The sequence below is a fragment of the Pseudohalioglobus sediminis genome (assembly GCF_008370495.1).
Classification (GTDB): domain Bacteria; phylum Pseudomonadota; class Gammaproteobacteria; order Pseudomonadales; family Halieaceae; genus Halioglobus.
Window position 1 is genome coordinate 112944 of sequence record NZ_VTUX01000004.1, and the last position, 115343, is coordinate 228286.

Consider the following 115343-nt stretch of genomic DNA (forward strand, 5'->3'; position numbering starts at 1 on the left):
GCCCGGTACCGCCCGCACTCCGCTCTGGTATCTCGGCGCGCTGCTGGTCAGTGCTGCACTGGTGGTGGCATCGGCCGCCGTGTGGCAGTGGCTGTTGCCGGCCATGGCGGTGCCGCCAGTGGCCTTGTTGATCGTGGCGCTCGGTCTGGCTTCCCTGCTCTGGCTGGAGCAGGGCCTCACCGGAGGTCAGTTTGTGCGCGGTGTCCTGCGGGTGCTGGCTCTGACCCAGCTCTACCTGCTCTGGCATCTCATGTTTGCCGGTCTCGCCCCGGCACCGGCCAGTGTGGCCTCGCCGCTGGTTGCCTGGGTGGTGGCCTGCTTCGCCGTGCTCTACTGCACACAGATTTGGCTGCGTTGTTACCCGCAGGGTCGTTTCGCCAGGGCATTTTTCCCCTGGGCCTACTGCGGTTTCTACCTGGATGAGACTTTTACCCGCCTGACCTTCAAGATCTGGCCCGTAACCTTCACCCCGCTGCAGGCGCAGACCCTTGCCAACCGATACCATCACGCCCAATCAGGAGAGTCGCTGTGAACGCACCGGCCATGACCATGCCCATGAACCAGGAAACCCTGCACAGCGCGATTGCCGATGCAGTCGATACCATTGCCCCGACCTGGCCCCTGGACCGCATGATTGCGGTCAACCCCTACTGGGGACGCATCGGGCAACCTTTTGCTGTCGCCGCTGAAGAGCTGGCCAATATCGCCGGTTCTCCCCACACCCTGTCGCTGGATTACTACGCCGATGCCTGGCGCAGCGGCGAGATTACCGAGGCGGACTTGCAGCAGGCGCTGGCGGAGAACGACTGCGAACTGGACCTGGCAACGCTGCTGGCAGCGCTGGAAGAAGACTACCTGCCACCGGTGCCGGTACCCCTGCTGAGCGATATGCTGGATCGCCAGCGTGACCTGCACCGTGAACCGGCCTGGTGTGACACCATTACCCACCAGATATCCCAGTTCTGCGCGGCGTATTTTGACCAGCGCCAGGCGGACTGGCACCCGGAGCGAAGTGGTCGTCTATACACCAGCTGGCGCGATGCCCTGGGTGATGACCACAGCGTGCCGCTGCTGATGCGCGCACCGGGCATCCCGGCGCGGGCCAGGGCGCTGGCGGCAGATCCGCAGGAGCAGATCGCCGCGGTGCTGGACAGCCTTGGTATCCCCTCAAGCCAGTGGTATACCTATTTCTGCGCGGTGCTCAAGCGCGTCAGCGGCTGGGCCGCCTGGTGCGCCTACCTGCGCTGGCAGGCACGGCTGGAAGAGCGCGAAGACGACACCCTGATCGATATCCTGGCGATACGGCTGAGCTGGGAGTGCCTGCTCGACGATGGCGAGCGCGCTGCGGCTTCAACCTGGCACGCCTGGCACACCGAGTGGGAAGAAAAAACCTCGCGTTTCGATAACCACGCCCTGCGGGTCCAGCTGACCTGGCAGCGTGCGCAGGAGATCAGCTACCAGCGCGGCCTTGGCGAGCGCCTGCTGGCCCCGGCTGCAACCGGGACCGTGGTCGAGCCCGCGGTGCAGGCGGCGTTCTGTATTGATGTGCGCTCAGAGGTGTTTCGACGCCACCTCGAGGCCCAGGCGGGGGATATCCAGACACTGGGATTTGCCGGCTTCTTCGGCCTGCCGATAAGTTATGCGCCGCTGGGTACGGCAGCGCGCAGGCCGCAGTTGCCGGGGCTGCTGGCACCGGCGCTGGACATTAGCGACAGCAGTGGCGACCCCGGCCGTGATGCAGATATCAGCACGCAGAGGCAGGGCAAGCTACAGGCGCTGTTCGGCTGGCGCACCTTCGAGAGCGTGCCCCTGTCTTCTTTTACCCTGGTCGAGTCCATGGGCCTCGGCTACCTCGGCAAACTGATCAGGCGCAGCCTGCCGGGCACGTCAAAACCGGAGGCCGATGATGCGCTCGGCCTGCAGCCGGAACAATCCTGCAGCATTCGCCCGACACTGGATGCCGCGACTGCAGGCGGCGTGAGCGGGCAGGCTGATATCGCTGCCCAGGTGCTCACGGGCATGGGCCTCAGCGATAACTTTGCCCGACTGGTGCTATTGCTGGGGCACGGCAGCCAGAATCGCAACAACCCGCACCGCGCCGGGCTGGATTGCGGCGCCTGCTGCGGCCAGACCGGTGAGGTCAATGCCAGGGCGCTGGCCGGCCTGCTCAACGACCCCGCCGTGCGCGCCGAACTGGCGCAGCGGGGCAGGGTGATTCCGGACACCACGGTATTTGTTGCCGGCCTGCACAACACTACAACGGATGAGGTGAAACTGTATGACCTGACCTCACTGCCCGGGAGTCACATGCCCGACCTGGAGCGTATACAGGTGCAACTGGCCTTTGCTGGGCATGCGGCGCGGCGCGAGCGCGCGCCCTCCCTCGGGCTTGACGCAGTATCGGCTGAGCCGGAGGTGCTGTTGCGAGCGGTGCGTGAACGCGCGGACGATTGGGCGCAAACACGCCCCGAGTGGGGGCTGGCGAATAATGCCGCGTTCGTGGTGGCGCCACGCGCGCGCACGCGCGGCCAGGACTTGCAGGGGCGCAGTTTCCTGCACGATTACGATCATCGCAAAGACCCCGATGGCAGCCTGCTGGAGTTGATCATGACGGCGCCGATGATCGTCACCAACTGGATTAACATGCAGTACTACGCCTCGACTGTGGACAACCGTCGTTATGGCAGCGGCAACAAAACACTGCATAACGTGGTGGGCGGGCGTATCGGCGTGTTCGAGGGTAACGGCGGCGACCTGCGTATCGGCCTGCCCTGGCAGTCGCTGCATAACGGCGAACGCTGGTTGCACACACCGCTCAGGCTCACCGTGGTGATCGAGGCGCCGCGTGAGGCCATCGATACGGTGATTGGCAAACATGACATGGTGCGCCAGTTGCTGGACAACCAGTGGCTGCACCTGATGCGGGTGGATGACGCCGGACTCGAGGTTTACCGCGGTGGCCAGTGGCAAGCGCAATAGACGCCACGCGCCTGCTCGCGCGGGCGCACCTGAGCCGGCTGTGCCGGCGGCGCGTATGACTTTACAGACAGGTCTGGAGATGAACATTGAAAGATAAACGTAAACATTCGGCGCGAGTTGTCGATGGCGTGGAGAAAGCGCCCGCGCGGGCCATGCTGCGGGCGGTCGGCTTCAGTGACGAGGATTTTGCCAGACCCCAGGTGGGCATCGCTTCCACCTGGAGTGAGGTCACGCCCTGCAACATGCATATCAACGAGCTCGCTGAAGAGGCGAGCGCAGGCGCCGGCGCGGCGGGCGGGAAGGGCGTGATCTTCAATACGATCACCATTTCCGACGGCATCGCCAACGGTACCGAGGGCATGAAATACTCGCTGGTCTCGCGCGAGGTCATCGCCGACTCCATCGAGGCGGTGGCTGGCTGCCAGGGCTTCGATGGCCTGGTGGCCATCGGCGGCTGCGACAAGAACATGCCCGGCTGCATGATAGGGCTCGCACGGCTGAACCGTCCGTCGGTGTTCGTCTATGGCGGCACCATCCAGCCGGGCGCGAATCACACGGATATTATTTCTGTGTTCGAGGCCGTGGGCCAGCATGCTCGGGGCGACCTCAGCCTTATCGACGTCAAGCAGATCGAGGAGACGGCGATACCCGGGCCCGGTTCCTGCGGCGGAATGTACACCGCCAATACTATGGCCTCGGCGATTGAGGCACTGGGCATGAGCCTGCCCGGCAGTTCTGCGCAGGAGGCGGTATCGCAGTCGAAGGCGGAGGACTGTCGCCGCGCCGGCGCCGCAGTGCTGGACCTGCTGGAACGTGACCTCAAGCCCTCTGACATCATGACCAGGGCGGCCTTCGAGAATGCTATTGCCACAGTGATTGCCCTAGGCGGTTCCACCAATGCGGTCCTGCACCTGCTGGCGATGGCACATGCCATCGATGTCGACCTGGGCCTGGAGGACTTCGAACGTATCGGCGCACGTGTGCCGGTGCTGGCCGACCTGCGCCCCAGCGGGCGCTACATGATGTCCGAGTTGATCGCCATCGGTGGTATTCAGCCGTTGATGAAAATGCTGTTGCAACAGGGCCTTTTGCACGGCGACTGCATGACCGTAACCGGCCGTACCCTGGCAGAGAACCTGGCCGACGTCGCCCCCTATCCACAGGGGCAGGACATCATTCGCGGCTTCGATGCGCCCATCAAGCGAGACAGTCACCTGATGATCCTGCGCGGCAACCTGGCCCCCGACGGCTCTGTAGCCAAGATCACCGGCAAGGAAGGCCTGCGCTTCAAGGGGCCGGCCCGGGTATTTCATTCCGAGGAAGAGGCCCTGCAGGCGATCCTTGACGGCGGCGTGGTCAAGGGTGATGTCGTGGTGATCCGTTACGAGGGGCCCCGGGGCGGCCCGGGCATGCGCGAAATGCTCAGTCCCACCTCGGCACTGATGGGCAAGGGCCTTGGAGCCGACGTGGCGCTGATCACTGACGGGCGCTTTTCCGGCGGCAGCCACGGTTTTGTGGTCGGGCACATTGCCCCGGAGGCCAGCGAGGGCGGCCCCATCGCCATCGTCGAAAACGGTGATGAGATAGAAATTGATGCCGAGACCTCGTGTATCAACCTGAATCTCGGTGCGGCCGAGATACAGGCCCGACTCGCTGCCTGGCAGCCGCCACCCCCGCGCTACACCCGCGGGTTGCTGGCCAAGTTTGCGCACACCGTGGCTTCCGCATCGGAAGGTGCGGTGACCGACAAGTACCTGTAACGGAGAAGACCATGTCAGACCAAGCAACGCAGAAATACCGGCTGATCAGCGGTACCTTCAGCCCCGACGATGCCCGGGAAGTGTTGATGACCCTGATTGAAGACAAGATCCGCTACCACGCCCGCAATAACTGGAGTCGTCGCGAGCGCTGTCTCGACACCGACTGGGGTGACCGGCGCATCGCCGAGCTGCGCCAGACCAAGGCGCAAATCGCCGAGTTGGTCGCCTCGGCGGCGAGCGAGGATCTGCAACTTACCATCAGTTGCGATATCAATGTGAGCCTCGAGCCCGCAGACGGGGACTGAGGTGTTCTACGGCGGCAGACCGGCGCTGCATGCGCCGGTCTTCGCAGCTACTATGGCAGGTGATTACTTCGCGGTTTTGGCCTGTTTCGGGCGACTGGCCTTGCGCTTGGGTGCCTTGCGTCGACGACCGCTTGGTGTGCGCAGCCCGGCGGCGTCCTCCAGTTCCACCAGGGCTTCTTCCATGTGTTCGATCAGGTTCTGCACGTGAGGCACTGAGCGGCGGCAGGCGATGATGCCGAAATCCAGTTTGTCGAAATTGCTGACCAGGGTGAAGTTCACCGCGGCGCCATCGAAAGGGATGGACACGGGGTACATACCGTCCAGTCGGGCGCCGTTCCAGTAACGCTTTTCGCGCGGTCCCGGAACATTGGATATCACGGTGCTGAAGGCGGGAAAGCGGCTGCCCAATCCCAGCAGCTGGGTGAACAGCATTGGCGCCTGGCTGATGCCGGTGTAGATCTGGATTTCCCTGGGCGTCAGTTGTTCCAGTTGCGCCTTGGCGGCATCCATGGATTCCTTGATGGTGCGCATGCGCCGCGCCGGGTCGCGCAGGTTGGTGGCGAGGTCGACACAGACCATGCCGATGGCATTGGCGGAGTCGATATCACCCGCAGCGCGCAGGGATACCGGCGCCATGGCTTTCAGGGAGTGCTTGGGCAGCGCCCGCTGCGCCTGTAGCTGTTTACGCAGGGCGCCAGCGCACATGGCCATTACCGCATCGTTGAGGGTGCCGCCAAAGGCCTTACCCACTGCCCGCACCCGGGCGAAATCCCAGGACTGTGCCACGAAGCGGCGCGCACCGGTCAGCTGCGTGCTGAGGGCGGAACGCGGTACTTTGTGGAATGGTACCGATACCCCGGTGTTGCGCCCCATCCATACCGAGGCCATGTCCTGTACAGCCCTGGCCACGTTGACGGTGCCGCCCAGTTGTTCGCGCAGTACGTCAGAGATAGCCCGCACCTCCTCATTGCGCGGCCGGATATTTGCCTGCTTGCCGGCTTCGATTTGCTGCTTGTAAGCCTGGTAGGCTTCATAGGAGAGCGGCGACAGTTTGACCTTGTTGCGCGCGTTGGTGGAGTACATGCTCATCATCAGGTGCATGGCGCCAACCCCGTCGATGGCGCAATGGTGGGCCTTGAAGTAGGTGGCGAACTGGCGGTTCTGCAGGCCTTCTATGAGGTGCATCTCCCACAGTGGTCGTGAGCGGTCCAACAAGCTGCCGTGCAGCCGCGATACCAGCGAAAACAGCTCCCGGTAGCGGCCGGGTTTGGGTAACGCCGAGTGCCGGACGTGGTACTCCATGTCCAGTTCTTCGTCATCCTCCCAGTAAACATTGCCGGCAATACCTAGCGGGCCGGTTTTGAGTTTTTCCCCGAAGGGCCTGCGCAGCTCGCCGTCGTAGCGCAGGATATCGCCGATTTTGCCGAGGAAGGAAGCGTCGTCCACGTCCTTGGGTAGCGTGAACAGGTTGAGCCCGCCAACGTGCATGGGGGTGCGGCGGGATTCCAGCATCAGGAAAAAGGCATCGTTGACAGGCATTCGGCGCATGGATAGCACTCCTCATTATTATCTTGGGTATGTCGGCTTCCTCTTCTAAGAATAAACCACATTTCGCACAGGGGCTAATGACCTGATGACCAGCCAGTTTCACCCCGTGGACAAACCATTTTTTCCAAACGCCGGAGGCGCTACTATTGTCTGCCTATGAAGCACTGGATTTGTATATTGGTACTGGCACTGTCCCCCTGGGCGCAGTCGGCGACTTTCGATATGCCCACCGGGGAATTCGACCTGGTGGGCTATCAGCTGGAAATCGCGGCGGAATTCGAGGACACACTGCTGGACATCGCCCGCCGCCATGGCATTGGCCAGGAGGAAATCGTCAACGCCAACCCGGATGTCGATCGCTGGTTACCCGGTACGGGTACGCTGGTTACGATTCCCTCCCGCTATATATTGCCGGACGTGCCGCGCAAGGGGCTGGTGCTGAACCTGCCCGAAATGCGTATTTATTATTTCCCTGAGCCCGCTGCAGGCGAACCGGCACAGGTGCAGACCTATCCGGTCAGCATCGGCCGGATGGACTGGAATACGCCCCTCGGGGAGACGCGCATCACCGAAAAGAAAAAAGACCCGCCCTGGTACCCACCGCAATCCGTGCGCGAGGAGCACGCGCGGGAGGGCGATCCGCTGCCCCGTGTGGTGCCGCCCGGCCCGGATAATCCCCTGGGGCGTTATGCCATGCGCCTGGCAATTCCCAGCTACCTGATACACGGCACCAACAAGGCCTTCGGCGTCGGCATGCGTGTATCACATGGCTGTATCCGTATGTTGCCGGAGGATATCGAATACCTGTTCCCGCAGGTGCCTGTGGGCACGCCGGTGCAAATCATCAACCAGCCGGTCAAGGCCGGTTGGTACGGCGGTGAGCTATACGTGGAGGTACATCCACCGCTGGAAGAATATGACATGGATATGGCGGAGCTGGACGAGGAGTTGACGCGGGTGCTGGATGCCGTGTTGGCGAAGCGTTTTGCACAACTGGATGAGGCGGCGGTAGCTGATGTGCTGGCGCGACGCAGTGGCCTGCCGGAAGTTGTTTCCAGAGTGGAGCGGTAGTGATTTCACCGTGGGCGCCGTTTCAGGCGCTCACGGTGATGTTGAGCCGGCCTTGCTTACTTGTACATTGACTTCTTGAACATGCGATCCAGCTTTTCGTTGGTCTCCGCAGCAGAAGTCTGGGCGGCCTCTGCGGCGGCCCTGGCTGCGGCAGCATCTGCTTTCGCGCTGGCGGCATCTGCTGCAGCCTGCTCAGCGGCGCTGTTGGCAGCGGCCAGGTCAGCGCGCAGTTCGTCGATGTCGCCGGTGCTGGCGCAGCCGGCCAGGCCCGCGGCGGACAACACAACGGTCAGCATCGCGGCGCGTTTAAAAGATTGGTTCATGGTCTTCTCCTTGCAAATGGTTGCCGCCCCTGCGGCCCGGTCTGCCCAGTTCAGTGGGCTTGGCTGAAATACAGCCATAGGCGAACATTAGCAGAATTGCCGGCCCGCGCAACGCTGCATTTTACGGCGCCAAACCGTGGCGCAGGCGGATGACGGAATCAGCGAATCACCACCCGCGTGCCCGGCGCGAGCCAGGGCAGCAGTTCCGCCAGTTGCTCATTGGTTAGTGCGATGCAGCCGTTGGTCCAGTTGAAGCTCTGGTGTACTTCAGGGTCCCCACTGCCGAGTCCATGAATGCCGATGTGTCCGCCCAGGCGCGTCTCCTGGGGCGGTGGGCGGCCGCGGGCAAACGCGTTTTTCACTGCCGTGTAGGTCTCCATCGAGATGCGCTGCTCATCCAGTGCGCGTTGGGCGTGATCCAGGTTCGGGTAATCAATGGCAATGAAGATAACGAAGCGGTCGCTGCGCCTGACTTCGGTGATGCGGAATTCGCCCAGCGGCGTTTTTTCGTCACCCTGCTGTTTGTTCCAGGTGGCGCCATTGCTGCCGATGGCGATGTTGTCGAAAACCTGTATTACCTGTTTGCCCTGCACCACCGAAAGCGCCAACTCGCGGGTATCCACCAGCAAGCTCACGTTTTGCTGGCTGGCGAGAACTGGCGCGGCGCCGAGCATGATCAGGCAGGGCAGCAAACAACAGAACAGCCGGTATGTGAAGCTGTGGGAGCCGGTGTAAGGGTGCGCGTAATGCACGGGACGTTTGTCCAGGGTGACGTCGGTGATCGATAAAGTAGCGCGCTGCCAGCTGTCTGGCAACGTTTTGCGATGCGCAAAGACAAGAGCCGGCGCCGCCCTCCTGTGCAGTAGCCGCTATCAAAAACGTGAAATACGCACACTTGTATCAGCCTATCTTCTTGGGCATGCTCAGGACAGCATCCAGAGCTGGACGTTCGTGCTGGGCAAGGGGGCATCACCTCAACCACGCGGGCAGCCAATATAACTATACGAAAATGCAGCGAGGAACCGCTTGATGAACAAATACACGCAATCCGTCCCTTCTTTCCGTGCCGGTATGCCTTTGGCGCTGGCCGTGGCTGTTGCCGTTGGCGCGACGTCTGTGTCGCAGCCGGTCGCGGCGCAACGTGGCTCTGCCGCGCTACTGGAAGAAGTTATCGTCACCGCACGTAAACGGGAAGAAGGCGCACAGGATGTGCCGCTCTCCATCAGTGCCTTCAACTCCAACCAGATTGAGGCGCTGAAGGTACGCGACCTGACCAACCTCGCCGTGGGCATGCCCAACGTGGCGCTGGATGACGTGGGCACCACCCGGGGTACAGCCAACTTCGCTATCCGTGGATTGGGTATCAACAGCTCCATCCCCTCCATTGACCCAACCGTAGGCGTGTTCGTCAACGGGGTTTACCTCGGCGTGAACAACGGTATTATTTTTGACGTTTTCGACCTGGAGAGTATCGAAGTCCTGCGCGGCCCGCAGGGCATTCTCTTCGGTCGCAACGTGACCGGCGGCGCCATCCTGATGAACACCAAGAAGCCCGGCGAGACGCTGGATGTCACACTGCGCGGTGCGGTAGACACCGGGGGTGACGGCGGTATCAATACCTACCTGATGGGCAGCATCGGCGGCCCGGTTACCGACACCCTGGGCCTCAAGCTGACGGCCTACTGGAACGACGACGAAGGCTGGCACGAGAACCAGTTCGATGGCAGCGATGTGCAGGCGATCGAGCAAATGATGGTCCGCGGCACCCTGGTGTGGGCGCCTACCGACCGCGCCGAGTTGGTGGTGCGCTACGAGAATACAGACATCGAGGGCGACGGCCCGGTGGCGCAGTCACACACCAATGGCAGTGGCGTCCCGGGCACGCCTTTCAATGCCAAGCGCGACAGCTTTGATGCCAATTACGACCTGGTGGGCTTCCAGGATAACGAAACAGACTTCCTCACGGCAGAATTCAACTACGACGTCGATTTCGGTGATGGCACCATTACCGCGCTTTACGGCTGGCGGGATTCAGAAGCCCACTCCGCGTCGGACATCGACGCTCAGCCGGTGGCTCTGTTCCATGCACCTGCAGACCTGGTTGCCGAACAGAACAGCTTCGAACTGCGCTACAACGGGCAGTTTGGCAATGCCAATATCACCACCGGCGTGTACTGGTTCGAGAATGACATTGAGTACCACGAGCGCCGCGACCTGCTGGGGGCGCTCACCGCCTCGGTAACAGGGGGAGCTCTGAGCGATGACATTTCCTTCCAGATACAGGATGGCGGCGGCCTCTACGACGTGGAAACCCTGGCCTTCTTCGCCGCCATGGACTACGACCTCACTGACCGCCTCTCGTTTACGGTGGGTGCGCGCTGGTCCTCGGAGGAGAAGAGCGCGGAGATCGCCACACTGGCACTGAACACCAATGTGCTCGACATCCCGGGCACCATCGGCAGCGGCACACCGGTGTATGCGAACCCCATCACCGGTACGGATACGCGCTGTAACATCGTCAGTTCGAACAACTGTGCGCTCGACTTCAAGGATGATGAGACCTGGGATACCTTTGCCCCCAAGATAGGCTTTGGTTATGCCCTGAGTGACGCCACCCAACTCTACGCCCACTGGAGCCGCGGCTTCCGTTCTGGCGGCTACAACCTGCGCAATACCAGCCCCACCGCGGCACCCGGCCCCTTTGATGAAGAGCAGGTCGACAGCTACGAGATCGGCTACAAGTCACAACAAGACTGGGGCCGCCTGAACGCCGCTGTTTTCTACAATGATATCGGGGACATGCAGCGCGAGGTCAACCTCGCGGATGCGACATCGGGCGTGGTGCAGATCATCGACAACACGGCGGATGCGACCATCTGGGGCCTGGAAATAGACGGTACCTTTGCCCTGACCGATGACCTGCTGTTGCTGGCTTCCATGGGGTATATCGATGCCAGTTACGACTCGGTCAGGTTCGACCTCAACGGCGACGGTATGGTGGATGGCAAGGACAAGGACCTGGACCTGCCACGGGCCCCGGAATGGACCTGGAGCGTGGGCCTCAACTACGACATGAGCCTGGGTGACTGGGGCTTTGCCACTGCGCGTATCAACTACGCCAACCGCGATGAGGCCTTCTACACGGACAACAACCTCGGTTATATCCTGGAGCAGGATATCCTCGACGCGGGACTGGACTTCTATTCCAACAGTGGTAGCTGGGTGTTCTCGCTTTATGGCCGCAACCTGTTGGATGAGGTCAAGCACGGTGGTGATACCCAACTGCCAGATGTGCTCGGCCCCGTGGCCCTGGGCGGTACGTTCTCACCCCTGGCCAAGGGTCGCGTATACGGTGCGGAGATTACCTACAACTTCAGCAGGTAAGCGCGCAATTTCGGCATACCGGGGCCGGCCCACGTGAGTGGGTCGGCCCTTTTCTTTGGTGCGCCACAAACGCTCCGGTACCCCCTGAAATCGCTGTCGTTAGTCACCCGGCCGGGTGACATGCCAGGCGACTGTATGCGGCATTTCCCTGCCCGGGCTGCTCGGCCGGCCAGGTCGGGTAGTACCCATGAAAAAGGTGGGCGTCCCACATAACCACGATGGGTTAATTCTCGCGGTTGCTTAAAAAACGAGCAGCGCAGACAATGTGGTACTGGCCGCAGGTTGCCCGCCATATTCCAGGGCGCCAGGGGCGGTCCGGGGATGTCAATCAGACGAGGGCCGAGGATTCAGGATGATTAGAGCCACGCAGACGCTGCCATCATGATCCCTTGGGGATAAGAGCCGATGTTGCCTGAAGTTGAACAGTACATGGCTGCCTCCAGGGAGTTCGAAGCCGGCAAGGTGGTAGGCCAGCTCTGGAAGCAGGCCTTGAGCCTGGCAGACAACGACCGCCTTGCCGCCAAGTACCTGTATCTATCAATGCGTGCCGAAGCCCTGGCCAAACAGGAACCGGCATCACAGCTTGCACCGCCTGCTGGCTCCGGTGAGACTTCCCGTAGTGGCGCCATGGCCGCTACTCCCCTGAACCGCCGCGGGCGGCAAACCCCCGAAGACGACTACCATGCTATCGCCGCCAATGAGGTGGATTCCGGCCAGCGCGATGAACGCACCTGGCGCGATGCGCTGGTGCTGGCCAAGGGTGATGCGGCAGCCGCACGGCATCACTACATATGCCTGCGCATGGATACCATGCGCATGCTGGCCGCGAACGAGTCCAGGGCCGGCGAAGCGGGAGCCTGAACGCGCCGGCTTTGTAGCCCCTCCGGCGAAAGTCCTTACCTGAGCTTATTTGTCGCCAGGGCGCTCAAACCAGGCGTGATCGTAGCTTTCCTGCAGCAGGTTGATGGCGTCGAGGGTCTGCCGGGTTTCAAGCAGGAACAGGTCTCTCGCGGACGATAAATCGGTTTTGGCAGCACCCAGCAGGTGCCGGTGTTCCGCCAGTTGCAGCCCGGTGGTGAACAAATCTTTTGATATCGCTGATTCGCCGCTGATCTGCCTTCGCAGCAGCATCTCCTCAGCCTGTTCGAGCAATTCAGTGGTGAAGCGCTTGCGATCGATCACGGCTGCTGCGCCCAGTGCATGCAAGGTTGTGGCCAGCACGTGGTAGGCCTCTGCCAGCGAGCGCATGATGGCATGACCAAATCGCGGTGGGCGCTGCTTGAGTTGCTTGCGCAGGGACGTGTCACCGCGTTGCCAGTGCGGGTAGTGCCGCGTGGTCTCGGTCAGCACATCTTCCCAGAACTCATCGCGCGGGCGAAAGAAGAACTCGAACTTGAACAGGTCCCGCAGTTGCTCAACCCGAACACGCAGCTCCTCTTCGCCTGGCAGCGTGACATCGTCAACGCTCATCGCCAGTACGATTTCGCCGAAGGCGGCGGCGAGGAAGTAGTGCGTGATGGTGTTGCGGTAATACGCCGCGGCCAGCTGCTGATCACCCTGGATGTAGAAGACGGGGGTGGCGCCTTTTTCAAAGGCTTTTACCAGGCGCGAACCACGCAGCGACAGTACCGCTGCGGCGACCTGTTCCTCATTCGCGAAGCTGAAGCCGCGGGCCACCGGCAGGCCGCGCTGTGCCACCAGTTCGGCGATTTCGCGAGACTGCTGGAATATCTCCGCGTTACTGAGCGCCCTGCCATTGGCGCCGAGCAATACCATGGTCAGTACGTCCGCTGACTTGATTGGCGTGATCTGCTCCATGCGTGTGCAGACCTCGAAGGCCAGCCGTGTGGGCAGCGAGGGTCCGTCTCCGGCGGCGCCACTGTCCGCCAGCTGCGTTGTACTTTGCAGAGCCACGGGTTCGGCAAAGCGCACATAGATTTTGCCGTACAGTTCTTTCATGCCGAATATGTAGTTGAGGAACCAGCGCAGGGATTCCTTGCGCTTGGGCAGGCCTCGCTGCAGCGCCACGTAGTCGTCGATCTCGGCAATGCGGTCGAAGGCGATGGAGACCGGCACCAGTTTCACATCGCGCATGTTCTCGCGCTCGCAAGCCTCCAGTACCCAGTTGAGAATCCCCAGCTTTGGCGGAGACAGCTTGCCAGTGCGGGATCGGGTTCCCTCGATCGACCAGGTCAGTGGCAGGCGATTGCGTATGAGAAAGTCGATGTAATAGCGGAACACCAGTTTATAGATGTCATCATCCTGGAAGCTGCGGCGCAGGAAGATCGCGCCAACCCGCCTGGCCAGCGCGCCAAAGCCCAGGAAATTCATGTTGATGCCGGCAAAGACCAGCGGCAGGGGCTTGAAGTGGTTGTCGTACAGGGACAGCAGGAACACGAAACTGTCCATGTGGGATTTGTGCGACCACAGAAACAGCAGTAGTTGGTCCTGCGATTCTTCGCGCAACTTCTCCAGTGCGTCCTGGTTGATGTCCAGCTCCGGCTCGTAGCTGCGCGTGTAGATAAACCGCGCCAGCTTCGCGGCCGGCGCGAGCCAGGAATCGCGGGGCGTGGCCGCCATCTCCCGCAGGCATTTGCGTGCGTGCTTGCGCGCCTGCTCCATGTCCTTTCCCGCGCTGCTGGCAACGCGCTCAAGCTCGGCGAGAAATTCTGGTGTATCCAGCAGGGTGTGGGCTTCGTTGGCGGTTCTATAAGTATTATTGGCGCTCATGGTGCGAGTATAGCCGCTCGCGTCGGGCGACGCTGCCTGACGGTGCAGTTCGCTGTAATCGTTTTGTAATCGGGGCGGGGAACAGCGTGGTTACTGCGTTGCCCCGCGGCGCCGTTTGCTCAGCCAGTGGAAGTGGCGATCGAGAGCAGGGTCCGCAGCGAGTGCTTCCGGTGTTGCGAAGCGTTGCGCCAGTTCGAGTTCGCCGTAGGCACAGTGGATGCCGTCATGACAGTCCCTGCAAACGTAGATGCCACGGGCCAGCTCCTGGCGCGTGTAGAGCTTGCGAAAACGCTTGCGGCGATGCACCTTCTTCGGAATGAGGTGGTGAAACGTGAGCGGCAACTCCCGCTTGCAAAACGGGCAGGTTCCATCCTGCCTGCGGCGGCTGGCGGTGGTGGTGTCCATCGCGGTGCGAAATCCTCCCGGCCCAATATGCACGACGTGACAAGTACGCTGTACTGTGTGTAGTTTACGCCATCTATCCCACCGTGGATGAGGAGCGCCCGGCAGCTCGCTTGTGAACTGTACTGACCTTGCTCGCGTATGCTCACAGGTGAAGAAAGACAGATTACCGAGCAAGATATGTCCTGTATGCGAGCGGCCGTTTTCCTGGCGCAAGAAGTGGTGTCGCGACTGGGCGAACGTCATTTACTGTTCCGAGCGCTGTCGCCGCAGCAAGAACCGGGGGTCGCAGTGTGGTTGAGCGTCAGGTACACAAGCCGGCTGCGAGCCGGGTGAGCAAGCAGGCGCAACCCAACCCCCAGGGTAAGGCGGCGCTGCCGCAGCTTGCGGAACTGCAACAGTGGCGCACGGCGGCGACACCTGCAGCGGATGTCGAGACACTGCTGGCGCACTATCTCTGCGGCCTGCTGGTTTTGTCTGCGGATTTTCGTTTCAAACCCCGGCCCGGCCCCACCTACCACCTGTACTACCGGGACCAGCGCTGGCAGCTCTCCCTGGTCGCGCCGGCGGAGTGGCGTCCGCAGCGCTGGAGCGACTACGCAGCCAGCTGCATGCTGCGCGTCGACGCTACCTGGCAAATTAATCCCGCGCCTGACCTGGTGGAGCGGCCGGCCGTTCTGGATGGGCTGCTTGCCTTTGAACAGGCCTTCCGCGACAGGCTGCGCTCCGCTGCAACCTTGTCTTCAGACCTGCCACACTACGAGCGCAGCCTGCCCTACTACCAGCGAGTGCTTGCCTCCGGTCTGGCCAGCTCACTGGAGCACGCTGCGCGGGGGCTGCAACTTGAGCACCACAGTGGTGTGCGCCTGCTGGAACTCTCAGCCAACAAAGACGGTAGCTTATCGCTGGCAGAGCCGGATAATGGGCAGGCCACCCCGGCCCTTGAACAACAATAAGGAAGGCGACTATGACATCTATCGGCAGGCAACTCGCGTTGCTGGCGGGAGCGCTTGCGTTTTCCTGCAGCGCGTCAGCAGCGGTAAGCGTGGAAGAGGCAGCGCAGCTGGATGCGACGCTGACGCCAATGGGCGCGGAGCGGGCCGGCAACGCCGACGGCAGTATTCCCGCCTGGTCACCGCAGAACCTGGTTATCCCGGATAATTTTGTTCCCGGGTCCGACCACTACCCCGACCCCTATGCCGGCGAGGCGCCGCTCTACACCGTGACAGCGGACAACTGGGGCGAACATGAGCCGGTACTCACAGAGGGTACCCGGGAGATGTTTCGCAAGCTTGGCCAGCACGGATTCCGCATGCTGGTGTACCCCAGCAAACGCACAGCAGAAGCGCCCGACTGGTACTACGCCAATACCCGCAAAAACGCCACGGGCGCCCAGCTGGTAGCCGGGGGGCAGAAGATCGAGGGCAACCTTCCCGGCGTTCCGTTCCCGGTTCCGCAATCGGGACTGGAAGTGCTGTGGAACCACATGGTGCGCTACGCGGAGCCGGCATCGCAAACCTACGACGTGTATTACGTGGGTTCCAATGGCAAGCCGGTGCTTTCCACCACGGCCTTCTCTACCTCGATTTTTCCCGCTTTTGCCGCCCCGGACGAAGAGGTCGGTGACAAGGCCTGGGCCAAGCTGCGTATTGATTACAAGGCGCCGGCCCGGCGCGCGGGCGAGATCTTGCTGGTGCACGAGCCCGGTTCGGACTACACCGCGGGCAAGGGCCGGCAGGCGTGGCAGTACCTCACCGGCCAGCGCCGCGTGCGGCTGGCGCCCGCGGTGGCCTTCGATACGCCCAACCCGGCGGTGGCCGGCACTTCGACCTATGACGATGCCGGTATCTGGAACGGCTCGCCCGAGCGCTACGACTGGGAACTACTGGGCAAGCAGGAGAAACTGGTGCCGGCGTCGAACTATGCGCTGCTGTTCGAGCAGCGAGTCGAGGACCTGCTCGGTGAAAAATTCCTGGCTCCGGAATTCGTGCGCTGGGAGAAACGCCGGGTCTGGGTGGTGGAGGGCACACTCAAGCCGGGCGTTCGCCACCTGTACAGCAAGCGGCGACTGTATATCGACGAGGACACCTGGACTGCGCTGGCCGGCGAAACCTACGACGGCAAAGGCGCACTGTGGCGTGTCAGCTACACCTATTCCGCGCGGCTGTACGACCGCAAGTCCGGCGCTTCGGCTTCCGGGGCCTATGACCTGCTGCAGGGGATTTATAACCTCAATGGCAAGCCTATCCCCGGTGAGTTCCGCAATGGCGTCGACCGTGACGACAGGCACTTCACAGCACGCGGCATGGCCCGCAGTGGTGTACGCTAACGCGTGATCCGCGGAGGGTACTGATGTGACACATGGCTGAGCGGGTCATCCTGATCTATCTTCCTACGTGAACAGCGCACTTTTATAACGGAGCTCTACAAAAATGAAACCCCACTGCTTGCTGAACACGGTCGTGTCCGTGGCCTTCACCGCATTCGTACTCTTGCTGGGCCCGCTGCAGGCCCATGCAGCGGACCCGCTGCCGTCCTGGAACGAGGGCGAGGCGAAGGCGTCCATCATCGCTTTTGTTGAACAGGTCACCGATACCCAGTCCGCGGCCTTCGTGCCGGCAGCGCAGCGTATCGCCACTTTCGACAATGACGGTACCTTGTGGGTTGAACAGCCTATGTATACGCAACTGGCGTTTGCGCTCGACCGGGTAAAAGCATTGGCGCCGCAGCGCCCGGAGTGGAAAACACAGGAACCTTTTGCCGCTTTGCTCAAGGGCGACACCAAAGGTGCGCTGGCTGGCGGCATGGAAGCGGTGGCGAAGGTCTTGATGGCCACCCATGCCGGCATGACTACCGATGAATTTGACGCCATCGTTAGTGACTGGATCACCACGGCGCGTCACCCCGTCAGCGGACGCCCGTACACCGAGATGGTGTACCAGCCAATGCTGGAAGTACTCGATTACCTGCGCGCCAACGAATTCAAGGTGTTCATTGTCTCTGGCGGCGGTATTGAATTCATGCGCCCCTGGACCGAAGCCGTGTATGGCATACCTCCTGAGCAGGTGGTCGGCAGCAGCATCGAAACACAGTTTGAATTACGCGATGGCAAGGGTGTACTGGTGCGCCAGCCCAAGGTCGGTTTCGTGGATGATAAGGAAGGCAAGCCGGTGGCCATCAACCTGCACATTGGCCAGCGGCCGATTGCCGCCTTCGGCAATTCCGACGGTGACCTGCAGATGCTGCAGTACACCATGTCGGGAGATGGTGCGCGGTTTGCGCTTTACGTGCACCACACCGACGCCGAACGCGAGTGGGCCTACGATCGGGAGTCCCACGTGGGCAAGTTTGACAAGGGGCTGGACGAGGCGAAGGCTAAAGGCTGGACGGTCGTCGACATGAAGTCCGACTGGAAAACAATCTACCCGCCAGTGAAGTAGCCGGCGGAATCAGGCAGTTTGGCGGCGCGCCAGCCAGATCAACAGCGCGCCGATCAACAATTGCAGCGCGCCATACAAGAGCAGGCTGAACAGCACCATGTCGCCCAGGGACGCGGTGCTGGCCGTGGCGGCGGGAAACAGCGAGGCCTTGATCAGTACCCCAAGGTTGACGTTGCGGACCACCACTTCAAACTCGATGGCAGTAACATCCGGTGAAGCGAGTTTCAGCAGCCGTGGCACGCCCCAGGCCATCACTGTCAGCACCACCGTGAACAGGGTCACCAGCAGTATGTTGTGCAGGCCGAAAGCGGCCGCGTCCAGCCGCCCGGCAATCGCCGAGCCCACTACGATAAACAGTATCCCCAGCAGCGAACCGCGAATGCACCAGCGGGAGAAGGGCTCCGCCGTGCGCGGATACATATACAGGTAGGCCATGCCCACCGCCAGCGGCAGCAGCAGTGTCAGCGCGATTTCTGTGATGATTTGGCCTCGCGGCATGGTGAAGTCGGCGGGTAGATGCTGGCTGATCAGCAGGGAGAGAATCAGTGGTGTGGTCAGCAGGCAGGCAAAGGTGGTGATGCCGGTAATGCTGATGGAGAGTGCGCTGTTGCCCCGCGACAGGAAGGTGAAAATATTCGACACGGTGCCGCCGGGAATGGCCGCGATCAGCGCAATTCCGACTGCCACACCGCCCTGGACGCCGAGCAGGGTGAGGAACAGGTAGGCCGTCAGCGGTACCGCCACCAACTGCACGGCCGTGCCGACAGAGACAGCCAGGGGCTCGCGTGCGAGGTCGCGAAAGTCCTTTCCGGTCAGCGTGGCGCCCATGCCCAGCATGGCAAGGACCAGCTGCGCCGCTGCAAACCAGTACTCATTCTGTACGTAGAACTCTGCCATGATTCTCCATTATCCTGCCGTGGTTGACCGCGCGCCGTGCCCATGTCGGCTGCTGCCTGGCCAGCGTGACGGATTGTTCCATGTTTCAAAGCACATGCTGCAGCGCGCCTTTCGACAGGCGGTAAATAATGAGCAGGAACAGCAGCGGGAACACTATGGATTTCAGCAGCATTGACGCCAGCAGGTACACCACGCTGCTGGCGAACTCGTCCATCTGTCCGGCGATGCGCTCAATCTTGTTGCGTATGTAAGACGCCTGCCTGGCCGGGTTCGCGCTGGCGAGGACGTCCCCGGCCTTGTTGACCATGCCCTCCAGCATCGAACAGGCCTCTCCGCGCGAACGTTTTTCCAGGCATTGCACATTCTCTGCCTGCACTGCCGCGGACGCCTCCAGTTCTGCAACGGACTGCTCCAGGTTGGCTGCACGCCGCCCAGTGGTGCGCACGACCTCCTGTTGCGCCTTCACGTTATCCGCCTCGGGTGTCAGCCAGCGCTGCCAGATCGGGCGTGCATCCAGCGTGGCCAGAAGCTGTTGCTGCCGTTGCAGTTCAGCGCTGGCGGACTGCAGGCTGGTGCGCGCATCGGCGAGGGCGCTAGTGGTCGCAGCCAGTGCCACACGCGCCGCTTCGAGGTCCTCCGCCAGTGTCTCGCCGGTCTCGATGGCAGCGCTCGCTGCACTGGTGGTGTTGTAGAAAGCGATCATGCTCTGGTGGTTGGCCTGTTCCCTTTCCTGCAGGAAAAACGTGTCCACGGCGGTGCTCATCAGCACGGTGAGTGCCAGGCCAAAGCGCAGGATCAGCGCCACCAGAAACAGCTTCAACCAGGTCTGGTAGTGGTCCCGGTCGCCCCAGACTGCGGCAATGACTGTGCCCGCACCTGCCAGTGTGAGCGCTGCGTTGAAGAGACTATGGGTGGCGATCTCCAGCAGCAGGCGTTGCATACCCAGTGAGGCGAGCGCCACCAGCATCACACCGGAAAACCGCTCGATCAGATCGTTCACCGGGTCCAGCAATTCGCCCACAGAGAAGGTGACCAGGAAGGCATCCAGTTCCGTGCCCTGCAATACCGAGACCACGGCGTTGATGCCACGGGCTGTGGCGTAGATGGCGCCGGCGCCGAGCATGGCGGATTCCATATATTCGGAGGATTGCGTATCCAGGTTGCCGCCCCAGGCGACAGCTACCACCAGAACCCCGGCGAACAGTGCCAGTGCCGCGCGCAGGCCCCGCTTTGGCAGGTGCGTCATGTCCCCGCGGCACACGTGCGGGGGGTTGGCAGAACAGGCACGGTCACAGGCGCCGGCTTACCGGTCCGGCGTGACGCGGATAATCTTGCCACTGTCACCGTCCGTGAGCAGGTAGAGAGCACCCTGGGGACCCTCGCGGACATCGCGGATGCGTTCATCCAGCTCGCTGAACAGCGACTCCTGCGCCACCACCTGTCCCTGCTCCATCTGCAGGCGACGCACCTCCCTGTCGACCAGGGCGCCAATAAACAGGTCGCCACGCCAGGCCGGGAACGCCCGGCCACGGTAGATTGCCAGCCCCGAGGGCGCGATGCTGGGCACCCAGTAGAAAAGCGGGTCCGTGATCCCCGGGTGTGTGGTGAAGGGCGATACGCGGGCCCCGGAGTAGTTCACCCCGTAGCTGGTGACCGGCCAGCCAAAATTGCTGCCCGGCGTGACCCGGTTCAGTTCATCGCCGCCCTTGGGGCCGTGCTCATGCAGGTAAATGTCCCCGCTGGTGGCGTCGAGGGCCAGGCCCTGTGGGTTGCGCAGGCCGTACGCGTAGACTTTCGGGTCACCGTCCCTGCCATCGGCAAACGGATTGTCGGCGGGTACGCTGCCATCACGGTTGATGCGAATGACCTTGCCCAGGTGGCCAAAGGTGTCCTGCGCCTGCTCGCGGTAGTCAAAGCCATCACCCGTGGTCAGCAGCAGCGTGCCATCGCTCATTAGCAGCAGTCGGCCGCCGTAGTGCTGTGGGGTGGCCTTGGGCGTGGCGGCAGTAAAAATGGGGGTTACGTCCGCGAGCCTGTCGTCTTCAAGGGTGGCGCGAATCACCCTGGTAGCGTTGTTTTCCGGCTGTCCATGGGCGAAGGACAGGTAAATCGTACGGTTGTTGCCGAACTCCGGGTCGAGTACCACATCGAAGTAGCCGCCCTGGCCGGCGAAATACGTCTCGGGGGTGTTGGCCAGCGCGGGACCGACGCGGCCGTCAGCGCTGACGATGTGGAGACTGCCCTGGCGCGATGTCACCAGGTAACGCCCGTCCGGCAGGAAGGCGATGCTCCACGGGTAGGGAATGCCTGCGGCCACTGTGGTCAGGCTGTAGCTGTTCGCGGTGGCTACGGGGGCGGCCAGGATCAGGAGCAACAGGTAAAAGCAACGGGTCCGCATAAGTATCTCTTTGTTGTAGAGTGCTGGTGAATCATACTACGGGAAAAGCAATCGGGTAGCAGAGCAATGTGGAACAGGATTCTGGCTTTCGCGGCCGGCACCATCAGTGCGTACATCACCGCGGTGCTGTTTATATCGCAGCTCAATATAGCGCGGATCACCGAACTGGGTTTTCCGGTGAGTTTTGCCGAGCGTATTGCCACCTTGCTCGATGACATTGGTGGCATGAGTCAGGTCTATCTGCCGCTGGTGGCCGTCGCACTGCTGGTTGCCTGGTTGTTTACCGGCCTGCTGCTCAGTCGTTTCGTGCGCCCTTCGGCTTTATTGTATGCCGCTGCCGGGTTTGTCGGCATTCTCGCCGTGCACTTGCTGATGAACAATTTGCTCGGCATTGCCCCGGTGGCGCCCACGCGGACGCCGATTGGCCTGCTCAGCCAGGGCGCTGCCGGCGCAGTGGGCGGCTGGCTCTACTACGTGATGGTATCCGCAGCCGGGCTGGGTAACGGCTCTCGCGCCGACTGAGGCCCTGCCGCGGGCCTATTGCAGCGACGAACTGCCCGACAGGTTAATGCCCAGGGCCTGCAGCTGGCCGGCGAGCACGGGATCACCTGTGTCCAGCCAGCGCTGGTACAGCCCCATGACCTCTTCGGTGCTCAGCTCGTGTTCCACTGAACAGGCATTCGCCACCATTTCCAGCATTCTCGGGAACATTGTCGCCAGCTCGGCGAAGACATGCCGGTTGTGCCGCGCGTTACCGGCGAGGTAGTCATAGGCTCCACCGCCCATGCCCACCACGTAGTCCTGGCGTATGCCGCGACGGCGGAAACGCTGCGGGAAGAGGCTGCCGAGAAACAGCGCCATGTCACCCAGTTGTTGCAGCATCAGGCAGCGCTCGCGATCACTGGCGGCCTCCTGGGCGTCGCTGTACAGCAGAGCCAGCGGCCGCAGGTCGTAGCGCCCTTCCTCGTACAGGAACAGGTGCTCACTGCGGCCGAAGCGCTCCAGCATGTTACTGAGATACCAGCAGGTGTCTGTATGCGGCGGCGGATCGAAGCGTTGGGCGTAGTCGTGCAGGCGCTCGCTGAAGTATGCCGCGAGCGTGGTCTCGGTCAGCGGCGGCTCGTTGGTGTATTCGCGCATGGCGGCCCTCCTGTTACCCCCCAAATATAAGAAAAATCCAATGCAAATCAACCGGGCAAGGGCCCGGGAATTGTCGCTGGAGAGACTCTCCGATTGTTATGGGTGACCCGGATGGTGCAGGGTCCTGCGGGGTCAACGGTTCAGGTGAGTATCCTGGCCGTTCGAACCCTGAACCGTTGACCCCGCGGGACCAAGGAGCCGAAATGGAATTGTCCTCTCGCCCCGGTGAGTGACTTGTCTTCGTTTCAGGCCAGGAAATTTTTTTACAGCGCCCCTTGAATTTTTTTTAGCTGAACCTATGACGCGAATCAGGGAGGCCCTATCGCGCCTCCCGGGCTTGATTGAATCGACAATTCGTTTGTAAAGGAGGATCGAATAGTGGCTATCAAACCCCTCTATGACAGAGTGGTAGTCCGTCGAATTGAAGCTGAGACGACTACCCGCGGTGGAATCGTGCTGCCCAGCGCAGCGACCGAGAAGCCCAACCAGGGCGAAGTACTGGCCGTGGGTCCAGGCGCATTGCTGGACAACGGCGAGACTCGCCCGCTTACCGTGGCCGTGGGTGACCGCGTCCTGTTCGGCAAGTACACCTCGTCCGATTGCCAGATCGACGGCGAGGAACTGCTGATTATCAGGGAGTCGGACATCCTGGCAGTTGTTGAACATGAGCAATCTGTGGAGGAAGCAGCATGAGTGCCAAAGAAATCCAGTTTTCCGAAGATGCCCGTGAGCGCCTGTTGCGTGGTGTGAACGTGCTCGCCGATGCGGTGAAGGCCACGTTGGGGCCCAAGGGGCGCAACGTGATCCTGGACAAGAGCTTCGGTGCGCCCAAGGTCACCAAGGACGGCGTATCCGTTGCCAAGGAGATCGAACTTAAGGACAAGTTCGAGAATATGGGTGCGCAGATGGTGAAGGAAGTGGCGTCCAGGACCGCCGATGTAGCGGGCGACGGCACCACTACCGCTACCGTGCTGGCCCAGGCCATGATCCGCGAGGGCCACAAGGCTATTGCCGCCGGTTTCAATCCCATGGACCTGAAACGCGGCATTGATGCGGCGGTAAAGGCGGCCATCGATGAACTGCACAAGTTGTCCAAGCCCTGCGATGACAACAAGGCCATCGGCCAGGTGGCCACCGTGTCTGCCAACTGGAACGCCGACATCGGCGACATCCTGGCAAAGGCTATGGAAAAGGTCGGTCGCGATGGCGTGATCACCGTCGAGGAAGGTAAATCCCTGGAAAACGAACTCGATGTGGTCGAGGGTATGCAGTTCGATCGTGGCTACCTGTCACCGTATTTTGTCACCAACAAGGACAAGATGCAGACAGAGCTGGAAAACCCTTACCTGCTGTTGTTCGACAAGAAAATCAGCAATATCCGCGACATCCTGCCGGTGCTGGAAGAAGTGTCCAAGGCCGGTCGTCCGCTGCTGATCATTGCCGAGGACATCGAGGGCGAGGCGCTGGCGACGCTGGTGGTGAACAACCTGCGCGGCATTCTCAAGGTCGCAGCAGTGAAGGCTCCCGGCTTCGGTGATCGCCGCAAGGCGATGTTGCAGGACATTGCTGTGCTCACCGCCGGCACGGTGATCTCCGAGGAAGTGGGCCTGAGTCTGGAGAGCACCACGCTGGAACAGCTCGGCAGTGCCAAGCGCGTGGTGATCACCAAGGACGACACCACCGTCGTTGAGGGTGCCGGCGAAGCTGGCGATATCGAGGCGCGGGTGGCGCAGATCCGCACCGAGATCGACAACAGCAATTCCGACTACGACCGCGAAAAGCTGCAGGAGCGGCTGGCCAAGTTGTCGGGTGGTGTTGCCGTGATCAAGGTCGGCGCGGCCACCGAGGTGGAAATGAAGGAGAAGAAGGACCTCGTTGACGACGCCCTGCATGCCACCCGTGCCGCGGTGGAAGAGGGTATCGTGCCCGGCGGCGGCGTCAGCCTGGTGCGTATTGCCGACGCTGTCCGCGACGGGGTAGACACCGCCAACGAGGACCAGGCCATGGGCGTCAAGATCGCCCTGCGGGCCATGGAAGAGCCTTTCCGCCAGATCGCGCTCAACGCGGGCGTGGAAGACAGCGTTGTGCTCAGCAAGGTACGCGAGCACGAGGGCAGCTACGGCTACAATGCGCAGACCGAGGACTACGGCGACATGCTCGAGATGGGCATCATCGACCCGACCAAGGTCACTCGCTCGGCGCTGCAGAATGCCGGCAGCATAGCCGGCTTGTTGATTACCACCGAGGTCACGGTGGCAGACAGGCCCGAGCCCAAGGCCGCGGCAGCCGGCGCCGGCATGCCCGATATGGACTTCTGATCCAGGGCTGTCCCCGTTCACGCCCCGGCCGCCGGTGCCGGGGCGATTTCTGCAGCACCCGGCAAGATTCAACTCCCCCCGTTAAACTCGCGGGCCGGCACCTTCGCAGAGCCTTGCCGCTATCCAGCCGAATCGGCCCGCAGTTTGCGTCGCCGTGAATACAGCCATACCAGCATGAGCATGGACAGCACCGCGAAACATAGCAGCGCGGGTGGGAAACTGTACCGGTCGGCGAGCCAGCCCATGGCCAGCGCTCCGAGTGCCGGGGCACCCATGGCCAGCATGGTCCACAGGCTCAAGACCCGTCCGCGGTAGGCATCATCTACCAGCAATTGTGCCAGTGCCTGGCTGGTGGTGCCGGCGACAGTGGTGATCAGGCTGACCAGTGCGATCACCACAACCACTGCCTGCAGGCTGGAGGCATAGCCGAGGCCGGCCACCAGGATCGCCCCGGTGGCCAGCGCCCCGCCGAGCAGACGCAGCAGGCGCTCCTCGCCGCTGCCCTGGCGACTGACCAGCAGCCCGCCCAATATCGAGCCCAGCCCGGCACCGGCGGTCAGTGTGGCCAGGGTGGTTGGCCCCCCGGACAGCAACTGCCCGGACAGGGCCGGCAGTAGTTCGATGACAGTGCGGCCCAGCAGCGCATTGACCAGGGTGAAGCCAAAGACCAGGCGAATGGGGGCGTGGCGACGGGTGTAATGCCAGCCGTCGGCCAGCTGCACCAGGAAGCGGTCATGCGCCGCTGACTCCGGGCCGCGCGGCGCGCCGGAAATGATCATCAGGAAGGGCAGGGCACAGAACATCAGCAGCGCGGCGGCGATAAAGGCCGCCTCGGCGTGGGCGACGCTCAGCAGCCAGGCGCCCAGTGCCGGCCCGAGTATGCGCGAGGTATTGAAGGTGATCGCGGAAAAGCCGATGGCGCTGGGCAGTGACTCGCGCGGTACCAGCGCGGGCACCAGGGCCAGCCGCAGCGGTGTGTGCGCCGAGGTGGCCACCCCCAGGGCGGTGGCAAACAGCAGCAAAGCGGGCAGGGCGTAGAGGTCCAGCAGCATGGCGGTAGCCGCGGCTGCCGCCACGGCACCCTGCAGGATCACGGTGATCAGCAGGCCGTTGCGCGGATTGACGCGGTCGGCAACGATGCCGAATACCGGGGACAGCACCAGCGCGGGTGCCAGCATGAGTCCGGCCACCGCGCCGACCCAGGTGGCCGACGCTGTCAGCTCCCAGGCGCTCCAGCCGAGCAGGAAGCGCAGCGTCCAGCTGCCCAGGGTGGAAAATACGCCGGCCGGAAAATATCGCCGGTAGTCAGCCGATCGAAACGCATTGCGATAACTGCGCTGATCGCGCCGGTGCGGGTCCCTGCTAGGAATGGGTATCGGGCTCCATGGTCAGATAGCGCTGGCGGGAAAAGACTTCAGGCGCGGTAGAGGGTGAACAGGCCGATGGCGATAAAACCGATACCGGCGATGTAGTGCAGCAGCTTCTCGTTAATGTACTCAGACAAAAGGCTGCCCGCCAGTACCCCTATTGCCGACGCCACGATCAGCGCGCCCGAGGCTGCCGCGAACACCAGGTACTTGTTGACCTCTTTGTCAGCGGCGAAAAGCATGGTCGCCAACTGGGTCTTGTCACCCAGTTCGGCGATAAAGACGGTGGCAAAAACCGTGATGAAGATTTTCCAGTCCATTCAGTAATCCCGATGTTGTGGCGCTGATGGGAACAGGGTCCTTGCGTCAGCTGCTGAGCTTCGCGACCCGTTCCAGCATGCTGGTGATCTGTTCCCAGCCCGCCTCTGTGTCGAGGTCGACACCGTTGAAACTGGGTGCGCTGTTGGCGCGCAGAGCCAGGTAGTTTGCCGCCGCCTGCAGTATGAAGGCCTTGGCCATGTCGTCATCGTTGTGGAAGTCGGGGTCCTGGGTAATCAGTGCTTCATGCGACTCGCCCAGCTGTTTGCGCACTGCCTCCAGCAGGCCAGGCAATGTGGCGCCGGGCCGCAGATCATCAGACAGTACATGACAGGCGGCGGGGCGATTGCGCAGCATACTGGCATAATTGGCGCAGATTTTCGCCAGCCGTTCACTGGTCGGTAGCTGGCGAAATTCGTCCAGATCGCCGCCGGCGATTTCCTCTGCCGTGGGCTTGAGGTCAGCACGACGCATCCACGCTTCCGCCAGCCCTTCCAGCCCGCCAAAGTAATGATAGACCAGGCCTTTGCCCACGCCGGCTTCCGCCACCACGGCGTTGATGCCCAAACCGGTAACCCCTTCCTTGAGCAGCACGCGCTCAAAGGCATCGATAATTCGCTGCTGTGTCGCCTTCGCCTTGGCGCCTTTCTCGCGCTTGCCAGCGGGGTTTGTACTGGACTTGCCCAACCTGGATGCTCCGATGGTGATAGCGTTCGCAGTCTACAAGAGATCGCCGGAGATGACCTTATCGCCGTGTCAGGGCGGCGGTCAATAAAAAGTTGACCGCACGGTCAATTTTAGGTATTCATAGCATCTCAATAATAACGAAAACCTTCCTGGGGCTACCCAGGGCAACGTAATCACATCAGAGGGCATCGCTATGAATCCCGGGATCAACACTCGCTATCTGGCCCTGGCTGTCGCCATTGCCAGTGCACAACTATCGCAGCACGCTGCCGCACAAACATCCGGCGTGGATTCGCTGGAAGAAGTGGTAGTAACGGCCAGGAAGCGCGTCGAAAGCGTGCAGGACGTACCTATTGCCATCGATGCCCTGGACGCCCAGCGTATCGCCCAGCTGGACATCGCCTCTACCCAGGACGTGGCTCGCTATACCCCGGCATTGACCTTCGACGTGGGCGCGCTGCCCAATGACACGCGGCCGTCCATCCGCGGCGTCAATGCCGCGCGCGGTCGCCCGAACGTCGCCATCCTGGTGGACTTCGTGGATGTTTCCAGTGAGGCGATGACGGTCGCCGGCGGCGGCATTACCGCCAACCTGCGACTGCTGGACATGGAGCGAGTGGAAGTGGTGAAGGGGCCGCAGAGCGTGCTCTACGGCCGCGGCGCCTTCTCCGGCGCGGTGAACTACATCACCCGCCGGCCTAGCGAAGAATTCGAAGGCAGCGTCGACGGTGACTACGATGAGCACGGCACGTATCGCCTCGGCCTGTCGATGTCGGGTCCGCTGGTTAGCGACACCCTGCTCGGGCGCCTGACCCTGTCCAGCTACGACCAGTCGGGCTGGTACGACAATCCCAACACCGGAGCGGAACTGGGTGACGGTGACTCCCAGGGGGGATCGCTGGCCCTGCAGTGGAACATTAACGAAGAGTTCAGTGCCTACTTCCGGGCCGAGCATTCGGAAGATGAGTTCAGCCCGCGTGCCGAGGCCTTTGTGCGTTCCGTGAGCGAGCAGTTTGATCCCGCAGTGAATTTCCTGGCCACGGGAACGGTTACCGACAATGCGACCCAGCTGCCTTACGCGTTTGATGGCACAGCCTGTAACGGAGCCGACCGCCAGCAACCCTACTGGGACAGCTTTGGCATGGGGCCTGCCTGCCGGCCGATCGTTACCGGCGAACTGTCAGCCAGGGAAAAGGATATTGATCTCAGTGCGGACCCGCGCACCGGCAGGGACTTCAAGGGCTCTGAGGTAGACAACACCCGGCTGCACCTGGAGTTGAGCTGGGCGAACGATACGTTCGCCGTCAATTACCTGTTTGGTTACACCGACAACCAGTTGCAGATGCAGCAGGATTTCGACATGACCGACTACAGCATCTTCGGCATGCCGGGCTTCGGCAGCCAGTTCGGGATGTCCGCCATGTCGCAGCAACAGGTGGACACCGAGCAGTGGAACCATGAAATCAGGGTTGCCGGTGATCACAACCGCTGGCACTGGATGGTCAGCGCGCTGTACTGGCAGGAAGACATGGATGTGGCCTTTGATGACGAGTGGTGGCTGCGTGAAGGCGCCGACAAGCAATCTGTGCTCGATCTGTTCAATGAGTTCGTATTCTTCTACCTGCCGCCTCCGGGCATCACGGAGATCGCCACCGGCCCGGGCAACACCCCGGCCACGCCGCTGGCCCGCGAAACCGAGCACTGGTCACTGGCCGGCAGCCTGGCCTATGACCTGACAGAATCCCTGACCTTCACCTTCGAGGGCCGTTATATCGACGAAACCATCGACTACCGAGGGCGCGCTGAGGATGTCTCCTTCTTCTCCCTGTTCGGCAGCGACCCCGCGTGGGGCTTTATTTTCGGCCCTGGCCAGATGACCGAGAACTCGGTCAGCGAGACGGAGTTTGTTCCGCGGGCGATTGTTGACTGGTCGCTGGATGATAACCAGTTGCTCTACGTCTCCGCGGCCAAGGGCTTCAAGCCCGGCGGCGTGTCCACGGTCGATGCCAATGGCGACGTGTCTACTGGCGAGTACAAGCCGGAAGAACTCTGGGCTTATGAACTCGGCTACAAGTCGCTGTGGCGCGACGACAGTATTCGCTTCAACGCGGCCGTGTTCTATTACGACTACACCGACCAGCAGGTGCCGTACTTCTTTACCGACCCCGCTACCGGCCTGCTGAATACCACCGTGCTCAATGCCGGTGAAACCGAGGTCAAGGGCGCCGAGTTCGAACTGGTGTGGAACTCGATCCTGCTTGATGGGCTGTCGATTACCACCTCCTATGTGTACTCGGACTCCGAGTACTCCGATTTCAATACCCGTGAAATCCTGCTGGAAGCGGGCGGTGTGCCGGATGCCAACTCATTAGCCCTTGCCGGTAACAGCGACGCTGATTTCAGCGGCAACCAGGTGATAAATGCGCCGGAACACGCGGCCTTGCTTGCCGGGCGCTATGAATTCGGCCTCGGTGACTGGGACAGCTACGTGGAACTTATCGGAAACTACCAGTCCAAGCGCTACGTCGACCTGGGCAACCGCGCCTGGCTGCCGTCTCGCTGGATAGCAGACTTCTATGCGGGCATCGGCAACGACACCTGGGACGCCACGCTCTATGTCACCAACCTGTTTGACGAGGACAAAGCGGACAGCGGCGTGACCAATGTGGACTACGGTCTGCTGCCGGACACCCAGAGCGTGACCTCAGCGGCGAATGTGGTACTGCCCAAGCCACGCACCTTTGGCATTCGCGCCAGCTACCGGTTCTGATCATGGACGCTTCACTGACAGAGACACAGCCGACCGCCGGCAGATTTGCCGGCGCCCTGCGCCGACCGCCGGTGCTCGGGCTGATGCTGTTACTGCTCATGGTGGCGGAAAAGATGTTGGCCCACACCTACACGGTGATCACCATTTACGTATTGCCGGCGCCGTGGAAATACTGGGTCCCCGGCCTTATCGGCTGCCTGGGTGTTTGGCTGATCATCCGCGGCATGGGCAAGGATGAGGTCAAGGGCACCATACAGGGCTACCTGGGTGCGGTGCTGGTGTGGATGTCCTGGTTCGAGAGCGGGCTGCCACTGCTGGCCCGATACGAGGAGATTCCGACCTTCCTGCCCGAGGAGGGCAACAGGATGGCGGGCCTGCTCGGCGAGCACGTGCTGCTGCAGGCCAGCGGGATTTTCTGCCTGGTGACACTGTTGTTCATCATGCTGAACAAGGATGTACGCTGCCGCATGCTGCTGTGGATCCGCCGCCGCATCGGCCTGGAAGTGGTGGGCAAACCAACCCAGGGCTATCGGCCCAACGTCGCCCGGGTCGCGGCCTTTGAATACTTCTACGTGACCTGGTTCATGTACGTGGTGATGCTGATACTGATCGATCCGAGGTTGTTCGGCCTGTATCACCCGGTCACCTATATCGGATCAATCCTGATCGTGATGTGGGGGATATACCTGGCGTTCAAGCTGACACAGCAGCGCGAGGTGGGTCTGAGCATACGTTATGCGATCGGTACTGTGGGCGTGCTCTGGTTCATCCCCGAGATGGCCGCCCTGTACGAGGTGCTCTACGAGTTTTATCTCTACGTGGATAAACACCCTGTTGCCATGGCAGTGGTGCTGGCCGTCTTCATCTTTATCCTGCGGGTGTTGTGGACAACACCCATTGACGCGAAAACAGGGCGTTCCGCCAGCGTCTCCGGCAGACGCTAGCAGGCGGCCCCGGCGATGCTACGGCGCGCCGCTATCGGCGAGGCCGGCGATAAATGCGGCCACCCGGTCGCCCAGGATCATGGCGCCCTTTGCGCCCTGGGGTTCACTGCTGCCCCAGCCGAGGCCATTGCGGCAATCGGCAAAATCCGCGAGCTTGGTGCCGCCGGCGTCCGTCAGTTGGCCGGAAATACACACCTTGCTCTCGCCGGCGCCAAAACCGACCCAGACGCGCAGGTTCTGGCTACCCGGGTCCAGGCGGGTGAAGTGCCCGGTCAGGCTGAGGGTATTGGCTGCGGGTGCATCTTCTGATTCATCCAGCGTGACGGCGGTAAAACCCGCCTCGCGCAGTGAGGCGACGATATCCGTGGCCAGCAGGTGGGGCGCTGACCTGGCCATGGTCCTGGCGGTATCCTCGTGCCGGGGGTTGCCGAGGTCGGCATCTTCCGTAGAGAACAGGTGTACGTGCAGGGGCTGGGATTTATCCAGTTGGTCAGTGTAGGCACGGGCACTGTCCATCTGCTCACCGGCCCGGGCGCCGGTGCCACTGAACATAACCAGCGCAAGGCCGATGGCGAAAAACGGTTTCTGTCTTAACATGACGTCACTCTTCCTGGTGGGTCTTGGTTGCCATTAGTTATAGAACAACGCTTCGATTCTGCCATGATTCAGCAACAGCGAGCAGCTGTGTCTACGCATTGGGTGGCATGGATGATTACATTTTTTTTGCCAGTCCGCGCGGATAGCGGCGTGCAGTACCCGTCCCAGCCACATCATCACGCCGCGTAGCGCGTGCGCATTCAGCGCGGTCCGGCGCCACTAGTCTGCGGCAAGGAACCCGCCCGACTGGTATTCCCAGAGGCGCTTGTAAATACCGCCCTGTGCCAGCAATTCGCTATGGGTGCCCGATTCCACCACGCGCCCCTCGTCCAGGACTACCAGCCGGTCCAGTGCGGCGATGGTGGACAGCCGATGGGCAATGGCGATTACTGTCTTGCCTTCCATCAACTGGTAAAGGCTGTCCTGTATGGCCAGTTCAACCTCCGAATCCAGCGCCGACGTGGCCTCGTCCAGCACCAGGATCGGCGCGTCCTTGAGGATCACCCGGGCAATGGCGATGCGCTGGCGCTGGCCGCCGCTGAGTTTGACACCGCGCTCGCCCACTTTCGCATCCAGCCCGCGACAGCCGGACTGGTCTTCCAGTTCCTGGATAAAGTCCCAGGCCCTGGCTCGATGGATCGCTGCCAGCAGGTCTTCTTCGCTGGCGTCCTGGCGGCCATAGAGTATGTTGTCGCGCACGGAGCGGTGCAGCAGGGAGGTGTCCTGGGTGACCATGCCGATATTGGCGCGCAGGCTGTCCTGGGTGACATCGCGAATGTCCTGCCCATCTACGCGTATTGAACCCTCGTCCACGTCGTAAAAGCGCAGCAGCAGGTTGACCAGGGTGGACTTGCCCGCGCCTGAGCGGCCGATAATGCCTACCTTCTCGCCCGGGGCGATAGCCAGGTCGAGCCCCTTGAACACCGGGCGACCGGCGTTGTAGGCGAAGTGCAGCTGCTGGAAATCGATGGCGCCGCGCGTGGTCTGCAGGTCCCTGGCGTGTTCTGCGTCTGTCACCGTGATGTGCTTTGACAGTGCTCCGGCCCCGTCTTTCACTGTGCCCACGTTTTCGAACAGGTCCGATACTTCCCACATGATCCATTCGCTGATGCCGTTGAGCCTGAGGCACAGGGCGACGGCGACGGCAATAGATCCTGGCGTAATGCTGCCATGGAACCAGAGATAGATAGCGGTCAGGCCCACGCTTAGCAGCATTATCGTATTGTTGATGGCCACGCCGGTTTCCATCCAGGTAACGAGGCGCATCTGCGGGTGCACGGTGCCGAGGAATTCCTCCATGCCCTCCCTGGCGTAGGTGGACTCGCGGCGGGCGTGGGAGAACAGTTTCACCGTGGAGATATTGGTGTAACTGTCTGCGATGCGCCCGGTCATCATCGCCCGCGCATCGGCCTGGCGCTCGGAAACGCGCTGCAGGCGTGGCAGCAGCAGGTAGAGCAGGCCAACATAGCAGGCGAACCAGAACAGCATGGGCAGCATCAGCCGCAGGTCGGTGGTGCCCAGCAGCACCAGTACCGAGAGAAAGTAGACGGACACGTAGACCATGATATCCAGCAGCTTGATTACCGTTGAGCGCACTGCCAGTGAGGTCTGCATCACCCGGGTGGCGATGCGCCCGGCAAACTCATCCTGAAAGAAACTCAGGCTCTGGCGCAGCAGGTAACGGTGCGTCATCCAGCGTACGATCATGGGGAAATTCCCCATCAGGCTCTGGTGCAGCAACAGTGAGGAGATCCCCACCAGCACCGGGTAGGCAATGATCACCGACAGCGCCAGCCAGAGTAAGTCCACACCCGGCCCGGAAGCGAAGGTCTCAGGGGATTCCACCGCCAGCAGGTCAACCAGGCGGCCCATCAATTCGAACAGGTATACCTCGACCACGGCAATAGCCGTGCTCAGTAGTGCCATCAACAGCAGGTAGGGTTCCAGGCCCCTGGCGTGGTGTCGACAGAACTGGTAGACGGATCCCGGTGACCGCGTCGGGGCAGCGGACGGGAACGGATTTACCAGCTTTTCAAATAGCCTGAAAGGCATAAAAGTACGATGTCCTGTGTCCGGGTGAGGGGGCTGCGCGCAGCCCGGTATTAGTTGGCCCCGGGATCAGCGTCAGCGCCCGCTGCTTCCGGCCCATGGCGCGAAAACCATTCCAGGATGGCTGCGACCTTGCCGAGCATCTGGCTGGGCCGCTTGTAGATGCTGTGGGAAGCTCCCGGCATCCTCACCATAGCCGTTTCCACGCCCTGGAGTTTCAAGGCCTGGTAATATTGCTCGGTCTCCGCCATGGGGGTGCGCAGGTCTTCTTCCCCGGTCAACAGCATGGTCGGCGTGGTAACATTACCCACCAGCGACAATGGCGAGCGCTCCCAGTAGGCGCGCTGGTCTTCCCACGGCATCTTATCGAACCAGTAACGCACGAAGTAGGGCGAGTTGTCTGCCGTGAGCACGAAACTGGTCCAGTTAATGACGGGCTTGGCGACTACCGCAGCCCGGAAGCGGTCGGTCTTGCCCACGATCCAGGCCGTGAGCACGCCACCACCGGAGCCTCCGGTGACGTAGAGCTGTTCCGGGTCCACGTAGCCCTTGTCGATGACCGCATCCACGACGGACATCAGGTCATCGTAGTCCTGGCTTGGATAATTGTGGTGTATCAGGTTACCAAAAGTCTCGCCATAGCTGGTGCTTCCGCGAGGATTGGCGTACACCACAACATATCCCGCGGCCGCGAACAGCTGTATTTCTGCAGCGAAGTGTGGGCCGTAGGCGGCAAAGGGTCCGCCATGAATCTCCAGTATCATCGGGTAGCGCTTGCCGGGCTCGAATCCGGGGGGCAGCGCCACCCAGGCCTGTATGTCCAGCTGGTCATGGCTGGACTTGACCCAGAGTTCCTCAACCGGCGCCAACTCGCGATAGGGCAAGAGATTGTCGTTAAGTCCGGTCAACAGGCGGTTGCGAGCAGACCGGCCTACCGCGATTTCGGCGGGGCGGGAGGCCGTCCCAGCGGTATAGGCATAGACGTCGCCGCCGCCAACGGCAAAGTCCGCCCGGGTATAGGGGCGTCCCAGCGCTTTGCCACCGAGATCGCGAGCAAGCTCTGTCAGTTTGCCCGCCAGGGTGGTGCTGGCCAGCACCGTGTCGCCCTTGTCATCGTACTGGAAAAACAGCCGCCGACCGTCGGCAGACCACTGTGGGTTGACGACACTGCGGTCCAGGTCGGCCAGCAGTTCGCGTTTGTTGCTGCCGTCGCTGTCCATTATATAAAGACGCTGCCGGTGGTAGCCCATGCGCCTGTCATCCCAGCCGGTCCAGGCGATGCGTTTGCCATCTGCAGATACGGCCAGGTCGCTATCGGGGCCCTCGCGTTCCGTCAGTGCCTTGATGTCCCCGCTGGCGACATCTACCCGGTAGATCTCGGTGTTGGCCGGTCGCGTGGCCCAGTCCGGGTTGCGGTTGGCGGAAATAAACAGCGACAGGCCGTCGGCGGACCAGGCTATGCCGCCGTCGTGATGAAAGTCTCCCCGGGTAACCTGGCGTGGGCTGCCCCCGTTGGCGGGCATGACAAATACATGGTAGTAGCCATGCGGTTTGTCGCCACTGCCATCACTGCGGTATACGCTGCGTTCCACGACCTCTGGTGTGGGTGCCCACTCGGCGCCCTCGGGCTTCGGTGGCAGTTCGCCCATGGTCGGTGCGGCCTGGGGAACGCGCATGGAAAATGCGAGCCACTGGCCGTCAGCTGACCAGGCCAGGTGTCTGGCTGTCTCCGGCAAGCGGGTGAGCTGCGCACTGCGAGCGTTGTCCAGCCAGCTCACAAAGATCTGCGAACCCACATCATCGCGGCTGACATAGGCCACCCTGCTGTCATCCGGAGCCAGCACGGCGCCACTGATATAGTTGACGCCACTGGTGAGTGGCTGCTGTTGCCCGCTTTTGATATCCACCAGCCAGAGGTTGGCAAGGGACTTGTCGGTCATGATGTCCATGGTGTGGCGCGTATACACAACGCGACTACCCCGGCTGTCCACCAGTGGCTGGCTCGCGTAGCGCAGCTGGAACACGTCGGCGGGTGCAAAGGCGGGCGTCGCCATTGTGCTGCCTGCGCCCGTTAGCAGACCCAGTAGCGCTGAGCCGAGTGTGACAAGCGAACGTATGTTCATGGCTTTCCCTTACTTGTATGCTGCGACGGGCCGGTGCCTGATAAATCAGTGGCGGTGGTGGCTGCCCATCGCTCGTGGCGCTGGCGCCATGCCTCTGGTGAACGCTGGCGCCACGCTGCATGAATACCTGAGTGGGGCGCTAGGCTATACCGACTGGCGTACGGTTTCCACCTGCGGCCAGTCATTGGATTTGAGGATTGTGTGTATGTTGGCTCATCGCAATAGTGAAAGTCGCCGGATGCGCCCTGCTTACGGCTCCATCCTGGTGCTGTGTTGGTCGCTGCTGACGCTTCCGGCGCTCGCCGATGGCGAAGTAGTGCTGTCGCTTGATTTCGTAAACGAGGAGGACCTGTCCGCCTACGAGTGGCTGTACAGCCGTGACTTTGAATTGGAAAGGGCAGCCGATGACCGTGACAAGATCGAGTTCTTCCGCGACGAGGGTGGCCTGAATATCCGCACCCGGGAGCCGGCTTTCGGTCTCGCCGTGCGCAAGTTGTTGGTACCGGCGGCCCGACGCATGCGCCTGCACTGGGGGGTCGCTGACTACCCGCAGGGTGCCTCCTATCAGCACGGTATCGACAACGAGGCGGTTATGGTGATGGTGTTCTTCGGCGAACAGCGTCTGCCCAGCGGCGAAGTGTTCATACCTGACAGCCCCTATTTTATTGGTTTCTACCTGTGCCCGCCCGCTGGTGACGACGTGGACCAGCCCTATAAAGGGCACCACTACGAGAAGACCGGCCGCTATATCTGTGTCCAGCATGCCCAACCCGGCGAGGCGGTGGTTAGCGAAGTGGATTTGCAGGCGGTGTTTCTTAACAGTTTCGGCCTGCCGCGCATGCCTGTTGTTTCCGGCATTAGCATCGAAATCGATACCACAGATGCCGGCAACGACGGCCACGCCGCCGCGTTTATCCGGCGGCTGGATTTTATGGACTAGCGGCCCGCTTTGCGTGCTTTCACGGCTGCTTTGCGCGGTCGCCCGCGCTTGCGCGCAGGGCGCGTCGAGGCGCGTAATTCGGCCAGCGTCGCCAGCAGTTCATCGCGGTCTGCAGGTGATTCCACCGTGCGCTCGGTCACGTGACTGGGATGTTGCTCGCGGTCCAGCCAGAACTTGCCACTAACCTGCCCGGCCTCGGTAGCGGCTGCAAGCCACACTGCCGTGTCGGCGCCCTGCTCGGGAGAGCGCAGCAGTGGGCGGGTGAGTTTGTAAAACGCGGGCAGGGCGGTTTCCACCCCGGGGGTGTCGGCCCAGCCCGGATGCATGGCGTTGACCACGATGCCGTCGTCGGCCCAGTCGCTGGCCCATTCCTCGGTCAGGATCATCAGGCCGCGCTTGGCCCGGGCATAGGCCACGGAGCCGGAATAGCGGCCGCGCTGGCTCTGCAGGTCGCGTACGCGGATTTTCTGCGAATACATGCCGCCGGACAGCACGTTTACGACGCGCGGCGATTCGGCCGCAGCCAGAGCCGGGCGCAGTCCTTCGGTGAGGATGTAAGGCGCCAGCAGCAACAGGGCAAAACTCTTTTCCAGACCCTCCGGCGTCTGCTGGCGCGGATTGAACAGGGCGCCTGCAATATTGATCAGCATATCTACCGGGCGGCCTGCTCGCAGCAGGCGATCTACCAGTGCGTGCACGTCCGCCATCAGGGACATGTCCGCTACTTCCACGGCGATGTTCTCGTTGCCGGTTTCGGCGCTGATTTCCGCGGCAACGGCTTCTGCCTTGTCGCGGTCCCTGGCCACCAGGGTGAGGGCAGCACCCAGGGCCGCCAGCTCCCGCGCCGCAGCCAGGCCCACGCCGGAGGTGGCGCCGGTGATCACCGCGTGCCGGTCGTGCTGGTAAGCGGAGACCGGATTCCAGCGGCGCTTGGCCTCGCTGTAACCCAGGCGGGTGAAACGCCAGATCCCGGGCAGTATCAGTTTGTCCGCCACCGCCAGCTTCGGCGACGCCTCGGGTGCATCGAAGCGGTCCTCGAGGGCGCGCTTGAGCCCTTTCATGGTGTCCTTGCCAACCTTGTCCATGGCTGCAGGATAGAGCTGGTGCGCGGCCACGAGGGGCCTGGGGAACTTGAAGCGGGCGACGTAGCGCACCCGGGTGCCACCGCGGATGGCTTTGAAGGTGATCTCTTCTCGCGCCGTGAAGATTTTGGAGTCCACGTCCATGAGCAGGCGCTGCTCCGGCTCAAAGCCGATCATGGTGTACTGCAGCGAGAACCCTGCCTTCATGTCTATGCGAAAGCGGGTGCCAATGCCGGTGGTGCCCTCGCTCAATTTGGTGCCTTTGGCAACGCCGGGATCCCACTCGTCAATGCGGTTGAATTCGGACACGTAGGCAAACACCTCGCTGAGCGGGCGTTTAACTTCAATGGTCTCGTCTAGTGTGATGGTTTTGTCCATGGTGACTTCCCTGAATTGATACACCACATACGTGCGAATACCGGGGGCGGATCAGCTCGGGGCGCTGTCATCTGGGGCTTCTACCGGTCTGCAGGCGTGCCGGGAGGCCGGCTGGCAGAGCGGGCGCTGCTTACCTGAGCCCGGTGCGTTCGCGGTATGCCGCGGCATAGCGCCGGGCATCCCGGTTGTCGATCAGCACACCGCTGGGCAATTCGGTGGTGCGCGAGCTGATTTCCAGCATCGCGCGGCCCAGGTCAGTACCGCGAATGACCAGGTGCCCCGGTATCAGCAGCGGTTCGGCCAGGTAAATCAACAGGTTGGCGTTTTCCTCGGTCGGTCGGATCCAGCCGGAGCGGTGGCCGAATGTGCGCAGGCCGGTGCCCGCCGCCATTTCGGCCACCTCGCGCTCGGCGCGGCCCTTGTCCTGCGCCCACTGCGCGCGTTCCTGCTCGCCGGTGCCCATGCCGGTGATGTAGTGAAACGCCATAGGCCCTTTACCTGATCTCGCCGTTAGCCACTCGCGCACAAAGGCGGTGGGAAAGTCCACGTGGATACGGCGATACAAATCAGGGTCCATGCCCACGGAGGTGGTGCCCAGCGCCCACATCACCGTGTTGACCTCGGCCAGTTGCGCGCGCAGCCCGCTGTAATCGGTGAAGTCCTGGTGCAGGATGACTTCAACCCGGCCCGCTGCCTGGCCTGCTTCCAGGCGCGGCGACAGCCGACGGGTGACGGCGTAAATCTTGTCCACCTCGGCGTCGGCCATTGCCGCCTTGAGCACGCCGTCACCGGCGGAGCCGGTGGCGCCAAATACCATGACCACGCGGTTGGCATGGGGATCTCTGTCGGCATCTGTGGTCGGGGAGAACTTGCCGAGCGTGACAGCGCCCCAGATGTTAAGGCCGATCAGCAGCGCGACAAAGCCGATAAACAGGCCGAAGAGAAGTTTTTTCAACAAAGCGAACATGGCAATTCCTCATTTCGATACAGTTTTTTCAGTCCGTGCCTCGGCTGCCTGCGCATGACAGCAACCATTTCTTCAGCTTCGTTAGCATGCGCCTGCCAAGTTTCCCGAGATAGGCGCAAGCCGGCATCGGGTCTCGACAGTTCCACACGGGATGGCAGGCCTGGAAACTGTGCGCCATGGTGCGAGCTGTTTCCTGAACGGCCTGGCCTGTGTTCAGCCTGAAACTCCTGCGCAGGTCACCCTCGAGTGACTGGTAGCGACAGCGGGTGCGCTGTTCGCCCCGTACTGGCAGTGGCCGCTCGGTGGCCAGGCTGGCCCAGTCGGCGATCATCCTGTAGCCGGCGGCGTGCGGTAGCGCCAGGCCGCCATAGATGCGGCCGTTGAAATCTGTCAGCAGCGGATCACCATCTCCGCGGACCCAGAACTGCAGATCGGCCAGTCCGAACCAGTTTACCTCGGCAAGCAGGGCCGCGACCTGACGCGCCAGTTGCGGGTCGACGGGCACGATCTCAGCCCGTGCCGATTGCCCCGAGGCAGACGCCCCCAGCACTGTGGTGAGGTGGTTTGTTCGCTGGACGATATTTGATTGCCGGTCGCACAGTGCGACAAAGTGCAGCGGCATACCTGCTACAAACTGCTGCAGGATCGGCTCCGCTCCCGCCGCGCGAATGCGCTGCATCGCTGCAAGCGCCTCGTCCCGGTTTTGGGCAATTGCTTCCTTGACGCGCTGCCTGTCTGCATCCGGTGACCAGTGCAGGCGAGCTTTCACTACCAGCGGATATTGAAACTGCGCCAGCGCCGGCTCGGTCGCCAATGCCGTCTGCGGCGATCCTATGCCAATCTTGCAGGCGAGGGAATGCAGCGCGAACTTATCGAAGCTGCGTTCGACATTTTCGTGCGCGCTATAAGGGACCTGCGCCGTCAGTTGCTCACGAAATCGCGACAGCGCCAGCACCTCCGCATCGCCGGTGCCCAGTAAGACCTCGTACTGGCACTCACGGATGGCTGCATTGACTGCGCGCAGGAAGGACTGGATATCGGTTCCGGGCCGGGGCACACAGTGCCAGCGGCTAACGTGTCTGGAGAAAGCGGCAAGATCGTGGCGTTGCTCGCTACCGAGCCCCACCTGCCAGCCACTTTGCCCGAGTTCGCGGATGGCGGTCAGGGCACCCACGCTGTCACCGATGACAAGCACCTTCATGGCGCGACGAAGAATGCGTGACGTGATCGGGCGGACATCAAGAGAGCCTTACAATGCGAATTCAGCAACCAATGTAACCAGAAAACGCGCCCGGCGCTCGCAAAATTGTCTGCGTGTGAAAGCGTACTGTGTGCTGGCGCTTGCTGTTCGTATTGGTAGCTGCTTTGTAGCGATCCAGTTGCCGTGCAAGCCATAAGCCTCAACCGCTCGCGCCGGCCTTCAATGTTGCAGGCGCAGCAGGTAGCGTTCGTTGGCGATAATGTCGTCGGCACACTGCAACATGTGATCCAGGTCATCGCGCACGTGGATCATGCGCCCGCTCAAGCGGTCCGCCTCGCCCGTGGCCAATCGACTGCAGAGACATGCCGCGGCTTCGGGAGGAAACACCCAGTCATCGTCCATGCCCTGATAGTCCGGGTCCTGTGCGCGCAGTATCTGGTCGTATTCCCGGCCCATGTCAGTCCAGACAAACCCGGGGCTGATGGCGAAGGCGCTCAAGCCGGCGTCTGCCACGTCGGCGGCCGTGCCCTCGGTGAGGCGCAACAATGCGGTCTTCGACGTGGAGTAGGCGGAGCTGCCAGGTCCCACGGAGTTGCCGGCATAAGAGGCCACATTGATGATACGACCTTCTCCGCGCGCCAGCATGCCCGGGAGGACCGCATGCGTTGCCAGCAGCGGGCCGCGAAGATTGACTTCCATTACCCGCCACCACTCATCCGGGTCCATTTCCCAGAGCGGACCGCCGCTGCCGATACCGGCGTTGTTCACCAGCAGTGTCAGCGGCCCCAGTTCCCCGCCGACGGCGTCGAGCGCAGCGCGCAGGGCCGCGGCGTCAGTGACATCACAAGCCTGGTGTAGCGCCGTGCCGCCGCTGGCGCGAATGCTGTTCACGGTTTCCTGCAGTGAGGCATCTGTGCGCCCGATTACCGCCACCGCGGCATCCTGCGCCGCCAGTTCCTGCGCGATCGTACGGCCGATACCGCGTCCGCCGCCGGTCACTACTGCCACCTGGCCCTTGAGCATGAACTTTACTCCGCCTGCGATTGTGTCCAGTCATTGTAGTTGAAAGGCTGACGAATGGCGGCCGGCCCACGCTGTCGCCGGACAGGCCGGCTGCAACTATACTGACTGCATCCCGCCTGCGGGCTGGCAGCGAGTCGGCAACAAGCGCTTGTCAGCTGCGCAGCACAGCAACTGTAACGAGGAGTGCTTTATGAGTCGCATCAGCAAGATCCCGGTGGAAGACTGGGACCCGGAACTGGTTGCCATGACGGCCGGCGATACCGCCACCGTGATCGAGCAGGGCATCACCAGAATGCTGGCGCATACCCCGGAGATGGCCAAGGGCGCCATTGGCTTCGGCGCCGCGATCGCCATGAATCGCACCCTACCCGAGCGCCTGGTGGAACTGGTCAGGCTGCGCGTGGCGTTTCACAACCAGTGCCGCAGTTGCATGGCGATCCGCTATTCCAGCGCCAGTGATGTGGTGAGTGAGGACCTGGTATGTTCGTTGGAACAGCCCCAGGAGGCGGACGACCTGAGCGCAGCGGAGCGCGCCGCCATTGACCTGGCGGACCGCTTCGCCACAGATCACCTGTCGATTACCGATGCGCGCTTTGCCGCTCTTGGCGAGTACTTCACCGAGGCACAGATCATGGAGCTGCTGTTACACCTGGCACTGTATGTGGGCATGGGCAGGTTGGCTGCGACGCTGGATATGACGGAAGAACTCCCTGAAGCCTTCCAGGCCAGCTTCGGCGAAACGGTGACCCCCTGGGGCAAGGAGCCGGTGCCGGTGCGCTAGCCAGCGCTCACCAGCCGGGCATGTCGCTAGTACCCGCGCTGTATATCCACCACGGACAACAACGCTTCCCCGGCGACATAGCGGCGCAGGTTCTCGGCGACCAGTGCCTGTATGCGCTGCAGGGTTTCCGCGGAGGTCGCTGCCACGTGCGGGGTAATGATGACCCGGGGCGTTGTCCACAGGGGGTGATCCGAGGGCAGCGGCTCCGGGTCAGTCACATCCAGCCCGGCACCGGCGATTTGTCCGCTGTTCAATGCATCAAGCAGGTCTGCGGTGACCGTGGTCTGGCCGCGACCGACGTTGATGTAGTAAGCCCCCGGCTTCATGGCGGCAAAGAATGAACCGTCGATCATGCCTTTGGTGGCGTCGGTGAGCGGCAGGGCATTCACTACCACGTCCGCCTCGGCGGCCAGTTTCACGGCCTCGTTGCTGAGACCGACATAGTCAACGAAGTCCGGACCTTCGCGGCGGCTGCCCCGGGTAGCCACCACGCGCATGCCCAGCGCATGGGCGCGTTGCGCGACCTGGGTGCCGATGCCCCCGAGGCCGACTACCAGCATGGTGCGGCCAGACAGCTCACCGAACCCGCGCAGTGTATTGGTGGCGGAGCGATCCCAGTTGCCCTCGGCCTGGTTGCCGTGGAAGATGTCGAGGCCGCGCAATAGCGCATAGGTCATGGCGATGGCGTGGTCCGCGATGGTCGGGCTGCTCAGGCGCTGGCCGTTGGTGAGCACAATCCCTTCCTTTACTCTGGGCAGGGACACGCAGTTTTCCACGCCGGCGAAGTAAACCTGAATCCAGTGCAGCTGATCCGCATTGGCCAGTACGGACTGATCGCATATGCCAATTACGGCCTGGCTGCCGGCCACTGCGGCAGCGGCCTCCTCGGCGTTGGCCACGGCGACCAGCTCCACCCCGGGGGCAGCGATCCTGAGCTCGTCTAGCAGTTGCGGTCCGAATGGCGCCCAGACCAGGATGCGCTGTGGTTTTTTCCAGCCCGGCAGGTCTTTGGATGCGACGTCTGCCTCCCGCAGGTCCAGGCCCTGGAGCTCTGTCGGGAGTTCCGTCGCCGCCGTGGAAAGTGAAAGAACCAGGGTAAGGAGACCAGCGAGGCGTGCATGAATCTTCATTGTTTTACATTTCTCCAGCTGTGCCGACACGTCGGTAGCGGTTGCGGTGTAGGAAGGCACAGTATGGCAGCAGTATGGGAATTGCCAACTGTCGGCAGTTTTTATCCGCTGCCACGGGACAGGATGCGGGAAAACGCGCATGTGTTGCGCACTGCCGCGGCAACAGTACCGGTCAAACCGATACGTATGCAGCAGCCAATGGATGCTGGCGCTTGCGTCAGCCTTTCAGGTTGGAGCGGAACTGGCCCGCGGTCAGGCAGCCCCAGAACCATTCCACCGGGCCCTGTTTGTAGCGGCGTAACCAGGCCAGGGCCATGACCACCTGCGCGGCGTAGATGGCAAGTGCCAGCAACCAGAGCTGCGCCAGTCCCATGGTGGCCCAGTAGCCGAGGCCGACTCCGTAAAAAATGGCGATACCGATAAGGGTCTGCCCGAGGTAGCTGGTGAACGCCATGCGCCCGATCAGTGTCAGGGGGTACAGCAGCGCCTTGCCTCGGCTGCGCCTGAAGACCTGGGCCAGCAGCGACATGTAGGCGAGCGCCAGCAGTACCTGCCCGGTAACGGCGACCAGCTTCAGCAGCAGGTCACTGCCGGAGGCAGACCAGTCGCTGATGTTGGTGCCGGTGAGCCGCGCCGTGGCGGTGGCCGCCAGGCCCAGGCCCAGGTAACAGGCCAGGTAGCGCAGGTCGTAGATGCGCGTGAGGAAGTAGCCGCTGCGGGAGAGGTAAAAGCCGAGAACGAAGAAACCGAGTACGCGGGAGATGCGGCCATTGGGGAAGAAATCCAGCCAGCGCCAGTAGAGGTTGTGCAGATTCACGACGAATACCTCGCCCCAGTCGCTACTGCCGAAAGCGGCGGAGATGGTTTGCGGGCTCATATCCGGGTAGGTCATGTGCGCCACCGCTTCCGGTTGCGGTGGCTGTGAGGCTGTGAACACTACCCAGGCGTGCGGTAGTGCAAAGCAACACAGCAGGGCCAGGGCCAGCGGAAGCAGGCGCTCACAGGGCGTATTGCGCAACAGCACGAGAACAAAGGCTAGCAGTGCATACAGGGTCAGAATGTCACCGGACCACAGCAGCGCATGGGCCAGGCCGAACAGCAGCAGGAAGCCCAGGCGTCTGCGGTACTTGCTGAGAAAAGGAGGCTGGTTGTGCTGGTTCTTCAGATACTGGATGCCAAAACCGGCACCAAATAACATCGAGAAAATTGCGTAGAACTTGCCGTCCACCAGCCAGTAATGCAGGTGATTGAAGAGCGCGTCCAGTTCATAGGCGGGCAAGGATGCGATGTCGGTGAAGGCGATGAAGCGATAACCGCTCCAGCTGCGAATGTTAGCAAAGAGGATACCCAGTACGGCCATGCCGCGAATCGCGTCGATGATCTCGATGCGTCCTTGCGGGGTTGCTCCGGTGTTGTTCATGTTATGTCCTGGTACCAGCGCGGACGCATCGTGTTGTGGCTGTGAACGTTGTGGCGGTGCAGTTTAACCCGAATTGCCCCGGGCCCGAAAAGTTTCAACGGCTTGAATCCCACGGGTGCTCATGAGCCTGGTGGTGCGCGCCGCAGTGTTGCTCATGCCTCGAGAGCAGACTTGTATTCAGCTGCAGGTGGGCTAAGGTCAGGGCTCCTTTCTCTTGAATGTTCCGGCGGAGTAGTGAAATGAAAAACAGCATACTGATACTGATGGCAACGCTGATCATGCCCTTGTTGGCGCAGGCAGCGGAGCGCCCGGCCGTGCTGATCACCGGTGCCAGCTCCGGTATTGGCGAGCGCACCACGCAACTGTTGGCGAAAGAGGGTTTTCACGTCTATGCAGGCGCGCGGAAACAGGCCGACCTCGACAGGCTCGACGCCATGGAAAATGTTGATGCCGTGCGCCTGGACGTCACCGTGCCCGCCGATATCGAGGCGGCTGTCGACCAGGTGCGCAAAGGCGGCCGCGGCCTGTTCGCCATCGTCAACAACGCCGGTGTGGCCATTCTCGGGCCGCTGATCGAGGTCGAGGAGTCGCAGCTGGACTTCCTGTTTGACGTGAATATCTATGGCCCCTACCGCATAACCAGGGCCTTTGCGCCACTGCTGATAGAGAGCGAGGGTCGGGTGGTGAATATGAGTTCGATTTCCGGCGTGCTCTCCGGTGTGCTGTCCGGCCCCTACAGCATGAGCAAGCACGCGCTGGAAGCCTACAACGACTCCCTGGCGCTGGAAATGGCCCGGGTGAACATCAAGGTCATCGCCATCGAACCGGGCAACTTTGCCTCCCGGATCGGCGCCAGTGCGGTAAGGAAGGCGAAGGAAAGCGGCCTCGACTACGAGGGCTCGCTGTTCGAGAAAGAGCTGGAAGCCGGCATGCAGCGCCTGGCCAGCCGGGATGCCATGGCAGATCCCATAGCGGTAGCAAAAGCGGTGCAGCAGGCACTGGTAAGCGAGCAGCCCAAGGCACGCTACATGGTAGTGCCGAACCAGCGCGAGGCCGAGGTCACTATCAGGAAGCTGCTGCAGGAAACCGTGGAAATGAACCATGAACAGCCCTACAGCTATGACCGCGATGCGCTGGTAAAGATGCTGGACGAGGCACTGCAAGCGCTCTGATGCTGGCAATCATTGAGGCAGGTCGTGCGGCTTGTGAAAGCGGCGATTTGCCGGTCAACCCGGCTTCAGGAAGCCCTTCAGGAACGTCTTGACCCGTTGTACGGGGCTGGACTCGAAGTTGGCGACGGCGTTCCTGTCAAAACCAAGATCCTCTGCCTTGAGGGTAATATCCAGGAGTTCGCTGATCTCCGCAGCCACTTTGCCCGGCGCAGACTCGTATTCGGCGTAGTCGATGGTCAGGTGTGGAATGTCATGTTTTGCCAGAATGCGCGCTGCGGACTCACGGTGTTCATCAATACGCTGCCTGATAACAGCCTCTTCCATCGCCACCGTAACGTGCCAGTCGTCCGCGACCCGTTGAAAGCTGCGGAAGATCTCTCCGGCATCGCGAGTGACATGGAGCACGCGGGTGGTTTCCCGGTCCAGCAGTGGCCACCAGTAGTCGAGGGTGTAGCACAGTCTTGGGTCTTTCCACAGCCAGGGGCTCTGCCGCTCGAATGACTCGACGAACTGCATATGATGTGGCAGCGGCTCCAGCCGGGCAATGTGATCGACCTGCCCTGGTGTGATTGCTTCATGGAACCAGGTGTTGTCGGGACGGAATCCGGTAAGAGAGAGTATCTCTATATTGTTGTCCATCAGCGCGCGCGATTCCCAGTAACCACTCGGGTTGTACTTGTTGGGCTTCTGCAACGCGTCCGCGCTGGAACCGGCCACCGTGTAGCCCTGCCTCGCCAGTATCGAGGCGGCCAGGCTGGTGCCCGATCGAGCCATTCCAAGAATTACGGCGTTCTTCTTCATCCCACCTCGCAGTCCGTTACATATCTATAGCACGTATCTGCAGAGAGATGGGCATCGGTGTTGCTGAAAGTGTCGGCTATCCGGCCACTGTAGAGTGGCAGCACGACAGTTTCGGGGCAGGCCAGCGGCCCACCCCGAGTTGTCAGCAGGGACTCAACTACTCACTTCCCTTCTGTCAGTCGTCCGAGTCATCCGAGTCATCCGAGTCGTCGGAGTCATCCGAGTCATCTGAGTCGTCTGAGTCATCCGAGTCATCGGAGTCATCCGAGTCATCCGAGTCATCCGAGTCGTCGGAGTCATCCGAGTCATCTGAGTCGTCTGACTTGCGGTCATAGTTGCTCAGCTTTGGTTCTTCCTTGAGCTTGGCTACCTCTTCCCCTGCCGGGATAAACACGCCCAATTCTGTGTTCAGCAGGTCGGAAGCTGCCTGCGTGAGCGCCAGGACAATGGTGCCCGTTGCGAGCCTGCCACTGCGCGTCACCCTGAAGTCGCTGCTGTCCGCCATTACGTCGAAAAGCACCTGCCGGCCGACAACATTGCCGTCGACTTCCACCATGCCCGATACTTCAACGGCGCTTTCGCTGGCTTCCAGTACCAGGTTATGGAACTGGACGTTGGAGCCGTCCAGCGCTGTGAAGCCGAACCCGCCGGCGTGATTGATCTCCCCGAACACGCCTGCGAGGTCAATCACGCCCCCGCTGACGGGGAGTCGGAGTTTCAGATAGGGCGCATCTTTACGCGACAGTATTTTCGCTGGATGCGTGGCATCTGCCTCCAGGCTGGCCATGCGGATTGCCTCGGCAAAAGAGGTTTTCAGCAAGAGCGTGCTCAGTCCGGCATTGCTCTTCAACTGGTACACCGGGCCTGCCATGGCGCTGGCGGAAGCCAGGCCAAGTACGACTGCGGATCCTGCAACAAATTTTTTCATTTCTGGTTTACCTCCCAGGTGGTCAGCTTCTTTCCAGGGGGCATGTGTTCCAGCCAAACAGTTTGTAGACCGGGCAGAAGCCGATCAGTCCTGTCAGCAAGGGCACAATGCCAATCAGGCCCCACATGGTCTGGGGTCCGATTACGACGAGGCTCAGAAGCACAACCCCGGCGATCACTCTCAAAATCCTGTCTAGTTTTCCTTCATTTTTCATCGATCTATCTCCCGTGAATGGTGGTAGCGTCGATGCATGGTCGCATTGCCAGCCCTGGCTATTCAGTGATTAAGTCACTTAGCACCTGCTTTTTTCAAAGCACTCCCTGCAGTGCGGCTCTATCAATCACTTTGACCCGCCCGCGGGAGACTTGCGTCCAGCCCAGGTTGCTGAACTCCCTCAGGTGCCGGCTTATGACTTCTCTCGCTGAGCCAATTTCCAGGGCAATCCCCTCCTGGGTGGACGACACCACATCGTTTTCGTCTGCATGCAAGAGGAGATACTGGGCGAGACGGTATTCGATGGATTCAAGCGTTACCTGTTCAATCAGGCTGATCAGGCCCGAGAGCCGCTGCCCGAAACTCTCCAGCACAAATGTGCGAAAAGCCTCGGATTGCGCCATGAGTTCATTGAAGTCTGATTTCGGGATCGCCACGGCGGTAACGCTGGATTCGACAATGGCCTCAGCCGGATAGCGGCTCCCCGACAGGATGCAGGACGTCGTCAGAATGCAGATGTCGCCCGGCCTGACGCGATAGAGCACGACTTCCCGGCCGCGGGGCGAGCGCGCAAAAACCTTGATTTCCCCCTCGGAGACTATGTAGTAGTGGTCGCATGACTCCCCTTGCCTGAACAGCATGGCCCCCGCGTCAACGCTAACCTCCCGGGCTGACCCGATGGGGAATGGAAACCTTGCCGTGAAGTTTTCGTGCATGATTTTTCCTACGCTGGAAACGGGCCCCCTGGCAATTCAACGGTTGGACTTCAGCGCTGGTCAGGGCAATGCAAATAACGTTTTTACCCGATTGCAATTAACTTAATTTGGGATTATATTCCCAATTATGGATATGTCAATACACAACTCGCTGCACGAGGCCGCGTTAAAAATCTTGCGGCCGCTGGTGCGGGTATTGCTGAAACACGGTGTTTCCCACGGCATTGTCGCGGAATTGTGTCGACAGGCCTTTGTCGAGGAGGGCTTTGAGCACATGGCCCGTGCCGGTCGGCGGCCAACGGTTTCCGGTGTGTCGGCACTGACGGGCTTGAGTCGTAAAGAGGTGAAACGCCTCAGCGAAACAGATGGCTCGTCTCTGCAGATTGCCGAGAAACGCCGCAACCGGGCAATCCGGGTCATCAGCGGCTGGGTCAACGACAAGCAGTTCCAGAGCGATGGCGAGCCCGCTGCACTGCCGCTGGAGGGCAGTGGTGCCAGCTTTGCTGAACTGGTGAGAATACACAGCGGCGATGTCACACCGGCGGCCATGCTGTCGCTACTCGAAGACAGCGGGAACGTGCGGGTAGACGACGGGAAAGCCGTGTTGAAGAAGAAGGCCTTCATTCCGCTGGATACATCGCTGGACCTCCTGAATATCCTCGGCACGGACACCGCGGAACTGATCGACACCATCAGCCACAACATGATGGCTGCCCCTGAAGAGAGGTTGTTTCAGCGCAAGGTGTCTACCTCGCTGATAGACAGGGAGGCATTGCCGGAGTTCCGCGAGTTATCGAGCCGTCGCTCCCAGGCGCTGCTGGAAGAGTACGACGCCTGGCTGGCGGAGCACGAGATTACCGATCAGGAAAACCAGGAGTCGGCATACGTTGCTATCGGTATTTATTACGTAGAGCATTTTGAGCAGGAGATTTAGCGATGAAAAAGTTCAAGCAGAAGGCGCTTCCGGCCGCTATCGTCTCACTGTCACTGGGCGCGTGCGGCGGCGGCAGCAGTGGCGGTGGTGACAGCATTGCCGATATTGGTGGCGGCCCTGTTGAAGGTATCAGTGGCAGTGGAGCGACCAGTTCCGGAACCATCGATGGCTTCGGCAGCATTTTCGTCAACGGGATAGAGTTCGAAACCGGCTCCGCGGAAATACTCATCGATGGTGAGCAGGCCGGCGAGGACGAACTCGGCATTGGCATGGTAGTACTGGTAAAGGGAACTGTTAATGCTGACGGCACCACGGGTACCGCGCAACGCGTTATCTTTGATGAAGAAGTGGAAGGCCCGGTTACTGCGATCCTCTCGGGCCAGGACGATGACACCAAGCTGCTGACTATTCTCGGTGTCGATGTGATCGTCGAGCGCACCGGGACCGTGTTCGAAGGGGTGACTTTTGACACGCTGGCTATCGACGACGTGTTGGAGATCTCCGGCTTCCCTGAGGGCGGTAACAACCTGAGGGCCACGCGCGTAGAGAAAAAATCCGCGTTTCAGCCGGGCCAGACAGAGGTTGAGGTAAAAGGTCGCGTTAGTGGGCTGGGTGATAACCGGTTCAGCATTGGCGAGCTGGAGGTCGATTTCGGCAACGCGGACCTCTCGGATCTCGGTAGCCAGGGCTTGAGGAATGGGCTGGTTGTCGAGGTGAAAGGTACATTGGACGGGCAGGTGATTACCGCCCTGCGTGTGCAGCGTGAAGACGCTATTACCGACGTGGTGGAGGCCGAAGACGATTTCAGCGTGCAGGGACCAATAACCGGCTTTTCCAGTCGCGCCGATTTCTTTGTCAACGGTGTGAGAGTCAATGCCAGCAATGCTCGCCTGAAGCCTTCCGGGTTGAAGCTGGCTGACGGCGTTATCGTTGAAGTGGAAGGAGCCTGGAACGGCACCCGGCTGGCGGCGCAGGAAGTCGAGGCACGGCGAGGCCGGGTTGAGGTTGAAGCTGCCGTATCGAGCGTGGATGGAAACAGCATCACGCTGGCGCTGTTCGGTGGCACGATTACCGTGCAGATCGATTCACGAACGCTGCTCGATGATGATACTGATCGAGTCAGTACGCTGACACTGTCCGATATCAACACCGGGGATTTTCTGGAAGTAGAAGCCATTCTGAACGCTGGTGAACTCGTTGCTACCCGGGTTGATCGGGATGAGCACGATGATGACGTCCTGCAAGGGCCGGTAGACAGTTTTAATCCGGGTGTTGATATCACACTGCTGGGGATAACCTACGGCGTATCCGGCACAGAGTTTGAGGACCGCAGGGAAGTCTCCATTACCGCGGAAGAGTTCTTCGCCCAACTGCAGATCGGTGACCTTGTCAAAGTGAAAGACGAAGAGGTCGCCGACGGCATTGCTGACGAGATCGAGTTCGAGTTCGAAGACCGGCCGGACGGCGGTTATGAATTCGATGACGATTCCGATGATTCAGACGACTCAGACGACTCAGACGACTCAGACGACTCAGACGACTCAGACGATTCCGATGATTCAGACGATTCCGATGACTCAGACGATTCCGATGATTCCGATGATTCCGATGATTCCGACGACTCAGACGACTCAGACGACTCGGACGACTCAGACGACTCAGACGACTCAGACGATTCAGACGATTCAGACGATTCAGACGATTTAGACGATTCAGACGATTTAGACGATTCTGATGATTCAGACGATTCTGATGATTCAGACGACAACTCGGGCCCAGGTAGCTAGCGCGACCTTCAGTCTCTGTTGGCCCCTGGGTATTGGTAGCCAGGGCCCGCCTGCAATGATGTCACCTGCCGCTACAGTGGGCGATGCTCGGCTAAATCCGGTGATAGCCTGAATCGCCAAATCGCTAGTTACTGAAATCCACCGGGTAGTGCCTGCCAAACTCCGACCTGGCCGCGGCGTGATCAATGCCTCGTCCCCAGTTGAGAATGGTAAAACCCTCTTCCCGAAGTGATTCCAGGGCCGGCAAGCTGCCAGAGAATACTGATTTGCGAAATCCTGTGGCGAGTTCAGGGCGGATGCCGGCATCATGCCATTGTCGAAGCAGGTAGGTCGGTTCGAACAGTAGCCGTTTGCGATTCCACGTCTCCGGGATGCGCTCTAGTGATTCCCTGCGAATCACCCGTGGAGTGTGCAGAACGGGGTTCGGAGCATAGATGTTCTGGCATCGAAAGAAGCTGAGCGTTTCCCAGAGCCAGTTGTCCCAGTTGCTGAGCTTCTCATTGGGTCGTTTCCGTTGCCTGTGCCTTATCAGCGGGGTTTCGAAAGTGCTCACCGGGTCCGCCAGTGGACGCAGCAGCAACATGTCATCATGCCACCAGATCCATGCCGGAAAGTGACGGGCGAAGATTTCTTGATGTTCCCACAGGCGTAGTATCTTGTTCGCGCGCTCGGAATGAGACCAGTCGGTGATGGTGTGAATGGCATTCTGCTTTAGCCACGGTGCTGGCGGAAGCTGGCTTGTTTCTGTGAGCAGCACGACGGGCCAGTCCCCGAGGTGGTGCCTGATCGCCCCCACGACAACCGGCAGGTAGTCATGTTCCTTGGGTCGATAGCTGATGGCAATGGGTGGCAGGCTGGTGGGGAATGCTTTATTCATGCTGGTCTGGCGCTGGCGATTTGTCTTCCATTATAGACTCGCTCAAAACTGGCAACATATGTTTACCGTTTTCCTCTCCAGCGGATCCCCCACCTCCAGCCCGCACCTGTTGCGCGCACCAGGGCCGACCCACACCGGTGCTCCAGGATTGCCCTCCAAGCGGATGCAGTAATTCCAGGGCTTGTCAGGTTGGTTCTCCCGATACCCGGGTCTGTACCGAAATCCGACCCGTGACGACCCGGATATCCCAAGCGACAGTGCGAAAGGACGCTATGTTTAACCACTCCGTGTTTTTGTTATCGCAGGCCGGTCATCGCTGGCGTGGACGCTGTCAGCACGCTGCAGCAAGCTGCTATTCTGTGGCCGGACAATAACAACGACCCGATGTGATTCGATGCGTAATACAACGCTTGCGACAGTAAGCAGGGCGGTTCTCGCCGCATGTTGCCTGGTTTGCATGACCCAGCTCTCTGCTGCCCCCGTCACCCACGACCGCCTGTTGCGCGCCGCCGGCGACGCGGACGAATGGCTAAGTCATGGCCGTGACCTGGCGGAAACCCGCTTCAGCCCGCTCGACCAGGTCAATGTCGACAATGTTGCGCAGCTGGGCCTGGCCTGGTCCTACGATTTTCCCGATACACGCGGCCTGGAAGGTACGCCGCTGGTAGCGGACGGCGTGATGTATGTGACCGGGAACTGGAGCGTGGTGCACGCCCTGGATGCGGTCACCGGCGAGCGGCTGTGGGTATACGACCCCGGTGTACCCAGGGAGCGCGCCGCCACCTTCTGTTGCGGTGTGGTCAATCGCGGCGTCGCCCTGTGGCAGGACACCGTGTTGCTGGGCACCCTGGATGGCTACCTGGTGGCCATCGATCGCGAGACCGGGGCCGAACGTTGGCGCACCCTCACCATCGATCCGGCCGGCTACTATGCCATTACCGGTGCGCCGCGGGTGGCGAATGGCGTGGTGGTTATTGGTAACGGCGGCTCAGAGTTTGGCGTGCGCGGCTATGTTGGTGGTTATGATGCCGACACGGGCGAACAGCTGTGGCGCTTCTACACCGTGCCGGGCAATCCGGCGGACGGCTTCGAAACACCGCAGATGGAGCTCGCCGCCGCCACCTGGACCGGTGAATGGTGGACCATGGGCGGCGGAGGCACGGTCTGGGATTCGCTTGCCTACGACCCGGAACTGGATTTGCTGTACGTGGGTGTCGGCAACGGCGGGCCGCATAATCGCGATATGCGCAGCCCGGGGGGCGGCGACAACCTGTTCCTGGCATCTATTGTCGCCCTGCGCCCGGCCACCGGCGAGTACGTGTGGCACTACCAGCAGAATCCGGGCGAGACCTGGGATTACACCGCCACACAGCAGATGATACTGGCAGACATTCCCTGGCAGGGAGCCAGTCGGAAAGTACTGATGCAGGCTCCGAAAAACGGTTTCTATTTCATCCTGGACAGGGAGACCGGGGAATTGCTTTCTGCGGAACCCTTCGTTCCGGTCAACTGGGCCAGCCACTACGATATGGCGACGGGCCGCCCCGTGGAAGACCCCGCCGCGCGCTACGAAGAAGCGCCCTTCATGCTGCGGCCCAGTGGGCTGGGCGGTCACAACTGGCACCCCATGTCATACAGCCCGCAAACGGGCCTGGTGTATATCCCGGCGCTGGATTTCGCCGCGCCCATGGAGCGGGAAGAGGAGTTCAGCTGGTTCGATGGTCACTGGAACCTGGGCTATAAAGCGCCGTACTCGCCACTGGGCAAGCTGCTGAGCCAGGCCCTGCTGCGACGCATGATCGACAGCTACCTGCTGGCCTGGGACCCGCTGCAACAGCGCGAGGTGTGGCGCGTCCCCAACCCCGAGCTTGGCGGTGGCGGCGTGCTGTCCACCGGCGGCGGGCTGGTATTCCAGGGTATCGCCGACAACGCGTTCAAGGCCTACCACGCGGAGACCGGCGAAGAGTTATGGTCCTTCGATAGCCAGCACGGCATCGTTGCCGCCCCGATCAGCTACCGGGTGGGCGGGCGACAATACGTGACGGTGATGGCCGGCCAGGGAGGCGGCTACAGCCTGGCTACCGGTGTCGAGCGTATACCGGCGTCACCCAAACGGCGGGTGCTGACCTTTTCCCTGGATGGTAGTGCGCTGCTGCCGGCGTATGAACTTCCCGCGGGCCGTGAACAACCGCCCGCCGCCAACGCTGACGCTGATACGTTGCAGCGTGGCGGTGAAGCCTACAACCGCTTTTGCCTGCGTTGCCACGGTGCCGGCGCGGTATCCGATGGCAGTATCCCCGACCTGCGCAAACTCGATAATCACTGGTACGAGCAGTTCGACGCTGTGGTGCTGGGCGGCAGCATGGCGGGCCTGGGCATGCCGCGTTTCGATGACGTGCTCACGCCTGAGCAGGCCGCGGACATCAAGGCCTACGTGTTGGACCGGGCCGGGGAAGAGTGGGAACTGCAGCAGGATGCGCGCTGGTGGCTGGCGCTGAAGCGATGGGTTGCCGACAAGGTGGCCATGGTTTTGCTTTTGTTCATCGACTGAAACCCAAGTGACCGAAAAAACGGAGAACACCATGGACCTGAATATCGCGATTATTGGCGCCGGCCCTGCCGGCATCGCTGCGGGCCGGGAACTGCTGCAACAGGGCTTTAACCGCTTCACGATCTTCGACGCCCTGGATGCGCCCGGTGGTACCTGGCGCCTGCACTCCTACCCCGGTCTCGCCTGTGACGTCTGGGCGCATTCCTACAGTTTCAGCTATGCCCCCAACCCCGACTGGTCGGCCAACTTCGTCGGCTACGCGGAAATCCAGGCGTACCTGGCGCGCTGTGCCACCGAGTTCGGCCTGGACCCGCACCTGCAGCTGAATACGCGCATCACCGCCGCCCGTTACCTGGGTGAGGCGGGGTGGGAGCTCGAGCCAGAGAGCGGCGAGCCACAGCGCTTTGATGTGGTGATCAATGCCATGGGCAACCAGCACACACCGCTGTATCCGGACGTTCCCGGCATGGACAGTTTCCAGGGAGCCAGTTTTCACGCCACGCGCTGGGATCACGATGTCGACCTCACCGGCAAGCGCGTGCTGGTCGTCGGTTCCGCTGCCAGCGCAGTGCAGATCGTACCCGAGATTGCAAAAGTCGCCGGCCATCTCACCGTACTGCAGCGATCCGCCAACTGGATCATGCCGCGAAACTGGAAGCCCTACACTGAAAAGCAGCATCGCCGCTGGCATCGATTCCCATTCCTGATAGGTCTCATCCGTAAACTGCAGTCCGCCATGATGGGCCAGGTGGAGTATGCGGTAACGCTGGGTCACAACCGCATGGGGCAGTTCGAGAACCGGGTTAAAAAGTTTATCGAAAGCAGTATCGATGACCCGGAAGTGCGCGCAGCACTGGTGCCGGATTCACGCTATGGCTGCAAGCGCGGCCTGGTTTCAGATGATTTTTACCCGGCGCTCAATCGGGACAACGTGGAGTTGATTGCCTCGGGCCTGCAGCAGGTGACAGCCACCGGGGCCATAACCGAAAACGGTCGGGAACTCGACGTCGACGTCATCATCTACTGCACCGGTTACCGCATTCTCGATTATGACCGCATTGATGTGGTGGGCGAAGACGGGCAGCACCTCGCTGATTTTATGGCGGACGACCCGCGAGCCTACAAGGGCATATCCGTGCCCGGGTTCCCCAATTATTTCTTTGCAGTCGGTCCCAATGGGCTGGTACTCAATGTCTCGTACTTCAAGTCAGCGGAGAAAAGTGTCGAGACTATCGTGCGCCTGCTGTCGGACATGCGTGACCGAAACCTGCATGCGATAAATGTCAAACCCGAATCGCTGGACCAGCACGTCGACTGGATGTCCGGGCGATTTTCGCGCTTCTCCTGGGGCGCCAGCGACTGCCACAGCTATTACCGCAATGCCTCGGGGCATGCTCCTTTCCTGTTCCCGGGGAACTACAAGGAATACTGCGCGGTGATGGATGCAACCGGACTTGATGCCTACAGCGCCAGTTAAAATCGCACCCGGATTTTCCGGGTAGCAGCTTCTGTGAGTGGCCGCGAGCGGCCACATTTGCCTTGCCCATCCTCGGCAAGCTCCTCTAATTCCTGTGATCTGCCCGACGATGTGTGTCGTAGCAATTTTAAAGCAACCGAGGAGGAAGTTATGGAACTCGCACTTGAGACATTTCGAAAAACCGCCCGGCAAAGCCCGTCGGACCCGATAGGCATTGCGTCCTTCAAGGTCGACGAAGACACGTACAAGATGCTGGAAAAGCTGGAGAACAGGCTAAAAGACGAGGGCTCTCGCGAGCTCTTTCACGAGGTACATCCGCGTGAACTCGAGCTCGATATGCCGGACAAGTGTGGCGAGATCAGCGACTGCAAGCTGCGTCTGTACCTCGACGCGGAGTCCGGTGCAGGGCACTTTCACGTCGTTGCCGAGGAGCAACACAACGGCAACCTGATCTACACAGAACCAACTATGATCAGGATGGTTGCCCTCTGACCCGGCGCACGCGTTTTTTGAAACCCGTAAACGAACTGGATCGGAGGCAACAATGAAGCAACGCTATTTTTTCTTTATGGACGATGTGTCGGCAACGACCAGCGTGATCGATGACCTCAAACAGCTGGGCATGTCGGAAGATGACCTGCACGTCATAGGCAACGATGCCATGGCGCTGCAGCCGTTACCCGAGCCCGACATCACCCATCGCAGCGACGTGGTGGACGCGGCCAAACGTGGCGCTGCAACGGGCGGCGCCATCGGCCTGGTGGGCAGCATTGTCGCTGTCACCGTGCCGGCGGCGGGCCTGACCCTTGGCGGCGGAGCGATTCTCGCCGGTACAGCCCTGGGTTCGGCACTCGGCACGTGGTTCAGCACACTGGTCGGTGTGAGTGTGCCGAACCAGGACGTCGAGGATTATCGCGGCCGAATCGAACGCGGCGAGATCATGGTGATAGTGGACTGTGAGCCCGATGAGCAACCGCAGGTCGCTGCGCTGCTGGAGCAGAAGTATCGCGAGAGCGTGTTACTGGAAGGCAACCTGGACGCGGCGTAAGCGCATCCAGCCGGGCCAGCGCTCATTCCCCCGACATAAGCGGAAGCGCAAAATGCTCTCAAGGCCGTACGTGGCCGCGTTTCAATTTTCAAACCCCCTGGCGCCATAGTCAGGGCACTCGACGACAGGCTCCATGGGTTCCTCGGCCGCAGTTTTTGCGCTGGATATACGCCAGCACTCGTCGAATATCGAGCAATAGCAGTAGGTCAGCTCGACCGCACCGCTGTACACCGCTTTCTGCATTGAGCGGGCGAGCTCGGCATATTCTGTCTGGAAGGCGACAACGGCATCGCCCGGTGCCAGAACGCGTCGACTGACATCGCTCTTGCCGAAGTGGGTGCCCAACTCTGCCTCTTTATCCAGTAGTAGCTCGGTCAGTGATTGCCAGTTCGGCATCGCCTTGCCCTGGTGAGTCAGCTGCATGCTGCGCATGCGAGCGGGGCCCACGCCGACGTTCTCCAGTGACAGGTGAAAGAACGCGGAATCGGCATCGCCGCCGTCCTTTATCATGAACTGCACATAGGGCCAGACCGTCGCCGCCGTTTGCTGGCGCACTGCCTGGGACTCCGTGAGTGCCGCGTAGAGGGCGACGGCGCCGGTGAAAACGCCGGCTACGGAGAGAATGGTTTGCCAGAAGGTGAGGCGCAGAAATGTGCGTTCAATACCGGCGATAGCCCCGGATACGGGTGGTGATGTGTTATCTGCGCGCTGTTCGCTGCCCGTTGGTCGCTGCAGCGCCTCTGTCTCATTGCTGTCCTGGTCTTTTTCCACGAGGCAGACATCCTGGAAGTGATCGAGTGTAGGCAGATATTAACTCGCCATGGCCAAGCGGGCACTCCCCGACCCACTGCCACTGACAGTGGGTCGGGGGAATGGGTACTCAGGGTGTGTACCAGATCGGAGACGTGTAAGCCCGCTCCTGGGTTGAAACCGGTGCCCCCTCGGGAATGTCGATGCCAAAGCGGAAGGCGTCGTGGGTGGTCCAGCGTGGCGTCGGAATTTCCAGCACGCGTGCGTAATAGAAGGCGCGCTGTTGGGGATCAAAGTCCGGGTCGGTCCAGACCGTACCCAGTTCCGACGCGCCGATGGTGTTGGTCCAGCTGGCTGTTCTGGCATCCACGGTGTCGCCGACCGGCGGTAATTTCCCATCCTTGCCCGGTTTGCGATCGCCTGCCCATACCACGTCGTAGACTTTCTCCATGGTCTTGCCACCTTCCTGCCAGCCCTTGACGATCTGGATGCGGTCGAGGTTGGCGCCGATGGTATCGCGCAGGGCATAGACCATAAAGCTCGGCGACTTGGCCTTGGCACGTGGCGGCAGGTCACCGCCCATGGGCACACCCTTTTCGTAACCGGCGAAGGCGGGTTGCCGGTTATTGAGGTCGCTGGCTTCAAACTCCCAGCCGCCGAAGAAGCGCACCGAGAGGCGTGAGCCGGTGGTCGCGTAGACTTCCTTGCGCTCCATGGCCTCAAACAGCGCTGCGCGGGTATTGTCGCGAGCCCACACTGCGGCCAACCCCGAGGCGACCTGCTGCCAGCCCATGATGGTGCCGTTATCGTTGCTCATGAACGGGTGGGTCATGCGTTCAGGGCCCGGCTCCGAGCCGGAGTGCTTGCCGAAGAAATTGTCCTCCTGTACGGCCGCCAGGGAAGTGTGGCTGTCAGTGGAGCCGATCATGCCGAACTTGTAAGGGTTGGTGCCCAGTGACTCCTCTAGCACCAGGCCGCGCTTGAGTGCTTCGCGGGCATACTCGCCCGGGATCATATCGTCGGTCTTGGCCTCGGAGACATCCAGGTTGCCGATATCCCAGGTTTCATAGTCAGCAAACTCGTCATCAGGCGACAGCAGGGGATGGGTTTCGCCGTCCCCCTTGATCTGGGTGACCTCGTACAGCGGCTCCCACTTGGCCCTGCGCTCGACGTAGTTGACGTCAATGGCCTTGCCGTCGTTCTGCACCTCCATCGGGAACATGATGCCGTTTGCCAGATTGCCGTTGTGGGCAATGGCGAGCACATTGCCGCCAGTGGTCTTCTCGTAGGACTCCATCCATGTCCACAGATCACGTGGATTGGTGCTGCCCTCGGGCGCAATGGTGGTGTACGGCACCATTTTCCCGCCTTTGTCGCCATCATCCTTGTATATCACCACCCGGTGCATGTTGTTCCCGCGTACCAGTGAGGTCCACTCGTAGCCGATGAAGGCGGTGAATTTGCCCGGGTCATTGAAGCGCTCCGCGGCGGCCACGGTCTTGGCCCAGGCGTCTTTATAGGGCTTGGAATCCGGCTTGTAGATCAGGGCCTCCGGGAATTCTCCCTGGGAGAATTTGCCGATGAGTTCCAGAGCCACGCCAACGCCTTCGCCGCGTTTGATGCGCTCATACCAGTCCTTGCCGGTAGGGTCGGACAAGATGTGCTCGGCGCCGGCAAACATGTCCGGGAAAAACCCCATGTTGTCAGAGTGGTCGGCGATGACCAGGAAATCCAGTGGTCGGGACAGTCGCACCGGTCCGCCGTTGGTCGACTCGACTTCCTCTCCCCGGGCGAAGCGGTAGGCGGCTTCCAGGCCCAGGCGGTTGCCGAAGGCACCCGCATCCATGGAAATGTCGGTATGCAGGTGGGTGTCGCCCCAGTACACGCCGGTGGCGAAGTCACGCCCGGCGTAGGGGGAATAAACCTTTCCGGTGTATTCATTGGACAGGATGGAAGCGTCCGCCGGCGCCGGAATCTGCGCGTTCGAGGGGGTGCCGGACACCGCCAGGACTGCCGCCGCAAGCACTGCGGCCAGGTAGTTGTTATGCATAGTGATTTTATCCCTGTAAAAATTGAGCCTACTCCACAGATTCCAGTGTAGCGCATTTTTTGCCGTGCAAGCGGCTAAGCCCTGGTGTGACCCCGGCGCCGCCTGCGCGGCCACTAGATTGATTGCCTCATAGCACTGGCCGGGCGGCCCTGCCGCGGCTAAGGTAGGCACATGCCAACCTTGGGAGTAAGTCGTGTGTTCAGAGCCTGTCTGGTGGTGCTGCTGATGGCATCGAGCGTGGCCATGGCCAGCGCGGTGCCGGTTGTAAACGGGGTATCGCTGGAGCTTGCACGTTACCGCGCGGCCAATGTCGCCAATATCAACTACCGGCTCTACTTTGACGTGCCAGCTGACGCCGCGACACCGATAAAGGCGAAAGTCCAGATACGGTTTGAGCTGGCCTCGAAGCAACAGCCATTGCAGCTCGATTTCAGGGAAGACAGCGCTTTGCTGGCCGCAGTCACCTGCAATGGCAAGGCTATCGAGATCGATCATCGCAATGAACACCTGGTCATTCCGGCCGCGGCTCTCAAGGTCGGCGTCAATACCGTGGACATCGCTTTTACTGCGGGCAATACCTCCTTAAACCGCAACCCCGATTACCTGTACACGCTGTTTGTGCCTGACCGTGCGCGCACGGCCTTCCCACTGTTTGACCAGCCGGACCTCAAGGCCACGTTTGATCTGACACTGGACCTGCCAGCGGGCTGGCGGGCCCTGGCCAATGGATCCCTGGCGTCGAGCGAGGAGGTAAACGGCAAGCACCGCCATGTTTTTCGCACTTCGGAAGCCATCAGTTCCTACCTGTTTGCCTTTGTGGCGGGGGAGTTCGAGCAGGTCACGCGGGAGGTCGATGGTCGGCCGATGACGCTGCTGCATCGCGACACCGATCCGGAAAAGGTGGCGCGCAATCTTGACGCGATATTTGCCCAGCACGCGCGGGCCATCACCTGGATGGAGGACTATACGGGCATCGACTACCCCTTCAGCAAGTTCGATTTCGCGCTGATACCGGGCTTTCCCTATGGCGGCATGGAGCATGTCGGGGCGATTTTCTATCGCGCCAACAAGCTGTTGCTCGAGGACAGCGCCACGGACCGACAGTTGCTGGACCGGGCCACGCTCATTGCCCATGAAACGGCGCATATGTGGTTTGGCAACCTGGTGACCATGGAATGGTTCAACGACGTGTGGACCAAGGAAGTGTTCGCCAACTTTATGGCCGCCAAGATCGTCAACCCCGAATTCCCGGAGATGGATCACCAGTTGAGTTTCCTGGTGGACCACTATCCCCCGGCCTACGAGGTCGATCGCAGCGCCGGTGCCAACCCCATACGCCAGGAGCTGCCGAACCTGGCCGAGGCCGGCCAGATGTATGGCAGCATCATTTACCACAAGGCGCCGATCATGATGCGCCAGCTGGAACTGATGCTCGGCGAAGCGGCCTTTCGGGAGGGAATGCAGGAGTACCTGGGTCGCCATGCCGGCGGCAACGTCACCTGGCCCGAGTTGATCGCTATCCTCGATGCCAGGACAAAAGCTGACCTGAAAGCGTGGAGCGCCGTGTGGGTGAATACCCCGGGCCGCCCCGAGTTCCAGTTGCGCCGCAGTGAAACCGGTTCTGCGCAGCTGCGCCAGGATGACCCGGCGGGCAAGGCCCGGGTGTGGCCGCAGCAATTTGTGGTCAGGTCGGGCAGTGGGCCGGCAGCGCCGGTCGTGGCCCTGCGCGCAACAGCGGCCTCGATCGCCTGGCCGGCGAGCTTGCCTGTGGACGCTGACGAGGTGTTGTTCAATGCCGATGGCATGGGCTATGGCCTGTTTCCCGCGCAGCTGGCGTTGACAGATACCTGGGGTGAACTGGACGACCTGCAGCAGGGCGCTCTGCTGATCGACCTCAACGAGAATATGCTTGCGGGCCGTGGCCCGCAGCCGCTCGCCTACCTGCAAACGATGCTGGGCTTGCTGGCGGCTGAGGACAATACCCTGGTGCTGGCCCTGCTGCTTGAGCACAGTGCCTATATTTACCAGAGCCTGCTGACACCCGTGCAGCAAGCGTCGGTGCAGGCACAGTTGGAAGGCGTGCTCTGGCAGCGCCTGGACGCGGAAACCGATCTCGGGCGCGCGCGCCAGTTTTTCGATGCCTTCACCGCGCTGGCGACATCGCCGGCCATGGTGCAGCGCAGCTATGCGTTCTGGTCCGGCCAGGCAGCGCTGCCGCAGGTGGCACTGTCCGAGAGCGATCGTATTCGCCTGGCGGAGATCCTTGCCCTACGCCTGCCCGCGCAGGCGGAGAAAATCCTGGCCACCCAGCTACGGCAAACCAGTAATCCGGATGACCGACGCCGTCTGGCCTTCGTGGCGCCCGCACTGTCTGCAGATAAAGACCAGCGCGATGCCTTCTTTGCCTCACTGGCGGATGAGCAGAACCGGGAGACGGAGTCATGGGTCATCGATGCGCTGGGCTATCTGCATCATCCCGCTCGCACCGCCGATTCGCTGGCGTACCTGGCCCCGGGCCTTGAGCTGCTGGCAGAGATCCAGCGCACCGGTGATATTTTCTTCCCCATGGCGTGGCTGCAGGCCAGCTGGTACTACCACAACAGCGCGGAGGCGGCCGCTATCGCCAGTGAGTTCCTTCAGGCTCATCCTGACTACAGTGAGCAGTTGCGGATGAAAATCCTGCAGGCCACCGACAGGCCCACACGGGCAAGAGACATTCTCGGCAGGCAAGCGTCGGCAGAGTGAGGTGGCCCTGGCGGGGCCCGTGCCGGTATTGACTGCGCCTGGAATCGTGCACGTGTTGCGCCTGTAAAAACGTCTTGTTACCAGGGCAGGGGTTCAGAATTCGCGGGTTTCCCCTATGTTCAACAGCCAGGCACCGTCACGGCCGAAAACGCTGTTGGCCGCTGCTGCGCGGAATCGCTGTGCGGGCTCGCGTAGCGGTTCGTCGGAAAGGTCGAACGTGCCGAAGTGGATACCAACGGTGGCCCCGGCGCGCAAATCCTCCGCCGCGCGAACGGCCTCCTCCGGATTCATGTGTGACGCACGCATCATCTCCCTGGGCGCATAGGCGCCAATGGGAACGGCTGCCAGGTCAAAGGGCCCCAGCCGCTCGCCTATGTCAGCAAAGCCGTTGAAGTACCCGGTATCACCTGCGAAGTAGAAGCGACGCTCCTGGCCGGTCACGGCCCATGACGACCACAACGCCCGTTGATCATCGGTCAGGCTGCGCTTGCTCCAGTGCTGGGAAGGCAGGCAGTGAATGCTTGCGCCCTGGAATTCCACCGTCTCGCCCCAGTCCAGCTCGCGGACCTGATTGATGCCGTGCTTGCGCAACAAATCGCCGTTACCCAGCGGCACAAAGAACACGGTATCGTCGTTGCGTGCAGCGAGCGCGCGCAAGGTGGGCAGGTCGAGATGGTCGTAATGGTTGTGGGAGATCACCACGAAATCCACAGCTGGCAGGTCAGCCATGGCTATGCCGGGAGCCACGTAGCGCCGCGGCCCGATCATGGGTACCGGGCTGGGCCAGTCTGACCAGATTGGATCGGTCAGGAAAGTGAGGTGTTCCATCTGCACCAACAGCGTGGCGTGCCCGACCCAGGTGACTGTCGGCACGCTGTGCTGTGCGTTCTCGCGCAGGAACGCACCGTCGTTCTCGACGCGCTCTGCCGCGCCATCGCCATCGCGGAAGTACGTGCCAAGGCGTCGCAGGAAGAAAGGCATGCGCACCGCGGCACTGCCGTGATCAAGTTTCCCGTCCAGGTTGCTGAAGCGTCCGTCAGCATCGCGCGGGGCACCGGCAAACCCCGTGTCGTCGCCAGCACTACCCATGCCAGGCAGCATGGCAAGCAAAAGCAGCGCGCACAGCCGGGCGCCGCGTATCCGGTCTCCGGCTGCGGCGGGCTTATATGCCATTGATCATGTCCAGGATGTCATCAAGGCGCTGTTGTGGGTCAGTCTGCTCCAGCAGTGCCTGTGCCATTTCCGGCGGCATACTCATCATGCCGGTGACGGCGAAGCTGAATTCCTCCGGGGGCATCTGTTGCCAGTATTCGCCGGTGAGCGCGGACTTTATTTCGGGGTAGTCGTGCCCGATGATCAGCAATCGCTGCAGGATCTTGGCTTTGGACTGTTGCAGGGTTTCTCTCTGGCTCTGCGCTATGGTCTGGTCGGGCATATCCCGGCAGCTCCAGATGCTGAAGGGCAGGGTTTGCTTCTCTTCCTCGATCTGCATGCGCTGGTTCGGGCTGACCCGAATCAGCATGCGCCCATCTTCCAGTTGCTGCAACAGCTCAACCGGCCCCGCGGCTAGCACCTGCTCGGGCTGGTAGGTGGACTGGTTGTTGTTGAGCGCCTGTTCGCGACTCTGGCTCGGTTCGCTCGCGCGGATGACCTTGCGCGTATGGCACACACCTATGGGCAGGCTGTGGTCAATGCAGTGCTTCACCATCTGCCGATAGCGCGGTTCGAATACATGCAGGGTGCGCGGTACACCGGGAAAGGAGACCGCTCCGGGAATGGGAAAGAGGGCAACGTCTGTCATCTGCTGGGGCACCTCTGCCGGGTTTGTGGCCTGTGCACAGGACATGCATGGCTTCTGGAAACTGTGTAAAAGGTACGCAACCGGGGCCGGTTCAGATGATCGCGCCTGCGCAGGGGCTGGCCTGGAAACAGGCCCTAGTTCAGAATCTCCACCATGCCACTGTCACCGTCCAGTCGCAGTCGGTCACCGGACTTGATCACCCGCGTACCCACACGGCTGTTCACCACGCAGGGCAGGCCGTATTCGCGGGCGATGACGGCCCCGTGGGACACGGCGCTGCCCAGGTCGGTGACCAGGCCCGCGATCATGCTGAAATAGGGCGTCCAGCCGATGTCGGTGATGGGGGTGACAAGGATCTCTCCCGGTTGCAGTTCTGCCGCTTCCGCCAGCGTGTGCGCCACCCTGGCGGTGCCCTCGACCACGCCACTGGACGCGGGGCGGCCTGCTATCTTGCCCTCGCCAGCATCCGTCACCTGTTCCTGCAGCGGTGTCGGCGCTCCCACGCTGATCTCAGGGAAATCGAAGCGCTGCTGGAAAGGCAGGGCAGCACGCCTTAACTCGGCTTGCCTGACCATGGCCGGGTCTTGGGAAGCCACGAAGCCGGGCAGTTCCTCGAAAGTGAAGAAATAGACCAGGTCTGCATCCGGCAGGGAACCCTCGCTAACCAGCAGTTCGCCGAGATGGGCGAAAGCCCGCTTGAAGCGGTGGGCCACGGTAACCAGGTGCGACTTGGTGTGCTCCCGCCGACGCACGGCATTGTGTGCCTTGGGCAGGATCCATTTCAGGCCGCGACTCAGGCCAACCACGTCCACACTGGCATGGTGTGCGCTGTGGGTGGTCGCGCCAGCCAGGCGTGCCCTGACGCCGGCCTGCATGCTCTGCACCAGTTGTTCCTGGTCTTCCGCCCAGGACGGGTCGCGCATGCACAACTCGCGATAGCCGCGGTGGCCGTGCGCTGCCAGGAACTGTTCGAACTGTTTGCCGGTTTCCGGCGCGTGGCGTAGCCAGTGCAGGGCCGCGGCGGTTTGCGCCTCGCAGAAGGAGGACCTGGCTTCCGGCAGGGAAGCGATATGGTCAACCAGCGCATCGAGCTGCAGCACCATTTCCGCGCTTTCCACCTCGGTGGCCCCGGCAAGCAGTCGCATCGCCTCCGCCTGCTCCTCGAGGGTGGCGTGATTCGAGCGTTTGGCCACCATGTTCTCGACGATGGCTGACAGAAAACCTGACAGGGAAGAGGACTGTATGTGCACCGCCATGGCGTGCTCATAGAACCACGCTTTCTCAGACAGTTGCGCCATCATGCTGCTGGCGTCGTCCAGGTGCGCGATGTGGAAGCCGGCTACCTCGGCGTCGAAGCGCTGCACAACTTTGGGTGCGCCGAGGGCGTAGCGCAACAGGCGCAGCGTGTTGATGACGCGTCGCCGGGTTGGCAGCGGCGGCAGGGCCTTGAGTTCAGGTACCGGGCGGCCGCAGAGCGTCTGGGCGGTCTGCTCCGGGGTGGAGCCGAGCACGCCGGCGCTCATCACGATGTTGCCGGTCAGGTTGAGGAACAGGTGACCGTACGCCCACGCCGTGACCTGCCAGTCCTTGTCAATGCGCTCACGGGTACCGACCGCCACCTGCATGTGTTGCAGGCCGTAGTCGATGCTCCAGCCGGTGAAGGAGCCGGTCAGCGGGCACACCGCCCCCGGCATCATCTCGCCGATGTTGCTGATGGTGAGCACGTCGTCCGGGCGCGGCAGGGTGGTGTCGCATTCGTTGAGGTCGGCGGGAAGGGTGGTGACGGGGCGTGCCTGCAGCCAGTAAAGCTCGCCGTCGGCGTCAATGGCCCACTCCAGGTCCAGCGGGTGGCCCTCGTGCACTTCGGCCTGGCGTGCCCCGCGGGCGATGCCGGCCAGGTCCTCCGCCGACAGCACCGCCGCCTCGCCTGCAAGTGACTGGTGTATCACCTTGTCCTGCCGGTCGAGGGCAAAATGGTCCGGGGTCGCCTCGCCGCTGACCAGGGCTTCGCCCAGGCCCGCCACCGCATCGATCACCAGCACATCGCGCCGGGCACTGACCGGGTCGGCGGTGAATGCCACCCCGGCGGCCCTGGCGTTTACCATGCGCTGTACGACAATGTTCATGGTGGCCGCGTCGCCCTCTTGCCGGCCGGCGTACTCCCGCGCACGCTCGCTGTAGAGGGAGGCAACGCACTGGTCGATGGCGCTGAGCAGGGCGTCGTAGCCCTGCACATCGAGTACGGTGTCGTATTGCCCGGCGAAGGAATCGTCTGCCCCGTCTTCCCCCTCGGCGGAGGAGCGCACCGCCACGGGATGCTTGCCAAGCGCTTCCCAGGCCTCGCGCAGTCCGTCCGGGTAGCGGCCGCGCTGGGCATGGCGAATGACAAAGGCCGGTGGCACGGCGAGGCCCATGCCGGTCAGGCGCGACAGGCCATAGGCTTTGCCGCCGACCGAGGTATCTGTCACCTCACTGAGTTGCAGTATGGCCGGTTCAGTGCGCTCCGGCGCACGGCGGGCTGTGTCTTTCATTCAGGCGATGTTCCCTGCCTCAGTATGCGGGTTTCAGGCGGCCTCACTTTTCACTTCGGGGTCGAACGTGATGGGCATGTGCTTGATGCCATTGACCAGGCTGCCGCGGGTGTACCTCACCGGGCCGGCAAACTTCGGGTTGCGCAGCCGCGGAATGATTTCTTCCATCATGATGCGCAGTTCCAGCCTGGCCAGGTGACTGCCCAGGCAGAAATGCTGGCCGATGCCGAAAGACCGGTGTTCCTTGTACAGGTTGGGCATGCGCTGGGCCCGGGTGACGTCAAATTTCATGGCATCGTCACCGAAGATGGATTCGTCGTGGTTGACGGTGTGATAGTGCATGATCAGCTTGTCGCCTTTCTTTAGCTGGTGGCCGCCGAGCTCAATATCTTCCATGACCGTGCGGCGCATCAGGATGAAGGCCGTGTTGTAGCGCAGCATTTCCTCGCAGGCGTCGGCAATCTTGTCCGGGTGGTCCACCAGGTACTGCAGCTGGTCGGGGTTCTCCATCAGCAGGCGCATGCCGTGGCTGGTGACGGTGCGGGTAGATTCATTGCCCGCCGCGATCAGCATCAGGAAGAACCAGACAAACTCGTCCTGGTTGAAGCCTTCCTCGCCCTGGGTGCCCTTGAGCAGGGCGCCGATAATGTCGTCCTTGGGGTTTTCCTCGTGCTGCGCCGCCAGTTTCATGGCGTACTCGATGACGTGGAAAGACGCCATTTCCGCGGCTTCCTTGTCGACGGCCATTTCCGGGTCGTCATTGAACATCATGGCGTTGGTCCAGTGGAAAAAGTCGTGGCGGTCCTCGCTGGGGATGCCGCACAGTTCCAGTATGGCCAGCAGCGGCAGCTCCGCGGCGACTTCTTCGACAAACTCGCACTCGCCGCGGCTGGCGACGCGGTCAATGATGTTCCTGGCGTGTTCGCGAAACCGCTCCTCGTAGGAGTCGATAGCCCGGGGGGTGAACACCGAGCGCACGATGGCGCGGTTTTTCAGGTGCCGTGGCGGATCCATGTTGATGGTCATGTGGCGCTGGATGGTGGCAAGCTCTTCCTCGCTGTATTCATCGGCGAGCACACTCTTGGCCTCGGATGAAAACAGTTGCGGGTTCTTGGAGATGAAATCGATTTCATCGCGCCCCGTCACCAGCCAGTAGGGTACGTCGCGTGTGGGATCGTCCATCCAGTGCACGGGCCCCGACTCGCGGATTTTCCTCAGCTCATCGTAGGGCATCCCCTCGGCATAGGTGTCTGGATCTATCAGGTTCTGGAAATTGGCAAATGGACATTGGCTCATGCTGGCGCCCTCCGGTAATTATTGCCCACACTATATACTAATAGTCATTAGTTCGACAAGCTGCAACGATCCAGGAGAGCGGTAAAGGGCAGGGTGTCTGCGACCCGTTGTCTGGCCTTGCCTCGCGTAAATCCAGAAGCCGTCCAGCGGTGGTGCTTGCCTGCCCGCGATCGTAATTTGCGGACGATATCGTCGGCATAACGAATGCTTATTCGAGCACTGTGTGCTCGCCGGCTGCAAAGGCTTCGCGGAGCCTGAATTTCTGGATCTTGCCTGAGCCTGTCAGCGGCCAGTCCGCTACCCTTATCCAGTAGGCAGGTGTCTTTTGCGGCGACAAGCGTTCACGAATGAAGGCTTTCAGCTCTGCTGCCGAGAGTGGCTGATCTGCACTGCTGCGAATAAAGCAGGCCACCTGCTCGCCCCACTTGTCGTCCGGTACTCCGACTACAGCTACCTCGTCTATCGCCTCGTGCTCCAGCAGGGCGTTTTCGATCTCCACGGGAAACAGGTTTTCACCGCCGCGAATGATCATCTCCTTCACCCGTCCGGTGATCTTCACGTAGCCACGTGCGTCCATCTGTCCGAGGTCGCCGGTATGCAGCCAGCCCTCGCTGTCGATGGCGGCAGCGGTAGCATCCGGGTTGTCGTTGTAGCCGAGCATGACGCTGTAGCCACGGGCGCAGATTTCGCCCTGCTGGCCGATAGGCATGACGCTGTTGGACGCCGGATCGCGGATTGACAGTTCCGTGTGGGCCACTGGCTGCCCGATAGTCTGGGTCAGGTCTTCCAGCGAGTCCTCATACCAGGCCTGGGTGAGCACCGGGGAGGTTTCGGTCTGGCCATAGACAATCTGTATGGGCGCCCCGAACACGGCCTTGGCATCGCGGCAAAGTTGCGGCGCGACCATGGCGCCGCCGGACATGATGCGCTCTGTGGAGGACACGTCCCGGCCCGAGCGCCGGACTTCTTCAATCAGTGCCACCAGCATGGTCGGCACGCCAAGAATGAACCGGGTGCGCTCGCGTTCAATCACCCGGGCAACCATGGCGGGCTCGAAGAGGGGCGCGAGCAGCATGGTCGCGCCGACTCCCAGTCCGCCCAGGACCAGGATGGCGCAGCCCGTGGTATGGAACAGTGGCATGTTGTGCACGAAGGCATCCCCCGGTTCCACGCCGGCGCGTTGCATCGTGTCGATACCGTTGCGCACCAGCCCGTGGTGGTGCAGCAGGGCGCCTTTGGGGAATCCCGTGGTGCCGGAAGTATATTGAATCTGTACAGGATCATGCGGGCTGGGGTCACGCAGCGCCCCCGTGTCTTCGCCGGCAAAGAGCGCGTCATGGTCAGACAGCAGGATGCGGTGCCGGATAGCGGGTATGTCATCGCAAACGGCATCGGCAATATCCTGCATCGGGTTGCCTCGGAACTCGGCGACATAGTAGATCGCCTCCGACCGGGACTGCTCGAGCACGTATTTGAGCTCGTTTTTCTGGTAGGCAGGGTTGACGGTCACCAGGATGACGCCGGCGAGGCCGCATGCCAGTTCGAGCAGCACCCACTCGGGCACGTTGTTCGCGTACACCGCGATACGGGCGCCTTCTGCGTGCCGACTGGCCAATGCGCGTGCGAGGCGCTCGGCATCAGCCGTGAGTTCGGCATACGTCCAGGTGCGGCTGATGTCACCGCTGTCGGTCAGTTCCTGCAGCGCGATATGGTCAGGCGCCCGGGCGGTGGATTCGCGCAGCATCTCGCCGATGGTCATGGCGGCAGGTTCGGCCTCGCCTTGCGCCGGAAAATATGACTCGGTCAGTTCTACCTCGTACATGGTGCACCTTCTGTTCTTAAAGTTATTGGAATCTGTACGCCGCTGGCGTCTGGCCCGGCTATCAACTGCTCAACAGGACTGCCTGCGCTTACGGCGATGATATCGGTACCTTTCGCTCCATACCTGCTGCCCTGGTAATCGTCATTCAGGTGAGGCTGTGTGCCCGGCACAGGTGTTTACTATAGTGCATCCAGCGCAGCGCCGGGTGCTGTGTTGGCGCCGATGGAACGCTGGACGAACGCTTCACTCGCTGAAGAAACGGCGCAGTTGTTGCCGCAAACGGCGGTTTTCCTCTGCCAGTGACTGCTGTTGTTTGAGCAGGTCGATAATCGTCGCCACGGCTATCCAGTCGATATCCAGGTCGCGCCGCAGGCGCAGGGCTTTATGTATCCAGCTCACATCGGTAGTGCGAAAGTGCCAACTGGCAACATCCCGCCCGGTGACCGGAGCGGCGATGTTGTACTCCACCACGCGCAGCACCACGGCCTCGTCAATCTCGTCGTATTCACACAGTTCCTGATAACTTACCTGCAGTTCCATAGCGTTCACCTCTCCCACTCTGCTCGGGGGTCGAAACGCGCCTCCCGGGAAAGCTGTTGCCACAGCTCGTCTGTCTTGTCGTTATGGTAGTCCGGCATCACCACCTTGAGAACCGCATAGAGGTCACCCCGGCCTGACTTGCCATGCAGGCCTCGCTCTTTCACACGCAGGCGCTGGCCAGACTGGCTGTGGGGCTTGATGGTCAGGTTGATCTTGCCCTCCAGGGTCGGCACCACCACCCTCGCGCCCAGGGCCGCCTCCCAGGGTGCCACCGGCACGGTGATAACCAGGTTGTGCCCCTCCACATCAAACAGGGGGTGCGGCACCAGCCGCACATGCAGATAGAGATCACCCGCCGGGGCGCTGCCATGGCCGGGTGTGCCCTGGCCTTTCAGGCGGATCCGTTCTCCCTCGGAGATGCCGACGGGAATCTTCACGTTCAGGGTTTTGTGTTCGTACTGCAACTGTCCGTCGACGCTGACCGGAATGCGGTAGCTGACCGGCTTGGAAATCTCTTGCACGGTTTCTTCCAGAAAAATCGGCACTTCGATTTCAATATCCTGGCCGCGCATCCCGGCGCCGCTCGTCTGGCTGCCTTGTGCCTGCCGGAAACCCCCGCCAAAGATGGAGGAGAAGAATTCAGAAAAGTCTTCCTCTGAGAAGCGACCGTTGTAGGCGCCGTAGGCATTGGACTCCCATCCGGGTGGTGGCTCGAAGCCCTCACCGGGACGGGCACCACCGTAGCGGCGCAGTTCATCGTATTCCGCGCGTCGCTCGGTGTCTTTCAGTACCTCGTAAGCTTCCGCTACTTCCTTGAACTTGTCCTCGGCCCCAGGATCAGGGTTGACGTCAGGGTGGTAGGTCCGCGCCAGTTTGCGGTAGGCGGTTTTGATTGCCTTGGCATCCGCTTGCGGATCGACGCCCAGTACCTGGTAATAATCCTTGAATTCCACGGGGAATCAGCTCTCCATCGATGGATAGGTCATAAGTACTTATATAGATGCGGATCGCGATATCTCAAGGGTATGGGCTTCGGTAGACCGCAGTAAACAGGCCGCGGTAGCGGGCCGGCGGCGCGATTTGGCATCGCCTGGAAGTGCGCCAGCCGATGCATCGCCCTTCGCGCCCGCTGATGCCAGTTTGCCAAACTCCCGGGTTTGGTCTAAACCAAGAGACTCATGGCGGATTGTCCAATTTGGAGGGACGCGCTGATGAAATGGATCAGACTGGCCGTGGTTGCGGCCGCCGTGGTGGCCCTGTCGGGCTGCAATATCGTTATCCGTGTCGGGGAGGGCGGCAGTGTGACCTGGAATGATGGTCGCAGCAGCTGCAGTGCCGGCGAAGAGTGCATCGTTGCCGTCACCGACTTCCTTTTTTCCGAAGTGTTTGTGGCCAGCGCCGACAGCGGTTTCGAGTTTGACGGCTGGCGCCGCCGGAGCCGCGGTCTCTGCGGCGGCTCATCCGGCCCCTGCGAACTCAGCACTGAAAACCTGCCCCGCAACGCGGCAATTCGACGGCTACTGCAGTCGGATGACGAAGACTTCTTCCTGGTGGCCGAGTTTAGCCCCAGCGCAGGCGGCGGTGGCGGCTCGGGGACCGGCAATGCCATGGCCTGCTTCAACCCGGAACTGCTCAGCCAGGGCACCCAGGCGAGCATTGAATATCGTGTCAGCACGCCCGGCGAGCCCGACCTGAATACAACCTGGGAGCAGGTGGTGGTTGGCCGGCGCAACTTCAATGGCCAGAGCGCCACCAGGATTGTGACCCAATTCGAGGTTTTTGTAGACGGGATTCGCGCGCAGGCGGAACTGTCCGCCTACGTACAGGTGAATCAATCGGCGAAACGGGTCAAACAACTGGGTACCGAGCTGGAAGCCAGTGCGCAGGGTGTCACGCTCACCACGGTGGTGACGCACACGCCGTATTCACTGTTCCGCTTTGATCTCACCCCCGGCGAGAGTTACCAGGACAATTACACCTCCGTGGTCGAACTCAACAGCCCGGCGTTTCCACCCGGCTTCAGCCAGCGACAGGAATTCCGCTTCCGCGACACCTACACCTACCTGGGGCAGGAAAGCGTCACGGTCCCGGCTGGCACCTACCGTGCCTGCCGCTGGGAGCTGGTGTCCAGGGGTGGCGGCGAGACTGTTACCACCGAGGTCTGGATCGATGTGAAGTCGGGCGTCACCATACGGGAAAGGGGCTCGGACGGTTCCGGGCTGGAGATGTTGCGGGGCAGTACGCTTAACGGCAGCAGAATCTAGGCATTCGCTGCGGCAACGCCCCGGTATTGGACGCGTACGTGCCCAAGCGGGGGCCGCTGCGGCTGGCTGTGAGCTGGAACCACCGCTGTGCGTCCCGGTCTTTTCATTTTTCAAACACCAGGACCCCATCCTCGATGGGTGCCCGGCCGATTGTTTTCCTTTCCCGTGTGTAGTTCTGGCAGTTGGTCCAGGGATCGCGGTCGCCCTGGGAGGGAAAACGGTGGGCCACGCGGTGGAAGTAGTTGGCACTGAAGTCGGTGAGAAAGGGGCGCTTTTCCATGCCCAGTTCTTCAGGGCGCAGTCGCGGCGTTACCTTGCGCAGCCCGTTACGCTGCATGTGTGATACCAGGCGGCAGAGGAACTCGGCCAGCAGGTCCGCACGCAGGGTCCAGGAAGAGTTGATATACCCGAAGATGTTTATCAGGTTTGGCACGTCGGAAAACATCATGCCCTTGTAAGTGTAACTGTCGGCCAGGTCGTGCGGCTTGCCATCGACAGAGAAGGCCACTTCGCCCGCCATAACCAGGTCAAGGCCGGTGGCGGTCACCACGATATCCGCGTCGAGGTGCGCGCCGGACTGCAATTTAATGCCGGTCTCGGTGAACTCCTCGATATGATCGGTGACCACATCTGCTTTGCCTTCACTGATCACTTTGAACAGGTCATTCTCCGGTACTGCGCAGAGACGCTGGTCCCAAGGGTTATAGTGGGGTGTGAAGTGCGTCTCCACGTCATAGCCCTCGGGTAGTTGCTTACGCGCGCCATCTATCAGGTAGCGTTTCATCCGCTGCGGCCAGATCCGGGTCAGCGTATAGATGAGCCACTGCATCTTCACGTTGAGCCAGCGTGTCATTCGATAGGCGGTCTGCGAGGGCAGTATTTTATCGAGTATGCGCCACACCGGATCATACTCGGACCGGTTGATCATGTAGGTCGGGGAGCGCTGCAACATGGTGACCCTGGCGGCAGTTTCGGCCATCGCGGGTACCACGGTTACCGCTGTTGCCCCGGAACCGATCACCACCACCTTTTTGCCGCTGTAATCCAGGTCCTCGGGCCAGAATTGAGGGTGCACAACCTGTCCGCGGAAACGATCGATGTTGGCGAACTCCGGGGTGTAACCCTGTTTGTAGCTATAGTACCCGGCGCACATGTACAGGATGTTGCCGCGAAACAGGTGAGACTCCCCATCCGCCGTCACTGCGGTCACGGTCCAGCAGGCGTCATTGCTTGACCATTCGGCGCTGACTACCCGGTGCCCGAAACGGATATGCGGTTCAATATCGTTCTCGGCCGCGGTCTCCTGAACGTAGTGGCGAATCGATGGCCCGTCGGCGAGAACCTTGCCTCCGCGCCAGGGCTTGAATTTGTAACCCAGGGTGAACATGTCACTGTCAGAACGGATGCCCGGGTAGCGGAAAATATCCCAGGTGCCGCCGATGGATTCCCTGCTCTCGAGAATGGTGTAGCGGGTATCGGGCAGGTTGGCCTGCAGTTGCCGTGCTGCGCCTATTCCGGAAAGCCCGGCACCGATTATCAGTACGTCGTTTATGTCAGGTTGCATTGGCTTCTGCGCTCGTGGTTGGTGCCTGGGCCGCGGGAATGCGGTTCAGTTCGAGATCATTTGGCGGGTTGTGCACACACCAGGTCCCGGCTGGATGATAGATGTAGGCGACACAGGCGTTGCAGTTGTCACAGCCTGACTCAGTCAATTCCCCGCTGCGGAATTTGTTGACCAGGGCTGGATCATGAATCAGTGCACGGGCCATCACCACGCAGTCGAAGCCCTCGGCCACCAGTTGTTCGGCATTGGCGAGGGACTTGGCGCCGCCCACATAGGCCAGGGGTATCTGCACTGCAGCGCGGATGCGGCGGGAGTTTTCCAGAAAGTACAGCTCCCGGAAGGTGACCTTGCGCTCGCTGGAGGCGGCGGCCTTCATCATCAGCGCCGTCAGCCGCTCACCCTGGGATTTCAGCACCCGGCTGATGGCTTCACGGTTCATATTGCTGCCAAACATGTACCAGGTGGACTCGACATTGCGACCGCCGGAAAGCACCAGCATGTTCGCGCCGGCCCGCTCCAGCGCTTGCGCGGTGATAATGGAGTCTTCTACCTGGGTGCCGCGGCTGATGCCATCCGCCACACTGATTTTTGCCAGCACCGCCAGGTCATCGCCCACCGCCTGCCTGACGGCGGCCAGTACGCGAGCCGGAAAGCGCACGCGGTTTTCCGCGCTGCCGCCATATTCATCACTGCGCTTGTTGCTCAGTGGGGATATGAACTGGTTCAGCAGGTAGCCATGTCCCATGTGCAGTTCAATAGCGTCAAAGCCGGCCTCTCGGCAGAGTTGTGCCGCACGCACAAACTCGTTGATAACGCGGGTCATGTCCTCTTCATTCATTGCGCGGCTGAAAAAGTTGCCCTTCAGGGCCCCTGCCGCATTGAAGCCACCGGAGGAACTGATGGTCCGTCCCTTGACTTTCATGCCCGTCACGAATGATCCGCCATGGGTAAGCTGGGCGGAGATAGCACCGCCCTCTTCATGCACGGCGTCGGTGAGAACCTTGAGGTCGGGCAGTGCCTCCTCGCGCATCCATATCTGGTTGGGCAGTGTGCGCCCCTCGGGGGCGACTGACATGTAGGCGACCGTCGTCATTCCCACGCCCCCGGCGGCAAGCTCGCGGTGATGCCTGACCAGCGCCCTGGTGGGTTTGCCATCTATGCACATGGCTTCGTTGGCGCCGGACTTCACAAAGCGATTGCGCAGGGTGATTGGGCCGATAGTTACTGCATCAAAAGGATTCGGGGCAGCAGTCATGGGCAGGGCTTCCATCTGGTCAGGTTCAATACCGGGATAATAGCAATCTGCCTACCCGGCGAGTGAGTCTTTCGCCGAGCGGGAACCTCACGGTTCAACAATGCAGGCGAAACGAGGCCTGTCCGGCCGCGATGCGGAACATGCCCGGCGCACCTGCGCGCGGGCCCGGGCCAGGTGTGCATCAAAGCCGGAAATCGCTGATCTGGATTTCCGTACCCGCATCGGCGTAGTCGCCCGCCGCACGGCCGGCACGGAATTCCCCCCAATTGATCGGCCGGTAGTGTGGCGCGGCACCTTGCAGGGCGCCAGGCAGCGGCGCGTATACGGTATCGTATCCGGGATTGAGAAAGAACGGTGCGCTGTAACGCGAATGCGCGGCATTGGCCAGGACACGGTGCAGCGGCGCCCGGTAGCGATCATTGGACCAGACCTGGACAATATCCCCGATGTTGATGATCAGTGCGCCGGGCTCCGCCAGCACCGTGTGCCATTGCCCTGCTCGAAAAAACTGCAGCCCGGGCTGGGCATCAGGTAGCAGCACCGTGAGCGCCCCGGCGTCCGTGTGGTGGCTGATGCCCAGGTGCCGGTCCGGTTCACCACAGGGCGGATAATAATTCAGGCGAAGGAAGCTGGAGTGGCCCTCGCCAAATTCGCTCTCCAGTTTTCCCCTCGGCACACCCAGGCATTCACCAATGTCGGCCAGCAGGGTCAGGGCCAGGGCCTGGTTGGCGGCAAAGTGCGCCTCCATGGTTGCCCTGAAACCGGGAAGCTGCGCCGGCCAGCGCGTCTGCGCGCCGCTGAAGGGGCCCTGCGCAGACGCGGGCCCGATATCGAGAATCTGTTTCCAGTCGCGCACATTCTTGGTGAGCTCCCGGTCGTAAAACCCCCAGGGGTTGGCGGCCGTGCGCTCGATGTCCAATTTATCCTGGTGGGGCAGCGCGAAGAACTGCTGCATGCCGGACAGCACGCTGCGGCAAAGCTGGGCTCCCAGAGGGTGATTGCTGAGCTGAAAGCAACCCCATTCCCGGCAGGCGGCGTCCAGCGTGTCCAGCCAGCCGGTCTCTCCGCGCCGGGTGAAATCGAGTGTGGGCACCGCCTGTGATTGCATTGTTCGTCTCCCGACGCATTGACGCAGGGCTAGCATTATAGAAGCAGGTGGACACGAGTGGGAGCCAGTCAGACCCTGCTATGATGATGGCATGAATCAGCAAGCATCAACGCCGGGCGGGCCCGATCCGTCGCCGGCAGAACGCCGTGGGCTGGAGCTGGGCAGTGTGTTCGGTATTCGCATCTGCCTGGACTCCAGCCTGATCCTGATCTTCGCACTTATTGTCTACCTGTTGGGCGCGAACGTGTTTCCCGGTTGGCACCCGGAGTGGCCCGGCGTCACGACGTGGACGACGGCCGCCATCGCCGGCGTGATGTTCTGCGTCTCGGTGCTGGCCCATGAACTGGCGCACTCACTGGTGTCCCTTGGCTTCGGTGTGCAGGTCAAGCGTATCACCCTGTTCCTGTTCGGAGGCCTGGCGGAGATCGAGGAGGAGCCGCCGACGCCGCGGGCGGAGTTCCTGATTGCCATTGCCGGTCCCCTGACCAGCCTGTTTATCGGTGTTGTCTGCATCCAGGTCGCGACCGCTTCCGCGGGCGTGGAGCTGGTGGAATTGCTTGCCCAGGGACAGGAAGAGGCCCTGGCTGAACTGTCGCCATTGGCAACCCTGTGCCTGTGGCTGGGGCCGTTCAATATTGTCCTCGGGCTTTTCAACATGGTTCCGGGTTTCCCCCTCGACGGCGGGCGGGTGCTGCGCGCCCTGCTGTGGTGGCTCTCTGGCGACCAGCGTCAGGCCACCCGTATCGCCTCGGCCAGCGGGCGCATCTTTGGCTGGATGCTGATGCTGCTGGGGGTGATGCAGGCGGTTTCAGGGGCGGTCATGCAGGGTCTGTGGCTGGTGCTGATTGGCTGGTTCCTGTCTCATGCCGCCTCCAGCAGTTATAGCCAGATCGTTATCCGCGACCTGCTGCGCGGGGTGACTGCCCGGCAACTGATGCGCACTCACTTTGAGACCGTGTCACCGCAGACCCGGGTCAGCGCGTTCATCGATGACTACCTGCTGCAGAGCGCGCAGCTGCTGTGGCCGGTAGTGGAGGGCGAGCAACTGGTTGGCCTGCTCACACTGGAAGAGGTGCGCAAGGTGCCGGAGGATGACAGGAGTGTGGTGACCGTGGGCCAGGTGATGCATACGCAGCTCGGTCGCTACACACTGGCCCCGGATAGCGATGCCCAGAAAACCCTGGCAGCCCTGTCTCAGCACGACTCGCCCATGGCCGTGGTGGAGGGCGGCCGCGTGTTGGGGCTGCTGTCCCAGGTCGACGTCGTCAAGTGGATGCGCCTGCACGATCTTTAAGCCACCGGCAGCAGCTGGTTGAAACCTGACGCGCCGGCTTGGCGTTGGCGGCACTGGCGCCCGCGACGGGCAAAGCGCTCCGCGGTTCAGGTCGCCTGCGGGCTGACCATCACCCCGGGGCGAGCATCCGTTGCCTTGCTGCCGTCGAAGGTCGGCACACCGTTCACCAGGGTCAGGCGCATTGGCGCCGGTTGCCGGGTCCAGCGCCAGGTATGGCCACCCTTTCCATCGGGTACATCGTAGACCCGTTCCATCTCCCTGGACTCGATCTCGTCGAGATTGAACACGGCAATGTCCGCGCGCTTGCCTACCGCGATTTCACCCCGGTCCGGCAGTGAGAAGTGCCGGGCCAGTTTGCCGGTCATGGAGTGGATCGCCTCCTCGATGCTGATCCTGCCGGTATCGCGCACCCAGTAGGTCAGCAGCTTCACGTTCTCCCCGCCGCCACACAGCATCTGCCCATGTGCTCCGCAATCATTGATGTTGCCCGCGGCGAGGGGGTCACGAATCAGGGCTTCCACCACGTCTTCGGTAATGGCGAAAGGCGGCATGGTCACAGTGGATTCAAGACCGTTGGCCAGCAGCCACTCCGCCATCGCATCGGACGGGTGCTGCGCGCCGATCTGCTGCTGGTACTCACCCAGCGTGGTGTGGGTGGGCCCGACCCCATTGTCACTGTTCAATAATTGCAGATTCTCTGCGCGTCCCTGCGGGAACGGGGAGAACTCGAAGGTTTCCTCGTCCCAGGACTTGCGCGCCCGCGCGCGCCAATCCGGGTCGCGCAGGATGCGGGCCTTGGCCTCGTCGCCCTCGGCCACCACGACCTCGTGCCACACATAGTCATTGGACTGGGCAAAAATCAGCGAGTTTTGCACGCTGAGCGTGGACGTGATCGGGATATGTGCAAAGCCTGTCCAAAAGTCCTTGCCCTGCTCCTTGAGCTGGTTATGCAGTTCCACCAGCGGCGCCTGTATACCCATCAGGTCGCGCTGGAATTCGAGTGTGGGTACGCCCCCCCATTGCACACGTACATCGAGTCCCTCCGACAGGCGCGCGAGGCGCTGCAGCGAGTCGGCGGCGGTCATGTTGCGGAAGGTATCGAGAATGATTTGCAAACTGCAGCCGGGATAGCGGTCGAGCACTTCCATCAGTGCGCGGAACTCGGCATCGTCGGCCTTCAGGCTCGGTACCGGGCGGTCTTCGCCGTCGTGGTCCATGAGGTTGGATGACATGCCCATGGCGCCGGCCTGCATGGCCTCGTCCAGCATCCGGGCCATGTGCTCGATCTCCGCCGGCGTAGCAGCGCGATCCCAGGCCTCCAGTCCCATCGCCGCCAGGCGCAGGGCGATATGTCCGCAGTACACGCCGTAGTTCAGCGGCACCTTGCAGTTGGCGACCATCGAATCCTTGTACTCCGGCCAGCTGCGCCAGTTCCAGGGCAGCGACTCGATAAAAGGTGCTTCGGGTATGTCTTCGAAAAAGGAAAAGATCTTCACCACCTCGCGGCGGGCTGCCTCGTCGTCGGAAATCGGGGCGGTAGCGAAACCGCAGTTGCCCATCACCTGCGTGGTGGCGCCGTAACCGGGTAGCGGGTCGAGCCGGTCATCCCACCACATGGCTCCGTCGTAATGGGTATGCGATTCGATAAAGCCGGGCGCCACGTAGCAGCCACTGGCGTCGTAGACCTGTTCGCCCTCGGCCGTGAGCTCGTCGCCGATTTCAGCGATCAAACCGTCGCGCAGGCGCAGGTCGGCCCTGTAGACCGGGGCGCCGGTGCCATCGACCACGGTGCCGTTCTTGATAAGGAGGTTATCTGACTGGCTCATGTTGCGGATCCTCTGGTTGGTTGGGCAGGTCACCAATTTACCTCTGTCGCCGGGCGCACTAGTATTAGTATCACACCGAATACTTGGACGATCTTGCCAACATGAGTCACCAGCGGGAAACCGCGAACACCCTCTACAGGGCCCTGTTGGGCGAAGCGGTCAGTGCCCCTGACCTGGACCGGGCCAGGGCCTGGTTCGGGCGCCAGGGAACGCCGCTGGATGACAGGAGTTTCGCCGCATACATGCACGCCCTGCAGGACGGCCTGGACGCCGACAGCCCACTCGCAGCGCTGGTGCCAAAGTGGCGCCGGGCCTACCGTGACAGGGTGGGTTTCGACGAGCGCTCGGCCGCCAGTTTCTTGCAGGATTACACCAGTCACCTTGATCCAAACCTGCTGTTCCAGGCCACCATTACCGCCGGTTTCGCACGCTGGGACCAGCGGCGACTCGAGCAGGGGTTCGCCTACGGCAGCCAGAGCGAGCAGGCGTGGAGCCTGCTTTGCGTTGACGGGGGCGGCGCGCGCCTGCGCGCGGGCGGCCGTGACCTGGCCCTGGCCACCGGCCAGGTACTGCTGGTGGAGCCGGGGGCCCTCTACAGCCTGCACCCCCTGCACGGTCATCGACACTGGGCCTACCACTGGGTGGTATTCCACCCGGACTCGCGCTGGCGCGACTGGTTGCGCTGGCCGCACTTTGCCACCCACGTGAGTCATCTGCGCCTGCCCGCAGAGGCACAGGATACGGTGATCAGGTTGTTCCGTGAACTCGATGACAGCCTGCGCTCCAGTCGGGACATGGCAATGGAGTTGTCACACAATCTGCTCGAACAAGTGATATTGCGCTGTCGCGCACAACTGCCCCCTGGGTTCCAGCTTCATCTCGACCCCCGTGTCGAGCGCGCCAGGGCCTATATCGAAGGCCACTATCATCAGCCCTTTACCCTGGCGACCGTGGCCAGTGCCGCCAGCATGTCTGCGTCCCGGCTGGCAAGCCTGTTCAAGGCGCAGTGTGGGCTGAGTGTTATGGGGTACCGCGACGAACTGCGCATGGTGCGGGCGGCGCAGTTGCTGCGTAACCATGCCATGGGCATTGCCGCGGTTGGCGAAGCCGTGGGCTATCCCGACCCGGCGTATTTTTCGCGCACCTTCAGCCGTCACGTTGGTGTGTCACCCAGGGAGTACCGACGCCAGGGCTGAGTTACCCGGCGAACAGGCGCGCCGATCGTGGGCGCGAGGTGCAGTGTGATGGGGCGCTGCCTGGTCGTCTGCCCTATATCTCGTTCGGTACGTTGTAGGCCTGCTGGTAGCGGCGAAACAGTGGCCGGTCCCTGCTGCGCTGCTCATCCACTGTGTATCGGTGCTTGCCGAACTGCCCCTGGGGCTTGGCTTTCAGGTAGGCAAGCATCCTCTCTCTTGCCACCGCGGTCAGTGTGAGCTGGAAGTGGCGGTAAATGGCCTCGATACACTCCATGGGTGTGTCCATCAAGTCCTGGTACCGTGAGTCGATAATGCTGGCTTCCGGCACCAGGCCAGCCTCACGCTGCGCCATGACATGCTCCAGCCGCTGTGCCGTGGCCTCACCCATAATGATGTTTTCGAACAGCGCCGCATTGAATGGCTGGTCGCTGCGCATGCTGTACAGCGTGCCCATCAGGCTGGTGGTGGAGGCCATGCACTTGATGGGGTCGCGGTGTGTCTGCACGATACGGGCGTCGGGGTAGACCTCGAGCAGTGTATCGAGGTGTACCTGGTGTTCCGGCGCTTTCAGCAGCCAGCGTTGGCGCGGGTTCTTCCATTGCAGGATCTGCAGGATGGTCTTGTGGTACTGGTAAACCGGCAGATAGTCGGCCCCGGCGCACCATTGGCTGTAGCCCGGTGTTTGATGCAGCGCGGCGATCTGGTCGCTGATGAAGGTGCCCACCATGAGCTGACCGCATTCGGATGGAATTCTGCCGCCCATCTCGTGCATGCTGGCGAACGCCGGTGCCACCCGGTTCCATTGTGTTGCCAGTTGGTGCGCCCGCTCTATGCGGGGGTCGTTGTGGTAGCTCGACTGCTCGGGCGGCGGGCACGGCATCATCGCCTCCCAGGTCAGCGGCACGCCCACATCCGGGTCTTGCGCGAGCAGTTCAAACAGGATCGAGGTGCCCGAGCGCGGCAGGCCGGTTATGACCATGGGCGCCTCGATCTTCTCTTCGAGAATCTCCGGGTGCCGTTTGAGCGTGTCGGTAACCTGCAGCCGGGTGACCAGCCAGAGCAGCACATCATTCCTCGCCATCAGCCGACCCATCAGCGTGAGCTGCGCCTCGTCCTCCAGCGCTTTTATCAACACTCGGAACGGTTCCAGCCAGCTTGTGCCGCCAAAGTCGGACAGGCCGGTCATCCGGCGGGCGTGGCTGACCAGGGAGTCCTCGTCCAGGGGTACTACCGCGGCAAGATTGAAATAGCTGCCCTCGGTGTTGACGGTAGCCAGCCAGTCCGGCTGCGGAGGCGCTGTCCAGACAGGAGGAGATGATTGGCTCATGACTATACTCTCGTTCGCTGCAGGCGGGTGCCCGGATTGCCTAGTAAGGGAAGCGTTTCAGAACGCCAGTGCGGCGTGCCTGTAACTGTGCTTTACGCTGTTGTGGCGTCAGCTTGCGAACCGAGTCGCCAAGGATCGAGCGCAGCTCGGTAGCGGCTACGCGCTGGCACTGCGGCTGCGGGTAGTGCGTGGCATTGATCCAGCGCACGGCGATGTAACCTTCTCCGTGGCCGGAGGGGTCCAGCCAGTTGGGCACCCCGGGGTCATCGTGTGCGACCACGAGTATCAGCTCACCATTGTCTTCCAATTGCGCATGGTGGCAGTTGGTACTGCACAGGCGATAGCGGTAGTCCATGGACTCCCACCAGTAGTTGCCGAACTCCACCGCCCAGTAGCTGGCCTCCGGCGGGGTGACGCGTATTACCAGCGCTTCATCTTCCGCCACCTGCCAGAAGCAGATCAGCGGCTCGCCTCCCGGTGTCGCATCAATGGCGTTGTCGTCGAGCTGCCGGTAGGACACGAACTCGCCGGGGCGCGCTTTCCAGCGTTGCAGCATGTCTGTCCAGTAGCCGGTGGATTCCCTCACCCACCTCGCCGTATCGGCCAGGCCCTGCTGAAGCTGTTCCGGGGTCAGCATCGGATCGTGTTCAGTCTCGCTGAGGCAATCGATGCGCGCTGTCATGGGTTCCTCGTTCTCCCAGTCGGCAAAGAACTGGCGAAAAGTCACCCGCCAGGCGCCCGGGGTGGTCTTGATGAAGTTGCCGGGTTGTTCTTCCGGCCCGATGAGGATTTCAAACGAGCCGTCCTCCTCTGTCTCTATGTCGCTGTCGATCAGGTTGCCGATCACCCGGCCGCCCCAGGGTGTATCACCGTCCTCCAGCACCGTTACGGCGAAATAGCGCGCGCTGCCACGGCGGCCAGACACGCGGTAGGTGTGCGTGCCGTTGATCGGCGCGCCAACATACAGTGCATCGGTGTTGTCGCCGCCCTGTTTCCGCAGGGGGTCGAAATAGTGCAGGAGCTCGGGAAAGGCGGGGTCGTTGTTTTCCAGCTGGAACTGCATTCCCAGGGCGATGTTCCTGGCCAGAAGCCTGAAGCCCTTGGCGCGGTCGATATCCCGGCTGGGTGCGCCGTCACGGAATACCAGTTCGCCGGCCTGTTTTAGCTGCTCGCAGAAATCGGCCCAGCTGGCTCTGAGTTCCGCATCGTGAGGGTTGTCACCGAACATATAACAGGCTCCTGCCACGTAAACCGTTTCAGTCTATCGCTACAGGATAGTCCAGAAGTGTCGTCCGAACCCGCGGAATGCGCCAGCCGGTTGTTACAGCGCGCTCGGGCATTATTGGCTGCCCATCCCGGATGGGTCGGCGACACATGCCGGCTACGGGCGCCTGGGCCCGCGTCAGTCTGCGGTGGCGGCTTTGACCTCTTCAATAATCGGCTTCCAGAAGCCCGCGGGAGTGGCATAGGGTGTGTAGAGACTCAGTCGGTCAGGCATTGAGCCGTACTTCTCGGCCAGCCGGGTGGCAACATTCTGCGGTTCGTCGTAAATACAGAAGGCCTCGAAAAACTTGTCGTCAATGAGGTCCGCCAATTGGTCCCACTTACCTTCCTTGGTCAACCGGTTCGCCTCTGGCTGCAGGTCCTCATAGCCGATCGCAGCCATGGGGGGTATGTAGGCCGGTGTGGAGGCATAGAATCCAAGCAGGCCCTTGATACTGGCCTTGGCGGCCTGCATGGCGGCTTCGTCCTCACCGGTGGCGATCATCGCGCCCAGCGAAATGATGAAATCGGATTCGGTCTTGTCGGCTTTTGCCAGCCCTTTTTTCACGGCGGGCAGGGCATGCTGCTCGATGAAGGTCTGGTTGTTGAAGGGATGCATGATGATTCCGTCGGCCACTTCGCCCGCCACCTCGGTCATTTTCGGACCCAGTGCGCCCAGCAGGACAGGCGGCTTGCCGTAGGGGTTTTCGCCCGCGTTGAACATGGGCGTCATCAGCGTGTGACGGGTAAACTCGCCTTGAAAATCCAGCCGCTTGCCGTCCTGCCAGCAATCGAAGAATGCCTTGATGGCCAGGATGTGCTCGCGCATTCGGGCAGCCGGGCGCGAGAATTCACAGCCGAAGCGGTTTTCAATATGCGTCTTTATCTGTGAACCCAGGCCGAGGAGGAACTTGCCCTTGCTGAATTTCTGCAGGTCCCAGGCCTGGTAGGCGAGATGGGACGGGTTGCGCGGGAAGGCAACGGCTATGCCGGTGGCGATGTCCAGTTGCGGCGCATGCTCGGAAGCGAGTAACAGCGGAAAGAACGGGTCGGTGTTCCCCTCGAGGGTATACACCCCGTCGAATCCTTCAGCTGCCAGGCGCCGGGCCTCTTCGGCTGCGTTCTCTACGGTGGCGTAAAACGGTGCGTCAATGCTTAACATGGGCAGGTTTCCCTAGTTGTTTTCAACAGTATCGTCGGTGACGTTGCGGTTGCACTCAAACCAGCCCGGGCTCACCACGCCCTCGTGCTCGCCATGGAACCGGCACTGTACCAGCGAACGCCGATATTCCGTTCGCCTGGGGCTGGCAAACGTGTGGGTAATATCGATTTCCGTCCCCGTTACCGGGATAAGATCTGCGCTGATCACCGTGTCGTTTTCACAGCTTAGCGAGATTTTCCCCTGCACGGCCTGCTCCGGAGCGCCAGCATTGTAGTCCACTTGGAAGTCCACGTCGGTGAGGTTGAGCATTTCGCCGTCGGCCCCCTTGAAGTAGCCCATCTTGATGGGGGGCCACTCGGGAATCCTGACCACGGTCGCCTGCAGGCTGAAATCCTCGTTGTTGATAACCAGGAAGGACCACTCCATGTCCCAGGGTCTCGGCCCCCAGGAGTGATCGCGTTCGCCGCGCACCTGGCAGGTTTGCGCGTGACCATCAATAGTGGCCGCGCACTCAGCTTTGATGGGCTGTTCATAGCGGTTGGTCGAATAGCCCTGGGCGCTGTGGCTCTCGACTTCACCCGCACCCCTGGAGTGGGGCGGCGCGACAGCTTCCAGTGTCAGGTTCAGGGCTACCGGCAGGACCATGCCCAGGCGCTGGCCACTGATCACCCTGGCAAAACCGCTGACGTCCAGGGTGCCGTTCAGCAGCGGCTCCCCGGGGGTGTAACTGAACTCCAGGCCCCAGCCCTCATAGTTAAAGGCCTTGCCTGTGCTGTCCAGCTGCAGGGCCGATAGTGGCAGGCGATATTCCTCAATCATCAACCATTCCTGGTTGTGATAGACGAACAACCAGAACAGCACCCGATTTTGTCCCGGATGCCAGCCAACCCTGCAGTGGCCGGCGAAGGTGGCGTCTTCGCTGTACCAGTCGAAGAAATAGGACTCGTTCCAGTCCGCGTGATCCGGGCTGAAGGGATGCGTGTATTCGTCCTCGGCGACAATACCAAACTGACTGATGTCAAAGGATGGGCTCATGATCTTGTACTCCCGGGTTTGATGCCTGCGCTATAGCTGGCGTTGCCCGCCGGATTTGGTTCGGCCTTGCCGACCGGGTTCCGGTTCGAGCGGGTAACGGGTCGAGGCAATGGGCTGCGCTCCCATGCCTCTCTCTGCGTGTCTTGCATTGCTTACTATACGATCGGATAGCGTATAGACTATACGGTCGCATAGTCGTGTATAAGGGTCAAGACGCATGCTTTTCCTAACGGTTCAGGTGAGCGACCTGGCGACGGAAAAGTGAAACGGGCAGCGCTATTGCAGGGGACAGGTGTTGTGAACAGTGATAAAACTTGCCGCCGGACTGCCATCCTCGAGGCCGCGGCAGAACTTTTTGGCCAGGTGGGGTTCGAGGGTGCGTCAATGACAGCCGTGGCCAGCGCCGCAGGTGAGAAAAAGACCCTCGTGCAGTATCACTTCCGATACAAACACCAGTTATGGGAAGAGACGGTGGCCCATGTCTGGCGGCAACGCGATGAGGCCTTACCGAAGTATGTGAAGACGGCGTTGGAGGACATCTCCGCGCTGGAGACCATGGAAGACTTGTGTCGGTACATCCTGGAGTTCACCTTCGCCAACCCTACCTGGGTGAAGATCATGTTCCAGGAGGCCTCCACCCCGGGGCCGAGACTGGACTGGATGGTGGAGCAATTTTTTACCAGGGACTTTGCTGGTGGAAAAGCGGTGGTGGAGATGGCCCAGGCCCGCGGGGTATTGCCCGAGGTGGACCCGATGCACCTGTTGTACACACTGTCGGGCGCCCTGATTTACCTGGTGAATGTGGCGCCCATCATCGAGCGCGTGACAGGGCAGCACGCTGCCGATGAGGTCTTCATAGAGCATTATGTCGCGACATTGCTGCAGATTTTGTCAGGCGTGAAGTCGACGCGAGGCGGGTAGTGCAGTGTCTTGGGACCCGAGCGGCAGCCTGCTCGCCGCGGCAGTAACTACGAAATTGGCCTGAGTCTTCGAGGGTGGAGAATCAGGGATATGTAAAGGGAGGGTTGTGGTGAATAAGGTGGTGAAAGAGAGCGCGAGTCATGCGGGAGTGACGCTGGTCACTGGAGGCGCCAGCGGTATGGGCCTGCTGCTGACGAAAAAGCTGGCGGCGCGGGGTGACAAGATCGCCGTGGCCGACGTCAATCCGCTGCCTGCGGATGATGCCATCGCCTCCAACCCAGGCGTCACTGCCTTCATTTGCGATATGTCAGATACCGCCGCAGTCGAGAACATGGTGGCGGAGATATCCAGCCGTCTCGGGGAGGTCACCCGGCTGATTCACTGCGCCGCTATCATGCCCGCAGGGGACCTGAGCGAGATGGAGGCGACACAGACCAACCGGGTGATGGCCATTAATTACATGGGAACGGTGAATATCACCAGGACGGTACTGCCGGGCATGCTGGCGCGAGACGCGGGTGCCATTGCCGTGATCGGCTCAATGGCGGGCAGCGTGTTGACCCACGGCATGGGTGCTTACTGTGCGTCGAAGGCGGCCACGAACACCTATATGGAAGTGCTGCAGGAAGAGAACAGGCACAACAAGGTGCAGATTCTGCTGATCTGCCCGCCGATGGTAAATACGCCACTGGTAGACCAGGCACTGGACGGCGGACCCAAGAGTCTTGGCCTGGCAAAGTCGACAAATCGCATGGCGTCACCGGAATCCATAGTCGATGCAATCCTGGGTGGACTGGAAAACGGCGCCTCCACGGTACGGCCCGGCGAGGCCGGCTTCATGATGTGGCTGCGTCGCTTTTCGCCCGCTTTGCTGTGGTGGATCATGCGCAAGGCGAATGCGCGCTAGGGCGCTGGCAGCGGTCGCGCTTGCGCCAGCAGAATTATTTTCTCGCCCGCTGTAACTTTTTGCCGGGCTGTTGCGAATTGGGTAGTACACCCACAACAGCAGGACGGCGCACCATGTTCAAGAAACATTTTCTGGCTCTTACACTCACCCTGGCCGGTACCCAGGCTATGGCCCAGCAGGGTATCGAGTATGAGGTTTCCATTACCAATCTGTCTCCCGGCCAGTCATTTACCCCGCAACTGGTGGTGACGCACCCCGGTAATGTCAGGCTTTTCCGTATTGGCAACCCGGCCCGGGAAACGCTGGAGATACTCGCCGAGGGCGGTGACACCGGGCCGCTGGCGGAGCGCCTGGCACCTTCGGCGGATGAGGTGAAGACAGTGGACGGGTTGCTGGGCCCGGGCCAGACCGTCACCACCACCATCAATGCGACTGACGCGCGCCACTTCCTGAGTATCGCGGCCATGATGATTCCGACCAACGATACCTTCATGGCGCTGAACCGGGCCCGGCTGCCGGTCGCGGGCACGGCGACCTTTACGGTGCCTGCCTACGATGCCGGTACCGAAGCGAACGACCAGGACTGCGCCAATATCCCGGGACCCACCTGTGGCGGCGTTGGTTATGTCGGTGCACCCGCTGAGGGTGACGAGGGCTTTGTCCACGTCAGCAACGGCATGCACGACCTGGGCGGCGATACGCTGTCGCCTGCATTATATGATTGGCGGAACCCGGTTGCCCGAATCAGTGTCAGACGCATGAGATAAGCAGATAATGGCCCGGCGGCCACCAGTGGGTGGCTGCCAGCCCGGGAAGCATGCCGACACCTGAACAGCGAGACTATGCCGCAGACGACGTACGTTGGGGGGTACTTATGTCCAGCGCACAGGCAGGTAACGAGGCGGATTACCGCCAGTTACTGTCAGAGCTTTCTACTGTGGTGAATCGCTACCTGGTTTCCCGGTTCGGCGGCTATGAGTTTACCGAGGACTGTGTGCAGGAGGTGCTGATCGCAGTCCATGAGGCACGACATACCTATGACCCGCGCAAGCAGTTCAGACCCTGGTTATTTGCCATTGTCCGGCATAAAACCATCGACGCCATCCGCAGGCAGAAAGCCCGTGAGAATCAGCAGGCGCAGCATTGTCTGGCCGAAGAGCCCAGCGTCAGCGACGCGTCCCTGTATGCAGAGGTCAGCGGAGGGCGCCTGATCGCTGCGTTGTCGCCGGCACATCGGGAGGCAATTACACTCACCAAGATCCTGGGTTATACGGCGGCGGAAGCCGCATCCAGGCTCGAAATATCGGAGAGCGCGATGAAAGTGCGTATACATCGCGCGATCGCCAGGTTGCGCAAATTAATGGAGAAGGAAGCGCTGTGAACGAGCGAGACATGCTCATTGATAGATTGGCAGATGATCTGCAGCCGGTCCGTAGCGTCGGCCCCCGCCTGGGTCGCGGTACGCTGTTGTGGCTCACCCTCAGCGCCGTTTATGTCGCAGTAATGACAGCCTTGATCGGGCCGCTGCGGCCCGGGGCGATGGAACAGCTGGTCACGCACCCGCGTTTTCTGGCTGAATGCCTGGCCGGGGTGCTGGCCATCGCGGTGCTTGCACGGGTGGGTTTTCGCTCTGCCATACCCGGTGCGCTGTCGCGCAGGGCCCTGGCTATAGCGGCTGGCCTGACCCTGCTCTGGCTGCTGAACTACGTGGTGGGGTTTGTGAGCCCGGCTTTGGAACCGAGCATGCTTGGCAAGCGCCCCCACTGTTACCTTGAAACGCTGGTACTCGGGCTGCCGCCCGCGCTCGCAGCGGTATACTGGCAGCACAAGCTGTTCCCGCTCAGGCCGCTGCTGAGCGCCGCGCTCATCGGGCTGGCTGCGGGATTGCTGCCGGCGCTGTACATGCAGATCGCCTGCATGTACGCACCGGGCCACATCCTGATGTGGCATATTCTGCCCGGGGTCCTGGTTGCGTGCCTGGCGCCCCTGGCGCTGGTGCCGGGTCTGCTGCGCCGCGGCTGAACCGGTGGCAGGCACGGGCTGCGCTGTCAGTCGCGGTTCTTCGCTTCTATCCACTGCGACATGTACTGGGTGCTCCTGTGCAAATGGTGCCGCAGCATGGCCCCGGTAAAGTTATCCAGCCGGTGCTGCGCAAGGTTCTGCTGCAGCTCCTGAATGCGTTCCAGCAAGTACTGGTCGTGATGTCGCCGGCAAAAACGCTCGGTTACTATGCGGTAGCCGTTTTCCTGTGCCTGCTGCCAGCGTGCACTATCCTCGTGCAGCGTCACCGCGTGCCTGGCTAGCTGTTCGACCTGGTCGCTGACTGCGCCGGCAAATGGCAGCTCGCCTGCCATGCCTTCGGCGCCGATGCTGGTAGTGACGCTGGGCGTGCCGCAGGCCATCGCCTCGGCAATTTTTCCTTTCAGCCCGGCGCCAAAGCGCAAGGGCGCGAGGTTGACGCGAGCCGCGCGCAGCACGGCGGCGGCGTCATCGGCCCGGCCCATGATATGCAGGCCCTGCCGCGGGTTGTGCAGCGCGGTGGCTTTGGGCGGGGTGTAGGCGCCGTATACCCGGCACTCGGCCTGCGGCAGTAAAGCGCGAATCCGCGGCCAGATAGCTTCTTTCAGCCAGCGCACCGCGTCCCAGTTGGGTGCGTGCCGGAAATTACCGATCGCGACGAAGCCTGCCCGCTCATCAAAACCCGGTGCGCGATGCCCTGGTGCCTCTGGGGCGTAGCACAGCGGATAGTAGTGCAACAGTGAGGGATCAACCCGGAACAGGTCCGTCAGCAACCGCTGTTCGGCCTCAGAGATAATCAGCGACAGGTCGCAGCGCAGGATGCTCGCTATTTCCCGCTGTGCCAGCTCCGTGAATAACAGGGAAGGGCCCGGTGGCGGGTTCACTACACCCTGTTTTTTGAAGGCGTCATGGCGTGCCTGGCGCAGGCAGACGAGATCCTCCGTGTCGAGGATGCGCAGCGCGTCGGGACAATTCTTTTCCACGCGCCAGCCGAACTGCTCCTCCATCATAAAGCGGTCAAACAATACCGCCTGTGGCTGAAGCTGGCTGATGAAGGCATCGAAGCTGCTGTGGTTCAGCGCGATCTCAGCGCAGTGAATGCCCTCACGGGCCAGGTCGGCCATGTGCTCAGAGTGGCCTGCCGGGCTGGCAAAGGTGATGTCCCAGCCGCTGCTGCGGAACAGGTTCAGCAGTGACATCATATGGGCGCCCGCAGCGGTGGATGCCGGCTCTGGCCAGACGTAACCAATGATCAGAAGGCGTTGCATGAACAGATAATCCCTTGACCCTGGGGCCGTGCGGTGAATCGCCGGAGTTGGGCTAAAAAGGGCAGTGTCCTATGCAGGGCCGGGCGTGGCAATGAGATTCAACGCCAGTGGGCAAGGCAATGCAGTGTTGGCGGGCCAGATGCAAGCGGGGCGCAGGAATCTCGCGTTGGTTCCTGGGCCCCGGTTTGTTGAAACAACGTATGCTTTCGCAAGCGCGTCCGTGCGCACCCGGTATGCCTGCTGACAGGGGCAGGGTACTACTTGATAAACAGCATCTCCTGGTACTTCGGCAGCGGCCAGAGCTCATCGGACACATAGCCCTCAAGGGTGTCCGCGGCAGCGCGAACTGCGTCCATGAGTGGGCGTATTTCCGTGGCACAGAACTGCATGTGCTCCTCGGTCGAGGGGAAATCGTGTTTCGCCAGCGCCGTTTCCAGACTGGCCGTGGCTGCAATCATCTCATTGAGTTTCGGTGCGACCGCCTCGGGGATAGAGGTGTCGAGCTCCACGCCTATGGCTGCAAGGCTTGCCGAGGTGCTCGCCAGGCTGCCGAGATAGGCGGTAGCTGCCGGGCAGATCATGGTGCGCGCCATATCGATGACCAGCTTGGCCTCTACCTCGATCGAGAGGATGTATTGTTCGGCGTAGACCTCGAAACGGCTCTCAAGCTCTACCGGGCTGAGCACGCCGGTACTGGAGAATAGCTCGATCACGGACGCTTCGCGCAGGGCCGGCAGGGCATCTGCGGTAGTGGGAATATTTTTCAGGCCGCGCTCCTCGACCGCCATGCGATGCCACTCCTCCGAGTAACCGTCACCGCCGAACACCACGTTGCCGTGCTGGTTCATCAATTCCTTGAGTACTGTCACCACGGCTTCAGCCTGGCTGCCAGCCGATTCGAGCGCCGTTTCCAGCCGTTCGGCAATCCAGTTGAGCGAATCTGCCAGCATGGTGTTCATGGCTACCAATGGGCCGGACACGGATTGCGAGGAGCCGACCGCGCGGAACTCAAAGCGGTTGCCGGTGAAGGCGAAGGGCGAGGTGCGATTGCGATCACCGGGATCGCGTTCGAAATTGAGAATCTGTGAAAGACCGAGATCCATCTTGCCGCCACCTGCACTGGTGTGGATGTTGCCCTCCTTGATATCGGTGAACACTTTTTCCAGTTGGTCACCAAGATACACCGAGAGGATCGCAGGGGGCGCTTCATTTGCTCCCAGCCGGTGGTCATTGGAGGCGGTGGCGATTACCGCTCGCAGCAAGGGACCGTGCAGGTGCACGCCACGGATCACCGCTCCGCAGAACAGCAGGAACAGCAGGTTGTCGTGTGGGGTAGAGCCCGGATCGAGCAGGTTGCCCTGGGTTGAATTTCCGACCGACCAGTTGACGTGTTTACCTGAGCCGTTTACGCCGGCGAAGGGCTTCTCGTGCAGCAGGCACATGAAGCCGTGCTTCTTCGCTGTGGCTTTCATCAGTGTCATCATCAGCTGCTGGTGATCTGCGGCGACATTGGCTGCCTCAAAGTAGGGGGCTATTTCAAACTGTCCCGGTGCCACCTCGTTATGGTGGGTTTTGGCAGGTATGCCGAGCTTGTAGAGCTGGTCTTCGAAGTCCTGCATGAAGACCTGCACTCGCGCAGGTATCGCGCCGAAGTAGTGATCGTCGAATTCCTGTCCCTTGGCCGGTGGTGCGCCAAACAGGGTGCGCCCCGCCAGCAGCAGGTCAGGGCGACTGTTGGCGAAATTCGCATCCACCAGGAAATATTCCTGTTCCGCGCCACAGCTGGAGTTGAGCGGCGCGACATCGGTTTCACCCATCAACTCGAGGACTCTTTGCCCGGCCTTGTTCATGGCCGCATTGGAGCGCAACAGTGGAATTTTCTTGTCGAGGGCCTCTCCGGTCCAGGACATGAAGACGCTCGGTATCATCAGCGTGGCGCCGTTGTCCGTTTGCATGATGTACGCCGGACTGGTGGGGTCCCAGGCGGTGTAGCCGCGTGCGGCGTTGGTCATGCGTAAACTGCCGTTGGGGAAGGAAGAACCGTCCGGTTCACCCTTTATCAGCAGGCTACCGGAGAACTCTGTTATCGCGCCGCCATCAGAGTTGGTGACAATGAATCCGTCGTGTTTCTCGGCGGTAATATTGGTCATGGGATAGAAAATGTGGGAGAAGAATTTCGCACCCTTGGAAACTGCCCACTCCTTCATGGCCGCGGCCACCACATCGGCCGTGGCCGGGTCCAGTGGTTCCCCGGTCTGCACGGTCTTCTTGATTGATTTGAAAGCTGTCTTGGACAGTGCCCACTCCATCCGGCGCAGGTCGAATACATCCTCTGCCCAGATCTTGCCAAGATATTCGGTTGGGGCCACCTGTTTCGGGGCGCGATTAGTGATGTGGTTAATGGCCTGCTGGCGGCCTGGGTTGGCACTCATGTTATTTCCTCGGTAGGGATGAAGGGCCTAAACAAGCCGCACCATAATGGGGAAGGCACGCCGCCGATTAGACTGATTGCGCGAGATGCTGCAATAGTCGGGCCAATAAGTGGGGAAGCCTGCAACTCGCTGTTTTCAATAGGATAAAAACGGCCACCCTGCAGGCAAGACGCAGGCCGGCAGGTGCAGAGACCGGGAAACGCCGCAAAAGGGTGCGTTTTCCGCAACCCTGTGCCCGCCGTTTGCCTTGCAGCCAGCGCTGCTGCCATGAACGAAACAATAACGTTTCGCGCCATACCGGTTTACGATCAAGGCATCACGCTGGCTGTGGTCATCCCCCTGCGTTGCTGATCGCCATCGCGTTCAACCCGTAAGTGATCAGGGCGCAAACACCGCTGGCTGGTGGGCGATAAGCCAATGCGTCTTATGCGGTATCGAACCGGGTTTGGGGTTACACTGCACAAGCGTCTGGTTCGCCAATCAACATGCCTGCAGAGGGCTCACGATAACAACATGCTTGGCCGCATTCTTTTACCATCGATCTTTGTGCTGCTTTCATACGGGTTCTGGGCAAGCAGCAGCTTCCAGGATATATCCGCTGGCGTGGCGCTTTTCCTCTTTGGAATGTTCTGCATGGAGCAGGGCCTGAAGATATTTGGTGGCAGCGGCCTGCAAAGGGTACTCGCGGCCAGCACCGACAGGCTTTGGAAGAGCCTGAGCTTCGGGATTGTTACCACCACGCTGATGCAGTCGTCCTCGCTGGTGTCGGTGCTGACAATCTCTTTCCTCAGTGCCCAGCTTATCGGGCTGGTGCAGGGTATCGGCATCGTTTTCGGCGCCAACCTCGGCACCACCACGGGCGCCTGGATCGTCGCCGGATTTGGCCTCAAGGTTAAGATTTCGGCTTATGCCATGCCGATACTGGTGTTTGGCGTAATACTCCTGAATCGGACCTCCGAGCGCTCCAAGGGTGTGGGCTGGGTACTGATTGGTATCGGTTTTCTCTTCCTCGGTATCCATTTCATGAAAGAGGGCTTTGCCTCCTACGCCGATACCATTGACCTGACCAAATATGCGATCCCCGGGCTGGCGGGACTATTGATATTCACCCTGGTCGGCATCGTGGCCACGGTAGTGATGCAGTCGAGTCACGCCACCATGACGCTTATCATTACAGCCCTGGCCGCATCGCAAATCACCTATGAAAATGCGCTGGCACTGGCGATCGGTGCGAACGTGGGCACCACCGTAACCGCCGTGCTCGGCTCGTTGAGCGCAAACGCCAGCGGTAAAAGGCTCGCCGCAGCGCACCTGATATTCAATGTGGTCACGGGTCTCGTTGCACTGGTACTCATCCATCCGCTGCAATGGGCCGTCAACGGGATCAGCGACTCGGTCGGTATTGCGCAGGATAACTACACCCTGAAGCTCGCCGTATTCCATACCCTGTTCAACTTGCTGGGTGTCCTGTTGATGATACCCATGATCCAGAAGATGGCTGATTTCCTGGAGCAGCGTTTCCGAGAAGAAACGGGGGACTTTGATCGGCCGCGCTACCTGAGCAGTTCGGCACTGGAAGTGCCGGCAGTGGCGCTGCACGCGGGTATTCGTGAGACCGAGCACCTGTTCAGGAATGCGCAGACACTGATCGCCCACGGGGTTTGCCTGAAGCGCTCACTGATCAACAGCGACGAGGATCTGCAGTCACTGATTGAACCGCGAGGTACCGTAATACCGATCGATATCGACGATATTTACAGCAAAACGATCAGGGACCTCTATGGCGACCTCATCACCTTTTTGAGCAAGGCCCAGGTCAGGGCTACGCCGGAGCTGGCACCGGCATTCGGCAACCTGCGGCGTGCCAACACCGAGGCGGTGAAGGCGATCAAGGCCGTAAAGCACCTGCACAAGAATCTCTTGCTCTACATGCGCAGCGACAATGAGCATTTGCGCCGCGAGTACAACCGTTTCCGCGTGAGAACAGGCAGCGTGATTCGCGAACTGCAGGCCCTGTATGACACCGATGACGCCTCCCTCAGGCTGTTGGCGCTTGATCAGATAAAGGTAGGCGTCCTCTACGGAGAGCAGATAACGCAGCAGAACATCGACACGTTGATCAGTTCAGGGAAAATCAACGCGAATCTCGCCACTTCGTTGATCAATGACAGTAACTACACAAAGATAATCGTCGATGCTCTGGTTGACATGACGGAAGCCTGGAACAAGGCTCTTTTGTCTGACGATACCCTCGAGGACATATTGTCCTTACAGCCTGAAGAGATCGAGAGTATCGCCGGCCAGGTGCACTGATAAACACACCACAAGGGATGAGTCCGTAATATGAACAGGAAAAAACTGCTGAAAAAACTGCAGTCTCTTCTCGACAAGCCCGACGGTGCCAGGAAGAAGGACATCAAGAAGCTGGACAAGGTTGTCAAAGAGCTGAAGCAGAAACAAAAGCGCCTTGAGCAGCGCCTGGAAGACACTCAGGATGAAAAAGAACGGAGCAGGTTGATCAAGGAGATCGAGGTCATCAAGCTGCAGCGCAGGAAGGGAATAGACGCGCACAGGCACCTGAAGGGTGAGCACATCGACGAAAGTATCGCTGGCCCGGATTGACAGCGTTTGCAGTGGTAAGCCGCGGCAGCTGCGCGCCCGGGATCTATAGCATTTATTGTGCCGGGTCAGAAATCGCTGCGCTATGCGGGCAGGTCACTCAACAACTGCTCGTAGCTTTGTTGCAGTGCCCGGCGATAGGCCACGCCGTCACCGACAATTTCAGTGGTACTGGTAAAGCTGATATTCACATGCCCGGGCGTGCTTGAGATAGTCTGGAAAAGGCCGAGGCCCGGGCCGAGGGGGCCAAAGCCGAGGTAGTCGATAAGTCGCGAGCCCAGCAGGTAGGTTTCTTCGGCGAAGCCTGGCACGTTGCTGACGGTCATGTTAACGACCGGGGGGAGTGTGTCCAGGTAGCCGGAATAATAGAGCTGTCGTGTCAGCAGAAGGATGGCTGCCGGGTGGATCTCATCGATGATATTCAGGGGGACACGGGCGCTACTGCTTTTACTGTCACGCTTGTCCCCCCGGGTTTCACTGACGATGGCTTGCAGCCGCGTTTCCATATCATCCATTTCGGTAAAAAGTGGTACGCGTGCAACGGTGACCCTGGTGCCGATTTCGCCGTCTTTTTGCTGCTTGCGGATATTGATGGGCATGGCCGCAACCAGGCTCTGCTCCGGCAACTCGTTGTTGTCCAGGAGATACTGTCTCTGCGCGCCACCCACCACGCACAGGGCGAGGTCGTTGATGGTGCAGTCGTAGGCTTTTTCCAGCCTGCGCAGGGCGGCCATGTCCATGCGCATGTGTCCGACCACCCGGTTGGCGCTGACCGCCTGGTTGAAACGCGAACGCGGAACCACGCGCTTCTTTCCTTTGCTACCTGCGCGCCTGGGTTGCACCAGCCCGGGCAGCGTTTTCAGTAGCGTACCGGTGCGCAGCACCGGCCTGGTCAGGGCATGGCGCCAGCCCCGGGCGTATTTGTCCAACAGGGATGGCGCGGAGTAGGTTTCCTGGATGGAATCTGCCGTGCCCGGCGCCGATTTAAGGATGGATGGCTTCGACCTGGGGCCCGTGCTGTGTAGTCCGCGCATGAGGCGTATGGCGCTGGTGCCATCCATCACCGAGTGATGGATTTTGAGGAAGAGCGCCGTGCTGCCCGGAGGTATGCCTTCCAGTGCGTCCAGTCCCTCAACCTGGACAATCTGCCACAAGGGTTTGTCCTGGGGCAGGCGGGTGGCGTGAAACCGGCCGAGCAGCATGTAGAACTCCTGCCAGTCCGCCGGCGCTGGCAGCGCGATACGGCTCATCTGGGCGGTCAGGTCGAAATCTTCGTCGAGCACCCAATAGGCCTTGTCGAACCACAACGGCACCGTATCAGCCTTGCACTTGAGGATGGGAAAATGCTGATCGATGATGTCCGTCAACGCATTGACCAGCTTGTCAAAGTTGATCGCCCCGGTCCTGCTGCCAGCGCTGTCGTACAGCATCGCTGCCGACATGTGCATGGGCAGGCCCGGTACCTCGCCTTGCAGCATAATGTTGTCGAGGCCGTCCAGTTGATACATGCTTGGTTATTCCCGTTGGCTGCTATTTCTGTTCCCGGATGCTCCCATGGCCTGGCAGTAAGCCGGTTGCAGCGCCCCTGCCGGAGCCAGCGTTCAGCTTCCGGGAGAGTACAACATGCTGCAGGACAGGGGCGCGGGCCCGGTCAGTACTGGTAAAACAGTTCCTGGATCTCACCCGCATCGCTGGTCTTGAGCAGGGCAAGTTTCAGCAGCACCCTCGCCTTGGCCGGGTTGAGTTCGCCGGAGGCCACCGTACCCAGTTCATCGTCATTGGCCTCGACATTGCGTCCGGTCGAACCGCTGTATACCCGCGAAGAACGCACCACCACCACGCCGCTTTTCACCGCGCGCCTGACCGCCTCCTGGGCCGCGGCTGTCATATTGCCGTTACCAACGCCGGCGATCACCAGCCCCCTGGCACCGTTGGCCACGGCGCTGTCGATGAGGTCCGGCGAGAAGCTGGCGTGCATGTACATGACATCCACCCGCGGCAGCGCCTTCACGCCCTTGAGAGAGAACTCGCTGTCCTCTGTATGTGCGCGGTAGGGCGTGCGAAAGAACGTATTCACACCGTACAGGCTGGTGCCGATCAGGCCGTGCTCCGGCGACTGGAAGGTCTGTACGTCTGTGGGGTTGGTCTTGGTGAGCGCGCGGGCGCCGTGGATGTCGTCGTTGACCACTACCAGTACGCCGCGCCCGCTGGCGTCTTCGTCGGCGGCAACCGCCACCGCGTTGTAAATATTCAGGGGCCCGTCAGCGGACAGCGCCGTCGACGGGCGCATGGCGGCGGTCAGGACTACCGGCTTGTCGCTGTCGACTACCAGGTGCAGAAAATACGCTGTCTCTTCTATCGTATCGGTGCCGTGGGTAATCACGATGCCGTCTACCTTGCGCGAAGCGGCCAGCTCATTGACCCGCGCGGCCAGTTGCAGCCATATCTCGTCGCTCATATCCTGGCTGCCGACGTTGGCGACCTGCTCACCGCTTACATTGGCCAGGTCCTTGAGCTGGGGCACTGCCGCCAACAGGGTTTCTACCCCGACCTGGCCCGAGGTGTAACCCGCCTGGGTCTGGGTTTCGGCGGAGCCGGCGATGGTACCGCCGGTGGCGAGGATGGAAATATTCTGCTCGGCCTTTACCGGCCCCGCCAGTGCCATCGCACTTAGCGCAGCGGCGATCAACAGTCCTTTGGTTTTCATTGCTCTACTCCTGCTTACTTATACTTGCGTTTATCGAGTCCGGTGAGATTGGCCGGGTCGAGTATCTCGTCTATCTGTTCTTCACTCAGCACCCCCTTCTCGCGGATCACTTCCAGGATGCCTTTGTCGGAAGCATAGGCTTCTTTGGCCAGTTCAGTAGCCGCCTCGTAACCGATCACCGGATTCAGTGCGGTCACGATGCCCACGGTACGCTCGATATTGGCCGCCAGTGTCGCCTCGTTGACGGTGATGCCGTCGACACACTTTTCCCGCAGCGTGCGCATGGTGTTGGTCATCAGGCGCTGTGAATCCAGTATCGCCATGGCTTCCATCGGCTCATAGGCATTCAACTGCAATTGTCCGGCCTTCGCCGAGAGCATGACCGAGGTGTCGTTGCCGATAACTCTGAATGCCACCACGTTGACCAGCTCAGCCATCACCGGGTTCACTTTCCCGGGCATGATGGAAGAGCCGGGCTGCACCGGGGGCAGGTTGATCTCACCCAGTCCGGCCCGCGGTCCCGAGGAGAGCAGGATCAGGTCGCTGGCAATCTTCGACAGTTTCACCGCCAGTGAACGATTGGCACTGGAGGCCGAGAGGAAGGCCTGCTGGTCCCAGGTTGCAGCGATCAGGTCGTCCGCGACCACAAAATCCTTGTCGGTCAGTTTCGAGAGATGCCTGGCTACCTTGCCGGCGTAACCTGCAGGCGCATTCAAACCGGTGCCGATGGCAGTGCCGCCCATGTTCAGTTGCAGCAGCGGTTTCTCATAGCTGCGAATAATAGCGATTTCACTTTCCAGCGCCGCGGCAAAGGCGTGGAATTCCTGCCCCACGGTCATCGGTACCGCGTCCTGCATTTCGGTGCGACCCATCTTCAGGATGTCGATAAAGGCATTGCCCTTGGCGCGGAACGCGGCCACCAGCGCCTCCAACTCCGTGACCATGGCATCGTTGTTCATCAGTATCGCCACCTTCAGCGCGGTGGGGTAGCTGTCATTGGTGGACTGGGACATGTTGAGGTCATCGTGGGGTTCCACCACGTGGTAGTCGCCAATGCTGTGGCCGGTCTCCAGTAGCGCGGCATTGGCCATGACCTCATTGGCATTCATATTGGTGGATGTGCCCGCGCCACCCTGGAAGGGATCGATGGGGAACTGGTCGCGGTACTTGCCGGCCAGTATGGCCATGCCGCCGGCCTCAATCGCCTTGCGCACATCCTTGTCCATTTTGCCCACATCGGTATTGGCGCGGGCGGCGGCGATCTTGGTGTAGACAAAACCGTCTACCAGTTCCGGGTAGTCCGATAAATTGCGACCGGATATCTGGAAATTTTCCAGGGCCCGGGCGGTCTGCACCCCATACAGCGCGGAGGCGGGAATGGCCTTCTCTCCCAGCAGATCGTGTTCGATTCGTACCTCGCCCGGTGCCGGCGCCTCCGCCCAGCTGATTGAGGTGGCCAGGATTAAGATCAATCCCCATGGTGTGCGCATTCGCTTGCTCCCTTTCCAGGTTGTCGTTCAGCCGAGGACCAGCTGGCTCAATGCCAGTGCTGTGATTGTAGCAGCGCTGGTTGCTACCAGTCCCGGGCGCATGAAACTGTGGTTGAGTACATACTTGCCGATGCGCGTGGTGCCGGTCTGGTCGAACGACACCGCCGCCAGCACGGTGCCGTAGGTGGGCAGGAAAAAGTTGCCGTTTACCGCCGGATACAGGCCCAGCAGCAGGTGCGCGGGCAGGCCCAGGGCCACGCCCACCGGGGCGAGAATGACGATGGTCGCCGCCTGGCTGAACAGCAGGATGCTGAGCACAAACAGGCCCAGCGCAAACAGGTAGGGTGCGGACTCGATCACGTCGGCAATGGCGTCCACGATTTGTTCTTCGTTACTGGCAAAGAATGACGAGCCCAGCCAGGACACCCCGAGTATTGAAATTACCGCCACCACCCCGCTGCGCATCAGCGCGCCTGCCACCGCTGTGGCCGGACTGGCGCGGAACAGCAAGGCGATCAGGCCCGCTGCAGCCAGCATCACGATCATGATGGCAGAGGCCATGCCAATGCGCACGGGGGAGCCGTCTGCGCTGGTTTCATAGACCGGGCGCAGCTCGGGGAAAATACCCATGGCGACGATCATGCCTACGGCCAGCAGGAACACGGTGCAGGATCCCCAGCCACCGGGCCCGGCCAGCGCAGCATTAGGTGCTGCTGTTGCCGGGGCCTGTGCGTACAGTTCGTCCCCGCTGGCCAGTCGCGCCTGGTACTCGGCGTCCTCGGCCAGGCTGGGCCCACGCCAGGCGACCGAAAGCGTGCCCAGCAACACGCCGACCAGGGAGGAAGGAATGGTCACCATCAGGATCTGTGGCAGGCTCACCTCCAGCCCTGCCAGCACGCCGACCAGTGCCACGCTCACGGCAGAGATGGGCGAGGCTATCAGCCCCTGCTGTGCCGCGATCACGCTTATCGAGAGCGGCCTTTCCGGCCTGACGCCGGCCTTGCGGGAGACCTCCGCAATCACCGGTAGCAGTGAATAGATCACGTGCTGTGTGCCGGCGGCAAATATCAGCAGGTAGGTGACGAAAGGTGCGACAAAGGTGATGCGCTGGGGATTCTTGCGCAGTAGTTTCTCTGCGGTCATCACCAGGAAATCCAGCCCGCCGGCGGCTTCCATGAGAGCCAGGGCGGTAATGACTGCGAGAATCATACCCAGCACCACCGCGGGAGGCTGGCCTGGCGGCATACCCAGCACGAATACGTAGAACACCAGCCCCAGGCCAGACACGATACCCAGGCCGATGCCACCAATGCGGGCACCCACCAGGATACAGGCCAGCAGTATCACCAGTTCGAACAACAAGATCGGATTCTCTCCCTGTTAAGGTCATGGATTGGCCGGCACGTGCATGGAGGAAAGTGGCCCGCCGGTGTCAGCACCTGCAGTGCTACCTGCCTGAACAGGCCCGGGCGAAACTGCTGGCGAGGTCAGAACAGCCAGCCCCGGCTTACAGAGATATAGACTAACCTGGATTCCCCGGCAACTCACCGCGCAGAGCGGCGCTGTCCATGCAGGCCCCGTGCAGCGCGTTATTCACGTGGCTTGATAAGCCGGTGCGCTCCTAGATCCGACCTTTGCCTCTTGTGTTGGCTACTTTTCTGCATTGCGCGCTTAAGCCCTTTCATTTTCGTGATTCTGGACTATATTCCCTGTTTGGGGGCTGATTTCGAAGCAGGGAAAAAAGCTGCTGCTGCCAGCGCATGGAAGGCGCCAGCTCATGAAAATTAGCATCTTCGGCACCGGGTACGTAGGCCTGGTTAAAGCCGCTATTTTCGCTGACGTGGGCCATCTCGTGGTCTGCGTTGACAAAAACGCCGGCCTGGTGGCTCGGTTGCAGCGAGCCGATATACCCTTTTTCGAACCTGGTCTTGAGGCATTGGTCCGCAGTGGTATGGACAATGGCCTGCTCAGCTTTACCACCGATACCCCTCGCGCAGTGCGCGACAGCGACTTCCTGTTTATTTGTGTCAGCCCTCCTGCCCGCGGCGACGGCTCGGTAGACCTGCGCGAGGTGGAGCAGGTGGCGCTCGACATCGCAACACACATGCAGGAGCGAAAGCTGGTAATCACCGCGTCTACCGTGCCGGTGGGCACCACCGAGCGCTTGCGCAAGCTGATCCGGTCGGAACTGGTAATCCGGGGCAGCGATCTCTCTGTCGACGTGGCCTGTGTCCCGGAGTTTCTCGAGGAAGGTTCGGCGGTGGCGGATAGCCAGGGCCCGGACAATATTATTATTGGCGCGGACTCCCCCGCTGTGCTCGAGGAACTACGCCGCCTGTACCAGGCTTTTCGTCGTAACCTGGATAACATCGTTACCATGGATGCTCGCAGCGCCGAGTTCACCAAGTTTGCCTGCAGCGCCATGCTTGCCACGCGGATCAGCCTGATGAACGAGGTATCCGACATTGCCGAAGCGGTAGGCGCCGATATCGAGGCGGTGCGCCATGGTGTGGGTTCAGACCCGCGTATCGGCTACCAGCACATCTATCCCAGTAGCGACTACGGGGGCTCGCGCTTTCCCAGGGTCGTGCGCGCGTTGCGCGACTTTGGCCGCGAGGAAGGCCAGCGCGTGGATATTCTCACCGCGGTGCAGGACTGTAACCAGCGGCACAAGAGCAAGTTGCCGGAGCGACTTATTGGGCTGTTCGGGTTCGACCTGTCACAAAAAGTCATCGCCCTCTGGGGTCTTTCTTTCACACCCAACACGGATGATATGCGCGACGCAGCCAGCCGCTATGTGATGGAGTGGGTCTGGTCATGCAATGGCACCGTGAGAGCCTATGATCCCCGTGCCATGAAGGCCTGCCGCGCACTCTACGGCAAGCGCGACGACCTGGTGCTGACCCTCACCAAGGAACATGCACTGGAGGGCGCCGACGCGCTTGTGATCTGCACCGACTGGCAGGCTTTCCATTCTCCCGACTTCGAGCTGATCAAGTCCACCATGAATACGCCGCTGATTATCGACGGCAGTAACCTCTATGACCCGGCAGATATGCACAGGCTGGGCATCAGTTATTACGGGATAGGGCATGGGCTGTCACTGATCCACTGAGTCCCGTCCCGGCGCAAGCCAGGGCGGCGCGGGAAAAAACCATTGCAAGCGTACCGCAACAGTCGGCGCTGTTGGCGTTGCGGTTAGCGGCGCCGACCGCTGCAGCGCGGTCTACTGCGAGAAGGCAGTCAGGTTGACCACCGCCCCGCCAGTGGGAACCAGGCAGGAAACAGTAGCCTGCGCCGAGGGTGGCAGCAGGTTGGGCGACGGGTTGGTAATGCTCCACTCGAACACCACGCCGAAATTCAGTGGCCCCAGCACCGCGTTCAGTTCCGGGTCGCTATCGAGTGACGCGGTCGTCCCGCTGATATTGCTCGACTGGTACTCGAGCGTTGACCAGTTGAGAAATCTCAGTCGGCAAGTGAAGCTCTGCCCCTGTTGGTCGCTGCCGGCCACCAGTATCACGCCGAAAGTGTCTTCAAGGCTGCTGGTAACAGGCGTCGCCACCGGGCACAGCATCCATAAATCCTTGTCGGGATGTTTGTTGACGAGTCCATACCAGCGGCGCTCCATGCGGTGGCCCTGGTTGGCGAAGAAGGGGTCACAGATGCTGCCGTTATGCATGGTGAAGGTTTGGCCAAGCGCTGTGCTGGAAAATAACGTACCGGAGATTGCTGTTAGCGATGTCAGAACGACACTATTCAGAACCAGAGCCACTTTCTTCATGAGAACACCTGCCCGCGAATTGCTTGGATTTCCCGTTAACCGGTCTCTAATCCACGGCCCCGCTGACCAGATGCCCGCATGCGATGCACACCCAACCAGCCTGGATTCTTAAAACAAACCTAGTATAAATCAGGCTTTTTGCAACTTTTGCTCGCGTTCATCCGGCACGAAGAGGACACGCATCAGTGGGTTTAACGGGGCGACCTGTACAGTATTTCAGCCGGTGCGGGCGGTGGCGGTTTTATCCTTCCGCGGGATGTACTGGCGTTCTTGCCTTGACATCCGCAAGACGCACGGGGTATGAAATCATTCAGGGATGTGAGCACAACAGAATAAAAGGCGTTAATAGGCGCAAGGGCGTGTAGGTGAACATTTCGGGAACCTGGCTATGCCGAGGAATGATCCTGCTGCTGTTACAAGCTGGCATGGGGCAGGCTGCCGAATTCGTGCCAGATGAAGATTTTGCCCTGCATACGCTGTTGAACCTGCTGGCGACTGCTGAAGCGAGAATCGATCGCACCAGTGCGTCGCTGTCGACCCAGGCCCTGGCCGAGATCACCTTGCTTGATGCGCCGGCCTTCCTCGATGGTGCGAGCGAGGCCAATGCCGGTGCCCTGCTGCAGCTGGTGCCCAACGGGACAGAGCGGTTCGGGCAATGTGTACAGGTCCAGTACACATACAGCAATATCCTGAGCAGCAGTGCACAGGGCGCCGAGCTGCAGGCCTCCGCATCTCTCGGGACCGAGCCGCTGCGTTTCCAGGGGCAGGTGTTGGCGCAAACCGCGACTGCCATACCGGCGGGCGGCACACTGCGAACCGGACTGACCGATACCATTGATTACTACAACACCGAAGGCCAGTGCCGCATCGCCTTTATGGGGCCCGGTGATATCAATACCACCGACCAGAGTGAATTGACGATGAGTGAGAGCTTCGTCGCGCGAATCGGTGACCGCATCCGTATCAGCATCGGTTCGGCTGCTTTTGTCGGTGGGCGGGGGACGGGGCAATCGAGTGCAGCATCCACCACGAGCCTGCTGATGGAGATTGTCAGCGCTGAAGCCTTCAGCTGCAGTGCTCCGCCACCCTGCAACATCCCGCCAGTAGTGCCCGTCGCCAATCGTTGGTTGTTGGGCATCATGGCATTACTTCTGGCCTGTGCGGCGGCGGCCTCCCTGGTCGGGCGTCGGGACAGGTTTTCCTGACCCGGCGATACGGGCTTGCCACTGGTGCAGCGATGCCAACTGCTACCAGAAGCGCATGGGCAGGCTGAAACTCAGGGTGTAGTCAGGTGAGTCCGTGGTGAGGCCAATACCCGCATTGAACGACAACAGCGTTCTGCGCCCCAGGACAGAGGACGCGCCAAATAGCAGCAGGCTGGATCTGGCATCGCTGCCTTCCAGTTCTGTGCCCCCTATCTTGAGTTCCTGCTCAAACGTCTGTGCAATGGCAATTGAAAGTGAGGTCTCCGGACTGGCAGCCAATGAAGCGCCCAGCGTGATGTTGAACTGCTGGCCGGGCTGTATGTCATCCTTTTCTTCCGCGTATCGATAGGAGATATTGGCGGTAAAGGCCAGCGGATCCTGCCGTTTCAGCGCACTGAAAGCCAGTTCGTATTCATTGAAGCCGATGCCCAGGGGTACACCGCCATCGCTGCGGTCGCCCGTATCCGTATCCCAGACCAAACGCCCGATCACATCAGGCCACCAATGGTCTTCGCGCAGAAGGGTCTTGGCGACTCCGACCCTGACGTCGCCAAAGGATGAACCGGAGTTGCTTGTATGGACAGTTGGCACACCGCCCACCAGGGTTTTGGTGTCCTGCTCTACATAACGGTAGGGGATGCTCAACTCTAGCTGGGTGTCAAAGGGTAAACCGACGGCTGCGTTGATGCCGGAGCTGAACTCATCGCGTTCTACACGCAGGTTGCTTACGGCCACATCGTTTGGCAACAGGGTAAATATAGGGATATCCGTCTCGTTGCGGGCGTAGCTGGTGAATGGCGTTATTTCGAATACGCGGTTGGGTAGCAACAATGCGCCCTGTATCACCAGCGTGCGCTCAAGCGCACGGTCCGCTGCCCGCTCGTCCACCATAACCACGCCGGGCCCCGCAGGAGGTTGCCCCTGCGGTGTTGCCGTTTGCGCCGGTGCGCCAGCAACGGCAGGTGCTGCGGCTTTGGTTTCTGGCTGGGGTGCGGGTGCGCTCGGCTTACCACCCTGCGCCCGCTCAAGTTGCTCTACGCGCTGGAGTAATTGCTGGATGATGACATCACGTTTGCGTAACTCTTCCTGCAGCAACGCATCGGAATCGGTGTCGGCCAGTGCACTCGTGGCGCAAAAGCTACCTGCCGTCGCAGCGATAACCAGCGCTGCTGCCGGGCGGTGACCGTGAAACGCTAGGTATCGTTTGCTTGCCATGAGCACATCCTTGATTTCTGGCTTCGCAGTCTCTCGCTATCAGCATAGACCAGCCGTCATTAAGTGCAATAAAGCGCCTGCGCGTGACATGCGTTGGTCGCGTCCCGACCTTGCCTTTGCGCCGCCAGTTTTTGCCGGAGATCACCAGCGCTCTTGCCAGGTTGATGCTTGCACTGAACCTTCAGTTGAGCGTGACGAAGTCGCTCTCCCGCGGCGCCAGTTGCGCCGGCGGATGACCCGCTGGCTTGCCTTTATGGGCGACCACAAAGCCCACCCTGCCGAGGTCAAGGTAATCGATCCATACGCGCTCGAAGCGGGCCAGTGTCATCGTTCGGTTGCCCCAGGCCGGGTCGGCCAGCAGCACCCTGTCACCCAGGCGCCCGCGAAATATCACGAAGTGGTTGTAGCCAGTGATATTGACCGGGATCAGCACGGGTGCCCGGCGCTCCAGATCCTGCAGGCTCATGCCGCCGAATCCCATGCCGAGGTAACCCCTTTTATCCACGTAGCGTTTCAGGTCCAGCAGCGAGAAACCCTGCCTCAGTTGCACCAGTATCGGGTTGGCGATGTAGACGTCGCGATTGATTAGCCCGGTCGCTACCTCACGCTCTGTGACAGTGTCGCCAAACTGGTATTGCAACAGGGTGGTCAGCGCCGCCGCGCCACAACTCAGGTCCCAGTTTTGCATGACGACACCGTCGCGTCGTAACTCCAGCAATGAGGTCACAGTGCGCTGGGCGTCGCCGCGTGAACCGGCGCCGAATGACGCGAATGGCGCAGCCAGGATCAGCAAAAAGACGAAAGCACATAAAAAAAACTGCACGGGGAAGAGGGGGGCGCATGGTTTTGCCGGTGAGCAGGTGCCCCCCGGGCTGCAGCGTGTTGTTGGTCTGGGCAGTCTCACGGCCTTTCACCAGGCCTGCGAAAATGCCCCACAGGCCACCCGTGACCGGGTGGATGTGGGGCGATAGGGCTGGGCATTTCCCGGCAACTATCAGGTCGGGTTGGCCAAAGCCGCTGCAGAGGCAGCTGTGCTTTGTGCCGCTGTCGGGAAGCCGAACAGTATCGATGCAGCGATCGACGTGTTAGCCGCAGCGGCGGCCGCTACCGGCAGCGCAGCGATGGTGTCTGTAGCCGTTTGTGCGGCGCTCACAGTGTCAGACAGCAGACTGCCCTGGGTGGCACCCGCAGCTTCACCCACGGCAATCGCGGTGCCGTCGGAAGTAGAGGCCGCTCCGGCCTGGGCCACCGACAGTATGTCGTAGATGGCACCCAACTGCCCGACACCGAGCGAGACAGCCTGTACCGTGGTTGTGGTCGCAGTTTGCGTAGTGGTTGCCACGTTGCCCAGGGCCTGAGCCACGGCTTCGGCTAACGCGGAGCCACCGGCGCTGACACCGTCCATCTGTGCGGATGTCAGGGGTTGCTCTGCGCTTGCGGCTGCGGACAGTACGACGATGGATGCTGCGGTAAGGTTACGTAAAAAGTTCATGATGTTTCTCCTTGGAGCAAGCTCCTTTTTTTGCTTTCTACTTCGGTCTTTTTAGCGGCGCCAGGTGGCGCCATTGGTGACCCTGCCTTTGTGCAGATCACCCGTTCCTACCACGTCGCAGGGCGTGCGGTAGAAAACTCTCGCTCAAACACGCGGTTCACCGCTTACCTGTTGAGCGCTTGATACAGATTTGTGGCGAGGATTCCGACCGGTTGCACCGACGAATACACGCTCAGCTGGGTATTGCCAAAGCCCACGGACCAGAAAATGCGCGCGCCGAACGGGCTCAGTCCGCTGCCGTCCTCGCCATTCTCACTGACGGAGATCGACGTGCTGCGGCTGCTGTCGCCTGTTGCATGGGCCCGCGCTCCCAGGATGGTGACCGCGTTGAAACCACTGCCGAAGACTGCCGGGGTGGGATTTCCCGCCGCCACCGCCGCAACGGTATTGGTGCCGGCAATAGACATGTTCCCGATAGCTTCTGCCGCGGCGGTAATCGCTACCACCGGGTCGGATTCGAGATTCACGATGCCGGCGGTAACAGCGTCAAGTTGCGGCGCGCTCAGTGCAAACATTGCGCTGTCATCATCAGCAAAAGACAGCGCAGATAGCGCGCTTGCGAGAGCAATAACCAGTGGGGTTTTAAACCTGTGGGGAGTTGAAGTGCGCATAGTGATTCTCCCTGAATCCTTGTCTTTGTTCTGCTCCTGAACACCGTGCTTTCTTTATTACAAGAAGCACTCCTGCTAACCATCAAGGTAGTATCTGCCAAGCACTACTGTGCGAGTTTCCTGTGAATTTTTGGTGACCGCCGAGCGCAAAAAACCGCGTATTCTTCCCTTTGGCGATAACAGGGATGTGGCAAGGAAGTGCCTGGAATATAAAGAGGGAATTATGAAGGTTTTGTTACAGGAACTGGCTGCGCCGAAGGAATGGTTGCGCAGTAAATTGTGCGCACATGCTGTTGCTTCGGACTGCTTTCCGGGGGAGAGGCCGCACCTGCGATGGCATGACCGGGTCCACGTATTCGCCAATTGACGCTGAGGGCTGAGAAGCGCAGCGACGGGTTGCGCTGTAAGTCGTGCCTGCAGATCGTGACCTGGGGTTCGCAGAGCCTGGTGTTTTCGCAATGCGGGCCAACGGGGCTTACTCGGCCGCTTCTGCGTCCTTGCTGTCGGGCCCTGCGGTCGCAGTTAGCGAATGGCCACCGGGTTGATGATCATCTGCACGGCACCGCGGATCTTGGCCTGACCCAGAACAAAAAGGAATTCATGCGCACCGTCGCGCACCAGCGGACCGGTGTTCATGGTTTCCAGCAGGTAGATACCGCTCTCTTTGAGCAGGATTACATGTCCCGGGAAGGGTGCGTTGGCATCCACTGCCGGAATCACGTCTACCCCCCAGGTATCCGCGCCCACGGCGACAACGTTTTTTCCCGCCAGGTAGTGCGCAACACTGGGATCTATTCCCGGTTCAGCCGCCACCCACTCTTCTGGTGCTGACTCCAGCTTGGCATCTGTCCAGCCGGTGTGGAACAGCACCACGTCACCCTCGCGCACCGCAGTGCCCTGCTTTTTTTCCACGGCTTTCACATCCTCTGCGCTGAAATGCTCACCCGCCTTCAGGTAAGGCACGCCCCGGTAGGCGGCCATGTCGAGGATGATGCCGCGGGCAACCATGGGGGGAACGGTGTGAATGCCCAGTTTGGTCAGACCGGTAAACTGGGCGATATCCCTGGCATCGAAACAGTTGTAATGGATGCCGTTCTCGTCACCGATGTGGCCGAGGCCGTCCAGCTGCGAACCGATGCCAAGCCAGCCGATGAATACGTCGTCATTGTAGGTGGAATTCGGCATTGCGCGAGCGCCTTGCTGTTGCCCGGGTTGCACCACTTGCAGGTCGAGACTGCGCGGGGGGAAGGCCGGTGTTGTGCTGTCCACGGTGATGCCCAGGGAATAGGCCTTTCCCGTCCTGACCAGTTTGCTGGCCGCGAGCACAGATTCCGCGGTGATCAGATTGGCGTTGCCGATCTCGTCATCCGGCCCCCAGCGTGAGGGCTGGCAGTCCTCTTGCGCGCCACTTACCGCACTCAGCGTACATAACAGTACAAAACCCAGTATCCTGCTCATAGACTTGCCCTCCCGGCTGGAACGACAGTATAGGTCAAAGAGATGACTGCGTGATCCGCGTGCAGGAGCCAGCTGCTGTGCTCGTTGGCCGAGACTGGGAGCACGGGGATAAAACGCGGTGGTTACCGGAATATGCCAACGGACCTGTCACCATTGGAAGATCGGCTGGCACGATACATACCTACGGTATTGAACGGCATGGCGATGTTCCCGGCTGCGTCGACAGCAATGATGCCACCGCTTCCGCCAGCGTCTTTCAGCACCTGGTTGACGACGGTGTCACTGGCCTTTGCAAGTGAAACGCCCTGGTACTTGACCCGCGCACAGATGTCGGCAGCGACGTTGTAGCGGATAAAGTACTCCCCGTGGCCGGTAGCCGAAACCGCACAGCTGGCGTTATCGGCGTAGGTGCCTGCACCAATGATAGGGGAGTCGCCAACACGGCCATAGCGTTTGGCGGTCATGCCGCCGGTAGAGGTGCCAGCGGCGAGATTGCCCCGTTTGTCCAGGGCCACCGCCCCGACGGTTCCCATCCGGTATGATTCGGGCAACGCGTCATGGCCAGCACGGAAGTCTGCGGTGCCGTCTTCCTGCTGCAGCAGTTTTTCCCTGGCTTTCAGCAGCGACTGATAGCGCTCCTCGGTATCGAAATAGTCGTTACTGACGCGCGCGAGGCCCTGCTCGGCGGCAAACGCCTCCGCGCCCTCACCGAACAGCAGCACGTGTGGCGAATGATCCATGACTGCTTTCGCAAGAGCGATAGGGCTCTTGACGGTTTTCACGCCAGCCACGGCGCCCACCTGCAGGGTCGCACCGTCCATGAGCGAAGCGTCCAGCTCATGGGTGCCGTCGAAGGTATATACGGCGCCTTTGCCGGCGTTGAATAACGGTGAATCCTCGAGGATCTTAATGGCGGCAATAACCGCCTCCTGGCTGCTGCTCCCTTTTTCGAGTAAGGCATAGCCGCTATCCAGGGCTTCCAGCAGCTTTGCCTCGTACTGGAGCTTGAGCTCACCTTGAAGCTTTTCCTCGTCGATGGTACCGGCGCCACCGTGGATGGCGATGGCAAATTGCCCGGTGTCGGCATAGGCTCCGGCAGGCACCAGGGTCGCGGCGAGTATGGCTGGGGCGGCCCGGTGAAGCAGGCGATGGAAAAGGCTGGGCATAAATTTCTCCGCTATAAGATCTTACCGTGGGGCCCGGCATGGCTGCATGTTGCCTGATTGTCGACGCAGCGCCACCGGCACCACGTGGCGGCGTTTCAGTTCAGCGAAAAAACGCATACGGACAGATCTACGTTGTATTCAATACCAGCATGATCGCCGAAAGGTGATGCGATGAGAAGCCCAGGGTGCAATCCTGACGCTGCTCGCCAGAGCCAGGACTATTCGCCTGCCCACCACCGGGCTTGCCGGGAACCAGTGCATCGGCAACCTGCAATATAGATCAGGCCTTCACTGCAGTAGTAGACTGATGGCTCATGCCACAAACCGCGCGAGAACTGCAGCAATATGCCAGGCAAAAAGCGAATCGTTACCATCACCGGTGCTACCGGGTTTGTCGGGCGTGCCACAGTGGCCCGGCTGCTTGAGGAGAAAAATGTCCAGGTGCGCTGTATGCTGCGCCCGGGCAGCGACCGCAGCGCGCTGGCGGCACTGTCCGGCTCGCTAAGTTACTGTGAGGGTGACATCACCCGTCCCGACACGCTGGAAGCGGCCTTCGACGGCAGTTGGGGGGTGATAAACCTGGCCGGCTACCGGGAGTTCTGGGCGCGGGATCGGCAGCACTTCTATACCATCAACCAGCAAGGCGCGGAGAACGTATTCAGGGCCTGCCTGGCGGTGGGGGTCGACAAGGTCGTACAGGTCAGCACGCCGCTGGCTTACGGCGTGCCAAAGAAACTGCCGTTCAATGAGAGCAGCGCCCCCGGGCCCCACCCCAGCGACTATGGCCGCTCCAAGCACCTGGGCGACAATGCCGGCTGGAGCCTGTACAAGGAGTCAGGGCTGCCGCTCACTATCGTCTACCTGGCTGCAGTGATCGGCGCCGGCGATGACAAGGCCACCATGGAAGTACGTCGAGCCGTGGAGAAAAAGCTGCCGGCGCTGGTGGGTGCCGATACCACTTACACCTACCTGTACCGGGGCGACGCTGCCGAGGCCATCACCCGCGCTTTGCTCGCACCCGACAGCGTGGGTCAGCGCTTCCTGATAGGGGACCAGCGCGCGACCACGCGCGAGTACTTCAATATCATTGGCGACCTGGCTGATGTGCCCATACCCCGTGCCAACATCCCGGAGCGTTGGCTGCTGCCAACCGCCAGGGCGATGGAGTGGGTGGCCCGGCGCACTGGCAAGCGGCCGGTGATACCGCTGGACGTCATCAAGACGACTGCCGCCGGTTCCCTGTTGTTCAGCGCCGAAAAGAGCAAACGCAAGCTGAAGCTGCAGTACACGCCCCTGCAAGAGGCGCTGGCCGAGTCGGTGGCGGAGATTCAGCAGGAATCGGGCTGACTCACAGAGAACGTTCCCGGGCGAACGTGAAAGTTGTAACGAAGACCTGCGACGGTAATTTCGTTACCCTGAAGCCGATGACGCCAATGGAGAACGACATGCTGCGCCTGCTGACCACCACAGTGACATTTCTCTGGTCGCTGAATTCACTTGCCACCAATCAGGAGGAGCCTGTGGACATCAGTGCCGAACGGCTTTCCCAGATCGTGAAAGTGATGGCCGCGGACGAATTCGAGGGCAGGGCCCCCGGGACCCCGGGTGAAGACAAAACCGTTGCCTACCTGATCAGGCAGATGCAGGCCATCGGGCTGGAACCGGGCGGCCGCGATGGCCAGTGGATACAGGCTGTGCCCATGATGCGCTCGGTGGTTGCGCCGCGCCCGAAGATGACTTTCCTGGGCGACAACCTCAGCCTTGGGCTGGAACAGGGCGCATCGGTATCAGTGGAGACCCCTCAAGCGATAGAAGCGATCGCGGTTGCGGACATCCCGGTCGTGTTTGTGGGTTTCGGTGCGGATGCGCCGGAGCAGGACTGGGATGACTACGGCGATATCGATCTAACCGGCAAACTCGCGGTGTATCTCGTCAACGACCCTGACTTTGCTGCGGGACCGGACGAGCCTGTTGCCGGCCGCTTTGGTAATCGCCGCATGACCTACTACGGGCGCTGGGCCTACAAGTTTGAAGAGGCAGCACGGCGCGGGGCGTTTGGCGCGCTGGTGATCCACGAGACCGAGGCCGCGGGTTATGACTGGAGTGTGGCCTCTGCCGGTGCGGGCGAAAATGTGTCCCTTGGAATCAAAGACCCGGCTTCGCTGCCCGTGACGCTGCAGGGGTGGCTGCACAATGATGCAGCGGACGAGTTGCTGGCCGCCGCCGGCCACGACCTGGATGCACTTCGCGTGGCTGCGCGCAGCCCGGATTTCAAGGCGTTTGAACTCGAAGGTATTCGCTTTGCGGCAGACCTCAAGGTCGACATCACCCGTTTCGACAGCCGCAACGTGCTCGGGCTCCTGCCCGGTGCCGAGCGTCCGCAGGAGGTCATCATGGCCTCGGCACACTGGGACGCTTACGGGGTGGGTGCCCCGGATGATCAGGGCAGGACCGTGCGCCCCGGAGCCAATGATGATGCCCTCGGCAGTGCCGGGATTCTCGAGATCGCGCGCGTGTTGAAAGCAGGGCCGCCACTGGACCGTAGCGTCCTGTTCGCGTTCTGGACGGCAGAGGAATCCGGGCTGGTCGGCTCGCGGGCCTATACCGAGGATCCTGTTTTCCCCATCGAGACCACCGTCGCCAACTTCACCCTGGATATTCTGCAGACTGCGGGCGCGGCCAATGACGTAATCCTTGTCGGTAAAGGTCAAAGCGAACTGGAGGACGACATGGCTCGGGTAGCCAGGGAGCAGGGTCGCTACGTGACCGAGGAAAACCTGCCGGAGAACGGCCTGTTCTATCGCGCCGATCATTTCTCGATGGCGAGGGTGGGTGTGCCGGTACTGCTGATTATGGGCATCGCCGGCGGTGCCGACCTCGTTGACGGTGGCCGCGAGGCCGGGAACCAGTGGATCGCTGACTATGTCGGCAACTGTTATCACAAACCCTGCGATGCCTGGTCTGCCGACTGGGACCTGACCGGGGCCGTGCAGGATATCGAGCTGATCCGCCGTATTATTGCGGCGCTGGCAAACTCCTCGCGCTGGCCCGAGTGGAAGGCCGGCTCTGAGTTCAAGGCGGTGCGGGCACAGTCGGCGGCGGCGAGAAAATGACAGGCGCTTACACTACAACTGCATCAGAGCGCAGCAGCAGCCACGCACAGGGAGCACACTGATGGCCACCGGCAAGCGAGTTGTTGTAGTTGGTGCGAATTTCGGCGGCCTCGCCTGCGCCATGGCCTTGCCCCGGGGCCTCGATGTGACGGTCGTGGACGCTTCACCGCATTTCGAATTTTTACCCAATATTCATGAGCTGATCTCCGAAGTAAAAACCCCGGAGCTGTTGCGGCTTGCGCGTGAGCGGCTGATCAGTCGACTGGGCCACCGCTTCCTCCTGGACAGCGTCACCCGGATCGATGCCGCTGGCAGGGCGGTGCATACCGCCTCCGGCCGCAGCTTGCCCTTCGATGCCTGTGTGGTCGCGGCGGGCGGTGTCAATAACACCTACGGACTGCCCGGTGTGGAGCGTTATACCTTGCCCTTCAAGACGGTTGCTGACTGCGCGGCCATCGGCCGGCGGTTGCGCGACCTTGAGAGCTCGGGTAAGGCGCTATCTATTGTGATTGTTGGCGGTGGGCTCGAGGGCGTCGAGGCGCTGGGGGAGATCCTGCGCAAGTATCGACATCTTGCACAGCTGCAGGTCCACCTGGTGGAACGCGAGCGGCAGCTCGTTCCCGGCAGCCCGTCGGCACTGGGCCGTGAGATCGAGCAGCGCTGCCAGCCCCACCCGGTTCACTTCCACAAAGGCCACGGCGTCAAGTCGGTAACGAAAACCCGCGTCACGCTCACCTCGGGCCAGGTGCTGAGGTCGGACATGACACTGTGGACCGGTGGTGCCGCACCCTCGCCGCTGCTATTCCAGAGTGGGCTGGCAAGCAAAAAGGGTGCGTGGGCCAGGGTGAATAACGCATTGCAAAGTGGCGTTCACGATAATATTTTCGTCGTTGGCGATGACGCCCAACTGAAGAATTCGCTGAGCAAGCAGGCCTACCATGCCCTGGCGATGGGTGCCCATGCGGCAGGCAACGTGCGCCGTTTCCTCGCGGGATCGCGGTTGCAGGACTTCAAGCCGGGCCCGGAGATCAGCCTGATCTCGCTGGGCGATCTCGATACCTATTGCGTCATCGG

97 protein-coding genes (2 of these 97 cut by a window edge) are annotated in these 115343 nt (G+C 61.2%); 41 read left to right on the top strand and 56 right to left on the bottom strand.

Annotated elements, in window-relative coordinates; all coding sequences use genetic code 11:
* The 4 genes from F0M18_RS10025 to F0M18_RS10040 form a co-directional block, all read left to right on the top strand.
* Nucleotides 1-532, top strand: the 3' end of a protein-coding gene (locus tag F0M18_RS10025) for an NADH-quinone oxidoreductase subunit L (protein ID WP_149611295.1). It extends 1022 nt beyond the left edge of the window; 532 of the gene's 1554 nt are visible here — the last part of the coding sequence; its start codon lies off the left edge, out of view; it ends in the stop codon at nucleotides 530-532.
* The gene (locus tag F0M18_RS10030) at nucleotides 529-2979 is read left to right on the top strand and encodes a YbcC family protein (protein WP_223177951.1); all 2451 of its coding nucleotides are present in this window, start codon (nucleotides 529-531) and stop codon (nucleotides 2977-2979) included. Before F0M18_RS10025 ends, F0M18_RS10030 begins: the two co-directional genes overlap by 4 nt.
* 86 nt (nucleotides 2980-3065) lie before the next feature.
* Complete coding sequence (ilvD, locus tag F0M18_RS10035) at nucleotides 3066-4739, top strand: dihydroxy-acid dehydratase (protein WP_149611296.1); 1674 nt, start codon at nucleotides 3066-3068, stop codon at nucleotides 4737-4739.
* Between the two features lie 11 nt (nucleotides 4740-4750).
* Nucleotides 4751-5044, top strand: a complete 294-nt coding sequence (locus F0M18_RS10040; RefSeq protein WP_149611297.1) for a hypothetical protein — start codon at nucleotides 4751-4753, stop codon at nucleotides 5042-5044.
* A 63-nt stretch (nucleotides 5045-5107) separates the two neighbouring features.
* Here the strand turns inward: F0M18_RS10040 and F0M18_RS10045 are convergent, their stop codons facing one another.
* Nucleotides 5108-6592 carry a WS/DGAT/MGAT family O-acyltransferase gene (locus F0M18_RS10045; protein WP_149611298.1) on the bottom strand — a complete coding sequence of 495 codons (1485 nt, stop codon included), beginning with the start codon at nucleotides 6590-6592 and terminating at the stop codon, nucleotides 5108-5110.
* A gap of 177 nt (nucleotides 6593-6769) precedes the next feature.
* Here F0M18_RS10045 and F0M18_RS10050 point away from each other — a divergent pair, with 177 nt between their 5' ends.
* A complete protein-coding gene (locus F0M18_RS10050) occupies nucleotides 6770-7663 on the top strand; it encodes a L,D-transpeptidase family protein (RefSeq protein WP_223177952.1) in 894 nt (297 codons plus the stop codon).
* 56 nt (nucleotides 7664-7719) lie between these two features.
* On the opposite strand, the gene F0M18_RS10055 is transcribed toward F0M18_RS10050, so the two are convergent.
* Nucleotides 7720-7986, bottom strand: coding sequence for an Lpp/OprI family alanine-zipper lipoprotein (locus tag F0M18_RS10055; protein ID WP_223177953.1), 267 nt, complete (start codon nucleotides 7984-7986; stop codon nucleotides 7720-7722).
* A gap of 158 nt (nucleotides 7987-8144) precedes the next feature.
* Nucleotides 8145-8801 (bottom strand): L,D-transpeptidase family protein, encoded by a 657-nt coding sequence (locus tag F0M18_RS10060; protein WP_223177954.1) that lies wholly within the window; start codon nucleotides 8799-8801, stop codon nucleotides 8145-8147.
* A 214-nt stretch (nucleotides 8802-9015) separates the two neighbouring features.
* Between F0M18_RS10060 and F0M18_RS10065 the strand changes: the two genes are divergently transcribed.
* The gene (locus F0M18_RS10065) at nucleotides 9016-11370 is read left to right on the top strand and encodes a TonB-dependent receptor (protein ID WP_149611301.1); all 2355 of its coding nucleotides are present in this window, start codon (nucleotides 9016-9018) and stop codon (nucleotides 11368-11370) included.
* Nucleotides 11371-11775: 405 nt separating this feature from the next.
* Nucleotides 11776-12231, top strand: coding sequence for a hypothetical protein (locus F0M18_RS10070; RefSeq protein WP_149611302.1), 456 nt, complete (start codon nucleotides 11776-11778; stop codon nucleotides 12229-12231).
* 45 nt (nucleotides 12232-12276) lie between these two features.
* Here F0M18_RS10070 and F0M18_RS10075 read toward each other — a convergent pair whose 3' ends face one another.
* Nucleotides 12277-14100, bottom strand: a complete 1824-nt coding sequence (locus F0M18_RS10075) for a 1-acyl-sn-glycerol-3-phosphate acyltransferase (protein ID WP_149611303.1) — start codon at nucleotides 14098-14100, stop codon at nucleotides 12277-12279.
* 90 nt (nucleotides 14101-14190) lie between these two features.
* Complete coding sequence (locus tag F0M18_RS10080) at nucleotides 14191-14505, bottom strand: hypothetical protein (RefSeq protein WP_149611304.1); 315 nt, start codon at nucleotides 14503-14505, stop codon at nucleotides 14191-14193.
* A 148-nt stretch (nucleotides 14506-14653) separates the two neighbouring features.
* On the opposite strand from F0M18_RS10080, the gene F0M18_RS10085 reads away from it, so the two are divergent.
* The 4 genes from F0M18_RS10085 (at nucleotide 14654) to F0M18_RS10095 (ending at nucleotide 17942) form a co-directional block, all read left to right on the top strand.
* The gene (locus F0M18_RS10085) at nucleotides 14654-14803 is read left to right on the top strand and encodes a DUF2256 domain-containing protein (RefSeq protein ID WP_149611305.1); all 150 of its coding nucleotides are present in this window, start codon (nucleotides 14654-14656) and stop codon (nucleotides 14801-14803) included.
* Nucleotides 14796-15458 carry a DUF2452 domain-containing protein gene (locus F0M18_RS19950; protein WP_188109673.1) on the top strand — a complete coding sequence of 221 codons (663 nt, stop codon included), beginning with the start codon at nucleotides 14796-14798 and terminating at the stop codon, nucleotides 15456-15458. Before F0M18_RS10085 ends, F0M18_RS19950 begins: the two co-directional genes overlap by 8 nt.
* Before the next feature lie 11 nt (nucleotides 15459-15469).
* Complete coding sequence (locus F0M18_RS10090) at nucleotides 15470-16831, top strand: DUF1329 domain-containing protein (RefSeq protein ID WP_149611306.1); 1362 nt, start codon at nucleotides 15470-15472, stop codon at nucleotides 16829-16831.
* Nucleotides 16832-16934: 103 nt separating this feature from the next.
* Complete coding sequence (locus F0M18_RS10095) at nucleotides 16935-17942, top strand: HAD family hydrolase (RefSeq protein ID WP_149611307.1); 1008 nt, start codon at nucleotides 16935-16937, stop codon at nucleotides 17940-17942.
* Nucleotides 17943-17951: 9 nt separating this feature from the next.
* On the opposite strand, the gene F0M18_RS10100 is transcribed toward F0M18_RS10095, so the two are convergent.
* The 3 genes from F0M18_RS10100 to F0M18_RS10110 form a co-directional block, all read right to left on the bottom strand.
* Nucleotides 17952-18839, bottom strand: coding sequence for a bile acid:sodium symporter family protein (locus F0M18_RS10100; protein ID WP_149611308.1), 888 nt, complete (start codon nucleotides 18837-18839; stop codon nucleotides 17952-17954).
* Between the two features lie 85 nt (nucleotides 18840-18924).
* Nucleotides 18925-20085: a hypothetical protein gene (locus F0M18_RS10105; RefSeq protein ID WP_149611309.1), complete on the bottom strand. Its 1161-nt coding sequence runs from the start codon at nucleotides 20083-20085 to the stop codon at nucleotides 18925-18927.
* Between the two features lie 57 nt (nucleotides 20086-20142).
* On the bottom strand, nucleotides 20143-21237 hold the full coding sequence (locus F0M18_RS10110) for a PQQ-dependent sugar dehydrogenase (RefSeq protein WP_149611310.1): 1095 nt from the start codon (nucleotides 21235-21237) through the stop codon (nucleotides 20143-20145).
* Between the two features lie 66 nt (nucleotides 21238-21303).
* On the opposite strand from F0M18_RS10110, the gene F0M18_RS10115 reads away from it, so the two are divergent.
* The gene (locus F0M18_RS10115) at nucleotides 21304-21759 is read left to right on the top strand and encodes a hypothetical protein (protein WP_149611311.1); all 456 of its coding nucleotides are present in this window, start codon (nucleotides 21304-21306) and stop codon (nucleotides 21757-21759) included.
* 15 nt (nucleotides 21760-21774) lie between these two features.
* Here the strand turns inward: F0M18_RS10115 and F0M18_RS10120 are convergent, their stop codons facing one another.
* Nucleotides 21775-22377 carry a hypothetical protein gene (locus tag F0M18_RS10120; protein WP_149611312.1) on the bottom strand — a complete coding sequence of 201 codons (603 nt, stop codon included), beginning with the start codon at nucleotides 22375-22377 and terminating at the stop codon, nucleotides 21775-21777.
* A gap of 378 nt (nucleotides 22378-22755) precedes the next feature.
* Here F0M18_RS10120 and F0M18_RS10125 point away from each other — a divergent pair, with 378 nt between their 5' ends.
* Together F0M18_RS10125 and groL are read left to right on the top strand one after the other, a co-directional pair.
* Nucleotides 22756-23070: a co-chaperone GroES gene (locus tag F0M18_RS10125; RefSeq protein WP_149611313.1), complete on the top strand. Its 315-nt coding sequence runs from the start codon at nucleotides 22756-22758 to the stop codon at nucleotides 23068-23070.
* Entirely contained in the window at nucleotides 23067-24695 is a 1629-nt protein-coding gene (groL, locus tag F0M18_RS10130) for a chaperonin GroEL (RefSeq protein ID WP_149611314.1), read from the top strand. Before F0M18_RS10125 ends, groL begins: the two co-directional genes overlap by 4 nt.
* A gap of 119 nt (nucleotides 24696-24814) precedes the next feature.
* Here groL and F0M18_RS10135 read toward each other — a convergent pair whose 3' ends face one another.
* From F0M18_RS10135 to F0M18_RS10145, 3 genes are read right to left on the bottom strand one after another with little or no spacing between them, the layout of a single operon-like run.
* Entirely contained in the window at nucleotides 24815-26071 is a 1257-nt protein-coding gene (locus F0M18_RS10135) for an MFS transporter (RefSeq protein ID WP_316838470.1), read from the bottom strand.
* Nucleotides 26072-26109: 38 nt separating this feature from the next.
* Nucleotides 26110-26382 carry a TMEM165/GDT1 family protein gene (locus F0M18_RS10140; protein ID WP_149611316.1) on the bottom strand — a complete coding sequence of 91 codons (273 nt, stop codon included), beginning with the start codon at nucleotides 26380-26382 and terminating at the stop codon, nucleotides 26110-26112.
* Nucleotides 26383-26428: 46 nt separating this feature from the next.
* Nucleotides 26429-27067: a TetR/AcrR family transcriptional regulator gene (locus F0M18_RS10145; protein ID WP_188109674.1), complete on the bottom strand. Its 639-nt coding sequence runs from the start codon at nucleotides 27065-27067 to the stop codon at nucleotides 26429-26431.
* Nucleotides 27068-27260: 193 nt separating this feature from the next.
* On the opposite strand from F0M18_RS10145, the gene F0M18_RS10150 reads away from it, so the two are divergent.
* Nucleotides 27261-29837, top strand: coding sequence for a TonB-dependent receptor (locus F0M18_RS10150; RefSeq protein WP_149611318.1), 2577 nt, complete (start codon nucleotides 27261-27263; stop codon nucleotides 29835-29837).
* A 2-nt stretch (nucleotides 29838-29839) separates the two neighbouring features.
* Complete coding sequence (locus F0M18_RS10155; protein ID WP_149611319.1) at nucleotides 29840-30781, top strand: hypothetical protein; 942 nt, start codon at nucleotides 29840-29842, stop codon at nucleotides 30779-30781.
* 18 nt (nucleotides 30782-30799) lie between these two features.
* Here F0M18_RS10155 and F0M18_RS10160 read toward each other — a convergent pair whose 3' ends face one another.
* The 3 genes from F0M18_RS10160 to F0M18_RS10170 form a co-directional block, all read right to left on the bottom strand.
* Nucleotides 30800-31378 carry a DUF4410 domain-containing protein gene (locus tag F0M18_RS10160; RefSeq protein ID WP_149611320.1) on the bottom strand — a complete coding sequence of 193 codons (579 nt, stop codon included), beginning with the start codon at nucleotides 31376-31378 and terminating at the stop codon, nucleotides 30800-30802.
* A 219-nt stretch (nucleotides 31379-31597) separates the two neighbouring features.
* Nucleotides 31598-33430, bottom strand: a complete 1833-nt coding sequence (locus F0M18_RS10165) for an ABC transporter ATP-binding protein (RefSeq protein WP_149611321.1) — start codon at nucleotides 33428-33430, stop codon at nucleotides 31598-31600.
* 50 nt (nucleotides 33431-33480) lie between these two features.
* The gene (locus F0M18_RS10170) at nucleotides 33481-35550 is read right to left on the bottom strand and encodes a S9 family peptidase (protein WP_149611322.1); all 2070 of its coding nucleotides are present in this window, start codon (nucleotides 35548-35550) and stop codon (nucleotides 33481-33483) included.
* A gap of 205 nt (nucleotides 35551-35755) precedes the next feature.
* Between F0M18_RS10170 and F0M18_RS10175 the strand changes: the two genes are divergently transcribed.
* On the top strand, nucleotides 35756-36490 hold the full coding sequence (locus tag F0M18_RS10175; protein WP_149611323.1) for a hypothetical protein: 735 nt from the start codon (nucleotides 35756-35758) through the stop codon (nucleotides 36488-36490).
* On the opposite strand, the gene F0M18_RS10180 is transcribed toward F0M18_RS10175, so the two are convergent.
* The 4 genes from F0M18_RS10180 to F0M18_RS10195 form a co-directional block, all read right to left on the bottom strand.
* Nucleotides 36487-37950 carry an SDR family NAD(P)-dependent oxidoreductase gene (locus F0M18_RS10180; RefSeq protein WP_149611324.1) on the bottom strand — a complete coding sequence of 488 codons (1464 nt, stop codon included), beginning with the start codon at nucleotides 37948-37950 and terminating at the stop codon, nucleotides 36487-36489. The genes F0M18_RS10175 and F0M18_RS10180 overlap by 4 nt on opposite strands.
* 130 nt (nucleotides 37951-38080) lie before the next feature.
* Entirely contained in the window at nucleotides 38081-38917 is an 837-nt protein-coding gene (locus tag F0M18_RS10185; protein ID WP_262500906.1) for a Rossmann-fold NAD(P)-binding domain-containing protein, read from the bottom strand.
* Between the two features lie 28 nt (nucleotides 38918-38945).
* On the bottom strand, nucleotides 38946-40118 hold the full coding sequence (locus F0M18_RS10190) for a carboxylate--amine ligase (protein ID WP_149611325.1): 1173 nt from the start codon (nucleotides 40116-40118) through the stop codon (nucleotides 38946-38948).
* A gap of 219 nt (nucleotides 40119-40337) precedes the next feature.
* On the bottom strand, nucleotides 40338-41141 hold the full coding sequence (locus tag F0M18_RS10195) for an SDR family oxidoreductase (RefSeq protein ID WP_149611326.1): 804 nt from the start codon (nucleotides 41139-41141) through the stop codon (nucleotides 40338-40340).
* Between the two features lie 190 nt (nucleotides 41142-41331).
* Here F0M18_RS10195 and F0M18_RS10200 point away from each other — a divergent pair, with 190 nt between their 5' ends.
* Complete coding sequence (locus tag F0M18_RS10200) at nucleotides 41332-41922, top strand: carboxymuconolactone decarboxylase family protein (RefSeq protein WP_149611327.1); 591 nt, start codon at nucleotides 41332-41334, stop codon at nucleotides 41920-41922.
* Nucleotides 41923-41948: 26 nt separating this feature from the next.
* Here the strand turns inward: F0M18_RS10200 and F0M18_RS10205 are convergent, their stop codons facing one another.
* Nucleotides 41949-43052, bottom strand: coding sequence for a D-2-hydroxyacid dehydrogenase (locus tag F0M18_RS10205; RefSeq protein WP_188109675.1), 1104 nt, complete (start codon nucleotides 43050-43052; stop codon nucleotides 41949-41951).
* Nucleotides 43053-43269: 217 nt separating this feature from the next.
* Nucleotides 43270-44472 (bottom strand): DUF418 domain-containing protein, encoded by a 1203-nt coding sequence (locus tag F0M18_RS10210; protein WP_149611329.1) that lies wholly within the window; start codon nucleotides 44470-44472, stop codon nucleotides 43270-43272.
* Nucleotides 44473-44711: 239 nt separating this feature from the next.
* Here F0M18_RS10210 and F0M18_RS10215 point away from each other — a divergent pair, with 239 nt between their 5' ends.
* Complete coding sequence (locus F0M18_RS10215) at nucleotides 44712-45644, top strand: SDR family oxidoreductase (RefSeq protein WP_188109676.1); 933 nt, start codon at nucleotides 44712-44714, stop codon at nucleotides 45642-45644.
* Between the two features lie 54 nt (nucleotides 45645-45698).
* Here F0M18_RS10215 and F0M18_RS10220 read toward each other — a convergent pair whose 3' ends face one another.
* The 4 genes from F0M18_RS10220 to F0M18_RS10235 all read right to left on the bottom strand — a co-directional run bounded on the left by F0M18_RS10220 (nucleotide 45699) and on the right by F0M18_RS10235 (nucleotide 48302).
* Nucleotides 45699-46445 (bottom strand): sulfotransferase, encoded by a 747-nt coding sequence (locus F0M18_RS10220; protein ID WP_149611331.1) that lies wholly within the window; start codon nucleotides 46443-46445, stop codon nucleotides 45699-45701.
* 175 nt (nucleotides 46446-46620) lie between these two features.
* Entirely contained in the window at nucleotides 46621-47373 is a 753-nt protein-coding gene (locus F0M18_RS19955) for a hypothetical protein (protein WP_188109677.1), read from the bottom strand.
* A 22-nt stretch (nucleotides 47374-47395) separates the two neighbouring features.
* Nucleotides 47396-47587: a YgaP family membrane protein gene (locus F0M18_RS10230; RefSeq protein ID WP_149611332.1), complete on the bottom strand. Its 192-nt coding sequence runs from the start codon at nucleotides 47585-47587 to the stop codon at nucleotides 47396-47398.
* Between the two features lie 94 nt (nucleotides 47588-47681).
* On the bottom strand, nucleotides 47682-48302 hold the full coding sequence (locus F0M18_RS10235; protein WP_149611333.1) for a Crp/Fnr family transcriptional regulator: 621 nt from the start codon (nucleotides 48300-48302) through the stop codon (nucleotides 47682-47684).
* A gap of 127 nt (nucleotides 48303-48429) precedes the next feature.
* On the opposite strand from F0M18_RS10235, the gene F0M18_RS10240 reads away from it, so the two are divergent.
* On the top strand, nucleotides 48430-49236 hold the full coding sequence (locus tag F0M18_RS10240) for a DUF6502 family protein (RefSeq protein ID WP_149611334.1): 807 nt from the start codon (nucleotides 48430-48432) through the stop codon (nucleotides 49234-49236).
* A 2-nt stretch (nucleotides 49237-49238) separates the two neighbouring features.
* Nucleotides 49239-51023, top strand: coding sequence for a DUF5666 domain-containing protein (locus tag F0M18_RS19960; RefSeq protein WP_188109678.1), 1785 nt, complete (start codon nucleotides 49239-49241; stop codon nucleotides 51021-51023).
* A gap of 124 nt (nucleotides 51024-51147) precedes the next feature.
* Here F0M18_RS19960 and F0M18_RS10250 read toward each other — a convergent pair whose 3' ends face one another.
* Nucleotides 51148-51900, bottom strand: coding sequence for a hypothetical protein (locus F0M18_RS10250; RefSeq protein WP_149611335.1), 753 nt, complete (start codon nucleotides 51898-51900; stop codon nucleotides 51148-51150).
* Nucleotides 51901-52357: 457 nt separating this feature from the next.
* On the opposite strand from F0M18_RS10250, the gene F0M18_RS10255 reads away from it, so the two are divergent.
* The 4 genes from F0M18_RS10255 to F0M18_RS10270 all read left to right on the top strand — a co-directional run bounded on the left by F0M18_RS10255 (nucleotide 52358) and on the right by F0M18_RS10270 (nucleotide 56976).
* Nucleotides 52358-54451 (top strand): PQQ-dependent dehydrogenase, methanol/ethanol family, encoded by a 2094-nt coding sequence (locus F0M18_RS10255; protein WP_149611336.1) that lies wholly within the window; start codon nucleotides 52358-52360, stop codon nucleotides 54449-54451.
* A gap of 7 nt (nucleotides 54452-54458) precedes the next feature.
* Nucleotides 54459-55928 (top strand): flavin-containing monooxygenase, encoded by a 1470-nt coding sequence (locus F0M18_RS10260; RefSeq protein WP_149611337.1) that lies wholly within the window; start codon nucleotides 54459-54461, stop codon nucleotides 55926-55928.
* 150 nt (nucleotides 55929-56078) lie between these two features.
* Nucleotides 56079-56420, top strand: coding sequence for a hypothetical protein (locus F0M18_RS10265; protein ID WP_149611338.1), 342 nt, complete (start codon nucleotides 56079-56081; stop codon nucleotides 56418-56420).
* A gap of 52 nt (nucleotides 56421-56472) precedes the next feature.
* Nucleotides 56473-56976 carry a hypothetical protein gene (locus tag F0M18_RS10270; protein WP_149611339.1) on the top strand — a complete coding sequence of 168 codons (504 nt, stop codon included), beginning with the start codon at nucleotides 56473-56475 and terminating at the stop codon, nucleotides 56974-56976.
* 81 nt (nucleotides 56977-57057) lie between these two features.
* On the opposite strand, the gene F0M18_RS10275 is transcribed toward F0M18_RS10270, so the two are convergent.
* Together F0M18_RS10275 and F0M18_RS10280 are read right to left on the bottom strand one after the other, a co-directional pair.
* On the bottom strand, nucleotides 57058-57747 hold the full coding sequence (locus F0M18_RS10275; protein WP_149611340.1) for a hypothetical protein: 690 nt from the start codon (nucleotides 57745-57747) through the stop codon (nucleotides 57058-57060).
* 109 nt (nucleotides 57748-57856) lie between these two features.
* On the bottom strand, nucleotides 57857-59776 hold the full coding sequence (locus F0M18_RS10280; RefSeq protein WP_149611341.1) for a DUF3604 domain-containing protein: 1920 nt from the start codon (nucleotides 59774-59776) through the stop codon (nucleotides 57857-57859).
* A gap of 195 nt (nucleotides 59777-59971) precedes the next feature.
* On the opposite strand from F0M18_RS10280, the gene F0M18_RS10285 reads away from it, so the two are divergent.
* Nucleotides 59972-62521, top strand: coding sequence for a M1 family metallopeptidase (locus F0M18_RS10285; protein ID WP_262500907.1), 2550 nt, complete (start codon nucleotides 59972-59974; stop codon nucleotides 62519-62521).
* Between the two features lie 93 nt (nucleotides 62522-62614).
* On the opposite strand, the gene F0M18_RS10290 is transcribed toward F0M18_RS10285, so the two are convergent.
* The 7 genes from F0M18_RS10290 to F0M18_RS10320 form a co-directional block, all read right to left on the bottom strand.
* A complete protein-coding gene (locus tag F0M18_RS10290; protein ID WP_262500908.1) occupies nucleotides 62615-63694 on the bottom strand; it encodes an MBL fold metallo-hydrolase in 1080 nt (359 codons plus the stop codon).
* Nucleotides 63684-64322: an LON peptidase substrate-binding domain-containing protein gene (locus tag F0M18_RS10295; protein ID WP_188109679.1), complete on the bottom strand. Its 639-nt coding sequence runs from the start codon at nucleotides 64320-64322 to the stop codon at nucleotides 63684-63686. Before F0M18_RS10295 ends, F0M18_RS10290 begins: the two co-directional genes overlap by 11 nt.
* Nucleotides 64323-64456: 134 nt before the next feature.
* Nucleotides 64457-66853, bottom strand: coding sequence for a PEP/pyruvate-binding domain-containing protein (locus F0M18_RS10300; protein ID WP_149611344.1), 2397 nt, complete (start codon nucleotides 66851-66853; stop codon nucleotides 64457-64459).
* Nucleotides 66854-66886: 33 nt separating this feature from the next.
* Nucleotides 66887-68149 (bottom strand): cytochrome P450, encoded by a 1263-nt coding sequence (locus tag F0M18_RS10305; protein ID WP_149611345.1) that lies wholly within the window; start codon nucleotides 68147-68149, stop codon nucleotides 66887-66889.
* 208 nt (nucleotides 68150-68357) lie between these two features.
* The gene (locus tag F0M18_RS10310; RefSeq protein WP_149611346.1) at nucleotides 68358-69971 is read right to left on the bottom strand and encodes an AMP-binding protein; all 1614 of its coding nucleotides are present in this window, start codon (nucleotides 69969-69971) and stop codon (nucleotides 68358-68360) included.
* A gap of 243 nt (nucleotides 69972-70214) precedes the next feature.
* A complete protein-coding gene (locus F0M18_RS10315; RefSeq protein WP_262500909.1) occupies nucleotides 70215-70511 on the bottom strand; it encodes a chaperone modulator CbpM in 297 nt (98 codons plus the stop codon).
* A 5-nt stretch (nucleotides 70512-70516) separates the two neighbouring features.
* A complete protein-coding gene (locus F0M18_RS10320) occupies nucleotides 70517-71464 on the bottom strand; it encodes a DnaJ C-terminal domain-containing protein (protein ID WP_149611348.1) in 948 nt (315 codons plus the stop codon).
* Nucleotides 71465-71722: 258 nt separating this feature from the next.
* Here F0M18_RS10320 and F0M18_RS10325 point away from each other — a divergent pair, with 258 nt between their 5' ends.
* Complete coding sequence (locus tag F0M18_RS10325) at nucleotides 71723-72775, top strand: hypothetical protein (RefSeq protein WP_149611349.1); 1053 nt, start codon at nucleotides 71723-71725, stop codon at nucleotides 72773-72775.
* 103 nt (nucleotides 72776-72878) lie between these two features.
* Here F0M18_RS10325 and F0M18_RS10330 read toward each other — a convergent pair whose 3' ends face one another.
* The 3 genes from F0M18_RS10330 to F0M18_RS10340 form a co-directional block, all read right to left on the bottom strand.
* Nucleotides 72879-74339 carry a flavin-containing monooxygenase gene (locus F0M18_RS10330; RefSeq protein ID WP_149611350.1) on the bottom strand — a complete coding sequence of 487 codons (1461 nt, stop codon included), beginning with the start codon at nucleotides 74337-74339 and terminating at the stop codon, nucleotides 72879-72881.
* Complete coding sequence (locus F0M18_RS10335; protein ID WP_223177955.1) at nucleotides 74329-75594, bottom strand: NADH:flavin oxidoreductase; 1266 nt, start codon at nucleotides 75592-75594, stop codon at nucleotides 74329-74331. The genes F0M18_RS10330 and F0M18_RS10335 overlap by 11 nt, the downstream gene beginning before the upstream one ends.
* Before the next feature lie 181 nt (nucleotides 75595-75775).
* Nucleotides 75776-76702 carry an isopenicillin N synthase family dioxygenase gene (locus F0M18_RS10340; RefSeq protein ID WP_188109680.1) on the bottom strand — a complete coding sequence of 309 codons (927 nt, stop codon included), beginning with the start codon at nucleotides 76700-76702 and terminating at the stop codon, nucleotides 75776-75778.
* A gap of 91 nt (nucleotides 76703-76793) precedes the next feature.
* Here F0M18_RS10340 and F0M18_RS10345 point away from each other — a divergent pair, with 91 nt between their 5' ends.
* The gene (locus F0M18_RS10345) at nucleotides 76794-77996 is read left to right on the top strand and encodes a site-2 protease family protein (protein ID WP_149611353.1); all 1203 of its coding nucleotides are present in this window, start codon (nucleotides 76794-76796) and stop codon (nucleotides 77994-77996) included.
* Nucleotides 77997-78082: 86 nt separating this feature from the next.
* Here the strand turns inward: F0M18_RS10345 and F0M18_RS10350 are convergent, their stop codons facing one another.
* The gene (locus tag F0M18_RS10350; protein WP_149611354.1) at nucleotides 78083-79822 is read right to left on the bottom strand and encodes an N-acyl-D-amino-acid deacylase family protein; all 1740 of its coding nucleotides are present in this window, start codon (nucleotides 79820-79822) and stop codon (nucleotides 78083-78085) included.
* Between the two features lie 101 nt (nucleotides 79823-79923).
* Between F0M18_RS10350 and F0M18_RS10355 the strand changes: the two genes are divergently transcribed.
* Entirely contained in the window at nucleotides 79924-81018 is a 1095-nt protein-coding gene (locus F0M18_RS10355) for a helix-turn-helix domain-containing protein (protein WP_149611355.1), read from the top strand.
* A gap of 73 nt (nucleotides 81019-81091) precedes the next feature.
* Here F0M18_RS10355 and F0M18_RS10360 read toward each other — a convergent pair whose 3' ends face one another.
* The 4 genes from F0M18_RS10360 to F0M18_RS10375 form a co-directional block, all read right to left on the bottom strand.
* Nucleotides 81092-82345: a sulfotransferase family protein gene (locus tag F0M18_RS10360; protein WP_149611356.1), complete on the bottom strand. Its 1254-nt coding sequence runs from the start codon at nucleotides 82343-82345 to the stop codon at nucleotides 81092-81094.
* A 40-nt stretch (nucleotides 82346-82385) separates the two neighbouring features.
* Complete coding sequence (locus F0M18_RS10365; protein WP_149611357.1) at nucleotides 82386-83573, bottom strand: DUF1214 domain-containing protein; 1188 nt, start codon at nucleotides 83571-83573, stop codon at nucleotides 82386-82388.
* A 174-nt stretch (nucleotides 83574-83747) separates the two neighbouring features.
* A complete protein-coding gene (locus F0M18_RS10370) occupies nucleotides 83748-84770 on the bottom strand; it encodes a TIGR03617 family F420-dependent LLM class oxidoreductase (RefSeq protein ID WP_149611358.1) in 1023 nt (340 codons plus the stop codon).
* A 12-nt stretch (nucleotides 84771-84782) separates the two neighbouring features.
* Nucleotides 84783-85805 (bottom strand): hypothetical protein, encoded by a 1023-nt coding sequence (locus F0M18_RS10375; protein ID WP_149611359.1) that lies wholly within the window; start codon nucleotides 85803-85805, stop codon nucleotides 84783-84785.
* Between the two features lie 297 nt (nucleotides 85806-86102).
* On the opposite strand from F0M18_RS10375, the gene F0M18_RS10380 reads away from it, so the two are divergent.
* The 5 genes from F0M18_RS10380 (at nucleotide 86103) to F0M18_RS10400 (ending at nucleotide 89655) form a co-directional block, all read left to right on the top strand.
* Nucleotides 86103-86726: a TetR family transcriptional regulator gene (locus F0M18_RS10380; RefSeq protein ID WP_149611360.1), complete on the top strand. Its 624-nt coding sequence runs from the start codon at nucleotides 86103-86105 to the stop codon at nucleotides 86724-86726.
* A gap of 109 nt (nucleotides 86727-86835) precedes the next feature.
* Nucleotides 86836-87633: an SDR family NAD(P)-dependent oxidoreductase gene (locus F0M18_RS10385; protein ID WP_149611361.1), complete on the top strand. Its 798-nt coding sequence runs from the start codon at nucleotides 86836-86838 to the stop codon at nucleotides 87631-87633.
* 113 nt (nucleotides 87634-87746) lie between these two features.
* On the top strand, nucleotides 87747-88400 hold the full coding sequence (locus tag F0M18_RS10390) for a spondin domain-containing protein (protein ID WP_149611362.1): 654 nt from the start codon (nucleotides 87747-87749) through the stop codon (nucleotides 88398-88400).
* A 50-nt stretch (nucleotides 88401-88450) separates the two neighbouring features.
* Nucleotides 88451-89014, top strand: a complete 564-nt coding sequence (locus tag F0M18_RS10395; protein WP_149611363.1) for an RNA polymerase sigma factor — start codon at nucleotides 88451-88453, stop codon at nucleotides 89012-89014.
* Nucleotides 89011-89655, top strand: a complete 645-nt coding sequence (locus F0M18_RS10400; protein ID WP_149611364.1) for an NrsF family protein — start codon at nucleotides 89011-89013, stop codon at nucleotides 89653-89655. The genes F0M18_RS10395 and F0M18_RS10400 overlap by 4 nt, the downstream gene beginning before the upstream one ends.
* Before the next feature lie 26 nt (nucleotides 89656-89681).
* Here the strand turns inward: F0M18_RS10400 and F0M18_RS10405 are convergent, their stop codons facing one another.
* Both F0M18_RS10405 and F0M18_RS10410 read right to left on the bottom strand, forming a co-directional pair.
* Nucleotides 89682-90920 (bottom strand): glycosyltransferase, encoded by a 1239-nt coding sequence (locus F0M18_RS10405; RefSeq protein WP_149611365.1) that lies wholly within the window; start codon nucleotides 90918-90920, stop codon nucleotides 89682-89684.
* Nucleotides 90921-91177: 257 nt separating this feature from the next.
* Nucleotides 91178-93352: a glutamine synthetase III family protein gene (locus F0M18_RS10410; RefSeq protein WP_149611366.1), complete on the bottom strand. Its 2175-nt coding sequence runs from the start codon at nucleotides 93350-93352 to the stop codon at nucleotides 91178-91180.
* Between the two features lie 513 nt (nucleotides 93353-93865).
* Here F0M18_RS10410 and F0M18_RS10415 point away from each other — a divergent pair.
* Together F0M18_RS10415 and F0M18_RS10420 are read left to right on the top strand one after the other, a co-directional pair.
* Nucleotides 93866-95665, top strand: coding sequence for a Na/Pi cotransporter family protein (locus F0M18_RS10415; RefSeq protein WP_262500910.1), 1800 nt, complete (start codon nucleotides 93866-93868; stop codon nucleotides 95663-95665).
* Nucleotides 95666-95695: 30 nt separating this feature from the next.
* The gene (locus F0M18_RS10420; RefSeq protein WP_149611368.1) at nucleotides 95696-95974 is read left to right on the top strand and encodes a hypothetical protein; all 279 of its coding nucleotides are present in this window, start codon (nucleotides 95696-95698) and stop codon (nucleotides 95972-95974) included.
* A gap of 80 nt (nucleotides 95975-96054) precedes the next feature.
* Here F0M18_RS10420 and F0M18_RS10425 read toward each other — a convergent pair whose 3' ends face one another.
* From F0M18_RS10425 to F0M18_RS10440, 4 genes are all read right to left on the bottom strand, one after another.
* A complete protein-coding gene (locus F0M18_RS10425; protein WP_149611369.1) occupies nucleotides 96055-97479 on the bottom strand; it encodes a wax ester/triacylglycerol synthase domain-containing protein in 1425 nt (474 codons plus the stop codon).
* Nucleotides 97480-97622: 143 nt separating this feature from the next.
* Nucleotides 97623-98678, bottom strand: coding sequence for a type II asparaginase (locus F0M18_RS10430; protein ID WP_149611370.1), 1056 nt, complete (start codon nucleotides 98676-98678; stop codon nucleotides 97623-97625).
* Between the two features lie 14 nt (nucleotides 98679-98692).
* Nucleotides 98693-100168, bottom strand: a complete 1476-nt coding sequence (locus F0M18_RS10435; RefSeq protein WP_149611371.1) for an aspartate ammonia-lyase — start codon at nucleotides 100166-100168, stop codon at nucleotides 98693-98695.
* A gap of 27 nt (nucleotides 100169-100195) precedes the next feature.
* The gene (locus F0M18_RS10440; protein WP_223177957.1) at nucleotides 100196-101530 is read right to left on the bottom strand and encodes an anaerobic C4-dicarboxylate transporter family protein; all 1335 of its coding nucleotides are present in this window, start codon (nucleotides 101528-101530) and stop codon (nucleotides 100196-100198) included.
* Between the two features lie 415 nt (nucleotides 101531-101945).
* Here F0M18_RS10440 and F0M18_RS10445 point away from each other — a divergent pair, with 415 nt between their 5' ends.
* Nucleotides 101946-103283, top strand: a complete 1338-nt coding sequence (locus F0M18_RS10445) for a UDP-glucose dehydrogenase family protein (protein ID WP_149611373.1) — start codon at nucleotides 101946-101948, stop codon at nucleotides 103281-103283.
* Between the two features lie 111 nt (nucleotides 103284-103394).
* Here F0M18_RS10445 and F0M18_RS10450 read toward each other — a convergent pair whose 3' ends face one another.
* Nucleotides 103395-103949, bottom strand: a complete 555-nt coding sequence (locus tag F0M18_RS10450) for a hypothetical protein (RefSeq protein WP_149611374.1) — start codon at nucleotides 103947-103949, stop codon at nucleotides 103395-103397.
* A gap of 365 nt (nucleotides 103950-104314) precedes the next feature.
* Here F0M18_RS10450 and F0M18_RS10455 point away from each other — a divergent pair, with 365 nt between their 5' ends.
* Nucleotides 104315-105154 (top strand): hypothetical protein, encoded by an 840-nt coding sequence (locus F0M18_RS10455; protein ID WP_188109682.1) that lies wholly within the window; start codon nucleotides 104315-104317, stop codon nucleotides 105152-105154.
* Nucleotides 105155-105196: 42 nt separating this feature from the next.
* Here F0M18_RS10455 and F0M18_RS10460 read toward each other — a convergent pair whose 3' ends face one another.
* The 6 genes from F0M18_RS10460 to F0M18_RS10490 all read right to left on the bottom strand — a co-directional run bounded on the left by F0M18_RS10460 (nucleotide 105197) and on the right by F0M18_RS10490 (nucleotide 111156).
* On the bottom strand, nucleotides 105197-106369 hold the full coding sequence (locus F0M18_RS10460; protein WP_188109683.1) for a transporter: 1173 nt from the start codon (nucleotides 106367-106369) through the stop codon (nucleotides 105197-105199).
* 181 nt (nucleotides 106370-106550) lie between these two features.
* Complete coding sequence (locus tag F0M18_RS10470; protein ID WP_223177958.1) at nucleotides 106551-107162, bottom strand: C39 family peptidase; 612 nt, start codon at nucleotides 107160-107162, stop codon at nucleotides 106551-106553.
* 201 nt (nucleotides 107163-107363) lie between these two features.
* Nucleotides 107364-107861, bottom strand: coding sequence for a hypothetical protein (locus tag F0M18_RS10475; RefSeq protein ID WP_149611378.1), 498 nt, complete (start codon nucleotides 107859-107861; stop codon nucleotides 107364-107366).
* Nucleotides 107862-108025: 164 nt separating this feature from the next.
* On the bottom strand, nucleotides 108026-108436 hold the full coding sequence (locus F0M18_RS10480; protein ID WP_149611379.1) for a hypothetical protein: 411 nt from the start codon (nucleotides 108434-108436) through the stop codon (nucleotides 108026-108028).
* A 618-nt stretch (nucleotides 108437-109054) separates the two neighbouring features.
* Nucleotides 109055-109990 (bottom strand): cyclase family protein, encoded by a 936-nt coding sequence (locus tag F0M18_RS10485; protein WP_149611380.1) that lies wholly within the window; start codon nucleotides 109988-109990, stop codon nucleotides 109055-109057.
* A gap of 122 nt (nucleotides 109991-110112) precedes the next feature.
* Entirely contained in the window at nucleotides 110113-111156 is a 1044-nt protein-coding gene (locus F0M18_RS10490) for an isoaspartyl peptidase/L-asparaginase family protein (protein ID WP_149611381.1), read from the bottom strand.
* Nucleotides 111157-111501: 345 nt separating this feature from the next.
* Here F0M18_RS10490 and F0M18_RS10495 point away from each other — a divergent pair, with 345 nt between their 5' ends.
* The 3 genes from F0M18_RS10495 to F0M18_RS10505 form a co-directional block, all read left to right on the top strand.
* Nucleotides 111502-112503, top strand: coding sequence for an NAD-dependent epimerase/dehydratase family protein (locus F0M18_RS10495; RefSeq protein ID WP_149611382.1), 1002 nt, complete (start codon nucleotides 111502-111504; stop codon nucleotides 112501-112503).
* Nucleotides 112504-112529: 26 nt separating this feature from the next.
* A complete protein-coding gene (locus tag F0M18_RS10500; protein WP_262500911.1) occupies nucleotides 112530-114269 on the top strand; it encodes a M20/M25/M40 family metallo-hydrolase in 1740 nt (579 codons plus the stop codon).
* Between the two features lie 61 nt (nucleotides 114270-114330).
* Nucleotides 114331-115343 carry the 5' portion of an NAD(P)/FAD-dependent oxidoreductase gene (locus F0M18_RS10505; protein ID WP_149611383.1) on the top strand. Its footprint extends 208 nt past the window's final position, so the window shows 1013 of its 1221 coding nt (coding positions 1-1013); the start codon lies at nucleotides 114331-114333; its stop codon lies beyond the right edge, outside the window.

Coding starts and splice junctions, on each gene's coding strand:
- F0M18_RS10040 (WP_149611297.1), top strand. CDS start 4,751: ATGTCAGACCAAGCAACGCAGAAATACCGGCTGATCAGCGGTACCTTC.
- F0M18_RS10045 (WP_149611298.1), bottom strand. CDS start 6,592: ATGCGCCGAATGCCTGTCAACGATGCCTTTTTCCTGATGCTGGAATCC.
- F0M18_RS10055 (WP_223177953.1), bottom strand. CDS start 7,986: ATGAACCAATCTTTTAAACGCGCCGCGATGCTGACCGTTGTGTTGTCC.
- F0M18_RS10065 (WP_149611301.1), top strand. CDS start 9,016: ATGAACAAATACACGCAATCCGTCCCTTCTTTCCGTGCCGGTATGCCT.
- F0M18_RS10070 (WP_149611302.1), top strand. CDS start 11,776: ATGTTGCCTGAAGTTGAACAGTACATGGCTGCCTCCAGGGAGTTCGAA.
- F0M18_RS10075 (WP_149611303.1), bottom strand. CDS start 14,100: ATGAGCGCCAATAATACTTATAGAACCGCCAACGAAGCCCACACCCTG.
- F0M18_RS10080 (WP_149611304.1), bottom strand. CDS start 14,505: ATGGACACCACCACCGCCAGCCGCCGCAGGCAGGATGGAACCTGCCCG.
- F0M18_RS10090 (WP_149611306.1), top strand. CDS start 15,470: ATGACATCTATCGGCAGGCAACTCGCGTTGCTGGCGGGAGCGCTTGCG.
- F0M18_RS10095 (WP_149611307.1), top strand. CDS start 16,935: ATGAAACCCCACTGCTTGCTGAACACGGTCGTGTCCGTGGCCTTCACC.
- F0M18_RS10100 (WP_149611308.1), bottom strand. CDS start 18,839: ATGGCAGAGTTCTACGTACAGAATGAGTACTGGTTTGCAGCGGCGCAG.
- F0M18_RS10105 (WP_149611309.1), bottom strand. CDS start 20,085: ATGACGCACCTGCCAAAGCGGGGCCTGCGCGCGGCACTGGCACTGTTC.
- F0M18_RS10110 (WP_149611310.1), bottom strand. CDS start 21,237: ATGCGGACCCGTTGCTTTTACCTGTTGCTCCTGATCCTGGCCGCCCCC.
- F0M18_RS10115 (WP_149611311.1), top strand. CDS start 21,304: ATGTGGAACAGGATTCTGGCTTTCGCGGCCGGCACCATCAGTGCGTAC.
- F0M18_RS10120 (WP_149611312.1), bottom strand. CDS start 22,377: ATGCGCGAATACACCAACGAGCCGCCGCTGACCGAGACCACGCTCGCG.
- groL (WP_149611314.1), top strand. CDS start 23,067: ATGAGTGCCAAAGAAATCCAGTTTTCCGAAGATGCCCGTGAGCGCCTG.
- F0M18_RS10140 (WP_149611316.1), bottom strand. CDS start 26,382: ATGGACTGGAAAATCTTCATCACGGTTTTTGCCACCGTCTTTATCGCC.
- F0M18_RS10150 (WP_149611318.1), top strand. CDS start 27,261: ATGAATCCCGGGATCAACACTCGCTATCTGGCCCTGGCTGTCGCCATT.
- F0M18_RS10155 (WP_149611319.1), top strand. CDS start 29,840: ATGGACGCTTCACTGACAGAGACACAGCCGACCGCCGGCAGATTTGCC.
- F0M18_RS10160 (WP_149611320.1), bottom strand. CDS start 31,378: ATGTTAAGACAGAAACCGTTTTTCGCCATCGGCCTTGCGCTGGTTATG.
- F0M18_RS10165 (WP_149611321.1), bottom strand. CDS start 33,430: ATGCCTTTCAGGCTATTTGAAAAGCTGGTAAATCCGTTCCCGTCCGCT.
- F0M18_RS10170 (WP_149611322.1), bottom strand. CDS start 35,550: ATGAACATACGTTCGCTTGTCACACTCGGCTCAGCGCTACTGGGTCTG.
- F0M18_RS10175 (WP_149611323.1), top strand. CDS start 35,756: ATGTTGGCTCATCGCAATAGTGAAAGTCGCCGGATGCGCCCTGCTTAC.
- F0M18_RS10180 (WP_149611324.1), bottom strand. CDS start 37,950: ATGGACAAAACCATCACACTAGACGAGACCATTGAAGTTAAACGCCCG.
- F0M18_RS10185 (WP_262500906.1), bottom strand. CDS start 38,917: ATGTTCGCTTTGTTGAAAAAACTTCTCTTCGGCCTGTTTATCGGCTTT.
- F0M18_RS10190 (WP_149611325.1), bottom strand. CDS start 40,118: ATGAAGGTGCTTGTCATCGGTGACAGCGTGGGTGCCCTGACCGCCATC.
- F0M18_RS10195 (WP_149611326.1), bottom strand. CDS start 41,141: ATGCTCAAGGGCCAGGTGGCAGTAGTGACCGGCGGCGGACGCGGTATC.
- F0M18_RS10200 (WP_149611327.1), top strand. CDS start 41,332: ATGAGTCGCATCAGCAAGATCCCGGTGGAAGACTGGGACCCGGAACTG.
- F0M18_RS10205 (WP_188109675.1), bottom strand. CDS start 43,052: ATGAAGATTCATGCACGCCTCGCTGGTCTCCTTACCCTGGTTCTTTCA.
- F0M18_RS10210 (WP_149611329.1), bottom strand. CDS start 44,472: ATGAACAACACCGGAGCAACCCCGCAAGGACGCATCGAGATCATCGAC.
- F0M18_RS10215 (WP_188109676.1), top strand. CDS start 44,712: ATGAAAAACAGCATACTGATACTGATGGCAACGCTGATCATGCCCTTG.
- F0M18_RS10220 (WP_149611331.1), bottom strand. CDS start 46,445: ATGAAGAAGAACGCCGTAATTCTTGGAATGGCTCGATCGGGCACCAGC.
- F0M18_RS19955 (WP_188109677.1), bottom strand. CDS start 47,373: ATGAAAAAATTTGTTGCAGGATCCGCAGTCGTACTTGGCCTGGCTTCC.
- F0M18_RS10230 (WP_149611332.1), bottom strand. CDS start 47,587: ATGAAAAATGAAGGAAAACTAGACAGGATTTTGAGAGTGATCGCCGGG.
- F0M18_RS10235 (WP_149611333.1), bottom strand. CDS start 48,302: ATGCACGAAAACTTCACGGCAAGGTTTCCATTCCCCATCGGGTCAGCC.
- F0M18_RS10240 (WP_149611334.1), top strand. CDS start 48,430: ATGGATATGTCAATACACAACTCGCTGCACGAGGCCGCGTTAAAAATC.
- F0M18_RS19960 (WP_188109678.1), top strand. CDS start 49,239: ATGAAAAAGTTCAAGCAGAAGGCGCTTCCGGCCGCTATCGTCTCACTG.
- F0M18_RS10250 (WP_149611335.1), bottom strand. CDS start 51,900: ATGAATAAAGCATTCCCCACCAGCCTGCCACCCATTGCCATCAGCTAT.
- F0M18_RS10255 (WP_149611336.1), top strand. CDS start 52,358: ATGACCCAGCTCTCTGCTGCCCCCGTCACCCACGACCGCCTGTTGCGC.
- F0M18_RS10265 (WP_149611338.1), top strand. CDS start 56,079: ATGGAACTCGCACTTGAGACATTTCGAAAAACCGCCCGGCAAAGCCCG.
- F0M18_RS10270 (WP_149611339.1), top strand. CDS start 56,473: ATGAAGCAACGCTATTTTTTCTTTATGGACGATGTGTCGGCAACGACC.
- F0M18_RS10280 (WP_149611341.1), bottom strand. CDS start 59,776: ATGCATAACAACTACCTGGCCGCAGTGCTTGCGGCGGCAGTCCTGGCG.
- F0M18_RS10290 (WP_262500908.1), bottom strand. CDS start 63,694: ATGGCATATAAGCCCGCCGCAGCCGGAGACCGGATACGCGGCGCCCGG.
- F0M18_RS10295 (WP_188109679.1), bottom strand. CDS start 64,322: ATGACAGACGTTGCCCTCTTTCCCATTCCCGGAGCGGTCTCCTTTCCC.
- F0M18_RS10300 (WP_149611344.1), bottom strand. CDS start 66,853: ATGAAAGACACAGCCCGCCGTGCGCCGGAGCGCACTGAACCGGCCATA.
- F0M18_RS10305 (WP_149611345.1), bottom strand. CDS start 68,149: ATGAGCCAATGTCCATTTGCCAATTTCCAGAACCTGATAGATCCAGAC.
- F0M18_RS10310 (WP_149611346.1), bottom strand. CDS start 69,971: ATGTACGAGGTAGAACTGACCGAGTCATATTTTCCGGCGCAAGGCGAG.
- F0M18_RS10315 (WP_262500909.1), bottom strand. CDS start 70,511: ATGGAACTGCAGGTAAGTTATCAGGAACTGTGTGAATACGACGAGATT.
- F0M18_RS10325 (WP_149611349.1), top strand. CDS start 71,723: ATGAAATGGATCAGACTGGCCGTGGTTGCGGCCGCCGTGGTGGCCCTG.
- F0M18_RS10330 (WP_149611350.1), bottom strand. CDS start 74,339: ATGCAACCTGACATAAACGACGTACTGATAATCGGTGCCGGGCTTTCC.
- F0M18_RS10335 (WP_223177955.1), bottom strand. CDS start 75,594: ATGACTGCTGCCCCGAATCCTTTTGATGCAGTAACTATCGGCCCAATC.
- F0M18_RS10340 (WP_188109680.1), bottom strand. CDS start 76,702: ATGCAATCACAGGCGGTGCCCACACTCGATTTCACCCGGCGCGGAGAG.
- F0M18_RS10345 (WP_149611353.1), top strand. CDS start 76,794: ATGAATCAGCAAGCATCAACGCCGGGCGGGCCCGATCCGTCGCCGGCA.
- F0M18_RS10350 (WP_149611354.1), bottom strand. CDS start 79,822: ATGAGCCAGTCAGATAACCTCCTTATCAAGAACGGCACCGTGGTCGAT.
- F0M18_RS10355 (WP_149611355.1), top strand. CDS start 79,924: ATGAGTCACCAGCGGGAAACCGCGAACACCCTCTACAGGGCCCTGTTG.
- F0M18_RS10360 (WP_149611356.1), bottom strand. CDS start 82,345: ATGAGCCAATCATCTCCTCCTGTCTGGACAGCGCCTCCGCAGCCGGAC.
- F0M18_RS10365 (WP_149611357.1), bottom strand. CDS start 83,573: ATGTTCGGTGACAACCCTCACGATGCGGAACTCAGAGCCAGCTGGGCC.
- F0M18_RS10370 (WP_149611358.1), bottom strand. CDS start 84,770: ATGTTAAGCATTGACGCACCGTTTTACGCCACCGTAGAGAACGCAGCC.
- F0M18_RS10375 (WP_149611359.1), bottom strand. CDS start 85,805: ATGAGCCCATCCTTTGACATCAGTCAGTTTGGTATTGTCGCCGAGGAC.
- F0M18_RS10390 (WP_149611362.1), top strand. CDS start 87,747: ATGTTCAAGAAACATTTTCTGGCTCTTACACTCACCCTGGCCGGTACC.
- F0M18_RS10395 (WP_149611363.1), top strand. CDS start 88,451: ATGCCGACACCTGAACAGCGAGACTATGCCGCAGACGACGTACGTTGG.
- F0M18_RS10405 (WP_149611365.1), bottom strand. CDS start 90,920: ATGCAACGCCTTCTGATCATTGGTTACGTCTGGCCAGAGCCGGCATCC.
- F0M18_RS10410 (WP_149611366.1), bottom strand. CDS start 93,352: ATGAGTGCCAACCCAGGCCGCCAGCAGGCCATTAACCACATCACTAAT.
- F0M18_RS10415 (WP_262500910.1), top strand. CDS start 93,866: ATGCTTGGCCGCATTCTTTTACCATCGATCTTTGTGCTGCTTTCATAC.
- F0M18_RS10420 (WP_149611368.1), top strand. CDS start 95,696: ATGAACAGGAAAAAACTGCTGAAAAAACTGCAGTCTCTTCTCGACAAG.
- F0M18_RS10425 (WP_149611369.1), bottom strand. CDS start 97,479: ATGTATCAACTGGACGGCCTCGACAACATTATGCTGCAAGGCGAGGTA.
- F0M18_RS10430 (WP_149611370.1), bottom strand. CDS start 98,678: ATGAAAACCAAAGGACTGTTGATCGCCGCTGCGCTAAGTGCGATGGCA.
- F0M18_RS10435 (WP_149611371.1), bottom strand. CDS start 100,168: ATGCGCACACCATGGGGATTGATCTTAATCCTGGCCACCTCAATCAGC.
- F0M18_RS10445 (WP_149611373.1), top strand. CDS start 101,946: ATGAAAATTAGCATCTTCGGCACCGGGTACGTAGGCCTGGTTAAAGCC.
- F0M18_RS10450 (WP_149611374.1), bottom strand. CDS start 103,949: ATGAAGAAAGTGGCTCTGGTTCTGAATAGTGTCGTTCTGACATCGCTA.
- F0M18_RS10460 (WP_188109683.1), bottom strand. CDS start 106,369: ATGGCAAGCAAACGATACCTAGCGTTTCACGGTCACCGCCCGGCAGCA.
- F0M18_RS10475 (WP_149611378.1), bottom strand. CDS start 107,861: ATGAACTTTTTACGTAACCTTACCGCAGCATCCATCGTCGTACTGTCC.
- F0M18_RS10480 (WP_149611379.1), bottom strand. CDS start 108,436: ATGTTTGCACTGAGCGCGCCGCAACTTGACGCTGTTACCGCCGGCATC.
- F0M18_RS10485 (WP_149611380.1), bottom strand. CDS start 109,990: ATGAGCAGGATACTGGGTTTTGTACTGTTATGTACGCTGAGTGCGGTA.
- F0M18_RS10490 (WP_149611381.1), bottom strand. CDS start 111,156: ATGCCCAGCCTTTTCCATCGCCTGCTTCACCGGGCCGCCCCAGCCATA.
- F0M18_RS10495 (WP_149611382.1), top strand. CDS start 111,502: ATGCCAGGCAAAAAGCGAATCGTTACCATCACCGGTGCTACCGGGTTT.